Genomic DNA, 115,343 nt, shown 5'->3' on the forward strand with positions numbered 1-115,343 from the left:
CAAAACAACGTGGGTGATTCAAGAAATTGGAATCACATCTTTATAGCAAGTGGCCGAGTTTATTATAATTTATAATCATACAGATGCTGGTGAACCCTAATAAAAAAGGTGTATCACAAATAGGATGCGGAGCAAGTTATATTAAAAAAAAGGTGGTTTAAGGCAAAAAGAAAATATTAATTAACTTTAGAGAACTGGACTAGGGCTTTTCATAGGATGCATTGTTCTCGGCAGTACAATTTTAGTAATTATAAATTATAATTAAATGAAGTTCTTTAAAAATGATAAACAAGAAATAAGGTTTCTACTTATTGGAACCATAATTGCCATAACCATATACCTAACTCTTTTAACGCTAAGACAACTGCAATGAAAAACCCAACCCTTGCAAACCATTTAGTTTTTGGAAGCTCTTTTAAGGTCTCTTTTGCCAGTTTTAGGTCTATTCTGGACTTTTCTTTTTCAAATCTTTCATTTTCATCCTTGTTTGATTTGTATTCTGTCCAATTACTGTTTTCAATTAAGTCTATTCCCTTATTCGTTATTTTATACATTGAATTTTTATGGGATTCTATTATTCCCTCTCCTTCTAGGTATATAACCGCTTTTTTATATAAAAAATATTCTTCTCTATAATCAAAACTAGCAGAGCCTTTTTCTGAAATAAACCCAGTTTTATTAAAGTCAGAAAGTAATTTCTCTATCCATTCATCCATCTTAAAATATTTAGTCAACTCCAGCGGAGTTGCAAGGGCTTTTTTTATTCAATATCCGCGAGCCGTTCTCGTCAACGGTAAAAGCGTTGAAACGATAGTTTCCTTTTACCTACGAAACCGATACTTGGCGATTGAAATGAACCAAGTTGAGGTTGAGGTATTGCCGAGAACAATTGTATACATTAACAATTTACTATATTTCTATTTTAGAGGCAATTTAGTAAACTGAGACTAAACCTTATAGTTTATTATATCTAAGCTTGATTTAAAAGCTAAATATACACTTACAAACGACTTTTTCGCGATAATATTAATTACATATCATATGGAACTGAAAGTCAATTCGATCTCATTGCTATAAATAAAAAGAGCTATAGACTTTATCGTAGGGTTTGCCTTTTTTAATTTTCGGCACGGGATGCAAAAGAAGTTTACCTAGCAAACAACCCTGCATTGAATGGGAGGAAATTCCAATAAAAAGGGAAAACCTTGCCAAATCTAAGATTCGCAAGGTTTCGTTGTTTTGGACTAGCATTTAAAATGGTTTAATGTCAATTGTCAACTAGGCACTCTATTTTCTTTATTGTAGACGATTAACTATATCTTTAATCCAAATACCCCACAATGAACATTAAGAATTAAATCATCACCCCAAGAGGTTTGACCAGGGATTGATTTCCATTTAATGTAAAGATGGAGAATATTTAAATCGTAGTTTGCAATACCATTAGTCCAACTTTAGTTAATATCGACCACTTTATTGCTTAATAAACTGGGCATCGATAACCATTTTGACTTGATCGGACACTACGACATTTCCAGCTTCCGTTACGGCACTCCATGTTAGATTAAAATCTTTTCTATTAATCTTTCCACTAATTTCAAATCCAGCTTTGGTCTGACCATAAGGATCTACTGCGATACCATTAAAATCAACATCCAAAGTTACTTCCTTGGTTACGTCACGTATGGTTAAATCACCAATAATTTTGTCATCGGTGAACGACTTTGAAGTGAAGGCCATCTTAGGGTATTCATCCGCTTTAAAAAAATCTTCGGACATAAGATGGGCGTCCCTATCCTTATTTTTGGTATTAATGGAACCTATACCGATTTCAACCGATAGTGAAGCATTTTCGAATTTGTCATTCTCGGTATCGATGGTGGCTTCAAATTCTTCAAAATGGCCGGTAACCCTAGAAATCATCATGTGCTTCACCTTAAAACTTACTTCCGAGTGCGTTGGGTCAATGACCCACTTATTTGTTTTTTCCATTGTAATTAATATTTGATTATTAAACTTTATTTATTTTAATGTCTATACAACATTTGTATATACAAATGTAATACATAGTACTTGAATATTTCAGTCTCAAAAACACAACTTTTTGTTAAAATTGAAATATAGGTTTTATGGTTTTCCGATACGAACCAACGCGGTACCCAAGAGATTGTTTTGCGTTAGCGTGGAGATACAAACATCTTTAGGATGTACATATACTATTTAGACAAAGCTATTCCATATCATGATTTGCCTATAGATAGCGCAACTACAGCATTATTTTCAAATCGCCCTCATGAAGTTAGTATTCGAAAATTCTATAGGAGGTGAAGGAGCCCTATAATTTTTGGCCTGGAGAACCTTTCGAACTTACGTTTCTCATTTTGTAATTCGCTTTACAAACTTAAGCCCGAATTCTTACTGATACTTGTGGTAGAAGCTTTTAGTATCTCACAAAAACGTTCGTAATATTTGACAGTATCCGGGTCATTGAACCCATTAAAAAATTGGTAGAAATATTGCCTTATATGGGCTTGTCCGTTATATCGACATATACTATGTCGTTCCGAACCTTATCCTAAACAACATAAATTGTGACCATATCACAACCCATTTAGTACGTCAAAGTATTATATCCTTTGGCCTGCAATTGAAGCATCCGTACCGAGGCGGTTGGAGTGATGTCCAAACCGTCAAAAAGGGATTCTGCTTCCACACCCAGTTTTTCCATGGCTACACTACAGACGCTTACCTTAACCTTTCCCTTATATTTTTGAAAAAATTGTTCCAATTCCGATTCTTTAGTCAATTGTTTAACGACCATACCTTTTACCACAATTTCATAGTTATCAATTTGAACGCCGTTTTCGAGAAGTAAGTCATACATACTCAATACCCCTTTAAAATGGCGTTCCGTAGTAAGAACAAAAGCATAGTTGGGTGTTGTTTGTAAGTCTGCAACAGTTTGCTTGTCTAGTTTTTTCTGGCCGTTTACGTCTGGATTGGAAAGGAAAAGTGCTACAGTAAACAAAAGAAGAGATAAAATACGTTTCATAATCTATTAATTTGATTTCAATGTTGTTCCTTAAATGTACTAAGAATAAAAGTTTGATTACATGATTATTCTCATAGCACTTTATAATAGAAAAAGCCAGGTTTTGTAAAACCTGGCTTTTAATTACTTTTTCTGGATTTTAACTAGTCCAAAAGTTATAACTTATTTTCCATTGAAAAATATCATAATACCGACTACTACTGCTAAAACCAATATGGAGATAACAATATCCTTCCAGTTGTAACTATTCTTATTTTTACTTTTTTCTTCTTCGCTTATGGTTCCAAAGGTTAAGTTGGCCACCTGCTCTGCTGATGGTGCCGGAGCAAAAAGACTGGTCACTACTGCAAATACAACACATACCAAAAAGAACCAGGCTCCAAAGGTCAAAAAGTTCATGCTGCCCATTTTGTACAAAAATCCATCCGGATTCAAATCGCCTTTAATCAATTCCAAAACTATTCGGATGGCAGCAACAATGATACCCATAATCAATGTGGCAAAAGCTCCTAAACCATTAATTCGCTTGTGGAAAATACCCAAAAGAAATACAGCGGTTATTGGAGGCGCGATATAGGATTGAACGCTTTGCAAATATTCATAAAGCACCCCGGAAATATTCGCCATGATAGGAATCCAAATAATACCGATAAAAACCACTACTACAGTCGCCAACTGACCCGTACGCACCAATTTCTTTTCTGGAGTATTGGGTCTTAATTTTTTATAAATATCTACAGTAAACAATGTGGATACCGAATTAAATACCGAGGCCAATGAACTCATCAAGGCTGCCAATAGACCAGCAGCTACGAGACCTCGCAAACCGGACGGCAACACATTACTCATCAATACGGGAAATGCTTCATCAGGGGAGTCCCAATGTAGTTCCCCCTTCATTTTTAAGGCCAGAGCAATGACCCCGGGAATTAAAAAGAGGAATACGGGCATAAGTTTCATAACGGCCCCAAAAATGGTTCCCCTTCTACCTTCTTTTATATTTTTTGCGGTCAATGCCCTTTGCACAATATATTGGTCCGTACACCAATACCAAATTCCCACGATGGTACTGGAAATCACCAAGGAAGGCCAAGGAAAATCCGGATCACTAGGTGGTCTCCACATATTCAGATATTCCGGCTTAACAGTTTCTACCAAACTGCCCCATCCCCCAACTTTTTCAAGACCTAAATAGGTAAGAACTCCGGCACCAATTACCAGGAGAACGGCCTGTAAGGTTTCCGTATAAACTACGGCTCGCATTCCACCTAGAACGGTATAAATACCTGTTAATATTACCGTGGCGATAGCTCCTGTCCAGAAGTCGATGCCCAATAAGGCGGAAACTACGACCCCACCCGCATAAATGGTTACGGATATTTTGGTCAATACATAGGCCACAATGGAAAAGATGGACAATACCCAACGAGAGCGGGCGTCAAACCGTTTTTCCAAAAACTCGGGCATTGTAAACACCCCACTACGTGCATAAAAAGGTAAAAACACCCATCCTAAAATCAATACGATCCAAGCATGGATTTCATATATCAACATGGGGAGCTTATCGCTGGCCCCAGCCCCTGCAAGCCCCACGACATGTTCCGAACCAATGTTGGATGCAAATATGGAAGCACCCACTACAAACCAACCTACATTACGGCCGGCCAAAAAATAATCTTCCGTGTTGTCCTCCTTTTTTCTGATGACCCACACGGCGATTCCTAGTAGGATCAGAAAATAGAATACAATAGCTACCCAGTCAAAAGTATCAAGTGTTTGCATAATTAATTGGTTTAGTTTTGCCGTTATTTGGTGGTTAATTTAAATGTTGTTTTCGTAGCATATTTCTCCCCGGGGTTTAAAACCACTGCAGGGAATTCTTCTTGATTTGGAGAATCGGGATAGTGTTGGGTCTCCAAACAAAGCCCGCTTCGCTTTGCATATGTTCCATTATTTGGTGCCGGAAGCGTCCCGTCCAAGAAATTTCCTGTATAGAATTGAATGCCCGGCTCATCCGTGGAGACCTCCAAAAACCTACCAGTTCCAGGATGATAAGCGCTTGCCACTTTTCTAAAACCTGCCTGTTGGTCATTCAATACCCAACAGTGATCATAACCGCCTCCCAATTTTAATTGTTCGTTCTCTTCGGAAATATCCTGACCTACCGTCTTGGGTTCCCTAAAATCAAAAGGAGTTCCTTCAACCGGCCTCAACTCTCCGGTAGGAATCAGACCACTATCAACTGGTAAATATGCATCCGCATCGATTTCAACCACGTGGTCCAAAATAGTGTTGGAAAAATCTCCAGATAAATTAAAATAGGCATGCTGTGTAAGGTTCACCACGGTGGCCTTATCCGTTGTAGCTTCATAGAGCACATCCAAGGAATTATCTTCGTGAAGTGTATAGGTTACCGTGGTACTCAGGTTTCCGGGAAAGCCCTCTTCCATGTCCTTACTTAAATATGTTAAAATCAACGAGGCAGAATTATCGCCTTCCTCGGTTTTTGCGTCCCAAACTTGCTTGTCAAAACCTTTTAAACCTCCATGCAAGCTATTTTCCCCATTGTTTTGTGCCAAGGTGTATGCTTCTTCACCGATACTGAACTTTCCTTTGGCAATACGGTTGCCATATCTTCCGATCAATGCTCCAAAAAAAGGATTGTCCTTTTCGTATTGGACCAAATCATCAAAGCCCAAGACCACATTTTCCATATTACCTTCGCTATCCGGAGTCCTTAACGAAGTTATACGTCCGCCATAGGTAATAATGTCAACTTCGATTCCACCAACATTTTTAAGTGAAAACATGGTCACTTTTTCACCATCCTTTGTTTCTCCGTACTCACTTTGTGTTATCGTTACTGGTTCCATTGTTTCTTCTGGCATTTCCGTTTTATTTTTATTTTCAGTTTTCCCTTTGCAATTTACATTGATTGCAAATGCTGATAATAGTGCGATTGTATAGCATAAGTTGATTAATCGTTTCATAGTTAAAACCTTTTACAAATTATTTTTAAATAAGTGAAAATATGTTTCATTGGCATTCAATTGGTCTTTTAGGTTTCTAATCGACGTATCCTTATCGATGACCACTAATTCAATTCCGGCCATTTCGGCGAAATCTTCCATAAATTCGGTCGTTAGCGCTTGAGTATAGACCGTATGATGGGCACCTCCAGCAAGAATCCATCCCGTAGCGGCCACCTCTAAATTCGGTTTTGCATCCCATAAGACCCTGGCCACTGGCAAATTAGGTAATTCTCCCATAGGTTTTACAGCCTCCACTTCATTTACGATCAATCTAAAACGGTTGCCCAAATCCACCAACGAGACATTTATCGCAGGACCGGCAGGAGCGTTAAAAACCAAACGAACAGGATCTTCCTTACCTCCTATTCCCAATGGATGTACTTCACATGATGGTTTACCCTCTGAAATCGTAGGACAAATTTCCAGCATATGAGACCCCATCACATATGATTTTTCCGGTGTAAAATGATACGTATAGTCTTCCATAAAGGATGTTCCACCCTCCATACCAGAGGCCATCACCTTCAATGCCCTTAGCAATGCCGATGTCTTCCAGTCCCCTTCAGCACCAAATCCGTAGCCATCCGCCATTAATCTTTGGGTGGCAATACCAGGAAGTTGTTTCAGTTCACCTAAGTTTTCAAAAGTATCGGTAAATGCTGTAAAATTTCCTTCTTCCAAAAATGATCGAAGTCCCAATTCAATTTTGGCGGCATCTACTAATGACTGTCTTTGCTCCCCTCCTACTTTGAGTTTATCACTTAGTTCATAGGAGTCTTCATATACTTGTACCAAGGCATCAATATCTTCTTGGCTCGATTTTTCCATATGGGCAACTACATCCGAAGAATCATAGCCGTTCACAGAAAAACCAAAGCGAAACTGCGCCTCTACTTTATCACCATCTGTCACGGCCACCTCTCGCATATTATCTCCCAAACGGGCAACTTTAAGGTTTTGGAATTCATCCCACCCTAATGCTACACGCGTCCAGTTACCTAACTTTTGTTGTACTCTATCCGTCTGCCAATGCCCTACAACTATTTTTCTGTTCTTCCTCATCCTGGTCATCATATGACCAAATTCCCGATCTCCATGGGCGGATTGATTTAAGTTCATAAAATCCATATCTATGGACTCCCAGGGAACCTGGGCATTGAACTGTGTATGAAGATGGCATAAGGGTTTGTTCAGCACACTTAATCCCTTAATCCACATTTTAGCGGGTGAGAACGTATGCATCCAAGTAATAATACCGATGCAATTTTTATTCGAACTTGCTTCCAAGCAAACATCTGTAATTTCTTGAGGGGTCTTTACCGTTGGTTTATAAACTATTTTAATGGGTATATGTTTGGAGGCATTTAAGCCTTTAACTACTTCCTGTGAATTTTCAGCTACCTGATTTAACGTTTCAGGTCCATATAAATGCTGGCTACCCGTTACAAACCAAATTTCCTTTTCTGCCATATTCTTGATTATAAATTATTTTAGGTTGTTATTGTCCGTAGTAGGCATTTTTGCCATGCTTACGTTCGTAATGTTTTTTTATTAAGGCATCCTTAAGCCTTGGAGCCTTAGGATTAATTTGTAAGGTTAAATAGGCCATTTGAGCCACTGTTTCTAATACTTTACTATTGTAAACCGCCTTGGCAGCATCTTTGCCCCATGCAAAAGGCCCGTGGTTTCCAAGCAGGACCATTTCTACCACCTCCGATGAAAGTCCACGTTCGTTAAAACAATCGATTATTTGGATTCCGGTATTGTGCTCATAGTTGCCTTCAATTAGATCATCCCTCATGGGTTCTGCGCAGGGAATATCTGCAGTTAGATGATCCGCATGCGTGGTTCCAAATACAGGAATATCCTTTTGGGCCTGTGCCCAAGCTACGGAGTACATGGCATGCGTATGTGCTATACCGCCAATATGTTCCCAATTTTTGTACAGAAAAGCATGGGTTTTTGTATCCGATGAAGGTCTCATTTTCCCCTCGATTATGGTATTATCGTAATCCAAAATTACAATATCTTCAGGTTTCAATTTTTCATAAGCAACTCCACTAGGCTTAATGGCAAAAACCCCATTATCGCGATCTACTGCACTAACATTACCAAAGGTATAGATAACCAAACCTAAATCGTTCAGGGCCATGTTGGCCTCAAAACATTCTTGCTTGAGTGCTTGGTATTTTGAACTCATTTCTTATTTATTTTGGATTGAATTTTCGATAAAATCTCCCAAGTCGGTGTAAGATTCCATCAACTGTTTATACGTATCTATGGCGTTTTCTTCAGGAAGATACTCAGCTTCAAAATCACTTCCCATAAACTTACTGGCCTCCACTACATCCGGATAAATTCCCGAGGCCACAGCGGCATAAATAGCTGCTCCCAATGCAGGTGCCTGGTCGGATTCGGCTACTTTAATGGGCATATTCATAACATTTGCTAGCGTTTGCATGATAAAAGGTGACTTTCTGGCAACACCCCCAATACCGATTACCGAGTTTATCACAACTCCTTCCTCTTGAAAACGGTCTGCTATTTTTTTAGAACCAAAACAGATGGCATTCACTAAAGCTTTAAATATATGTGGTGCCTTACTACCCAAAGATAAATTGGTAATAGCGCTTTTAAGGTTCTGATCCGCATCCGGTGTACGGCGGCCGTTGATCCAGTCCAATGCCGTTGGGATACTTTCCGATAAGGGTATGGACTCTGCAGCCTCTGAAAGTTTTCTAATAAAATCGCGCTCTATTTCTTTCTTTAGGTCGATTTTCTGCTCTTCCGATAAAACGTCCGAAGTCCAAACCAAATTGTCTATGGGCCATGAAAGGACATCCTTAAACCATGCCAGTAAATCCCCAAAAGCAGACTGTCCGGCTTCTAAGCCGACCAATCCCGGTATTACGGAACCTTCTACTTGTCCACAAATTCCTTTAATGGTATTTCCTCCGATTTCTTTGTCCGTCGCTACCATGATATCACAGGTAGAGGTACCCATAACACGGACCAAAGCGTGTTCATCAATTTTGACGCCTACAGCACCGGAATGTGCATCAAACGTACCCACAGCGACAACGGTATCCGTGGTAAGACCTAATTTTTCAGCCCACTCCAAACTCAGATTTCCAGCAACTTCATCTGAAGTATAGGTCTCATCGTAAAGGTTATCCCTTAAATCTGCCAAGTAAGGGTGGAGCTTTTCCAAAAATTCTTTAGGAGGTAATCCCCCCCAGCTCTCATGCCACATCGCCTTATGACCTGCGGCACATCGACTGCGCTTAAATGATTTCAAGTCCTTATTCTCGATAAGTAAATAAGTCATCAGGTCACAATGCTCCATCCAGGTATGGGCATTCTCCTTAACACTCGCATCATCCTTTACAACATGGGCTATTTTGGCCCAGAACCATTCCGAAGAGTAAATACCACCTACATACTTTGTAAAATTTTCACCTCCCCAAGTAGTAGCAAGTTCGTTGATTTGTTCGGCCTCCTTTATGGCCGTATGGTCTTTCCAGAGTACCATCATTGCATTTGGATTCTCCATAAATCCTTCCACCATTGCCAAGGGTGTACCCTCTTGATCTAGTGGAACAGGTGAAGAACCTGTCGTATCTATGCAAATTCCCTTGACATCAGCCGGATCTATGTTGCTTTTGGCCATAACGGCCTTGACCGTTTTCTCTAAACCCTCTATATGATCTAGTGGATGTTGCCTAAATTGGTTTATAGATGGATTACAATATTGATTATCCCTCCACCGACTATACCAACATACTTCCGATGCAATCTCGTCACCATTTTCAGAATTAATAAGCACAGCCCTAACGGAATCTGAGCCATAATCCAATCCAATTACGTAATTTTTTTCCAATTTTACCTTTTCTATTTTGTTATTTCGGTGAGCTATCCAACCACACTTTCATTTTACCAACTCCCCTGTTAGACCAGACATAATAGGGAATTGCTTTAAGATTATCATCTTGGATAGTATTTACACCCCCTAAAAGATTCGGCTCCATTTGAACTTTAAAATCGTCATTTAATGGAATGGTTATTTCATCATAGTTCCCCTTATTGTCAATCTCCTCGACCGCATACACCAGAGGACCATATTCCAAGGCAATTTTTCCTCTATTCTCAGCAACTTTATCAGAGGTCTCCACCTTTCTTACTTCCATTGGAAATTTAAGTTCGATTGTTTTTCCGTTCACTTTTTCACTGGAAAGAGTCACATAGCCACCCAAAGAATTGATGACCTCCTTTTGGCCATCGATATAAACCTCTACCTTATCCGATACGTTGTTTACGTAATCATAAAGTCCGCCGGGAAGCACTTCGTTATTCGCCCAACCGGGTATACGCATCTTAAGACTGAAATTGTCAGCTTGGGAGGCCTTTACATGTATCTCCACGTTACCGTCCCAAGGATAATTTGTCTTTTGTATAACTTGAACCGCATTATTAGGTAGGTCTACGGTTGCTTCATTCGAGGCATACAAATTCACATAAATATCTTTATCGGTTTTTGAATAGATTAGACCTGGCATGGCTGGTATAAACCGAACGACATTTGTTGGACAGCAAGAACAATCGAACCAAGATTTTCTGGTTGCAGCCCCTTGGTTAAATTCATATTTACCATCGGACTCCAAGGCATTTGGATAAAAGAACTCTGTACCGCTCAAGGATAGCCCGGAGATTAGTCCATTGTATAAAGTTCGTTCAATAACGTCGTAATATTTAGAATCCCCGGACATATTGAACAATCTATGGTTCCAATATACATCGCCAATAGAGGCACATGTCTCATTATATGCGGTTAAGTTGGGAAGTTCATAATTGTCGCCAAAAGCCTCTTGATCATGTCTGGCTCCGATTCCCCCCGTGATATACATTTTTTTACTCACCATATTATCCCATAGGTTATCTACAGCGTTCATGTAGGCCGAATCATTTTTAATTGCGGCAATATCCGTCATGGCGGCGTACATATATACGGCCCTAACTGCATGCCCTACAACCTCATCCTGTTCTATCACAGGAACGTGATCTTGTGAATAGGGTCCGAAGAGTTCATGATTATCTGGGTTGCCCCTATTGTCCAAGAAATACTTGGCCAAATCAAGGTAGTCTTCTTTCCCGGTAACCTCATATAGTTTAATGAGTCCGGTTTCTATAATCTGATGTCCTGGCACAGCGGCTATCTTGTCTTCTCCTTCACCAAAGGTTTCCACCATTAAATCGGCATTTTTAATAGCGATATCCAAGAAATTCCGTTTCCCGGTAGCTTTATAATGTACCACGGCAGCCTCGTACATATGGCCGGCATTGTAAAGCTCATGGCTTGCCGCAAGCGATTCCCATCTTTTACCTTCCTTGACCTCTACCCAAGTAGCGGGCGGTTTAGCGGGGTCTATGGTACGCCAAGTGGTTAAATATCCATCGGGTTCTTGTCCAATTTTTATAATTCCTACCAACGAATCCAATAAAGTCTCCAATTTTGGATTTGGGGAACTGATCAAAGAGTTAGAGGCTCCTTCGATAATTTTATATACGTCAGAATCGTCAAAAGGCATTACTCCGCGTACAGAACCTTCCATTTTGCCACCTGCGATTAAAAAGTTATCGAATCTGCCTTCTTCCTCACATTTTTCAATGGCGTATTCGATGGTTTTCTCCTGTACCCTCCTAATAATGGGTAGCCAGAATTCGTCTGTCAACTTGACATTTTGAATGTTTACCGAAGTGATTTCATAGCCCGATTCTTTTTCAGGAACACTTCCTACTTCTTGATTTTTGGCCTCATTTTTACACGCTGATAAAATAAGCAGCGTAATTATTGTGGCTAGAAATAATTTATTTCTTTTCATTGATTTTTTTTTACTTATAGCCCTCTAAGACGATGACAGAAAAAGGAGGGATATTCACTTCTAATTTTCCTTTTTTAAACTTGAAATCCTTAAAATCCTTGGGTGCTATTTTATCCGGATTTTCAAAGGTGTTGTGATCTTGCAAACTATCTGAACTTAATACGGTTCCCGAAATATTTTTTATGTTTAAAGAATTCAAATCAAGAGATACCGTATGCGCTTTATTTGCATCAATATTGGTAAATGAGATATGCGTTTTTTCGCCTTCATCCTTAGAGGCTGAAATGGTCAAGGCCGGTAAGGACTCTTCTTTTAGGGTATACTTGGGCGAGTCAAATGATAACGGTATCAAGGTTGCATCTTGATGTACCTTATACATATTCATAACGTGATAAGTTGGGGTAAGAATCATCTTTTCCTCCTCTGTTAAAATAACGGCCTGTAATACATTCACGGTTTGTGCCAGATTGGCCATTTTAACACGATCTGCATGATTATTGAAAATATTGAGGTTCATTCCGGCGATCATGGCGTCACGCATTGTGTTTTGCTGATATAGGAAACCCGGATTGGTACCTTCGGCAACTTCATACCAGCCTCCCCATTCATCCACAATAAGATCTACTTCCTTTTTCTCATCATACTTATCCATAATGGCCGTATGCTTGACAATCAGTTCCTCCATTAACCATGATTCCTTCATGGTGTTAAAATAGGTTTGCTCATCGAAATCAACGTCAGGTCCTTTTGCATCCCAATCAATCACTGAATAATGATGAAGGGCTACACCCTCTAACATATTCTTGGGGATGTTTTTCATAAGTACCTCGGTCCAATTATAATCGTCATTGCTCGCTCCAGATGCAATTTTGTACAATCCTCCCTCTATATCGGCATCTGACATGAAAGTGACATATTTTTTATAAATATCTGCATAGTATTCAGGGCGCATATTTCCTCCACAACCCCATGCTTCATTACCAATGCCCCAATATTTAACCGTCCAGGGCTCATCCCTACCGTTCTCGCGTCTTAAATCGGACATGGGACTCTTACCTTTAAAATTGGTATATTGCACCCAATCGGCCAATTCCTGTACCCCACCGCTACCGACATTACCAGATAAATAAGGTTCGGCTCCAAGCTCTTCACAAAGGTTCAAAAAGTTATGGGTTCCAAAACTATTATCCTCTGTTACTCCACCCCACCATGTATTTACGATGGTAGGTCTTTTTTCCAAATCGCCAATACCGTCCATCCAATGGTAGGTATCCGCAAAACAGCCGCCAGGCCATCTTAAATTTGGTATTTGCAATTCCTTTAAGGCCTCTATGATATCCAAACGTACACCCGCGGAATTTGGAATGGTACTATTTTCACCCACGTAAAATCCTTCATATATACATCTACCTAAATGTTCGGCAAAATGCCCATAAATATGCCTACTAATAATAGGTGCATCGTCAGACTCAGAAATATTGACATTGGTTACGGTCTGACCAAGTGTGGTTTGTGAGTAAATCGCTACAATTAGCATCAAAGAATAGAAAAAAATACGTCTGTACATAAGATAATGTGTTTATTGTTGGTGAAAACCCTTTTGGTTTAGTAACATTGAATTCAAATCATCAAAGAATGAATTAACAAGCAATTATAAATAAAAAAAGTGTTTATTAAACACTTAAAGAGAATTAATTCCTTCAAATTATAAAATTTACCATAATATAGGTAGATTGTAATTCATATTTATTTAAATCTAGAATGACCTTAAGCTCTTACACCAACGAGGATAAAGTATTACTTGCCGTAGATTGCATTATTTTCGGTTTTGACAGCGAAGAATTGAAACTACTTTTGGTAAAAAGGGGATTTGAACCAGAGAAAGGTAAATGGTCCTTGATAGGTGGGTTTCTTAAAAAAGAAGAAAACCTGGACATTGCCGCGGCTAGAGTGCTCCACCACTTAACTGGCTTACATGATATTTACATGGAACAACTTTATACGCATAGTAAAGTTGACCGTGATCCTGCTGATCGAACGTTGTCCGTAGCGTATTATGCGTTAATAGATATTGCCAAACATGACAAGGAATTGATTAAACAAAACTCCGCACAATGGTTTCCACTTAAAAAAGCCCCGGAATTAATTTTTGACCATAATGAAATGGTCAAAAGGGCAATGGCCAGGTTAAAAAGAAGGGCGCTAAGTAAACCTATTGGATTCGAGTTACTTCCAGAAAAATTTACCATGCGACAGCTTCAAAAACTTTACGAAGCCATTTTAGGCAAAAAACTGGATAAACGTAATTTTATAAGTAAATTCAATTCTTTTGATATCCTTATTAAACTCGACGAAAAAGATATGAGCTCCTCCAAAAAAGGTGCTTTCCTATTCAAGTTCGATGAGGAAAAATATAGTAGAAAGGTCGAAGATGGTTTTAATTTTAAAATTTAAAACCAAAGTCAATTCAATCCGTTTTTAGTTAAAATCATCATAAATATTATAATCTGATCGTACTATAATTACATCCAATTGGGAAAGAATTGCTTAATTTGTTTTTTATGTTAACTTTGAAAAAAAACATTAATGGATTTACTCGAAAAGGCTCAAGAATTTGAAAGTCGAAAAATGAGCAACATGTCCACCAGTGATAGGGTGGAATCGTCCAGGGAAGCTAAAGCTTTAATATTAAGTATCAACGAAGTATATAAAGAGACCAAGGATCCCAATTTAATGGATGTGATGAAACGTTTAACCGAAAAGAAGAAAAAAATTGAAAAACGTCTAAATGGTGTACCACTCGTTTAAGACTGTTTTTGAATATAAAAATTTAAACCCCTTTCTTTAAGGGGTTTTTTATTTTCATGATAGGGTGCGGATTGATTAGATTAATTTTAACCAATATAAGTATCTACTTATCAATTATTTTGTCAAATAAGTAGTTTTAAGATCATCTTTATCGGCTTTTAATAGATAGATGATAAAAGGTAATCCACTTAAATCTAGAAAGACATCCAACGTTTTCAATAAGATTTCAAATTTCTTCTTGAAATATTTCTTATTGTTTCTAGTATTCTTCTGCTTTACAATGGCTTTTGTAATAATGTACATTCATGTACTATAAACCTTTTTCAAAAACTCAAAAATGTAATTCTATTAGAAAGTGGAAAAGTCTAGTAAATAAAGAGTACGATTTTATTTTATTTCCGCACTTAAACCTGCGTTAAGTAGTCCAGAGCATTGTGGTTCCAAATCATTGTATTCACCAGTTTTAACCGTGCACTTTCCTTTATAATGCACAATTAAGGAACACTGCTCAGCCTGTTCTGGAGTATGATCACAAACTGCTATCAATGTCTCTATAACATGATCAAACGTATTTACATCATCATTAAATAGAACAATTTCATTTTGTTTAACCGTCTCATCCTCCAATAGGAGCTCCTCGGAAATTTTTTCTCTAGTGCTCATTACAATTGTTTTATCTATTCCCTAAAATACATATTTTGCAGCAACCCAATTGTTTTTTTTCAATTTTTTTTCGAATGAAAGCCCCACTTCTTGGCACCTTTTGGTGATTGAATACAAATCTTCATCATAAAAACCGCTCATCAAAAGAACACCTTCTTTTTTCAAACAATCCTTATATTTTGGGATATCTTCCAGTAAGATGTTCCGATTTATATTCGCGATGATAAGGTCATATCTTTGATTTATCAATAACCCTGCATCTCCTTCAAAAACTTCAACATTGTCCACTTGATTTCGTTGAACATTTTCAATTGCATTTAGATAACACCAATTATCAATGTCTATGGCATCTATTTTTTCGGCGCCACGTTTAGCCGCTAGGATAGCTAAAACACCCGTACCACAGCCCATATCCAATATTACTTTACCCCCCAAATCTAACGTAAGAATATGTTGTAACATCATATGCGTGGTTTCATGGTGACCTGTGCCAAAACTCATCTTTGGCTCTATTACAATGTCATATTCCACATTCTTCTTCTCATGAAAGGGTGCCCTGACCATACAGATTTCATCCACTAAAATAGGATTGAAATTTTGCTCCCAGGTTGCATTCCAATTTTCTTGTTCTATTTCTTTAATCAAGAAAGACACCTTAAAACTTTCATTCTCCAGTATGCTTATGCCCTTTAGAATATCCTCATTCCAATCCTTCTTTTGTATGTAGGCCAAAATACCATCACCTTCTTCAACAAAACTCTCAAAACCTACTTCACCCAATTCGGCGATGAGAATATCGCTAGCTGGTTGAACGGGTTCTATATTAAATTGGTATTCTAAATAAATTACCTCACCCATACTTTTCAATTAAAAAAAGGATATCCAAGATACCCTTTCAATCAATTATACTTTTAAAAACTTTACTTGGGATTATATTGCGTTAATTATCGCAACAAAATCATCGGAAACTAAAGATGCACCTCCAATAAGTCCACCATCAACGTCCGGCTTTGAAAAGATTTCCTCCGCATTTCCAGGTTTTACACTACCTCCATATAAAATAGAAACGTTGCTTGCAATGGAACTATCAAAAGCTTCGGAAATCGTTTTGCGAATAAATGCATGCATTTCTTGTGCTTGTTCAGGAGATGCAGTCTCTCCAGTTCCAATGGCCCAAACGGGCTCATAGGCCAAAATAATTTTACTCCAGTCAGAATTCTCCAATGAGAATAATGCATTCTTCAACTGACTCTCTACCACATTGAAATGATTGCCAGATTTACGGTCTTCTAATTCTTCCCCAAAACAAAACATGACCCGTATGCCTTTTCCAAGTGCTGTCTTTACCTTTTTTGCCAAAATCTCATCAGTTTCACCAAAATAGGCTCTTCTTTCAGAATGCCCAATAATACAAGTATCCACACCAATATTCAACAACATGTCCGCTGATATTTCCCCTGTATAAGCCCCGCTTTCGGCAAAATGCATATTTTGGGCAATGACCTCTATACGAGAAGTTTCTAGGTTTCGAACCGCGGCCCCAAGATTTACATAGGTAGGGGCCACCATAACCTCCGCCTTTGTATCCGGGAGTTTAGCCGCCAATTCGGCCAACAAAGCCTCCGTTTCCTCTAAATTCTTATTCATCTTCCAGTTTCCTGCAACTATTTTACTTCTCATTTTATAAAAGTTTATTACTTAAATTATTATCTATTCTTTTTACTTAAAACTCCAATTCGTCCAAGTCGTTATAATGTACCTTTTGTTTGATGGTACCTTTTTGTAAAACCAACACACCAGGATTAGATCGGACTACCGTCTTTAAAGTGGTTTGATCGGTAAAATAAAATTCAAAACCGAGCTTATATTGTTTTACGAGGGCCTTTGTTTGCTCTGGACCCGAAGCTGACATCCCTACAACTTTATACCCCTTATTTAATGCTTGATCCGTCACTTCCTTCACTTCTTCAAAAACCTCTAAATTGGATTTCCTTAAGTCGTAAGCGATAACCATTACCAACTTAGGTTCCTGTAACAAACTACTTGCAAAATCCTCCCCATTTTGTTCAATGGTGAAATCATGAACCGGTGGTTCATAGCCCTCTTGAATTTCTTCCGTTTCTACGCCAATGAACTCACCATCCACCGTTGGATAGTCCCCATTTGTAGCAATAATTTGTTCTTCACCATTTACCTTGAATTTCCAGGAATATTCATAGATAGGTTTCGGGGCACCTTCCGGAATACCCATTCCTTCCTCTATATTCTTTCCTATTTCATACGGTCGAAAATCAATGACCGGTAAATGATTTAAGACGAAATACGCATAAAAAATACAAGCCAGAATAGATATGGCAATAATCATCTTAGTCACAAAAGGCCTAAAGAGTGGAGTTATGTATTTTTTCCCGTAAAACAAAAGGAGAATCAAAACCAAGAGTACAACATCCTTTGTAAAAGATTCCCAAGGTGTTAACTTGATAGCATCCCCAAAACATCCACAATCCGTAACCTTATTGAAATAAGCAGAATAAAATGTTAGGAATGTAAAGAAAACAATCATTAGCAAGAGGCTCCATAATGTAAATTTCCTTTTATGCCCCAAGATCAAGAGAACTCCCAACAATACTTCAAAAATTACTACAACCAAAGAAATGGTTAATGCGTGAGGCTCAAAAACCGGCAAGTCCAAAACACCTTGACTAAAATACTCTTCCAGTTTAAAGGAAAAGCCGACCGGATCGTTCAGTTTAATAAACCCGCTGATTACAAAAAGTATACCTACAAATATTCTAACTATTCCAATTAAATATTTCATGAATATGATTTAATTTTCGGCTAAATCTAAATGAATCAATGCAAAAACAGCGTAATTTATCATATCCTGATAATTGGCATCTATGCCTTCGCTTACCAACGTTTTTCCAGCATTATTCTCTATTTGTTTAACCCGTAATAATTTTTGTAAAATAAGATCCGTAAGGGAACTTACACGCATATCTCTCCATGCTTCGCCATAGTCATGGTTCTTGTTAAGCATAAGATCTTTGGTTGCCTTTATGTGCTTTTGGTATAACGATAGGGCTTTACCTGCATCTAAATCCGGCTGTTCGACTACGCCTAATTCCAATTGAATCAGGGCCATAACCGCATAATTAATGATTCCTATAAATTCGGAAATTTCACCTTCGTCGACTTTTCGTACGGCATTCTCTTGTAACCCTCTAATTCGTTGTGCTTTAATAAAAATTTGATCAGTAAGGGAAGGCAGCCTAAGGATTCTCCAAGCACAACCGTAATCCAGCATTTTCTTTTCATAAAGCTCCTGACAAACCTTTATAACAGCATCATACTGCTCTTCCGTTTTTAGCATGTTGGTTCTTTCAAATTTGTGTAAATTTCGCTTAAAATTTTGTAACCGTCAAGATTGAAGGTTTAAACTTACTTCTGACCCTTTTATACAATTTACATTATGACCATTAACTGCAGAGGAGAACTAATTGATCTGAAAAGACCAAAAGTAATGGGCATTATAAACCTTACCCCTGACTCCTTTTACGATGGAGGTAAATACCAGGATGGAAAGGAAATTTTAAATCAGGTGGAAAAAATGTTGGTTGACGGTGCCACTTTTATAGATCTCGGTGCATACAGCACAAGACCCGGGGCTGAAGAAATTTCTATTGATGAAGAAAATCAAAGATTACAGCCTATAGTTGAGCTTGTATTAAAAAAATTCCCAGAAGCAATTCTTTCCATAGATACATTTAGGGGAGCCGTCGCAAAACAGGCGTTGGACAGGGGTGCGGCACTTGTCAATGACATATCCTCTGGACTTTTGGACAAAGAGATGTTAAATGTAATCGCAGCGTATCATGTACCTTACATCATGATGCATATGCGTGGTAACCCCAAAACAATGCAGCAAAATACGCAGTATGAGCATTTAATCCAGGATATGTTGTTTTATTTTTCCGAAAGGATAAATGCTGCCAAGTCAAAGGGAATAATTGACTTTATTATTGATCCCGGCTTTGGTTTTTCCAAAACACTAGACCAAAATTATCATCTTTTGAAAAATTTGGACCTACTACAAATAGCAGAAAAACCAATATTGGTCGGACTCAGTAGAAAATCCATGATTTATAATTTATTAGGTACGGAGGCTAAAAACGCGCTTAATGGTACAACTGCGTTAAATATGTTAGCGCTAAATAATGGTGCCAATATTCTTAGGGTTCACGATGTCAAGGAGGCAATGGAATGCATTAAGATTCATGAACAACTCACGGCTTAATATTTTGATCACCTTGTTCGTCTATTTTTGTTAATTTTACATAAACGGCATTATTTGGATTTTTTAAATTTTATCGACTTTAAGATTACGGATATCCTCGATATTGTTTTAGTCGCCGTGCTTCTCTACTATGTATATAAATTAGTCCGCGGTTCGGCCGCCATCAATATATTTATTGGTATTGTTATAGTCTGGGCCTTTTGGAAACTTACCGAATTATTGGGAATGCAGATGATTAGTAGCATCGTGGGAGCTTTTATGCAAGTTGGTCTTATTGCCCTTATCATTGTCTTTCAACAAGAAATAAGAAAATTCCTTTTAATGATCGGGTCTACCAATTTTGCCAACAAACGAAACTTCGTTAAACATTTTAAGTTTTTAAAACAGGAAGGGGAAACCACAAGTATTAATGTTGAAGCCATTGTAAAGGCTTGCGAGAAAATGTCTACCAGTAAGACCGGTGCCATATTGGTTATTGAAAGGGGCAACTCTCTCGATTTCATTAAGAATACGGGTGATAGAATGAACATTGAGGTTACCCAGCCTATTATTGAAAGTATCTTTTATAAGAATAGCCCTTTACATGACGGTGCAGCCGTAATAGTAGATAATTTTATTGTGGCTACCCGAGTAATATTGCCCGTGACAAATGAAAGAAGTATACCTTTAAGGTATGGGCTTAGGCATAGAGCGGCAATTGGAATTACCGAAAAAACGGATGCGCTTTGTTTAGTGGTAAGTGAAGAAACCGGTCAAATCTCTTACATTAAAAATGGAGAATTTATTTTATTTGAATCGGGTATACAGCTAATAACCCTATTGAAAAAAGACTTGGTCTAGTGCAATGTAAAAATTGTGATAACAACTTAAGAACGGACTACAGTTATTGTCCGGATTGTGGGGCAAAAGTCATACGCAATAGACTTACCGTCAAAAATCTTTGGGGTGATGTTATTGAGCGTTATTTTAACCTGGACAACACTTTTCTCAAAACCTTTTATCACCTATTTACCCAACCGCATACTGTTATAGCAGGATATATTGGAGGTATTCGAAGGAAATACCTAAACCCTATTAGTTATTTGGGTATTTCCATTACACTTTCTGGACTCTTGGTCTTTTTCATGAGAAGAAATAGTGCTGAAATGGATATGGACATTTTAGGGACTGGAACTTCAATGACTTGGCAAACCAAAATGTGGGATATGGTCTTGGATTATCAGGCTATTTTTTTCGTACTTTATATACCAATGATGGCCATTTCGGGGTGGTTAAACTTTCAAACTCAAAAATATAATTTTTCGGAAAGGGTTGTAATCTTTATGTACACCCTAGCTCAATATTCCTTGGCAATTTTTATTCCATCCTTACTTATTCTTGTAATCATGCCTGGAAATTATATGACATTTAGCTTTGTAGCGCTAATTTTCATGTATGCTTATAGTGCATATGTGATTAAAAAAGTTTCCAAGGATAAAGGTTTGGAACTTTGGTCAAAAGTTATAATCTTTTGTGTGATTTTTACCTTTTTTTATATAAGCCTATCCATAATATTGCCCTTGATACTTTTGCTTACAGGAGCTATGCAAATAGAGGATTTTAGGGTAAGCTAACCTTATCTTCTAAGCCACTTCTTCGGCCAAAAACTGAGCTTCGTAAAGATTTCTGTAGTATCCATCATTTTTCAATAACTGCTTATGGGTTCCCATTTCTACAATTTTTCCAGCATCCATAACAATAATCTTGTCTGCCTTTTTAATGGTTGCCAATCTATGGGCTATTACAATGGAAGTTCTTCCTGCAGTTATTTTATCCGTAGCTTGTTGTATCAATTGCTCAGAATAGGTATCTATTGAAGATGTTGCCTCGTCCAATACCAAAATACTTGGTTTGCTTACATAAGCTCGTAAGAAGGCTATCAATTGACGTTGACCACTTGATAGCATACTACCGCGCTCCTTAACATTGTATTCGTAACCCCCTGGTAAACTGGTTATAAACTCGTCCACACCTATTGCAATTGCTGCTTCTTCAATATCTTTTACCGAAACATCAGGATTCTTTAAGGAAATGTTATTGGCAATGGTATCGGCAAAAAGAAAAACATCCTGCAAAACAACAGCGATATGCGATCGGAGCGAGGCTAACTTATAGTCCTTTATATTCACACCGTCTACAAATATCGTCCCAGAATTAATTTCATAAAAACGATTCAAAAGATTTATTATGGTCGACTTTCCGGCACCTGTAGCTCCAACTATGGCAACAGTCTCACCGGCTTTAACATCAAAAGAAATCCCATGTAAAACCTCTTCATCTTCTAAGTATCCAAACCGAACGTCCTTAAATGTTATTGTACCATTCATTTGTGGTTTTTCAAATTCACCAGTATCATCAATAGTACTATTCGTATCCAATATCTTAAACACCCGATTAGCGGCTACCATTCCCATCTGTAAGGTGTTGAATTTATCCGCAATCTGCCGTAGAGGCCTAAAAAGCATATCTATTAGCATGATAAAGGCAAACACGGTACCTGCAACATCAGTGGTGATGCCCGCTACATTTTGGAGCCCCCCGTACCAAACTACAAGCCCCACGGTTATGGAAGATACTATCTCGGCAATGGGAAAGAATATGGAGTTGTACCAAACAGTTTTCAACCAAGCGTTTTGGTGTTTTTCATTAATTTCCCTGAATTTTTTGCTCTCAATTGCCTCCCTGGTGAACAGTTGAACAATTTTCATTCCTGTGATTCGCTCTTGCACGAAAGAGTTCAGGTTGGAAACTTCCGCTCTTACTTCTGTAAAAGCCACTTTCATCGCTTTCTGAAATAATCTGGTAGCATAAAGTATAATGGGTAGCAAAGAAAAAACAAGCAAGGACAATTTCCAGTTGATATAAACCATGACACCGGCCGCTACTAACATTTTTAGCAAGTCCGCTACAATTACAAAAAAACCTTGACTGAATATTTCACCTATGCGTTGCATATCCGCTACTGCCCTTGTTACCAAAACCCCGAGAGAAGAGTTGTCGAAATACTTCATCTTGAAGCCGAGCATTTTATTGAAAAGGTTAATCCTAACATCCCGTATAACAGATTCCCCCAACCAGTTCGCATAGTAGTTAAAGGATAATTGACTTATTACCTGCCCCAATAAAACCACGAGCATGGCTATCGTTAAATATAGGAGCTTGTAGGCATCACTTCCTTTGATAGCATCATCAATAATTTCCTTTACGATAAGGGGAGTAAGTACGGCAAAAGCAGATAATAATATGGCTGCCAAAGCCACCCCATAAAAGGTTAGCCTATAAGGTTTTGTATACGCCATTAATCGCTTAAAAAGGCGAGTATCAAAAGCTTTACCTGACTTATCGTTCATTTTTAAAAATAGCGTTGGGATAAATAACAGATGTCAAATATAGTCCTTTTGCCGGTACAGAAACACCCGCCTGTGACCTATCTTTACTTTTTAAGATGGTCTTAACATGGTTTACCTCATATTTATTTAGGCCTACATTTACAAGGGTTCCCACTATCGCTCTAACCATATTTCTTAAAAAACGGTCCGCCGTAATTTTAAAGACCAATTTGTCCTTTTCCAATCGCCACTCGGCCGATTTTACATCGCAGATATAGGTTCTAACATCTGTTTTAGATTTGGAGAAACACTCAAAGTCCTGCTTTCCTAACAGTAGCATACTGGCTTTATTCATCAAGTCCAAATTTAAGTTTGCTCTAACATAATGGGCAGCATCTTTTAAAAAGGGGTTCTTTTCTGTACAAATCCAATATTCGTAAGATCTTTCCAGGGCATCAAAGCGAGCATGGGCATTTTGTTGAACCGGAATGATGCCCATTACTGCGATGTCATCGGGAAGAAAAGCATTAACACGATAAAGTAGATTATCAAGTTCCGTAATATGCTCAAAATCAAAATGACCAAACATTTGTTTTGCATGGACACCAGAATCTGTTCTTCCAGCTCCCACTATTTCAACCTTATTTCTCAGCAACTTGGATAAAACGGCTTCCAAAACCTCTTGGACGGTTATTGCATTAGGTTGGTTTTGCCAACCATGATATAACTTTCCAAAGTATGAAAATTGAATAAAATATCTCAAAGGGATACATTAGTTTTGTAGCGAACAAAGATATTAAATCCAAAATAAGGTCCTTGGATTTCTCTTGTATTCCATCTATCCTTACTATGAAAAAAATATTACTGCTATCCGACACGCATTCCCATATAGACGATAGAATACTTGAATATGCCTCACAGGCCGATGAAATATGGCATGCAGGAGACATAGGAACCCTTGCGGTTACAGATAAACTTTCGACAATTAAACCACTACGCGGTGTATATGGAAATATAGACAACCATATTATTCAGAAGGAATTCCCATTGAACGACAGGTTCATGTGCGAAGGGGTCGACGTTTGGATTACCCATATTGGGGGTTACCCTCCAAAATATAATGTAAACACGAGGAGTGAAATTATTAAAAACCCACCGAAACTTTTTATTTGTGGTCACTCCCATATCCTCAAAGTTATGTGGGACAAAAAATTAGGAGTGCTCCATATGAACCCAGGAGCATGTGGCAAGCACGGTTTTCACCAAATAAGGACCATGTTGAGATTTACAATTGACGGAAAAGAAATTAAGGATTTAGAAGTTATAGAACTTGGAAAAAGATAAAAACCCAGGAACTACCCTGGGTTTTTCGCACTAATACTACTAAGATGTTAGGTTCAACGTAAACGATCCACAGATTTTACAAGATCTTCATCCTTCTTTATTGCCCTATTGGTAAGGGCTAAAAAAACGATAGAAAATACAGGAATCAGCATCCCAATACCCTTCTCAGAAACCGAAGCTTCTCCGGATAAGTTTAGCGACCGATAAACGAAAAATCCTAGTAAAAAAAGGTTCAATATCATATTCAACCGGTTCATGACAAACTGGTTCTTTCTTTTTTTGTATAAGAAAATGGTCCATAAAGCTAACGCTCCACTGACGTAAAATAGTATGGAAACCAAAATTTCATTTTGGGCATAAATTTCATTACCCTCGGTATCTGACCAAAGGTTTACAAAGAATGGTAATACTCCCGCTAATAGCGCTACAATTATCAAATAAATAGTTTGTATTCTTTGAATCATACTCGATTTAGTACATGAGAAGACAAAAATACAGGTCTTTTTAAGAAATATCCATCAAATATTGAAAATTATTTGTATTATTGTGACGTTGTTTATTTGAACACTTACCAAAGGGAAATCTTTCCCCTTTTATCTTTTTAATCCAGATTTAGATTACTTCTTATCTTTTTAAAATACATATAACTTATTCTATTTAATTAATGTTTGAGATTTCAGAATTAAAATCGAAAAAGCTTCCTGAACTTCAGGAACTAGCCAAAGAACTAAATGTTCCCAAATTCAAGACCCTAAAAAAATTAGACCTTGTTTATCAAATTTTAGACTTACAAGCCGCAAATCCTAAAGTTGCTGCTGCTGTGGCGCCTGCAGAATCCACTGCGGATGAAAGCAAAAAACCTAAACCAAGGGCTCCAAGAAAAAAGGTTGAAAAGAAGGAAGACACCTCGGATAAAAGCTCGGGAAAGCCCGAACCACAAAAGAACGATGTTTCAAAGTCCGAACCCAAAGAGCAAAGAAAACCTAGACCTAGGCCAAGAAACAACGATAACGACAACAAACGAGATCATCAAAAAAATTCTCCGAAGAATAAAAATCAAAATAACAGAAATCAAAATCAGTCCCGTAACAACCATGACAAAAGCAATTTTGACAAGGATTTAAAAAACAGGTACAAAGAACCGGAGTACGAGTTCGATAGTATAATTACCAGTGAAGGAGTTCTTGACATCATGCAGGATGGGTATGGCTTCTTGAGGTCATCCGATTATAATTACCTATCCTCCCCGGATGATATTTATGTTTCTCAATCGCAGATCAGGTTATTTGGACTAAAATCCGGGGATACCGTATTAGGGAACGTAAGACCACCGAAGGAAGGTGAAAAATATTTCCCCTTAATTAAGGTCAACAAGATTAATGGAATTGACCCTCAGGTGGTTAGGGATAGAGTTTCTTTTGAACACCTAACTCCACTTTTTCCTAAAGAAAAATTCAATCTTGCAGAAAGGCAAAGTACAATTTCCACAAGGATTATTGATTTATTTTCTCCGATAGGAAAAGGACAAAGGGGTATGATCGTTTCCCAACCCAAAACGGGTAAAACAATGTTATTAAAGGATATTGCCAACGGTATAGCTGCAAACCATCCTGAAGTATATCAAATTATCCTGTTGATAGATGAGCGACCTGAAGAGGTTACCGATATGCAGCGTAACGTTAGAGGCGAAGTTGTGGCCTCTACTTTTGATAAAGAAGCTACCGAGCATGTACGAGTAGCCAATATAGTCCTTGAAAAGGCAAAAAGACTTGTGGAATGTGGGCATGATGTGGTTATACTGTTAGATTCCATTACCCGATTGGCAAGAGCATATAACACAGTTCAACCTGCCTCTGGAAAGGTCTTAAGTGGAGGTGTTGATGCCAATGCCTTGCACAAACCAAAAAGATTCTTTGGTGCTGCCCGTAACATAGAAAATGGGGGGTCTCTTTCCATTATCGCCACGGCACTTACCGAAACAGGCTCGAAGATGGATGAGGTAATCTTCGAGGAATTCAAAGGAACGGGTAATATGGAACTTCAATTGGATCGTAAGATTGCCAACAGAAGAATATTCCCTGCAATTGACCTTACCTCTTCGAGTACGAGACGCGATGATTTGTTGCTGGATGAGAATACGCTTCAGCGCATGTGGATCATGCGAAAATATCTTGCTGATATGAATCCTGTTGAAGCTATGGAATTTATTGAACAGCGCTTCAAACAGACAAAGACGAACGAGGAATTTTTGATGACCATGAATCAGTAATTTCTGCATTAAATCTAAAATAAATTGAAAAGGCCCAACGAATATTCGTTGGGCCTTTCTCATTAATAGGATAAAATAAAAACCATATCTTTAGAGGAGTTTCCCCAAAACCAGAACCTTTAAAAAACTTAACTTATGAAAAACTCCTTTAAATTTTTGTTGTTAATAGCTTTTGCTATTGTCCTAACGTCCTGTCAAGAAGGACCTAAGAAAGAACACCAAACAGAAGAAGTTGACGAAATTATCTATGAGGCTCCCAAGCAAATAATTTCCCTTGAAGATGCAGATTCCTTATACATAAATTATAACAAAAGAAGAATTTCCAACATAATAGAATCAGAAAGGGAATATCAAGAAAATGATGAACCATTTGTACCCACCGAGTTCGTTTCCTTTGATATCGAAATACTCAAAAAATATATTGGATATGTAGAACAAGAGGCCAAGAATGGTGGAACAACAGCGGATAGCTTACGTATATATTTTGGGAATTACGGAACTAAAAGCAAAAAATATGCGCGAAAGAATACCGTGTTTATTTTACCTACAGCGGATGTCAATGGCGAATATGGGGGTATTTTCATAGATGCAAACGGGAAAGCGAAATTGGTTCGAAATTGGGTCGACGAACAAAGTGACCAAGGTATTAAAGGGAATCAAAAGTCTGAAGCTTCTATCTTACCAAGTTTTTCAATCGCCCCTGCTTTACAAGGTGGTACAAGTTTAACTTTGAACAGAGGCAATGGTGGTCCACCACCTAAACAAGATTTTTAAACTATGTATCAGGATATCATAGATTTTCTTCAAAGAAGCTATTTTGTTATTGCCTATGGTATTACATTGATTTTATCCATAATTACCTATCAAAAATACTTTGATACTCAATTTAAATACCTGCCCGCAATATTAGCGTATACTTTATTAAATGAAATTCTGGGTTATTTCATCAGATATTATCCGGAATTTTCATTTTTCCCAAATTTAAAGGATGCAAGGGTCAATGAAATCATCTACAACCTATATGATTTGATATTCTTTCCATTTTTTTATTATGCCTATTGGAAATTAATTGAAAATGAAACGTATAAAAAATGGATAAAAACTCTAGGTATTTCCGCCATGCTCAGCTTTGCAATATCCTGCTTGTTCCAAAATCCAATGTATACCACATTATATTACGCAAACGCCATAGCTTCATGGGTATTGTTGATTTGCATTGTATTATATTTCAAGGACAAACAGAAAACCCACAAAACAATAAGTCAACCCTATAATCTTGTATTTTGGGTCAGCATCGGTTTATTCTTATTTCATATATTTTCGCCGTTTCTCTTTTTAATTGGATACTTAAGATATGATTTATGGCTAGCATATAACCTAAAAAATATTCTCCACTTTCTTATTATTATGATGTACCTAAGCTTTTGTATTGGTTTTATCATTAACAGAAAGAAAGCATTTGGATAGGAAGTGGCAATTGGATATAAATCACAAAAAAACCCTCTTTTCCAAGAGGGTTTTTAGTTATATCATTAAAGTAAAAAACTTATAAAGCTGCCACATGCTTTGCCAACTTACTTTTAAGGTTAGCCGCTTTGTTATCATGAATAATATTACGTTTCGCCAAACGATCGATCATACTCACAACACTTGGCAAAAGAGCCTCAGCATCCTTTTTACTTTCTTCAGCACGTAATTTTTTAATCGCATTACGCGTTGTTTTATGCTGATACCTGTTACGTAAACGTACTGCTTCGTTTCTTCTAATTCTCTTTAATGCTGACTTATGGTTTGCCATCTTCTTAACTTATTATGTTTTCCGGATCGTCACATCCATTTATTCAAGTAGCCCGTAGGGGAATCGAACCCCTGTTACCAGGATGAAAACCTGGCGTCCTAACCCCTAGACGAACGGGCCATTAAGCCATTACGGAACCAATGGTTCCAAATTTTGTAGCCCGTAGGGGAATCGAACCCCTGTTACCAGGATGAAAACCTGGCGTCCTAACCCCTAGACGAACGGGCCATTACTTTACGTAATTGCGGATGCAAAAATACAATTATTTTTCACTATCGCAACACCCAGATATTTTTTTTTATAATCTTTTAGTAGGCCTTTGCAAATAGCACCCTTTTTAAAGAAGGTTTTCCCGTTAGTATGCAGGTTCCAGACTCCTCTATTGCTTCCAATGGAATACACCGTATCGTCGCCTTAGTTTCGTCTTTTATCCGATCCTCAGTCTCCGAGGTGCCATCCCAATGAGCGGACACAAAACCTCCTTTGGTTTCCAGTACATTTTTAAACTCCTCATAGGTATCCACAAGAGTTATATGTTCCTTTCTGTAGTCCAAAGCTTTGCTAAATATATTTTTTTGGATCTCCTCTAATAAAAACTCAATTTTAGGTACAACCTCATCCATGGGTACCGTTTCTTTTTCCAAAGTATCCCTCCTTGCTACCTCATAAGTACCATTGGTCATATCTCGTTGCCCAATTGCTAGGCGAATTGGCACCCCTTTTAGTTCATATTCGTTAAATTTAAAGCCAGGTTTTTGTGTATCCCGATCATCAAATTTTACGGCGATTCCTTTAGATTTCAATTCTTTAACTAACGGCTTCACTATGTCCGAAATAGCATCCAATTGTTCCAAGCCTTTGTAAATAGGTACGATAACCACTTGTATCGGTGCTAACTTAGGAGGTAAAACCAGCCCGTTATCATCTGAGTGTGTCATTACCAATGCTCCCATCAACCTCGTAGAAACACCCCATGAAGTAGCCCAAACATACTCTTTGCTTCCCTCTTTGCTCGCAAACTTTACATCAAAAGCTTTTGCAAAATTCTGACCCAAAAAATGTGAGGTACCTGCCTGCAAGGCTTTTCCATCTTGCATCAACGCCTCAATACAGTAAGTTTCAACCGCTCCAGCAAAGCGTTCACTTTCGGTTTTTACACCTTTAATTACGGGTACGGCCATATGCTCCTCTGCAAATTCGGCATAAATATTCATCATCTGCTCAGCTTCCTCTATGGCTTCCTGCTCCGTTTCATGGGCAGTATGTCCTTCTTGCCATAGAAACTCGGAGGTCCTTAAAAATAACCTGGTCCTCATTTCCCAGCGAACAACATTGGCCCATTGATTGATCAATAATGGTAAATCTCTATAGGATTGTATCCATTTCCTAAAAGTATCCCAAATAATGGTTTCAGAGGTTGGCCTCACAATCAACTCTTCTTCCAATTTGGCCTCTGGATCAACAATTATGCCGCTACCATCTTCGGCATTCTTTAACCTGTAGTGTGTTACTACGGCGCATTCCTTGGCAAAACCATCAACATGACTAGCTTCTTTGCTTAAATAAGATTTAGGGATAAAAAGAGGAAAATAAGCATTTTCATGTCCTGTTTCCTTAAACATCTTATCAAGACCTGCTTGCATTTTTTCCCATATAGCGTAACCATAGGGTTTGATAACCATACAACCTCTTACACCGGAATTTTCGGCTAAGTCTGCCTTAACGACCAACTCATTATACCACTTGGAATAATCCTCACTTCTCTTAGTTAAATTTTTACCCATTGTTCGGAGTTTGGCACAAAACTTGTGCTATTTAAAGAAAATAATCAGGTAAAACTAGTTATTTTTAGTATGTTCAACAATATAATTTTAGAACGATGATATATTCCACATCCCACACAAAATATTATTATAGCCTAATGGTTGCAACCCTAGCATTGCTAGGTACTTCCTGCGGTTCCTATCAACAAGCATCTTATTACGATAATGATGGCATCTACACTAATGATTCGCCAAGAACGGTAGAACGTAGACCCGAAGCCAAATACAATACGACCAAGCAAGAAGAATCCGATACTTTTACGGACTATTTTGGCCAGAAAGCCAATCAATATGGTGAAATATTGGATAGCGAAATCTTCACGGATGTAGATTCATATTCTAGTAATGTGGTTAATGATAGTATATCTGAAGAACAACTTACCGACTATTACGACAGCCCAAATGACTATCAAGGTTATGGAGGTTGGGGAGACAACGCCCAAAATGTTGTAGTTAATGTTTACGACAATGGCTGGGGATTTAATAGTCCCTTCGTTGGTTGGGCAAACCCTGTTTGGGGATGGAATAACTGGGGCTGGGGCGGCTACGGTTGGGGCTGGAACAATTGGGGCTGGGGAGGCTACTATGGTTACGGCGGATATTATGGATGGGGATGGAATAACCCATGGAGATGGAACCGATGGAATCGATGGGGATGGGCCGGTAATTATGGTTGGGGAGGCTATTATGGTTATCCTTACAATTATGGATATGGTCATTTTGCCAGAAACAATAGATTTAATAATAATTACGCAATTAATAGGACCAGACGAGGCTATTATAATTCAAATAACAACGGGGTTGCCGCTTTAAGGGGACGATCTAATGTAAATACCAGGGGTAATTCACCAAGGTACAGAAGTACGGATTCCAGAACGGCAACTGCAAGAAGTTCCAATACTACTAGAAGTAATTCACTCAATAGAAGAACGGTAAGTGTAGATCAAAATAGAGCGTATAGAACAAGTAGAAGTACTAGGGCTACACCTAGATATTATGGAAACACAAGAAATAATGGATATTCTAGTGGAACTGCGCGATCGTCATCCTCATATAGAACTGGTACCCCTGGCAGAACAAGTAGAGCAGTTACCCCAAGAACTTCTACCTATCGAGGTACTAGTAGGAGTAGTGGTAACTCTTATGGCACCTCTAGAAGTTCTACAGGAAGAAGCTTTAGCACAGGTAGGAGCAGCAGTTCTGGAAGAAGCTATAGCTCAGGTAGAAGTAGTTCCAGGGGCTCTAGTGGAAGTTATAGAAGTTCAGGTGGAAGCTCATCCAGATCTTCTGGCGGAGGAAGATCCTCCGGTGGTGGTAGATCCTCTGGTGGAGGAAGATCTTCTGGAGGTAGAAGCAACTAATCAGTTTTCAACTTTTTAAAATTATTGCAATGAAAAGATATATTACTTTCATAACGTTATGCCTATGCTTTATTGGTAGCGCGCAAAATATTAATGACGTTCTTAGATATGGACTGGAAGACATGCAAGGCACTGCTAGATTCCAGGCGATGGGCGGTGCTTTTGGCGCTTTGGGTGGAGATATGTCGGCCTTGAACATAAATCCTGCCGGCTCAGCTGTTTTTAATAATAGCCTGCTAACAATCTCGGGATCTCACTACTTTAGAGACAATGATGCTAGCTATTTTGGCACTGCTAACAATACAACACTTAATGATATTGATCTGAACCAAATAGGGGGAGCATTCGTATTTAACAACACGGATGATAATTCTGACTGGAAAAAATTCTCCCTAGCTTTTAACTATGACATGGTTAAAAGTTTTGAAAATGAATACTATGCTTCCGGAAGCAGTAATCAAGGAATAGACAATTACTTTCTAAACTTTGCCCAAGGAGTACCATTCGGTTCTATTTTAGTACAAGAAGGAGAATTTATTGAAGATGCTTATTTGGATATAGGCGCGGTACAAGGCTTCGGGGACCAACAAGCTTTTTTGGGTTACTATGGAGGAATTCTCGACCCCGAAGATTTTGATGATGCCAATACCAATTACATAAGCAATACTAGTTATTCTTCGGTTAATCAAGAATTTTTAAAGAATACTTCAGGATACAACAGTAAGTTTACGGTAAATGCAGCTAGCCAGTTTAGAGACAATCTATATCTGGGAGCTTCATTAAACTTTCATAATATATTGTACGATCAGTATACGGAGTTTACAGAAAGTGGTTATGATACAGCTTCTGAAATTCAGAATACAACATTCGATAATCTTTTACATACAGAGGGTAACGGATTTTCATTTAGCTTAGGAGCTATTGCCAAATTAAACGAATACGTTCGTTTAGGAGGAAGTTACCAATCACCAACATGGTATAGACTTACAGATGATTTCTCCCAGAGAATAAATTCCGATTTAGCCGATGACGATATAGGATTTATAGGATTTAATATTGTTAACTTATTCGAAACCTACAGGGTGAAAACCCCAGCTAAATTGAACGGTAGTATTGCATTGGTTTTTGGACCCAACGGATTGTTAAGTTTTGATTATGGGTATCAAGATTTTTCCCAATCCGAATTAAGACCTGCGAACGATTCAAACTTTCAAACTGTAAATAACCAAATAGCTAATGAATTAGGTGGAGTATCCACATTTAGACTCGGTGGTGAATACAGATTAGGAATGTTTAGTTTGAGAGGCGGATATCGGTTTGAGCAAAGCCCTTATGCCAATGGAAATACAATCGATGACCTAAATGGCTTTTCTACAGGTATCGGATTTAACTTTGGAGGTAGTCGTTTAGACCTTGCCATCAATAGGACTGAGCAGGACGTGAATGAGTCCCTTTTTGATACGGGTCTCACCGCTCCAGCTATGATTAATAGAGTAAATACCAACGCCACCTTAAGTTATACTCTCAATTTTTGATGTAAAAAGGTTTTAAGTCACATTATAAAGAAAAAGGGTCGATTAAAAAACGATCCTTTTTTGTTTTATCGTTTTAAAGAAAAATGGGATTGTCTTGTTTTTGCCACCAAGACCCCGGCTTCGTCTTCTTCATACTCGAACCTAAACCAGTAATCTGTGGCTGGCATGGGCCTTCCATTAAAATTTCCGTCCCAACCTCCAACAGCACCCAACTGTTTTAAAAGCTTTCCGTAACGATCAAAAATAAATACAATAGGATTTGTTAATGTCTCAATTCCTCTCACACTCCATTCATCGTTAATGAAATCCCCATTGGGCGTAAAAAATTTAGGATATGCCACCACTAGAAACTCTATGGGTTCCGTAGTTCCGCAACCATTCTTATCGTTAATTATTACCGTATTAATACCAGGAGGAATATCCATAAATACAGGGTCATCTTGGAACATACCGTTATTTATCGCGTATTCATAATCACCATCGCCATCTACTATTATTTCTACATTATTGGCATCGGGATCAACGGATAAGTTGGTATCCAAGACCTCTACCCTATCCAGAATAGGCACCCCATAAAAGGTTATCAAAATCCCTCCTACATCTGCCACAGTTGGAGGGGTTCCTGAATTGGTAGTAATGGTAGCAAAATATCTTCCAGAATTTGGGCTAGTAACAACAAGTTCTGCCCCGAAAGGTCCAGAACCTGGCAAAGTACCGTCCACTACTCCATCGTCTTCATAATCAACGGTCCACTCAACATTGGCGATATCCGAACCAGCGGGAGAATTCAATGCACTTAAAACAATATCGGGATCACCTTCGCAGGCAGTTATATCCAATCCTAAAAACTCATCCCTTAAAGTACAGTCCAGTGCAGTGTTCTGATCCTCTTGTACTGAGTTACCGGTAAACGTCAACATATAGGGCTCTGGATCTCCATCAAAATTTGTATTGAAATTATTAATAAGAATATAATAGATTTCACCCGGTTGAACATCCAACCATTCATCGTAAGTATTTTGGCTGCCAATTAAAAAAGGTGCTCCTTCCTGCCCATTTTCAGGATTCACCCCGATTCCCGTAAAATTTGTATTGTTCACTTCATAATTACATCGAATAGGTTCCGATGTTCCATCTCCGATGATCGAACAAAAGTTTTGTCCACTCAATTCATCATAAGGACCATAAACGGCAAAATCCCATTCCGCAGTTGGCGTGCTGTTTCCACCAGAAGGTAGGGCCTCAATATCAAAACCTACCTGACCCCCGGTTCCTGCCCTAAAGACAAACCAAGAGGTGTTGTTCTCTATATTGGCGGAACTAACACTCCCCTTTTCCAAACATCCGGTTTGGCGTATAACTTCGGGATCAAAATCATCTATATCTCCTCCCCCATCTGCAAGTCCCATAATGGGCTGATCCGCACAAACAGGTATAGCAGTTCTACAATCTGGAGAATTCTGAGCTGAAGTATCCCATATAAATAGGAACAAACAAAAGATTAAACACAGGAGTGTCCTCATAGTTTAGTGGGGCTATTAATATACTTTAACGTATATAATAACTTGCTATGGGTCAGTTTAGTATTTTACATCGGATTTTTATGCACTTAATCGATGAACGGTAATTTTGAAGTGACTTGGAAATGCCTAGCGCTTTATACTAAAATGACTATTAACATATTTTGCGGTTACATTTTGGCCCTGATCATCCAAATAGCTTAGCTTAAACCAATAGTCTGTCGCAGGCACTGGCATACCATTGTAGGTACCGTCCCAGCTATTATCTGTATTACCCATTTGATGAATTAATTTTCCAAACCTATCATATATGGATATTACCGGGTTTTCTAATATTTCAATACCCCCGACACTCCAAACATCGTTAAAACTATCTCCATTCGGTGTAAAGAACTTAGGAAAACCTACAATTACAAATTCTTCTTGGGCAGTGCCACAACCATTTAAATCAGTTATAGTAACCGTATGCCGGCCAGGAAGGAGGTTTTGAAAAACAGGATCTTCCTGTGGGTATCCTTCATCAATCCGATACTCAAGATGGTCGTTATCATTGGTTTTTATGGTGACGATATTGTCATCATCGATATATTCAATTTCAATATCTGAAATTACCGGAGGATTAGAAAAAACTACGCGAACGGAACGTTCGGTTATACAGCTAACGTTATCAATTTCATGGGTCACAAAGAGCGTATATATTCCTTGCTGATTAACCGTAATTTCGGAAGTGGTTTGCCCCGTATCCCAAGAATATGAATAATTGCTATTGGGAACCGGTTGACCTATGGTCGTAGAAGGAGAATCATTGCAGATAAATACTTCGCTCTCAAAATCCAATTGGGGAATATCAAACCCATTTATTCTAAAGGATTCGGAAGCATCAAAACAATCGGGGTTTTCTAAAGAGGTAGTTCTCAAGTAAATCGTCTCCGTTGTTTCACTTGGTATAAAGTTATACTCTATAGGATTTATCCCTAATAATGCATCGCTATTCGTTCTATGAAAACTTAAGCGAAACTCATCTGGATTTTGGTTGCCTAAAGCTTCCGCCTTTTTGTTAGAAAAATCGAATACTTCACCGTCCAAACAAATGGTAACATCACCTACCGGATTCGAAATCGGAGAAGATGAATACGCTACTTGAACTTCACTAACTATATTATTCCCAGATGGCATTACCACTAATACGCGGTACATTCCAGAAATATTAGCCTGAATAGTAGGTCCGGTTTCAGTAGAAAGTTGTTGATATCCAGAACCAATATCCAAATACCATTCATACCCCGTAGCACCTAAAGTAGTGCCATCCAATACAACGGCAGCACCATCACATGCCGCAATTGGTGGTCCAAGAAGATTGTTAATTATGGAGCAATCCAAAGCAGTATTAGGAAACTCATCGAATATGGAACCGGAAAAATGTATGGAAAAACCTGAATTATTGTTACTGAAATTGTTAATGAACAAGTAATATTCCTCCCCTGGCTGCACTTGAAGATATTCATCATATTGAAAATTTTCTGCTCCTGTTGGATCTTCACCAAAGCCAGTAAAGATATTATTGTCAGAATTATCAAAATAATTACAACGAACAGGATCTCCGAGATTACTACAATCATCCGTTCTATACAGGGCAAAATCCCAATCTTCCAATACATCAAAACCAATATTGATGCCAAGTTGACCACGCTCACCAGTCTTAAATCTATACCAAGCCGAGTTAGACTCTATTGGGCCAGAACCTAGAGAGATACATCCGGAAATGGAGGCTCCATTAAAATCGTCGACACCATAGCCAACTGTACCACCATTGATTGGTGTGTTATTACAAATAGGTACGGCATTGACACAATCAGGTGATACCTGTGCGAAAACGCTGGTAAAACCAATTAAGAATGTCATTATTAAATAAATACCGCTACGACTCATTATCTATATCCATATTCCACTTAATCAAAAATAAACGGCTCTTGACCTTAACACCAATTTATGTTGTGTATCTGGTTCTAAGTACTATAAAGTGCAACATAATGTATATCTTTGCGTCTTGTTAAAGTTAGATTTACATGAAAACAGAGGGTACATTGGAAGACCATTTTGAGCAGTTGGGAGATGACCATATTTCCTCATCGGAAGAAACTCCGTTACGCAAGGATGCATTTATTCTTAGTGATGAAGAAAAAATTGAAAGGATTAAGGATAGTGTGCGTGAAATTCTTTTGACTTTAGGTATGGATTTAGAGGACGACAGTCTTAAGGGTACTCCTAACAGGGTTGCCAAAATGTTTGTCAAGGAGATATTTGGGGGATTACACCCTGATAAAAAACCTAACTCCTCTACGTTTGACAACAAGTATAAGTATGGCGAGATGTTGGTAGAAAAAAACATTACACTTTACTCCACCTGTGAACACCATCTTTTACCTATCGTGGGCAGGGCACATATTGCTTATATTTCCGGCGGATCTGTAGTTGGCCTTTCAAAGATGAACCGAATTGTAGATTATTATGCAAGAAGACCTCAAGTTCAGGAAAGGCTTAATATTCAAATAGTACGTGAGCTACAGAAAGTTTTAGGTACGGAAGATGTTGCATGTGTCATTGACGCCAAGCACCTTTGTGTAAATTCAAGGGGTATCCGGGATATAGAAAGTAGTACCGTGACTGCAGAATATGGCGGCAAATTCAAGGAGGAAGCTGTTCGTAACGAGTTTCTTGAGTATATAAATATGGACACGCAATTTTAATTCTTTGTGTAAAATGCAATTGTACCAAGAGCAAACCGTTAGAATTCACAATTCACTTACTGGTAAAAAAGAAACGTTCATCCCATTAAACGAAGGGCAAATTGGCATGTATGTTTGTGGCCCAACAGTGTATAGCAATGTTCACTTGGGAAATTGCAGAACCTTCATGTCCTTTGACATGATTTTTAGATACTTCCGTCATTTAGGCTATAAAGTCCGTTATGTACGTAATATTACAGATGCCGGGCATTTGGTCGACGATGCGGAAGATGGGGAGGACAAAATTGCTAAGAAAGCCCGATTAGAACAATTGGAACCCATGGAAGTCGTACAACGATATACCTTGGACTTCCACAATATATTGGAAAAATTCAACTTCCTTCCCCCTAGTATAGAGCCAACGGCCACGGGTCATATTATAGAGCAAATTGAAATCATAAAGGAAATACTGAAAAAAGGTTATGCCTACGAAATCAACGGCTCTGTATATTTTGACGTTGTTAAATTCAACAAATCCAACGACTATGGTAAGTTGAGTGGCAGAAAGTTGGAGGACATGATTGCCAATACACGTGAACTCACTGCCCAAGACGATAAGAAAAGTCCTCAAGATTTTGCCTTGTGGAAAAAGGCAGAACCGGAACATATCATGCGTTGGCCTTCTCCATGGGGAGATGGTTTTCCCGGCTGGCATTTAGAATGTACTGCCATGAGCACCAAATATCTTGGGGAGACCTTTGATATTCATGGAGGTGGTATGGATTTAAAATTTCCCCACCACGAATGCGAGATTGCACAAGCAGAGGCAAGTAACGGAAAGTCACCTGTAAACTATTGGTTACATGCCAATATGCTCACCTTGAATGGAAAGAAAATGGCAAAATCAACAGGGAACAGTATACTCCCTGGTGAAATATTTTCCGGTGAAAATAATATACTGAGTAAGCCCTTCTCACCGTCCATGGTCCGTTTTTTCATGATGCAGGCACATTATACGAGTATATTGGACATAAGTAATGATGCGCTCCTTGCTTCTGAAAAAGGCTTTAATAAACTAATGGAGGCCATAAATTCCATTAAGTCTTTGCCTGAAGGCAAGAAAACCAATTTTGATATTAATACTTGGCGTCAAGGGTGTTATGATGCCATGAATGACGATTTCAACACTCCAATACTGATTGCCAAATTATTTGATGCTGTGAAGCACATCAACCTAATTAAAGAGAATACTGAGTCGATTACCATTGAAGATAAGGACCTACTCTTGCAAACAATGCAAAACTTTACCTTTGACATACTTGGCCTGGAAAACAAAAAAAGTTCCAATGTTGATTCCGAAAAATTAAGTGGCGTGGTTGAATTGTTGATTCAATTAAGAAAAGAAGCCCGTGAAAACAAAGACTTTGCGACTTCTGATAAAATCAGAGATCAATTAGCAGGTTTGGGTATACAGTTAAAAGACGGTAAGGAAGGAACTACCTATAGCCTCTAATTTACATTTTATATTTATTAATACTCTTAATTTTTGCCTGGTACTCACCGGGTGAAAGTTGCTGTCTATTTTTGAAGACACGGTTAAAATAGGACCTACTTTCAAACCCACATTGCATATATACGTCCTTAATGTTGAGTTTGGGATTTTGTAATAATCCTGTCGCCAGTTTAATTCGTTCATTATTGATAAACTCTACGGGGGATATACCCAATTCGGTTTTAAAGATCCTATAAAAATGAGAGGGACTCATATAGGCTTTTTTACTTAACTCCTCCACTGTTAAAGGCTCATGTAAATGTTCCCGAATATATCGGATTACAAAAGAAAGTCTATTATTACTATTGATTGATATCTGCGAACTTGTATAAATTTTACGCTCATTGGTTTGTAGAATTCTTATAATAAGTTCCCGTAACATATTATCCACAAAAAAATCCTTGGATGGATGATTTTCTGAGAAAAGAAATAATAAACGTTGTAAAATTTGGAAGATTCCCTGGTCGTTTATAAAGTGGAAGTTATAATCCATAAGACTCCATTCCCTCTGGTCGTCCTTTGCCATACTTTCATTCATTATTTCCAGCACTTTCTTGATTTTATCTTCAGAAATAGCCATGGCCAAACATCTTGTCGGATTTTTGGACTTCGCCTCCGGGAAATCAATGCACATAGTTTCATTGGCTGGTAAAATCAATGATTCACCAGGTAAAAAATCAAAAGACTCATAATCTCTTAAATGCATAACCTTTTTACCCGCTATCATGCTGGCCAAAACGGGTTGATTAAATTGCAATAAAACCTTTTCCGCTTGTTCATGCGTTTCAAAAACATGCATCGCCGCATTTTTTAGCGTATAGGAAGTTTGGTTTTCAACCATAGTCTCCAATCTCCTACCCTCTAAAAACTTATCTGACAACTTTAACATTTCCGTATTCTTAAACCACTTTTAATAAGAAATTTACAAAAAATTACCCTTAAAAAATTCATAATAATAAATAATGATAGGATTGTTCATGTTATTCATAGAATTCTTCAGACCATTTGAGAAATACTCACGTAATTTTAATAGGGAGATAAAACATTACCCGCATTAACATTTTACTAATTATTAATTTCTTAAAACAGTTTTAGATATGGGCAATACAGCAACTGTAGCGCAAGACGTGTTACAAAAACCAACATTCAAAAATCAGTATGAAAACTTTATTGGAGGTAAATGGACATCTCCGGTAAAGGGAGAGTATTTTGAGAATACTTCTCCAGTAGATGGAAAATCATTTACCAAAATACCAAGATCAACAGCCGAAGACATTGAAAAGGCCATTCATGCCGCTTGGGAAGCAGCTCCATCATGGAATACTTCTTCCGCCACGGAAAGAAGTAATATGCTATTGAAAATAGCCGATGTAATGGAACAAAATTTAGAAGCATTGGCAAGAGCCGAAACGTGGGATAACGGTAAAGCCATACGAGAAACAAGGGCAGCCGACCTGCCATTGGCCGTTGATCACTTTCGCTATTTTGCAGGTGTAATCCGTGCGGAGGAAGGTTCCGTAAGTGAATTGGATAACAATACTGTAGCGCTAAATGTGACCGAACCCTTAGGAGTAGTTGGACAGATAATTCCTTGGAATTTTCCAATCTTAATGGCTGTTTGGAAATTGGCCCCTGCATTAGCTGCAGGCAATTGCGTAGTTCTAAAGCCGGCCGAACAAACTCCCGTAGGAATTTTAATTCTAATGGAGATGATCGAGGATATTTTACCCGCTGGGGTGCTTAATATTGTCAATGGTTTTGGTGCTGAGGCAGGAAAACCTCTGGCATCGAGTCCTCGTATAAATAAAGTTGCATTTACGGGCGAAACTACTACCGGACAGTTGATTATGCAATATGCTTCAAAAAACATCACTCCCGTTACTTTAGAATTGGGAGGTAAATCACCAAATATTTTCTTCGAAAATATTATGGATGCAGATGATGAATTCTTTGACAAATGTATTGAGGGTGCCAATATGTTTGCCCTAAATCAAGGGGAGGTATGTACCTGTCCATCCCGTATGTTGGTACAGGAAAGTATTTTTGATGCTTTTATGGAGCGGGTAATCGAAAGAACAAAAGCTATTAAAATGGGTCACCCTCTAGACCCGAATACTATGATGGGAGCACAAGCATCTAGCGACCAATTTGAAAAAATATTGAACTATATCCAGATTGGTAAGGAAGAAGGTTGTGAAGTATTAACCGGAGGTGAACAAGCCTATAATGAAGGCCTAGAAGGTGGATTTTATATTCAGCCCACCGTTTTAAAAGGAAATAACAAAATGAGGGTATTTCAGGAAGAAATTTTTGGGCCTGTGCTTTGTGTCACTTCTTTTAAGGATGAAGCGGAAGCCATCGAAATTGCCAATGACACGCTTTATGGACTGGGCGCAGGTGTATGGACTCGTGACACTCACCAGGCATACACCATTTCCAGAGCGATAAAAGCCGGACGTGTTTGGGTAAATTGTTACCATTTATACCCAGCACACGCACCTTTTGGAGGTTATAAAAAATCCGGTATCGGTAGAGAAAACCATAAAATGATGTTGGCGCATTACCGCCAAACCAAAAATATGCTCATCTCCTACGATAAGAAGGCGATGGGATTCTTTTAATAATAAAAAAATGAAAACTAAAAGAGTATTGGTAAGTGATAAAGCTACCGAAGTCATAAAGGAACTTAAGGAAAAACATGGCGAGCTCATGTTCCACCAAAGTGGTGGGTGTTGTGATGGCTCCTCCCCCATGTGTTTTCCTAAAGGAGAACTTATGATTGACGATAATGATATTTGGTTGGGTACCATTGAAGGGTGTGAATTTCACATCTCCAAAGACCAATTTGAATATTGGAAGCATACCCAGCTCACGGTAGATGTTACCCCAGGAAGAGGAGCTAGCTTTTCATTGGAAATACCTATGGGCATACGATTTATTATCAAATCAAGACTTTATTCACCCAAAGAGGCAGAGAATCTAGAGCCTGTAAGGGTTGGTGCTTAATTTTAGTTGTAATATTCATATAATAGCGAGAGGCCTGTTTTTTCAATACAGGCCTTTTCTTATGTACCAACACTATAAATTATTTAACTTTAGCCACTTAAAACTAATCGGTGAAGTTTTCCCTAAAAAAAATACTAATAACTCCTTTTGTCCTTTTGGTCCGTTTTTACCAACTGGCAATTTCTCCATACACACCCGCTACTTGCAGATATTCTCCTACCTGCTCCCAATATACATTGGAGGCTTTAAAAAAGCATGGTCTTTTTAAGGGAGGTTGGCTATCGATTAAAAGAATTTTTAGTTGTAATCCTTGGGGAAGAAAGGGCTATGATCCTGTTCCCTAAAAATTGTATAAATGGTAATTATACATGCGTGATTCGTGTGATGTAATACCTCCTATTTCCGTATATTAGCCCTTCAAAAATAACTCACATGCACTTCTTAGGTATTATTTGGAATCCCAACGAGACGCTTTTCAACTTAGGACCCATCCAAATAAAGTATTACAACCTGCTCTGGATCATAGCTTTTGCAGTAGGCTGGTATCTCATGAAAAAAATATTTTTAAATGAGAAAAAATCTGTAGAACAGTTAGACTCCCTTTTTATACACACCGTATTGGGTACGATGTTGGGCGCTAGATTGGGACATGTGTTCTTCTATGATTGGGCATACTACAAGAACCATTTATTGGAAATTCTTTTACCAATAAGAGAAAGCGAAACGGGAAATTTACTCTTTGGCTTAATTGATGGGTATGAATTTACAGGTTTTACAGGTCTTGCCAGTCATGGAGCTACCATTGGAATCATTATATCCACTTATTTGTACACTAAAAAAAATCCAGATTTTAGTATGCTATGGATCTTTGATAGAATGACCATTCCCGTGGCCATAGGAGCTTTTGCCGTGCGATTAGGAAATTTTTTTAATTCCGAAATCAATGGAAAAACAGTGGATGAATCCTTTGTATTCGCGACTAAGTTTATCAGGGATTCAGATGACCTACATCCTTCCAAAGCATTAGGTATAACAAAGGAAAGGTCTCTAAATGCCGCCTATGATGCTATTGAGAACAATCCTCAGTTCTCCCAATATCTGGCTGAGATACCCTATCGTCACCCAGCTCAATTGTACGAAGGTGTATGTTATATTTTTGTTTTTATTTTACTGCACTACCTCTATTGGAAAACGGACAAGAAAAATAAACCTGGATATCTTTTCGGATTGTTTTTGGTGCTTTTATGGACGGTAAGATTCTTTGTAGAATTTGTTAAGAAAAGCCAAGGTGGATTTGAGGAATCCTTAGGGATTTTATCGACTGGCCAATGGTTAAGTATTCCATTTATCATTTTCGGTCTCTATTTTATGTTCAGACCTGTTAAATCGAATTAAACTTTTTATAACTATGAAATTGTCTCAGTGCCTTGTTGGTATAGCTATACTTTCATCCATAGTGCTTTCTTCCTGCAAGGATGAATCAAAAAAAGTAATTAAGACCACGCCTGTTACATTCACCAAAGAGGGTGATCTAGAAATTTATAAACAGGATACCGATTCCCTGATTACTTCCTTGGATATTGAAATAGCGGAATCTGATTATGAAACCCAAACGGGGTTAATGTACCGAAAGGGTATGGAAACCAACCAGGGAATGCTATTCATCTTTCCTGATGTTGCTATGCATTCGTTTTATATGAAAAACACGGAATTTTCTATCGATATTATTTTTATAGATGAAAACTTAAAAGTAGCCCATATAGCAAAAAATGCAGAGCCATTAAATGAAAATGGGTTGTCTTCAAAAGTACCTGTTAAATACGTTCTTGAGGTTAATTCAGGGCTTTCTGAAACGTGGAAAATATCAGTAGGCGATAAAGTCAAATTTGACCGAGACTGAAATCATGGATTATTTAATGGAGGGGGAAGAAACAGAAAGACTTCTTTTTAGAAGGCTGACCCCTATGGATTTCAATGCATGGTTACCGTTTCATCAAGACCCTAGATCCTCACAATACTGGTCCGGAATTCCAAAAGACCCTATAATAGCTTGTACCGAGCAATTTAAACGTGTATTTGAGCGATATGAAAAAGGGTTGGGCGGTATGAACGCATTGATTCACAAAACTACCAAGAAACTAATAGGTATCTGTGGTTTGTTATTACAACATGTTGATAGTGAAGAAGTATGGGAAATCGGGTATTCCATTCTACCGGAGTTTTGGGGAGAAGGCTATGCTAGTGAAGCTGCCATCAAGTGCAAGAATACCGCCTTTAAAAATAATTGGGCATCATTTTTAATTTCTATTATCCATGTGGACAATGAGCCTTCTAAAAAAGTTGCGCTTAAGAATGGTATGCGACTAGAAAAAACCACTATATATAAAGAAAATTCTGTGGATATCTTTAGAATAGACCAATAGCAAATGGAACACTGGGGAATTTTTACGGACAATAAATCTAAAAAGGCCGATTTCGTATCCAATCTTCAGAAGAACCGTTTGCCTGAATTCTTAAATTTAAAGGGAAGTAAAGGGTACCTATTCTCCCCACTAGCCTTAAAAAAGTTTATCGAAGAAGAGGAGCAACATGGCACAAAAATTATTTCATCAAAGGAACAGGCTCTCAAAACCATGTCCAGCGGTGAACAGAAGAAAGCATTGTGGTCGAACATTCTAAAAGAATCTCCGGACTATATTATACTGGATAACCCGTTTGACAATTTAGATGCCCATTTTCAAGATGAGCTTAAAAAATTACTTACCAATCAATCAAACAAAATTCTGTTTATCCAATTGGCAAGTAGAAAATCGGATATACTACCGTTCATAAAAAAATTTGCCATTTTAAAGGAGAATAAGCTTAAAATACTGGATAAAAAAGATTTAAAGTTTAAAGAAAATATACCAAGATTAGAGGGTATTATACCTCCTCCCATTGACAAAACAGAAGTTGATGAACCAACCTTAATTGCATTCAAAAACGTTACTGTTTCCTATGGCAGGAAACATGTTCTACAAGGTATTGATTGGCAAGTGAAAAAAGGAGAATTTTGGCAACTGATCGGAAGTAATGGTTCTGGAAAAACCACGATAATTTCTATGATTACAGGAGATAGTGCCAAAGCATTTGGTCAGGAAATCTATCTGTTCGGTAACAAAAAAGGTTCGGGCGAAAGTGTATGGGAAATAAAACAAAAAATTGGATACTTCTCCCCTTCAATGACCGATAAGTTTGCAGGAAGACACTCTATAGAAAATATGTTAATCTCCGGACTTTTAGACTCCATTGGGCTCTATGTAAAACCAACGGAAATACATAAAAGAATTATTAAGAGTTGGTTGGAATTGCTAAATCTCTGGGAAAGCAGAAATTCCCTTTTTAAAGATGTATCCTTAGGTGAACAACGCTTGGTAATGACCGTAAGAGCTATGGTAAAACATCCCCCCTTGCTTATTTTAGATGAGCCCACAAGTGGAATGGACGATAATTCGGCCAAAACATTGGTCAATCTCGTCAACAAATTTGCTCATGAAACAAACACCTCTATCATTTTTGTAAGTCACAGAAAAGAAGCCGGTTTAAATCCGGAGAAAACACTGGAACTAACAAAAACCGAAAAAGGTTCAGTTGGTAAGATAGTGTATTGATTTCCAAAAAATAAAAAAGTCGCTATTTAAAATAGCGACTTTTTATCTTTGATTTAGTTTGTTCTAATTATTGCTTTATAGCTTTTGTAATTTTTTTACTTAAGGCATCGAACATTATAGGAGTTGCAATAAATACGGATGAATAAGTACCTATTACTACACCAATAATCATTGCAAACATGAACCCTCTAAGAGACTCGCCTCCAAAGATGAAGATAGTAAGTAATACCACCAATGTGGTTAATGAGGTATTCAACGTTCTTCCTAAAGTACTATTAATGGCCGCATTTATATTTTCACCCCCTTTCCATCCCTTTTCGGCAATGATTTCACGAATACGGTCAAAAACAACCACAGTATCGTTCAAGGAGTAACCTATTACCGTCAAAATGGCTGCAATGAAAGCCTGGTCAATTTCCATATTAAACGGCATTACTTTACCTAAAAGGGAAAATACACCAAGTACTATCAATACATCATGGAAAACCGCTACAACCGCTCCTAAAGAGAATTGCCATCTACGGAAACGCAAGAGTATATATAGGAATACCACGGCCAAGGAACCTAAAATTGCCAAGAAAGCATTGTTCTTAATATCATCAGCAATGGTTGGTCCTACCTTAACCGATTGCATGATTCCGATAGTCTTTCCTTCACTACCCACATTAAAATCAGTCTTGGAAGTTCCATCAGGAAGATATTTCTGTAAGGAAGTATAGAGCTTATCCTGTATTTCCGTATCCACTTCAATTCCTTCAACATCAACCTTATAAGGTGTTGTTATCTTTATTTGATTTGCTTCACCATAGGTCTTTACATTAGTACCACTTCCAAATACGGTATTTAATTCCGATGCAATCTCAGAAGGATTGACTGCTTGCTCAAAACGAACCGTATAGGAACGGCCACCTATGAAATCCACACCTTGCTGTAATCCTGGACCAAAGAATAGCGATGCTAAACCTACCAACACCAAAATACCTGATAGTACATAGGAAATCTTTCTCTTGACCAAGAAATCGATAGAAAGATTTTTGAATAATCCTTTAGTAATACTCGTTGTGAAATCTAAACTTCTATTCCTACCACTGATATACCAATCGATCAACAATCTTGTGATAAAAATAGCGGTAAACAAAGAAGTTAGAATACCTATCAATAAAGTTGTTGCAAATCCCTTTATTGGACCAGAACCAAATACAAATAAGATTATAGCCGTTAACCCCGTCGTGATGTTTGCATCTAAAATAGAAGACAATGCATTACCAAAACCATCAGAAACAGCCAAACTCTTTCCTTTCCCTTTGGCCAATTCCTCCTTAATCCTTTCAAATATAAGCACATTTGCATCCACTGACATACCAATCGTTAGCACTATACCAGCAATACCGGGCAATGTTAACACGGCTCCCAAACTGGTCAAAACTCCGAATATCAAAAGAATGTTCAATAGCAAGGCTATATCGGCAAAAGCACCCGCTTTACCATAATAAGCAATCATCCAAAGCAATACGATTGCCATGGCTATCAAGAATGAAATAAATCCACTATCTATGGCCTCTTGACCCAAAGAAGGACCAACAATTTCCGATTGGATTATTTCAGCAGAGGCCGGTAGTTTACCAGCTCTTAAAACATTGGAAATATCCTTGGTCTCATTTACCGTAAAGTTACCTGTTATTTCAGAACGGCCCCCAGAAATAGGTCCACTAGAAACCCCTGGAGCTGTATAAACTTTATTGTCCAATACAATAGCAATACCGGTCTGATTATTATAAGCATCACCTGTCAACGCCTCCCACTCTTTTGCACCCTTGGTGTTCATGGTCATGGAAACTGCCGGCTTGCTGAACTGGTCAAAATCGGCTCTTGCATCACTTACAACATCACCGCTAATTCTTGGGATTCCTTCCCTATTGGATTTTAGGGCATAGAGATCGATTACCTCTGTTTCCTCTGTGGACGGTCTTTCCCAAACAAATTTCACGAATTGGATGTCAGCAGGTAACAACCTTCTGATCTCTGGCATTCTCAAATAAGAACCTATGGTCGCAGTATCTTTAATTGCCGCCCTAAACATGGCATGGGATCCAGGATTCGCTGGTATCAATAGCTCATATAATGGATTGACCTGTGTAGCCAAATCCAATGAATCTGATGCAACATCCGATAAAAGGGAATCCAACTCCGATTCCTCCTTCACTGGTTCTGGTGCATCTACTTCTACAATTTCCTTTAGCTTCTCGTTCGCCTGAATAAGAAAAGTACTAAAAGAGGTATTGCTCTGTTTGTACGTTTCCCAAAATTCCAACTGTGCCGTACTTGATAATAAATCCTGCGCCCGATTGATATCCCTGGCACCAGGCAACTCTACCAAAATACGACCGGAATTTCCCTCCCGTTGAATATTGGGCTGGGTAACCCCAAAACCATCGATACGCTCGCGAAGTACTTCAAAAGCCGAAACGACCGATTCATCTATCTTTCTTCTAATGATAGGTTTTACCTCATCATCGGACATCTGAAAGTTTATTTCATCACTTAGTCCCTTATTGGCAAAAATATCAGGTGAAGCCAATTTTGTTTCTCCTTTGATATTATCAAATGCTTCGAAAAACAATTCAATATAGGTATCATCACTATTTTTTGAAGCTGCATCCGCATCAGCCAATGCCTTATTGAAAACCGGATTTTTGGTATTGTTCGCTAAGCCTTTCAAAATATCCTTCACAGAAATCTGGAGGGTAACATTGATTCCGCCTTTAAGGTCTAGCCCCTTGTTTAATTCCTTCTTTTTGGCCTCATTGTAATTGGTATAGCCTAAAATGGTATTGTTTCCTATGGAATCCAAGTAACTGGCTTCCAGTGCTTCCCTTTTTGAAATGTAGTCATCTTCCGCCTCCGAAATTTGACTTGCGGCGAATACCTCCGCCTCTTTTTCGACCTTGTTGGTGACGAAAGTGTAGGAAAGCTGATAGATACTAACTAACCCAAATAATAAAGCAAAAAGCTTTATAAGTCCTTTATTTTGCATTTTAATGGTTTATTTAATTTATGTTGAAAAAGATTTTGTGTAATTCGAAAATCCAGAGCAAATTATGTTGCTAGGTGTTTTTAATTGGAAATAAGTATTTCTTTAAACATAAGGTCCAGCCCTGACTTCAGGTATGGGATGTGAAGTATTTTCTATTGCAATGGCAATAACTCTGTTTATTTTATAGGCTACCTCTACAATTGCACCTTGCTCAACACCTAGTGCATTATTAAACTGTAAGGTTACTGGGTAAAATAATCTATTATAATCCTGCTTTTGGGTTAAAACAAGATTCCCATTTAAATTAAGTCCATTGTCCGTTTGCTGATGAAGATCTAATACTACTATATTATAGGTATCAGGAAGTTGTTCTTTGGGAAAATCAGAAGGTAGTTCATTTTCATACGCTAATGAAAGTTGGTTTTTCTGGGAAAGAAATTCCTCTACGGTAAGCGCATCTACATCACTGTAGTAACGAATCTTTAGTTGACTTCCATCATTTTCTATAATTTCAATTGCATCAATACCTAATACTTGAAGTTTTTTGGTAATTGCAGCCAAAACATCATCATGAGCACTCTCAGAAGCTAATTCTATATCTTTAAATTGCAATACAATTTGCTGATTAGACGCTTTTGTTTGCTCTTGACTTAGCCCCAATAAGGCTAGGATAATAATTATAGTACTTACGCACCATTTTGCATTCATGCGGCAAATATAAAAAGAAAGATTATTCTAGGTAGTATATTCTTAACTATATATATTTCTGAAATCTATATAGTTATAGGGAGAAAACCTTTACAGTTCTACTGTAAAGGTTTTTATATTATACTAAATGATATATAAACTACAACTCTAGTAATCCATTGGTTTTGGAAACACCGGCCGCACTTTCTTGCATTTTGTCCTTTTCCGCTTCACTTAAAGGAATATCAACAATCTGCTCAATACCATTTTTTCCCAATATTACTGGAACACCTATACAAATATCGTTTAAGCCATATTCACCTTCTAAAAAGGTTGAGCATGGGAACATTTTCTTTTGGTCACATGCAATGGCCTGAACCAAAGCAGAAACCGCGGCACCCGGTGCATACCACGCACTAGTGCCCAATAATTTCGTTAAAGTTGCCCCACCAACTTTGGTATCCTCAGCCACTTGCTGTAGTCTATCTTCAGATAAAAATTCCGATACCCTAATACTATTTCTGGTCGCGTGGGAAGTTAAAGGAACCATTCCCGTATCGCTATGGCCACCAATTACCATTCCATCTACATCAGAAATAGGCGCCTGCATAGCTTCCGCTAACCTATATTTAAAACGGGCACTGTCCAAGGCCCCTCCCATACCGATAATCTTATTTTTGGGTAAATCAGTGGTTTTATGGACCAAATATGTCATTGTATCCATAGGGTTACTTACCACAATAATTGTTACATCCGGTGAATGTTGGATTAAACTACTGGAAACCGTTTTTACAATACCTGCATTTATCCCAATCAACTCTTCCCTGGTCATTCCCGGTTTTCTTGGAATACCCGAAGTTATAACCGCGATATGACTATTCGCCGTTTTAGAGTAATCACTTGTGCTTCCGGTAATTTTAGTATCAAAACCATTTAGGGAGGCTGTTTGCATTAAATCCATTGCTTTACCTTCGGCATATCCTTCCTTAATATCCAAAATGACCACTTCCGAGGCAAAATCCTTTATGGCTATGTATTCTGCACAACTGGCTCCTACTGCTCCAGCACCAACTACTGTAACTTTCATGTTTTTATTTTTTAGTGAATTAAATTATTTATAATAAAACCAAGGGCTCTATTTATATGTGTTCAGCGTTCCAAAAATACTCAATTATTAACAAAAAATGGGAATGTCAATAGGGAATAAAAAGTGAAAAAAATGTCTGAAAAAAAATCGATAAACTGCAGTTTCCGTTAAAAAAAAGTACCGTTCAACGAAGAAATTAAAAAAATGTGACCGTACATCGATTTTTAGTAATAACATAAAATAAGGTCCGTTATAAACTACGGATCCCAAATCCGAAAAACCTACTTATTAATGAAAAAGTTCCTTTCCCTCATGGCTGTTTGTGCCATTATTTTTTCAGCGAACTGTTCTCGAGTAGAACAGAACAATGACCCCATTGTTGGTATATGGTTTCAGTCTGAGGCTGAAATTATTAGCGTTTCTTCCAAAAGCACCCTCCGTAAAGAATGGATTTTTAATGATGTTTACTTAGGTCGATATCATGAAATCAACGGAAATAACATTACCCTACAAACAGATTTTAAATGGTCTAAGGAAGATGACGTGTATACTATAGAATATAGGGGTCTCGAAAACGTACCAACTGACAGGTTTAAAATCGTTAAAACCGCAGAAGGCACAATTTTGGAAAAAATCGATGGTGATTATCTAGCCATCAGGGAATAGAAGGCTTTCACAGGGCCATGGGAAAGAGCCTGTTCGGAGAAATCTGGGCAGGCTCTTCGTTTTATAACAAATGCCCGGCTATAGCCGGGCATTTGTTATATTTAGAAATTATCTTCTATTACCTAAAACCAAAGTTAACACCAAAAGTAAAAGTATTAAAATCCCCGAGGGTATAGTCAGCATTAAGCCTAAAGAAGCCCAACTTTAATTTAGCCCCCAAATTACCCGTAACACCATTCACCTTTTTAGTGATCGAGAACGGATCTACATAGGTTTCTGAAGCAAAAGGTCCTCTTGTAACCCTATATTCTCCAAGTATATCCGTTACAGATTTTCCAGTTACATATCCCAGTCCACCGTAAAAGTTAATGATCGGGAGTTTTGTGGAAACTACAGCATTAAAAGCCCATGTATTGATATTGGCCTCGATTCTCTGGTCTTCCCCTTCTACCAAATTAATTTCAGATAAATCATAATCACCATTCACCTTGGTATATCCAATTACCGCAGATATTGCAACTGGTAAAATTTTATCAGCGGGTAAAAGCTTTGTAAAATCGTGCTGCAAACCGAAACCGATTAAGCCGACCGAAGCACCTTCAAAATTCATCTTAGGTAAAAACCTTGCCTTTATTTCCGTACCCTTAATAAGCCCCACACTTCCTTGAAGGTAACCCGAGGGTATAAAATCCAATCCTTCCCCTGAAAGTCCAGAAGGAAGTTCAAATGTTTCTCGAACCGTTGTACCGGCAATTTGGGTCTCTACAAAGACTTCTACCCCGCTAATATTACCTAAGGCCGTTGAAACTTCCCTCGCCACACCCGGGTTATCCACAAAATCCAAATTCTGATAGTCATTAGGGTCTAAAACAAAAACCTTTTTATCAGCCTTATTTTTAAAGCCTGTCAAATTTCCTATAATAGAAATTTCGAACCCCCCAAGAGGCTTAGCATCTGCAGAATTGTACCACCCTGTAGAAAAGTTATAAATAGTACTTTCAGAAAGCGGCTCTAAATAATCGCCTGTAAATTTTTCGGCGTCTTCTACACCAGCCGCAAACAATTCATTAAAATCCTGCGCTACCACTGCAGAAAAACTACACAAAAACAAACATGTAAGTAAATTCTTCATTTTTTAAATTTTTCCTAAAACTAAAAAACCTGCGTTTTGGACGCAGGTTTTTGTTGTGTAAGTAGCTATTTCTATGTGTCAATGTTCGCATAAACAGCATTTTTCTCGATAAACTCCCGTCGAGGGGGAACCTCATCACCCATCAACATGGAGAAAACCCTATCCGTTTCCGTAGCATTTTCTATTGTAATTTGGCGCAATGTTCTGAAATCCGGATTCATAGTAGTATCCCAAAGCTGTTCCGCATTCATTTCCCCAAGACCTTTATAACGTTGAATGCTTACACCACCGCTATAGCTATCGGCAATCTCATCCCTTTCCTTATCGGACCAGGCGTATCGCTTTTTCTGACCTTTTTTAACCAAGTAAAGAGGTGGTGTTGCAATATAGACATGCCCCCCCTCTATCAATTCCCTCATATAACGGAAGAAGAAAGTTAAGATAAGGGTTTCAATGTGACTACCGTCCACATCGGCATCACACATGATAACCACTTTATGGTAGCGTAATTTTTCCAAGTTCAAGGCCTTGCTGTCTTCCTCTGTACCAATAGTTACCCCAAGGGCAGTGTAGATATTTTTGATTTCCTCGTTCTCAAAAACCTTGTGCTGCATGGCTTTTTCAACGTTCAAAATTTTACCTCTCAACGGAAGAATGGCCTGGAAATTTCTGTCACGGCCTTGTTTTGCCGTTCCACCTGCAGAGTCACCCTCCACAAGAAATACTTCACATTGTGTTGGATCTTGTTCGGAACAATCCGATAGCTTCCCTGGTAGGCCTCCAATGCTCATTACAGTTTTTCGCTGAACCATTTCACGTGCCTTAGTCGCAGCATGCCTTGCCTGAGCTGCAAGGATTACCTTTTGTACTATAATCTTGGCATCGTCTGGATGTTCTTCCAAATAATTGGTCAGCATTTCAGATACGGCCTGACTTACAGCTGAGGAAACCTCACGGTTACCAAGCTTGGTTTTTGTCTGACCTTCAAATTGGGGTTCAGCTACCTTAACGGAAACAATTGCTGTTAAACCTTCCCTAAAATCATCACCCTGGATTTCAAACTTCAATTTTTCCAACATTCCAGAGGAATCCGCATACTTCTTCAAAGTAGTAGTCAGCCCTCGTCTAAAGCCCGATAAATGTGTACCTCCTTCGTGGGTGTTGATATTGTTTACATAAGAATGTAAGTTTTCGGTATAGCTAGTATTATATACCATGGCAACTTCCACGGGAATGTCATTCTTTTCCCCTTCCATTGAAATTACGTTTTGTATCAGGGGTTCCCTGTTACCATCTAAAAACTTAACGAACTCCTTAAGCCCTTCATTGGAGAAAAATGTTTCGGAAACAAATTCACCCTTATCATCTTTTTGCCTTTTGTCCGTAATTGTAATGGTAACACCTTTGTTGAGAAAAGAGAGCTCACGCATTCTGTTAGAGAGGGTCTCATAACTAAACTCAATGGTTTGTGTGAATATAGTTTCATCCGGTCTAAAAGTTACAACGGTTCCCCGTTCATTGGTTTCTCCAATGCTTTTTACAGGGTAGAGGGCTTTTCCTCTTTCATACTCCTGCTCCCAAATTTTACCATCTCTATGAACGGTAGCCCTTAAATGGCTGGAAAGTGCATTTACACAGGAAACACCTACACCATGAAGTCCACCGGATACCTTATAGGAATCTTTATCGAACTTACCTCCGGCACCAATTTTAGTCATTACGACCTGAAGGGCAGAAACACCCTCTTTTTTGTGTAAGTCTACCGGAATACCCCTACCGTTGTCCTTTGTGGTAATGGAATTATCTTCATTTATGACTACACTGATAGAATCACAGTGGCCTCCCATGGCCTCATCGATAGAGTTGTCCACCACCTCATAAACCAAGTGATGCAATCCACGGACACCTACATCCCCAATATACATGGATGGACGCATACGTACGTGCTCCATACCCTCTAAGGCCTGTATACTATCCGCTGAATATTGCTTTTTATTTGCTTCTTCGCTCATTAGTTAAAAGTTGTTTTTACTTCAAAATTTGCAATCTTACAAATATACTGAAAACCCCATGAAATAAGCACTTTATACGTATTCGAAGCAATCAAGTTATCAACAAAAATTGTGGAAAATTACACCTCTTTCGAAAGGAGGAAGTTAAAATTATTGATCGTCGTTTTTTATAGCCTAAAACTGAAATATATACAACAAAAGAGGTGCCGATTAATGGCACCTCTCAAGGACTAATTAAAAAATAAAAACTGCCCTGTTCTTTTGGAACAGATAAACAGAATTACCTTCGATACGGTTTATTTCACATAGGCATCGGTATGTACTTTGGAAACTGCACGTCCAGATGGGTCGTTCATATTTTTGAACGCTTCATCCCATTCTAAGGCTATTTTGGTACTACAGGCTACCGATGGTTCCTGTGGTACACATAATGCCGCGGCATCCGACGGAAAATGTTCTTCGAAAATAGAACGATAGTAGAATTCTTCCTTAGAGGTCGGGGTTTGTAATGGGAACCTAAACTTCGCATTTGCCAATTGTTCGTCCGTAACCTCGGAAGCGACCAATTCCTTTAAGGTATCTATCCAGCTATAACCAACACCATCAGAAAATTGTTCCTTTTGCCTCCAAGCTACACTCTCTGGCAACATGTCCTCAAAAGCCTTGCGAACAACCCACTTTTCCATTCGCTCGCCATTGATCATCTTATCCTTTGGGTTTATGCGCATTGCAACATCCATAAACTCTTTATCCAAAAACGGAACACGGCCTTCTATTCCCCAAGAAGCCAAGGATTTATTTGCCCTTAAGCAATCATACATATGCAACTTATCCAATTTACGAACGGTCTCCTCATGAAAATCCTTTGGGCTCGGAGCTTTGTGGAAGTATAGGTAACCTCCAAAAAGCTCATCTGCACCTTCACCGGACAATACCATTTTTATACCCATTGATTTAATAACCCTAGCCATTAAATACATGGGCGTTGAGGCACGTATTGTTGTTATATCGTAAGTTTCAAGGTTATAAATGACGTCTTTGATGGCATCAAGACCTTCCTGGATGGTGAACTTGATTTCGTGGTGTACCGTTCCAATGTGATCTGCAACCTTTTGTGCAGCTGCCAAATCCGGGGAACCCTCAAGCCCCACAGAAAAAGAGTGTAACTGTGGCCACCAAGCATCTTTTGTATCACCAGACTCTATTCTTTTTTGAGCATATTTTTTCGCAATAGCCGAAGTAACCGAGGAATCCAATCCACCCGACAAAAGCACACCATAGGGAACATCTGACATTAACTGTCGGTGTACAGCGGCCTCTAAGGCTTCTTTGATTTCCTGAATGCTGGTTTCGTTTTCCTTCACTGCTTCATATTCCATCCAATCTCGCTTGTACCATCGCTTTAACTCACCGTCAGAACTTTGCAAATAGTGACCTGGAGGGAATAATTCTATTTTGGTACAGGTACCCTCCAAAGCTTTAAGTTCTGAGGCTACGTAAAACGTACCATTTTGATCCCACCCCATGTATAGTGGAATGATACCCATGTGGTCCCTAGCCACAAAGTATTCATCCTTTTCGGAATCATAGATGGCAAAACCAAAAATACCGTTCATTTCATCAATAAACTCTGGGCCTTTTTCTTTATAAAGAGCCAAAATCACTTCGCAATCAGACTCCGTCTTAAAATTATATTTTCCTTCGAATTGCTTACGCAACTCCCTATGGTTATATATTTCGCCATTAGCGGCCAATATTAATTTACCGTCTTCACTCAAAAGAGGTTGTTTCCCTGAAGCTGGATCCACAATAGCCAAACGCTCGTGGGCCAAAATGGCTTTATCATCAGCATATATACCGCTCCAATCTGGTCCTCTATGTCTAACTTTTTTAGACATTTCCAACAATTGAGGTCGTAATACTTCCGTACTTTCCTTGACATCAAATGCACATACAATTCCACACATAACACTTATGTTTATAACAATTTTAATACAAAAATGAGCTTATAGTTTATAATATAAAACACAAAATACATATTCAGTTACATTTTATCATTATAATTATCAAATTAATGTTGAAATAGAATTAATTAAGTTAGAAAATAATAATTATGAAGCATTCTGTAAGTATGGTAAAATTTAACGACTTTTTATAAGTATAAGCTGAGCGAACTACTTAGCTTTGAATTACTAAAAATCAAACTTAATTATGAAAAAATTACTTTCACTCTCTTTGTTCATAGCGGTTATAGCCTTTTCGAACGAAGCGAACGCACAAAAGTTTTCAGGATTGGACAAAAGTCCAATGGACATGGCTTCCTATCCAACGGATTATAAAGTATCTGAAAAGGTGGTACGAATCATTTACGGACGCCCACAGCTTAAAAATCGTTCCCTAGCGGAACTTGCACCTATTGGACAAGTTTGGAGGACCGGTGCCAATGAAGCAGCAGAAATCACGTTCTACAAAGATGTGAATTTTGGCGGCAAGGATGTAAAAGCTGGAACCTACTCACTCTTTACCATTCCAGGTGAAGAAGAGTGGACCGTTATCTTGAATAATAATTTGAACCAATGGGGATCTTACTTTTACGATGAAAGTGGAGATGTAGCTAGGATAACAGTACCCAATGGTTCCGATGCCTCAAGCCTAGAAGAGTTTTCCATTGCCTTTGACAATATGGACAATGGTACAAAAATGGTTATGGGCTGGGACAAAACTAGAGTAGCCGTTCCGATTACCTTCTAATACAAACGAATTTGAAATATAAAACCCCGGAATTTCCGGGGTTTTTGTTTTTATACTACTGGGCTTATGAAAATTCATCGCTTACAGAATACACATTTCCATTTATGACGACCAATTGGGAGTATTCCATTAAAACCTTACAATTCGATAGGAGATTCAAACATAAAATGCATATTTTTCGGAAACAAAAATCTTAGGTATAAAAATAATCACCTAGGTACCCCCTAGGAGAATTATTAAATAATCTAGGGCGTTTGGGGAGGAGTTTTTCGTGTACAGGTTACGGCTAAATTTCCCTCAGACGTAATTACGTTCCCCTTTAAGGTATCATCAATCATCTCCAAAATAACGGTCACCCTATCAACTCCTTCAATATTTAGATTGAACTTTACCATAGTCTCCGTTATTTCAACATCATGTCCTACAATAGTGCCCGAACTTAATTGAACAACCAAAGTGGGGGTACCATTTTCTCCTTTATTGATAAAAAGCGTACTTTTTTGATATTCAGGAGTTGCTCCCGAAACGGAACAATTCCATATGCCGTAAATACTTTTTTCGGTATTGACAGCTAAATTGAAGGTGTTCAAAGTATCATTTTCAAATGCAAGACACTTGACAAATGAAATAAAACTTAGAACCGTAAAAAGTATTATCAAATAATTCCTCATGAACCGAAGTTATCGTTAAAACGTAGAGAACGTTTCAATAGTATCAAGCTTAACAAAAAAAATAAACCTCTATTTGTTAATATCAGCCAACTATTCCTTCTATTGTGGCGTATACTTTTCAAAAATAGTAGCGGACACCTATTTCTTTGATTTATTCCGATTTTTTTCCTTAATCCTTACATAGATTAACTTATTTCTCCCTTTGGAATCTTCTCTACGCTCTATCTCAAAATGTGGGATAGAATTAATAAGTGGGGTCAACTTTTGAAATCCATAGTTACGTGAATCAAAATTAGGTTGCTTTTTCTGTAAAAGACTACCTACGTCACCTAAGAATGCCCAACCATCATCATCTGCCAAATCGTCTATAGTCGTGGCAATAAACCTCAGGTCTTTTGGAGTTATTTTATCAACCTGATTTTTATTGCTAATCTGGCTAGCATTATTACTCGTCTCCTCGGACTGACTTTTTAGTATTTCTATATAAATGAACTTATCACACGCCACAATAAATGGATTTGGTGTTTTACGTTCCCCTATACCAAAAACCTGCATACCAGCTTCCCGCAGTCTGGTCGCCAATCGGGTAAAATCACTATCACTACTTACAATACAGAAACCGTTTACTTTTCCGGAATATAATATATCCATTGCGTCAATTATCATAGCGGAGTCCGTAGCATTTTTCCCTTGGGTGTACCCGTATTGTTGGATTGGGGTTATAGCATTCTCTAGTAATACATTTTTCCACTTTCCCAGTCGCGGGTTGGTCCAGTCACCATATATCCTTTTAATTGTAGGGTTGCCATACTTGGCAATCTCCTCCATCATTTCTTTTACGTATGCGGAAGGTATATTGTCGCCATCTATAAGAACGGCCAAATTCAAATCCATATTTTATTATTTTCAGTAAAGGTAATCTGTTTTACAAGCAATCGTATTGAACTTCTTGGAAAACATCACCTTAATAAACCTTACTGTGGATTATTCGCTTTTGTTGCTGCTATGGTAAGAAACAATAAAAACCCCAATCCTAAATAACCTACCAACCTATAGGACCCAAAAGTGGATAGACAAAGGCTAAAAATACTGGGAGCCAAAGCGCTAGCCAAAATTAAGAAACTCATAATTTTACCGGTAATACTTCCAAGATGCTTTCGCCCAAAAAATCTTGGCCATGCCACCGCATTTAGCACCGCAAAGAAACCACCTAAAATACCAAATCCGGCAACCAGCATAGGTACTCCGGCAGAAGTGGACAAAAACAAAAATCCTAACGAAGCCAAAAACCCACCGAATAACATTAGATACAGATAAAGTTTTAACGATAAATAATCGCTCAGAAAATTAAATATCGTAGAAACCGTTACCGCGACAACCGACCCCGGTAGAAAGATAGAAATCGCCACTTCCTTGGAAAAGCCTTCATTCGCAAAAATCGATACTACATGGAACGTAAGGCCTGTAATGAAAAAACTATTAAATGCAAGGGTCAGCCCGTACATCCAAAACGCTCTTGTTTCCTTGGCTTCTGTAAGCGTAAACTGTTTAGGCATCACTTTTTTGGTTTCCTCCGTTGATGAAATAGATTTAGCGCCATCCGGAAGAAGTCCGTGGGATTCGGGTGATATTTTATAAAGAAAAAAAACGAAGAAACTAAAAACGAGCAATCCATATCCCAAAATCTGCCAAGAGTGTGCCCACCCGTAATCTTCGATCAAGGCATTTATCCACAAGGGAGAAGAGGAAAATCCAAATGAAAGAGCCACACTGCTTACAGAGTTAACCTTACCCCTATTCTTATCGAACCAAATCATGATTACATTTCTGGAAGCCATAGTAAGAACTCCCTGTCCGGCAAAACGCAACATAAAAAACAAAACGGTCATTAATAGAAAAGGTATCATCCAGGTATCCATTGATAATACTTCCTTTATAAAATCGCTCATTTTAGCGGACCAAGAACATAAGAACAAGGTAAAACCAAGACCTAAGGCTGCGAAAAAAGCCACATACCTTGCACCATACTTGTCGAACCAAATTCCCGCCTTACCTATAACCAATGAACTTATGATAGTACCTATCATGTAAGCATTACTGAACTGATTCCGGGAAAGCCCCAAGGCATCTTTCACCGGATCTGTAAAAACAGAAACCCCAATGGTCTGACCGGGAATACTACAATAAATTCCTATTGTCCCGATTATTAAAATAATATAACCGTAAAAGATGGGAGATTTGGCCGGGTCGATTAGATGGAATTTGGAAATTTTAGACATAGACAAATGCTAATCGTAAAAATACATTATCCTTCGCTCTTCTCACCCTTTTATCCTATTGGGTTTGACCAAAAAATTGATGCTGTAATTTTGAAATGATTGAATTTTCCAAATCCCCATTATGAATAACTAATCGATATTGTAATATCGTGGGTTCTGTATTGGATAATGACACCGGCCTTGCCCCTGGATGTGGGTATATGGCATTCTGCATGCTATTTTTTTCTCTAAGAATCCAAGGGTTTGGAAAATATGGGTTTTTTTCGGATTGAATAATAACTAAACCGTACCTCGAATTCGATTCTTTGGTCCGACTTAGGATGTTAATCCAATCCTTTCCTTGAACAGGTGTATTTTCAGGAATGACTATTCCTTTAGAATCTTCGAATTTGATATCTTCAGAAAGACGGATACGTGAGGAAAAGCCACCATACCCTTTTTCGTCTTCGGAGCCCCCTATCCTCATATCCTCGAATAAACCAAGAAGCTTAATTTTAATATCAATAATTCTATAATTATCAATCTTGGGATATACCGTTATCCAGTTGGTTTCCTTTACCAAAGGCATCATCTTACTATTTTTGTCTAGAACCAAAGGAGACTTCCAATACACAATGGATTTTAACTTGGGTAAATCATTTTTTCCAACCTCTTTGGCGATATTCACAACCTCCCATTCAAAATCCCTTATCTCCCAACCATCCCCTATTCTTTTATCCTCAATATACAACTGATGCCAGGCCCAAAAAACACCCCTATGGTGTAAATGATCATCGGGAAAATCCTCTGTAATAGGAAATCCATCTAGGGAGTAAAGTGGGTGGATATAATTTGCACGTTTATATGAACCGTTTAAGGACTTTGGTTCTGTTTGAAAAACCAATACACTATCCCGTCCTTCCATAAATAGTGCTTTGTCATCCAGAATGTTCACCTCCAATTGGGCAAAACCATTCCCGAAAAAGAATAGAAAACAACAAAAAACAATGGCTCCCCGCATATTCAAAAGTTATTGGACTTAAACATACTAAAAAATAGCCATGTTCAAATTAGCAAAATAAATGAATAACTAATTTCTTAAGATGATAGAATTATTAAATTAGTACCTTACCCATTATTTTTAATGAACTATTTTACTTGTATGAAAAACAAAAGATTTACCCCCGTATTCACCTTTTTATTCCTTATCCTTTTTGCAGGCACTAGCTTGGCCCAAGAAATAAAGAGAGAATTTTATGAGCTTAAAACCTATACCATAAAGAACGAAGCGCAAGAAAAAGCAGTTGATGCCTATTTAGAAAAAGCCTATTTGCCGGCACTTAAAAGAATGGGTATCGAGAACATTGGTGTTTTTAAAATACGTCCAGGTAAATTTGTGATGGCCGATAAAATTTTTGTACTGATTCCTTTTAATTCTTTGGACCAGTTTGTTAAAATGGAAGCTTCCTTGGCGGTGGACAAATCACATTTGTCGGCAGGTAGTGATTATATTATGGCTAAGCATGACAATCCTCCCTATCAAAGAATAAGCTCCACCTTAATGCGTGCCTTTTCCGAAATGCCCAAATTGCAACCAAGCAGCGTTTCCTCTGCCAGGACGGATCGCGTATATGAATTGAGAAGTTACGAATCCGCTACGGAAGCACGGTACATAAACAAGGTGTCTATGTTCAATGAAGGTGGCGAAGTTGAATTATTCGATAGTTTGGGAGCCAATGCGGTTTTCTATGCCGAAGTTATCTCTGGTGACCATATGCCCAATTTAATGTATATGACCACTTATGAAAATATGGAGAAAAGGGACGCACTTTGGAAGGCTTTTGGGGAATCAGATAAATGGCAAGAGCTCGTGAACGATGAACGATATAAGAACAATGTGAGCAAAGCCGATATTTGGCTTCTTTATCCCACGGAGTATTCAGATTACTAGAGTTTTTTTGTTAGGGTAAATTCCACCCGTCTATTATTTAGTCGGCCCGTTAAGGTATTATTTGTTTCCAAAGGTTTGGTACTCCCAAAGCCCTCATAGGAAATTCTTTTCTTGTCAATACCGCGCTGGGTTAAATAGGTAGATACTGCTTTGGCTCTTTTTCTCGAAAGGTCCAGATTATAGGATTTATTGCCAATGTTGTCCGTATGTCCAGATATTGAAATTATAAGATCCAGCCTAGATTTAAGATAGGTTACCATCTGATTTAATTCTTTAATGGATTGGGTAGATAATGTGAATTCATCAAAATTGAACAGCACACTTTTAAATGTGAGGGTCTCATTCAATGTGTAATTCGTATCTAATAGTTCATCATTAACATGGGACTGCGCTTCCATTTCTTTCTTGGGAACTACACTAACCATATCCAGATAATAATAGGAACCTTTTGTTGCCCTACGTTTTGTTTTGAATTTGTGGGTGCGTTTATTGTCCTTAAAATTACCAATGATTAAAAAGTTCTCGGTTCCGTTGGCTACAAATTCCTTTTCTACCCTTACCCATTCTTTATTATCCGAATAAAAGTCAGAATAACGAATTTCGAAATAATTGGAAATATCTCCCTGTACTTTGGAAAGATGCATTTTGGAAAGTACTTTTCTCGTTTTTACTTGTAATGGATCTTCTGAAAAAAGAAGACCAAATTCCTTGATGGCAAAATCTGACCGCTCTGCCAGACTTACATAAAAAGACACTTCGTAGCTGATACCCTTTCGTAATGTTTTGGTAAGAGTTGCCTGTAAATACTCCCTATAATTATCGGGGGCATACAAATATAGGCCCACATAACCTTCCCCAAAATCTGCAGGTTGCTCTCCATTAAAATTTTTAGGTGTACCCATGGCTTCACTACAGCTATGGAAATAATCCGTAGAACCCAATGTAGGTATATTCCAATCCACAAGATCATTCTTTAAGTTACCAAGATTTATAGGACAAGCTAGATAACGCTCAAAACTTGGATTTTTAATTAGGTTTTGACCACTTACAAATGATATTCCCCCTAAGAAGAAAACCTTGGCTATTACAATAGATTTATATATCCGTGGGACAAGATTCATAGCACTAAATTAGAGAATAATTATAAAGCCAATATTTGGCTATATGAAAAGCCCTTCTCCATATGGAGAAGGGCTAGAACAACCAATTAAAAACCTAACTTAATTATTGTATAAGTACAGCGAAGCTGCTGCTTCTAAATCATTATTTACTGCTGGAGCAACATCCCCAGTTATATTTAGAGCATCCCTAAAGCCCAATACTTTACCATTACCAATTTCGGCAATGAATATGGTTTTAGTCTTATGATCATAGGCTACATCTATAGGATTACCCATTAAAGTAGATGCACCGGCTACTCTAGTTTGGTCACTCAAGGACAATGTACCCCCGTCCATTAAAACTTCCATTTTTGAACTAAAGTCCTGTGTTACTTGAAATCCACCATCTGTATTGGCATCCGCTGCATCACCTATATCGGTCATTACCAATACATCATCTGCTTCGCTATAGTCGATTCCATGTGTTCTAACTATTCCTTCAACTGTTATTTGCTTATCCGGTGTTATCGCACCATTTGCTGTAAAGCTTGTCAAGAAATTTTCAAATAGGGCCAAATCGCTTGTATTGTCGACTACGGCCAATAGGTGATTTCCCATAAAAGTAATTCCCCATGCATTGAAACCTAGTTCTAACGTATTAATTAAGGCGAAGCTTGTTCCGTCATACTCGTATACATAAAACCTATTCATTCCATTATCGGAAACCACCACATTATTTCCGTAAACGGCAATTTCCCGAGGACTCATTAAGTCTGTACTACCGGAAAAGTCCGCAACAATCGATGTTAAATCCGTAACTGCTGAAAAAGTTCCGTAGTATTCCAACTTGGTATCTGATCGCGATGCTTGAATTAAGGCATCGTTCATGGCACTATAATAGATTCCTTCTGATGATGTAGATTCCGTGGAAATCGTTTTAATCAACATTCCAGAACCATTATAAACCGTAACATCACCATTAGCGGTACTTGTAGCATACAATCTGGTCATAGCATTAACCGAGGAAATTCCTGTGTCACCATCTGTTTCGTCACTACTAAAATAAATGGAAGAAGCAGCAGTCAAATCCTTGTCATATGAAGGTGTTAAATCACCTCCAGTACCTATTGAAGTAAATCCAAGCACTTTTCCATTACCAACTTCAGAAATATACACTGCATTCTCCTCTGAATCATAGGCGACATCGATAGGATTACCCATTAAAGTAGAAGGTCCCGCAACTCTTGTTTGCATTTCAACGGGTAATAATTCTCCATCGGACAGCAAATCAAACTTTGAAGAGAAATCAGAAATTACATGAAATCCTCCATCATCGGCAGTATTTGCCGCATCTCCTATATCGGTTAAAACCATAACATCATCAGAACCGCTATAGGTAAGGCCATGGGTTCTCACTATACCTTCAATCGTTACTCTTTTTGACGGTCTTAAAATACCATCGGTAACATTTGCAAGAAAATCATAAAAAACGGCCAAGTCTCCTGTATTGTCAACTACCGCATAAAGGTCATCACCCTTGAAGGTTATGCCCCAAACCGAAAAAGGAATCTCTACCGTATTTGAAAGTGTAAATCCACTACCGTTGTTCTCGTAAATAAAGAACCGATTGGAACCATTGTCGGACACTATATATGAAGAACCATTAACTGCAAGTTCCCTAGGACTTTCCAAATCGGCAGTTCCCATAGATGCAGGTGAGACCGAAGTACCCGATATTAATGTACTAATGTCAGAATACGCTTCTAGTTTAAGTTCGGAACGGGAAGCCTGTACCGCAACATCCGAAGCTGCATCATAATAAATACCTTCCGCAGCAGTCGAAGGAGTAACCAAGGTAACAAGTGAATCACCTGTTATACTATACTTGGAAATATTACCATCCATATTGTTGGTAACAAAAAGTTCAGTTCTTCTGCCCAAAACTACCATTCCGTCATCACAGGGTTCACAAGAACCTCCACAATCTACTCCAGTTTCATCACCATTCATTATGCCATCACTACATGTAGGCATAGGATCTGGCTCCAAATTGTCATCGTCGCTACATGAAACAAACGTAATGACCCCTATAAAAAACAGGGAATAAAATAACTTATTTAAGAATTGTTTTTTCATTTTCTCTTAGGTTTAATTAATACTAATTCAATCGTACCTACGGAAAATGGGATGTGGGGTTTTGTTTAAAGTGTTAAATATTTATTAAAGAATAAAAATCTGATTCTTGTATTTAAATTACCTAAAAATCAAACTTATAGGTAGCCCCACCTAAAACTTGAAGCCCTTGGACCGGATAATTTGCCCAGCGTTGATAGTTGTTGTTCGCTATGTTCGCTGCTTTTAAAAAGATAGACAATTGATTGTCCACACGATACCCCAAATGGGCATTGGCGTCAAAATAGCTATCCAGATTGATTAAGGTAGCTGGATATTCTGAAACAGGTACATTTTGAACTACGACGGTAGAAAAATCATCTCTTTCGCCCACGTAGAAAAGATTGGCACCCGCAAACCATTTTTCGCCTATTTGGTAATCCATGAATAAAGAACCTTTTAAATTGGGAAGGTTCCAGGCCGGATTATCCGTTTCTGTATTATAATCATAAACTTCGGCGTTAATACCCAAAGTAAAGTTTCTATTAACATCGACATTGAGTTCTCCAAATATCCCAATGGTCTTGATATCATCATAAAAAACCTCAAAAGAGTTTCCATAATAATAGCCTTTCTCATCCGCCCTAAAATTGTTCTGAGGGTTTAATTTGAACAATGGCGTATTATTTTCGGCCGTATAGGACCCCTTGAGATTATAACTCAAATTAGGCAGTAATTGTCCTTTAAGTCCAATATAGGCATTGTATTGACTATCTGTTGGAGCTATTGAAAGGGTGGGAGAAACAAAGGTGTTTTCTTCCACAAAATCATAATAGGAATTCTGTCTTAGCTCACCTTCCACACCCCCGTAGGCAATCACCGTTTCGTCCAGTAAACGATAAGATGCGGTAACATCGGGATAAATATAAAAGTTACCCTCACTGGCCTCTAAATTCATCCCGTAAACGAGATTAACACCTAGATTTAATGAAAAATCATCTCTCCGCATTACCAAACCTGGGCTTAGACCTACCTGAAGATGGCCGTATTTGATTCCTTGGTCATTGGTGGAACTATTAACACTGGCGTTTTCAAAATCACCACCTACATAATCAACTTTAGCCCCAATTTTAAAGGCCTCCTCATTTAAGGGTGCTTCAAAAATAGCATTTAGAAAGGCCCTATTCTCCCCAGATTTTACGGCATCCCAAAATCGTCTATACTTTAAATCCAATCGCTTAAAAAATGATTCTTCCACATTTACATGTCCACCTACTTCGCCCATATAGTAATTTTGGCGTTCATCAATACCATTTACTGTGGTCTCATCGAAAATACCTTCCGGTAACCCATACCAATTATACAATTGATGTTGCAATCCTATTGCCGCTCCCCAATCCAAATCCCTATCGCGTTTTTTATAGGCAGCGTCTAAACGACTGTCCGTAAAAATGTTATCCAGTTGTACCCCATCGATATCTCCTCTTGATGAATTATGGTTAAAGCCTAGATTCAATGTCTCGTCCCTATCCAATTCCCTTGTAGTGTAAAACTCTGCGGTAGCATTCCCATAATTACCGGCTCCAGCAGAGGCATATGAATTAAAAAGTTCTGGAGGGGGAATTCGCTCCACACGCGAAGCAGTACCCTTTGACGGTGTAAAGGTAGAAGCCACAGGAACGGAAAAAATACTATAATTGATTTTCTTTTTCTGTAGTACAATAGAATCATTAAGATTGGGCATTGATTTAATCTTGAATGCGTCGGATACTGTAGGCGTGTATGCCTTGGTCACCGTTACGGTCTCGGTTCCCAGGTCATCCGTATCATCTTGGGCAAAAGTGAATTGTACGCCCGTAAACAACAATAATCCTATTCCTATTTTTATGTTTTTGTACATGTGTGTTCTATTACTATGGTACTTTAATCTCGATTTGGATCCACGGAAGAATTACTTTGGGATTCCTTGGATTTTATAATCGCCAATTCGGCTTTTGCATCAGCAACTATCTCAGGAAATTGGGCAAAATTTGAAATAACACTTTCCAATATATAGGTCGCCTGATAGGAGTCCCCCAAGGCATAAAAGTTTTTAGCCATTAGGACGAGACCCTTACCTCCCCATTCTTTATAGGTTGCATAATCCTTAGCCAGCTTTTGAACCGAAATATTGGAAGACTCATAGTCTCCTTCCTGGTTTTTAAAATAGGCATCATAATAAAGAGCCTCGGCAGCTGTACCTCCAGATGCGATCGTCAATACTTGGGTATAGGCCGATTTGGCCTTTGATTCGTCTCCAGTAGCAATGGCCGATCTCGCAATCATAATTTGAGCATCACTTTTTATACGGTCATCGATACTTGATGTACTTAAAACCTTGTCCGCATATTCCAAGGTTTTGGAATAGTTTTTTTGTTCATAATATCCTTTCATCAAATTGGATTGGGCAAAAGTCCTATTTTGTTGAATATTGGCCTGATCTTCCAACTTAAGAAGATATGGCAAGGCTGTTTCATAGTCTTGTTTTCCTATATAGACCTCGCAAACCCTTGTTAATGCCTGTTCAGCATATTCACTGGTAGTTTTATCGGCCACATATTTATAATATGGTAATGCGGCTTCCTTGTCACCTTTACCAAAATAAAGTTGTGCTAAGCTGAAGTTGGCATCCAAAGCACGTAGTCCGTTTGGAAACTCCTCTATATATTTTTGATAGCCTCGTATGGCAGCATCGGTCTTACCTTCTATATTCTGTTTTTGGGCAGAATCAAAAGTTGCATTATCCAATTCGGCATCGGTTACCTCCACAAAATCCAAACCATTGACCCAACTGGCATATTCATCCACCCTACCTAAATCCACATAGACCAGTTTGGCGGTTGCAACTGCTTGTATGGCCTCCTGGGTGTTCGGGAAATCCCTAACCACCGTTTTAAATTTAGCCAGTGCCTCATTGTTTCTGCTAGAATTATAAAATACCAATCCTTGTCTCATTAAAGCCTGAGGAACCAACGAACTACCTCTATATTCACCAATCAGCCTATCATATGCTTGTAAACCCTTGTTTTCTTGTCCTGCTGACACATAGGTGTTTCCTAATTCAAAGAGTGCATCATCCTTAAAAGTTGACCTGGCGTATTGCACTACAAAGTTTTCCAGATTTTCAATCTTGCTCTCCGTCCTATCTACGAAACCATAACTCATTGCTTTTTGATAAGAAGCATAGTCCTTCTCAGGTCCAGTAAGGGCCAACGCTTCATTATATGTTTCTATGGCCGGCCAATATTTACTGGTGGCGAAATAACTATCGCCCAATCTTAGATAACCATCATGCAATTTTTCAACATTATTCTTTTGGGAATCCGTGAAAGCTTTGAAATAAGTAATGGCATTACCATAGTCCTTTTGTTTAAAGTAAGCATAGGCCAAATCGTAATCTACATCCTTACCTTCAAGGACACCATTAGAAGCTGAATTCTGTTTAAATGAAGTAAAGCCGGCCACTGCATCATCGAACCTATTCAGTAGGTAATCCGCCTCGGCTTTCCAATAATTGGCCCTGGCCCTGAAAAGATCGTTTACTGCACTCCCCAAAGATTTACCTAAAACTTCAGAAGCCGAACCATAATCTCCTTCCATAAAGAGTTCAATACCTCTATAATAAGTCACTTTTTGATAGGTTTCCTTGCTTGCATAATTTTGGTTGTTTTCCAAAAGCTCCATGGCACCCGCAAAATTTTTGGAAGTGATGTAGGAGTCTACCAACAAGGTTTGCATTTCCTCTTTATGTTCATCATTGGGATACGTTTCCAAATAATTCGTGATTACCTGAGGCACAGGTTCATAGGCATTCCCAACTTCATAGCTCAATCTTGCATAATTCAAAAAAGCATCTTTTTGAATTTCTGGTTTAAAATCCATTTGCGAAGCATTTCTAAAGGCATTTAAAGCTTCTTGTTTCTTATCCTGCTTCAAGTAACATTCTGCCAAATGATAATAGGCATTTTGGGAAACACTATTTGTACCCCCTATAATTTTATTAAACTGATCTATGGCATTGGCATATTCACCTTGTTTGTAGTAGCAATAACCCAATAAATAATAGTCGGTATTGCTCCACTTTCCACGTTTACCGCGATATTCCTTTAAATAGGGAATTGCATTTTCGTACTGTTCCAAATTAAAGTAACTCTCACCGATTATCTTGTTTAATTCGGATACCTCGGTCCTATCGGATTTTGGAAGCTGTTTTTTAGCCAAGGCAATAGCTTCCTCGAACTTACCAAGCTTAAAGTTCATATCAGCTTGATAGTAACTTAGCTTCTCCTCGAGTACATTTTGATCCGTAATTTGGTCAAATCGTTCATTTGCTTCTTCGTAGTCGTCCTGTTGATAGGAAATATACCCCAAATAATACTTAGCCTGAGAGCCGTATACGGGAGAGGTAGTAACTTTTTCCAAATAGCGCTCCGCCTCCTGCGGCTTACGGGAAGAAAATAGCGAGTAGCCATAATTGAAGTTGAACTTATCCATTTCTCCACGAGAAAGTGCACTTTGGTCTACCTTATTATACCACTTAAGGGCATATGGATATTTCCCTGTTTCAAAATAATAATCGGCCACGTCCGCAAATGCAGAATTCCTTTTTGTAGACGTAGGATATTTATCAACGAATTCTTCCATTAACCGGTCAGCACCTTGCTGATTTAACCTTACAGCTGAATTTGCCACATAGTAGGCACTATTGGCTGCAATTTCCTCATCTTTTGTAGTGGACTTTACCTTTTCGAAAATGGTTTGGGCCGCTTGGAACTGTTCGTTGTTATATAAAGCAAGCGCATCCTGAAAGTCTTTATTTTCGTGGGTATAAATTTTAGATTCCTGGGCATTAGCAACCCAAATGATTCCCATTAAGAATGGAAAAAAAGCGGTGATTTTTTTGAGCATAGTGTTCTCTTACTATTTTGAATTACCGTAGTATTACAAAGGATAACGACAAATATTGTACCTAAGTATGTGAATAGTGTTTACAAAAGAAAAGAATTTGAAAAAGGGTTCGCCGTTATCGATTGGAACTTATTACTTTTATATTAACAAAGTATTTATGGAAGAGACGGTATTAGAGTTAAGGGATGTATCTATTTTTCAGAAGTAGAGTTTGGTACTCAGCGAAGTAAATATTGAAGTTACCAAGGGAGAATTCGTATATCTCATTGGTAAGACAGGTAGTGGCAAAAGTAGCTTTATGAAAACCTTGTATGGTGATCTCCCATTACAAAAAGGTGAGGGCCAGATTGTTGATTTTAACCTGAAGACCTTGAAAGAGAAAGACATTCCCTTCCTAAGACGGAAATTAGGTATTGTCTTCCAAGATTTTAAACTACTACCCGATAGAAATATTAATCAAAATATGCTTTTTGTATTGAAGGCTACAGGTTGGAAGGACCAGGCTAAAATGGACGCCCAAGTTGTGGAAGTATTGGAAAAAGTGGGTATGAAAACAAAAGGTTTCAAGTTTCCCCACGAGCTTTCCGGTGGTGAGCAACAGCGTATTGCCATTGCAAGGGCTTTATTGAACGATCCTGAACTTATACTGGCCGATGAGCCAACAGGAAACCTTGACCCACAAACAAGTGTAGAGGTCATGAAAGTTTTGCAAGAAATAAACAAATCTGGCCGAACTATTCTTATGGCGACACATGACTATGCCCTTATATTAAAATATCCTTCAAAAACGATTAAGTGCGATGCCAATAAGGTATTTGAAGTAGTACAGAAAGCAGTGTAATCCTTCTTTGTTATTCCGAATATCCCAAGCCATATTTTTCAGTAGGAAATAGAACTCCATTTTCCAGTCTGAAGATTTTGCTGAAAGGATCATCTATCAAATCTAAGTGCCCATCTAAATCCGCATAAAGTATATTGGGTCTTGACAATGCAAAATGTAAACCAGCTGCAATGCCCAGCCCACATTCATCTATGCATCCCACCATCGTTTCTAAACTTGCCGACTTCGCCACTGAGTTGATATGCATTCCCGGCATAATGCCACCTACTTTTTGTAATTTAATGTTGATCATATCCACGCGCTCATTCTGTGCAAGTCTGAACACATCGGTAAGCGTTTTAAGGCTTTCATCCGCCATAACGGGAATGGCCACCTGGCTGGTAACCTCTCCTAGACGCTCTTCAGCTTCCATCTTGGTAGGCTGTTCAAAAATTTGGATACCCATAGCTGCGGTAGCCTTTACAAAAGCAATAGAATCCACAACGGAGTACCCTTGGTTGCCGTCGAAACGCCATATAATATTGGGATAGATTTCATGAAGCTTTTTCATTTTCACTATATCCTCCTCCAAATTACTACCTCCCTTAATTTTTAAAATAGAGAATCCCTGATCGACATATTCCTTGGCATGTTTTAAGGTTTCTTCCAAACCTAAAATACCTATGGTGATACTCGTTGGAATACTTTTTTGATAGCCCCCTAAAAACTTATAAAGAGGCGCCTCTGCCTTTTTGGATACCAAATCAAATAAAGCCAGGTCTACCATGGCCAAGGAAGAGCATTTCTTTTCTAAAAGCAATTTTAATTCCGTCAGCAACAATGCATAGGTGAATGGATCCTTACCGATCAAAAATGGGATAATTTTATTTTTGATTGCCTTTTCTACTTCATCAGGAGATTCACCGGTTACTATCTTATCGGGAGCTGCACAGCCATAACCGACCCATTTACCATCAGTCTCAATCTTGAGGATAAAATTTGTTGTTCTATCGATGGTTTCATAAGCTATTGTATAAGGAACGGAAAGCTTTAGATCTAATCGCTCATAAGTAACTTTCGTTATCCTCATCCAATCTTTTCCTTTAATAAATTTACAAGTTCTTTAGCTCCGTATTCCAAAACGTCGTAAGCAGGTAATTTGGTCTCCAATGTTATTTGTTTACATGTTTCCGGAATTTCCTCCTTGGTCATCCCTTCGTGGTTAACGGTAATGGCAATTACCTCCTTTCCAGAAATAACTTCAATAGCGTTTATCTGTTCTTTTAATGAATGTAACCGATACCCGGGAAAGCCGTCATATTCCAGTCTTTTGGGTGCATGCTGAAGTATCACATAATCGGGTCTACCCGCAGCCAAAATTTCAAAACCTCCGGGATATGCAGGGTTCATTAAACTTCCTTGTCCTTCTATGACAATAACGTCCGGGTTTTCGTTCTTCCAGGCGCTTACCACGGCATGCTCTATCTCTCCAGAAACAAAGTCGTTAATACAACTGTCCATGACCATACTATATTTTGCTCCTTGCATCCAAGCAGTTTGCCCGGTCCCAATCATTTCAGCCCTTTTTCCAACTTTTCTTAGTGCATGGACAATTAGCCATGCCGTGGTTCTTTTGCCCAAAGCGGAGTCGGTTCCCAAAACAGCAAGTTTTAAACAATCGACCTTTTCAATATCCCCTGTAAAAAAATGCAACGTATCACGATCTGGGGTTTTCCTAATATCCCTTATTTGCAAACCTTTTTCATTTGCGATGTTGACTAACATTTCATCATTGGTCAAAAAATCGTGAAGACCACTATCTATGTTCAATCCTAGTTCCAAAGCTTTCTTTATGCTACTTTTCGCCTCAACCGGTAATCGACCTCCATCGGGGGCCAGACCAATCACCAAATATTCTGGACTTTGATTTAAGTTAGATATGGCCGCTTCTAAATCTTCAAAAATTGGAATGCCATTAGGTTTTCCATCTAGAACAAGACCTGCATCTTGGCCTGCATGTTTTGAATCCAAAACACCCAATATCTCGTATCTCTCCGTAAAACGGACAAGACCATGTGCTGTTTTACCGTTAGGGGTATTAAAGGCACCTTCGCAATATACCAATGCCCTACCATCTATAACTTTTTTCATTTTAATTAATGTTTTGCGGTTAGCACGGCCACAAATCGGTCCGGCTCAAAATTTAATTTTTCATCCAGTTGCAATAAGGCGATTAAACCGGCCGTAGCAGCGGGTAGAATTCTAAAACCTTCCTTTTTATGTAATAAAGTGGTCATATCACGCAACTTTTTGTCACTTATATTGAAAGCTTCACCTTCCGATTCCTTTAGTGCGTACAGTGCCTCTTCCCCATCAAAACTATGCCAATTGACCAATGGTTCATTGAATTTGGTCTCCTTAATATTCTCTGGTTTCAAGTCCTTACAATAATCCAACCCCAATAAAAATGATTGTACTATTGGGTTTTTATGAGAAGAGGATGCCGCAATCATTTTGGGTATTCTAGAGGTTTTACCCCTTTTATATAAGTTTACAAATCCTCTATAAATTCCAGCGAAAAGCGTCCCATTAGAAACTGGGACCGCACAATATTTCGGGGCATCTCCCAAGTCTTCGAAAATTTCCAAGGCAATTTGTGAATAGGCAGAAATCTGTAATGATGTGTTAGTACCACCAGGGTTGGCATCGTACCAACCATGTTCTTCCGCCAATTTGGAACTTTGGGTAACTACATGTTCATAACTTCCTGGCAATCTTATTATTTCCGCATTTAATTGTTCCATTTCTAAAATACGCTCCGTATGATAAGATTCCGGTATATAAATCCTACATTTAATTCCTGCCAACTCAGCCGCCAAAGCCATGGCAACACCATAATTGCCACAGGTAGCAAGAGAAACAACATCATATTCCCTTCTTAATGCATCATAGAGTTGCGCAAAGGCAATTCTATCTTTTTGCGTACCTGTAGGATTATCCCCTTCGTATTTAATAAACAATTGTCTAAGGTCAAATTCCCTTTCCAATGCTTTGGCTCTACTCAACCCGGTATCACCGACTTCTAAACTAATGATATCCTCGTAGGACTCCAAGCGATCCAATAATGAATTAGATCTATCACGAACAAAGGAACTCAATTTTCGTGTCTCTGAAGAAACCTTGTTTTCCGAAGTTTTTACACCATCCTTAAGATTCATACCCACCTTGAATTAATTCATTGAATATAAGCTTATTTCAAAGATTTTCTTAACCGAAATAATGAATTTTGAAAAGGCCTGCATAGGTAATTCATTTCGGAAACATTGAACCGTATTTTAACTAAAAAAATGAAAATTCATTTAGCTTAGAGATAAATATCAAGACAAGAAGAAGATAAAACCTAATCCATTTCCATAATTAAATTAGCGATCAGTGCGGTCCAACCGGTTTGGTGCGATGCTCCCAAACCTTTTCCATGATCCCCATCGAAAAATTCATAAAATAGATGTTGGTCCTTAAAATGGGCATCTTGGCTGTAAAACTTGCTTTCATCTTCTGAGTGGTATTGGAATTTACCATCTTCATTGCGCTCGAAGAGTTTTAATAAGCGTTTACTCAACTCATTGGCGATTTGTTTTAAATTGAGCTTTTTACCCGAACCAAATGGAAATTCATATTGATATTCATCACCGTAGAACAAATAATATTTACGAAGGGACTGAATAATCATGTAGTTCAAAGGCAACCAAATGGGCCCTCTCCAATTGGAATTGCCCCCGAACATATTGGAACGACTTTCTCCAGATTCATATTGGATTTGATGATGCCCATGGTGTTTAAAAACAAATGGATGTTCCTCATGATACTTAGATAATGAACGAATACCGTATTCTGAAAGAAACTCGTCCTCATCTAACATGCGTCTTAACAAACGCTCAAGCCTAAAGCCTCGCATAATGGAGAATAGATAGTTACCGTCCTCATTGGTTTCCTCAATATTGGAAATAAGTGATGCCAAATCCGGTCTTGTCCTTACAATATCTGCCGCTCTTCTCCTAAATTCCTTTAATTCCTCGAAAAGGTCCTTATGGATTACCTCTACAGCAAACAATGGAATAATCCCTACTAAAGACCTTACCTTTAATCGATTGGTCATACCACTATCCATCTCTACTACATCGTAGTAGAAATTGTCCTCATCGTCCCATAAGGAAATATCCTTTTTCCCAATATGATGCATAGCCCAGGCAATGTTTAAAAAGTGCCTGAAAAATTTTGCAACCAAATCTTCATAGGATTTATTTTCCTTAGATAGCTCTAAGCTCATACGCAGCATATTCAATGTAAACATAGCCATCCAGCTAGTCGCATCTGCTTGCTGCATTCTGGTAATTCCTGGAGGCATGTGATTACGGTCAAAGACACCAATATTATCCAAACCTAGGAATCCACCTTCAAATAGATTGATTCCGTTTTTATCTTTTTGATTGACCCACCACGTAAAATTTATTAACAACTTTTGGAAAGCCTTCTCCAAAAATTCAGTATCCCCTAGGCCCTTATGCTTTTTGTCCTTTTCATAAACATTCCAAACAGCCCATGAATGAACTGGAGGATTAACATCACTAAAATTCCACTCATACGCAGGAATTTGACCATTGGGGTGCATATAGCTTTCCTTCAACATCAACAATAATTGTTCTTTGGCAAAATAAGGGTCCACTTCCACAAATGAGGCCATATGAAAAGCAAGGTCCCAGGCGGCATACCAAGGATACTCCCACTTATCCGGCATAGAAATCACATGCCGATTGGTTAAATGTTGCCAATTGAAATTCCGTGCATCCTCCCTATATGGTCTAGGCTCACCTGTACCTCCAAAAAGCCATTTATAAACATCGTAATAATAGAATTGCTTGGTCCAAAGTAAACCTGAAAAAGCCTTTTCCGCAATGTCTTTATGGGCTTTTGGGAGGTTTTTTTTAGAAAGAATATCGTTGTAAAATTCTTCACATTCCCTAGTACGATTATTGAAAATTGAATCAAACTCTGACCAAGGGTTTTTTAATTTTTTTTTGCTCAATCGAACTTTAATGGATTTTTCTTCGCCTGGTTTTAGGGTAAGCTTGTGCCAAATGGCAAACTTAGAACCATTTTTTTCAGGATTCACCGTATCCAACCCATTGACTACATGATCGTTTATACCATCCTTAACATAGGATACCTCATTATCCACATTATAGATGCGTTTGTTATTGGTCTCATTTTCACAAAACAGTTGCTTGCCTTTTTGATGATAAAGGTAATAACGCCCATTCCTAATGCTTCTGGATTGTACACAATCGTCCGAAATAGCCTTCATATTTGGTCTCTCAAAACGTGCGTTGTGCTTCCAGAAATTCCGAAACCATAAATGGGGAAGTACATGTATCGTTGCCTTTTTAGAAGCTCTATTTACAACACTGATTTTCATTAATATATCCCCGACATCCGCTTTGGCATATTCAATAAAACAATCAAAATATGTATTGTTCCTAAAAGCCTTGGTGTCTAAAATTTCATACTCGGGCTCTTCCCGACTTCGGGATTTATTTTTCTTTGCTAGGTCGGAATACGGAAACTTTTTCTGTGGATATTTATAAAGATATTTTGCATAGGAATGTGTAGGTGTGGAAACCTGATGAAAATACAATTCTTTTACATCCTCACCATGATTACCTTCGTTATTTGTTAACCCAAATAATCGCTCCTTCAAAATGGTATCCTTGCCGTTCCAAAAAGCTGGAGCCAAGCATAAAATTTCCCGTGAATCACAAAATCCCCCTATACCTTCCTCACCCCACCTGTAAGCATTACTACGTGCTTTATCATGATTCACAAAGTTCCATGCCTGTCCATCAACACTATAATCTTCCCTAACCGTTCCCCACTGACGTTCTGCGAGATAAGGTCCCCATCGCTTCCAATTCTTATAATTATCCTCCACAGCCAAACGCTGTTCTTCTGCATTTTTATGCGACATAAAACCGTATCCTTAATTTACTCAATTTCAAAATTTACTCTTCTTTATATCTCTATAAAACTGGGCTTAGTTCCTCATTTCAAATCAAAATAAATTTAAAAATAAGATATATTTATTCAATTAAGGGAGCACAGGAATACTATTACAGTTTTACAACTGCAGTCCCTTTTCTTTTATTCTCTTCGTTAAATTAAGGAGCATTTTTTAACAAACTAATACTTCAGCACTTATTTAAATCAATCTTGATAAAGCTTAAAAATTAAGAGAAACTTAATTTCATTTCAAAGCAGGTCAAAAAATTTAATAACTAACCTGTTATCATTTATTTCAATAGTTGAATTTACTTTTAAAAGTTGTTTTTTAGCATTGAGGAAAGAGGACATCACTCATTGTTATACATTACTGAAAAACAACTATTTAAAACAGAATAGAAGAAAGAAAAATTACTATAAAAAAAAGCAATTTATACAAGAAAATTAATTTAATTTGTGGTGCTTTTCCAGCTTGATTCAACGAAAAGGAAATCGCGAAAAAATAATGAAAAATAAACTAAAATATTAAAAATGAAAGCAATCTTAATTAGTCTTATTATGATATTCTCCAGTGGAACTAGTGTTTTAACACAGGAAACAATAAAGGTAACTGGAACCTATGATAGGTATGAAGACGGTATTTACTATTTCACCAGTGAAGATGGAGAATCCTATGAATTCCATGATATTACCGAAGAAGCCTCCGAAGCTAATGATTTAATGGATGAAGCACTAATCGGAAAATTATTCAGTATCACCTTTACTTCGGAAATGGGAGAGGAAGATGAAATGGAATATAATACCATTGTAAGCTTAAAAATGCTGTAATAAAAATTATATTTCTCCATGAAAAGGACTTAGGTCCTTTTTTTATTTTCTACCCTTTCTAGGTGTAGCTTACATGCGATAGCCAAACACAAAATTTATGGAAAGAAATCTTTTTTGTTTCTTTGTTATCTCTTTTAAAATTTCAAAATGACTTTACTTGGTATTGATGTTGGTGGCTCTGGTATAAAAGGTGCATTGGTAGACTCGGAAACGGGTGAAATGTTATCGGATAGATTTCGCATTCCCACACCAAAACCCAGAACACCGGATGCCATGTCGGATGTAATTGCTGAAATAATAAAGCATTTCGACTACAAAGGCAAAGTAGGTTGCGGCTTCCCTACCATTATAAAAAAAGGGGTTTGCAAGTCACCAGGTAATTTGGACCCAAGTTGGCTGGGTGTCAATGTAGAGGAACTTTTGGAGAAAAAAACAGGTTTGGACTTTACGGTAATAAACGACGCCGATGCAGCGGGATATGCTACCATGAATTATGGAGTGGGTAAAGGAAAAAAAGGATTTGTTGTTATGATTACGATAGGAACAGGATTGGGCAGCGGAGCTTTTCTTGACGGCAAACTGATTCCTAATTTTGAATTAGGGCAAATACCCTATAAAAAATATAAGAAAATTGAGCTCTGGGCCGCAGGAAGTGCCAAAGACAGAGAAGGACTTTCCTATAAAAAATGGGGAAAGCGATTTAATACTTTCTTGGAATACGTAGAGCTTATCATTTCCCCGGATTTAATTATACTTGGAGGCGGTGCTTCCAAGGACTTCGATGAATTCAAGAAAAAAATAAAAATAGAGACTCCTGTTATACCTGCGGAATTACGAAATCAGGCCGGTATTATTGGAGCTGCAGCTGCAAGTTTGCATAAAGCACCAAAGGTTTAGGTTCTTTTTTTTAATTTTATAAATAAGTGTGCCGTTTCCTACATGGCCTTATGCCCTGCACTTGATTCCTTAAACTGCTCGTAAATTTGAGTAACTTTATTGTCATATTTGCTAGGTTCCATAAAGTTCAGCTTGCTATCTTTTTCCCTTTCTTCACCTCCAAAAACCACATGAAGCTCTTTGTTCATCAAGCCTTCAAGGGAACGTTTGGCAACTAACTCTGGCGAATCCATTTCCATACCTTCAAACTTTTGCATCATATCCGTATCCGTAGCAGTGGGATAAGAACAAGTGACCGAAACGTTAAAAGGTGCCAGCTCCCTTCTCATGGAATCTGAAAACTGACGAATTGCGGCTTTGGTACTTCCATACACCGCATAGAAGGGCATTCCTATTAATCCAAGTCCCGAAGAAATATTTAGAATCGAACCTTCTTCCGAAGACTTTAATAATGGAATACAGTACTTGGTCAATAATAATATTGCCGTATAATTAACGGCTACTTGATCATAAATCTCTTCATCGGGCAATTCCTCCATAGGACCGGCGGAAACTATACCGGCATTATTGATCAACACATCTAAATATCCCCATTTATCCTCTATCCGCGCTGCGGCCTCCCTAAGAACGTCGATATTTCCCACATCGCCCGAGATACGAAGAAACTTAACTTCAGGGTAAGACTCCGACAGTTCTTTTAAACTTTTTTTATCCCTCGCAATAATGGCCAAGTGAGTAACCCCCTCATTAATTAATTCTTTTACCATGCATTTACCAATTCCCCTTGTACCCCCAGTAATGAGCACTCTTTTTCCTTTCAATTGCATTTTAGTCCTTGTTAAGTTGTTTGTTAGTTTACGTACTTAAGAAACTTTAAATTAGAAAAAAAAATAAGGAAGGATTAAACAAAACAAGTAAAGAAAAAATTATTACGAAACTGATATTAATAGTCGTGTTTATATCCGTAAATAAGAAAAAACCTATAAAAAAATTAACATTTCAGAAATTGACTTTTTACTGAGATGATCAGATTAGTCCAAATTTTAATAAAAGTATTATTATTGAAAATGAACTGACATATAATAAAAAAGCCCCGAATAATTCGAGGCTTTTTGTTAAGCTATTTTGTTACGTTTCCGATCATTTTCGGTAAGGTATATTTTACGCAAGCGTAAATGTTTGGGTGTTACCTCAACATATTCGTCCTTTTGGATATATTCCAAGGCCTCTTCCAAGGAAAATTTAATAGCCGGAACTATTTTCGCCTTATCATCCGCACCAGATGAACGAACATTCGAAAGTTTTTTAGTCTTGGTAATGTTTACCGTCATATCGTCTCCCCTAGAGTTTTCACCAATAACCTGGCCTTCATAAATATCCTCTCCTGGATCTACGAAGAACTTACCTCTATCCTGTAATTTATCTATGGAATAGGGAATAGCTTTACCCATTTCCATGGAAACTAAGGAACCGTTCTGACGTTGGGGTATATCGCCTTTCATAGGTTGGTACTCCAAAAATCGGTGTGCCATGATGGCCTCACCAGCTGTTGCAGTCAAAAGTTGATTTCTTAATCCTATAATTCCTCTGGAAGGAATTTGGAATTCGCACACCATTCTATCGCCTCTAGCTTCCATACTGGTCATCTCCCCTTTACGTATAGATACCATTTCCACAGCTTTTCCGGATACCTCCTCTGGCAAATCGATGGTTAAAAACTCTATAGGTTCGCACTTTACACCATCGATCTCTTTGATAATAACCTGTGGCTGGCCAATCTGTAATTCATACCCTTCTCTCCTCATGGTCTCAATTAATACGGAAAGGTGTAATACGCCACGGCCAAAAACCAAGAATTTATCGGCACTATCGGTTTCATTGACACGTAAGGCCAAATTCTTTTCCAATTCACGTTCTAAACGTTCTTTAATATGTCTAGAGGTTACAAACTTACCGTCCTTCCCAAAAAACGGACTATCGTTTATTGTAAATAACATACTCATGGTAGGTTCGTCAATGGCTATCGTCTTTAATCCTTCAGGATTTTCAAAATCCGCTACGGTGTCCCCGATTTCAAATCCTTCAACACCAACCAAGGCACAAATATCGCCAGCTTCTACTGAGTCCACTTTCTTACGGCCTAGGCCTTCGAATACAAAAAGCTCCTTGATTTTGGATTTTACTATACTGCCGTTTCTTTTGACCAATGATATTGGCTGACCTTCCTTTAAAGTACCACGTTGCAGTCTTCCAATTGCAATTCTTCCTGTAAACGAGGAAAAATCCAAAGAAGTAATCAACATTTGTGTATTTCCCTCCTTCGGTTCAAAAGTAGGTACATGTTCAATAACCATATCCAACAAAGGCTCAATATTCTCGGTTTGATTTTGCCAATCCTCACTCATCCAATTGTTCTTTGCAGAACCATAGACCGTTGGAAAATCTAATTGCCATTCTTCGGCACCCAACTCGAACATTAAATCAAAGACCTTCTCATGAACTTCCTCTGGTGTGCAGTTTTCTTTATCCACCTTATTGATGACCACACATGGTTTTAATCCTAAATCAATGGCCTTTTGAAGTACAAACCGTGTTTGCGGCATAGGTCCTTCAAAAGCATCGACCAACAACAAAACCCCATCTGCCATGTTCAACACCCTTTCTACTTCCCCACCAAAATCGGCGTGACCGGGAGTATCTATGATATTGATTTTGGTATCCTTATACACTACAGAAACATTTTTGGAGGTAATGGTAATACCACGTTCCCGTTCCAAATCGTTATTATCCAGAATAAGGTCGCCTGTATTCTCGTTTTCGCGAAAAAGGCTACAGTGATACATTATTTTATCCACCAAGGTAGTTTTACCGTGGTCAACGTGTGCAATTATTGCAATATTCTTTGTGTTGGACATGAGGTCTATTTTAAGCGCGCAAAGATAGTTTTATTTTCTTTAGCTACACTTAAACATATGTTATTTTTATCTTATTGATTTTGAGTGGTTTATTTTACCTTCTCTTTCGAATAATCCAACCTAGCCTTGCCGCAAGAATCAAGGTTACCCCGCTATTAAAATCATCTTCAAAATAAGCGACTCCAGTTTCCAAACGATAAAAGAATCCACGCCTATAAGTACGTTGTAGGCCATATACAGGACCAATGGCAAGTACAGAGTTTGTATCCCAATTACCAATTAGAGCATTACCATCTTGGTACAAAAGCAGCCCTCCCAAATAGTTGCCGGAATTACCGGAAATATTCTTTCCTTTATCAAGCCTCCTATCCATGTTATAGTAATACCTGTATTGACCTCTTATAATGGGATAGACCCCAAATTGCGTTTCGCAACCGGTACATCCCCTTAAATTGAGCCCGGCAATTGCCTCCATGCTCAGCGTGGCATTTTTTGCTATTCCCTTTTCATAAAGTATTCCGGGCATTGGTAGACTTAATTGAAGTTGATGATCTTCAACATTATTGTCAAGTTGGGCAATAGAGGAAGTGATACTCAAAAGCAAGATGAACGATAGTGCGTTTTTCATCTTATGTTTATTTTAATTTAGTTCTTTTTTTTTGCCAATTACCCAACCTATTCGACCATCCAGATAAATAGTAGCAGAGGGATTATAATCTCCGGTGAAAAAACCAGGACCTCCTGCAATGCCAAAGTAAAAGCCCTTTGGGTAAGTGCGTTGAAAACCATATATAACGGCACCTAAATAGGCAATAGGTATATCGTATTCAATATTACCCAGTATAGGAGCTGTTATGAACGCATGATTTAAAAATGAAACATAATTTCCACTGTTGCCTGAAATATTTTTTTCTTTTGCAATTCTTCTTTCCATATTTGTGAAATATCGAAATTCAGCCCCTAGTACAGGAAATAAGGCCCAATCAAAATCACCACCTGCGTAAGTCTGAGTTACGGGGATTACCGATGCCTCAAAGTTAAAAGTGCTATTCTTACCCGCGCCAAGTTCATAGGAAACACCGGGTGATAAGGCGTTTATCCTAAAAAGCCCATCCTCAACATTCTTGTTGGACTGGGCGGAAAGTGAAAGAAAAGAAATAAAAAGACAAGCAAAAAGGTGTTTTTTCATAGATGAATTTTGGATTAAAATTGTGTCAGGATTCTATAGCAAATTCCGTACCAATTTCAATTAAAAATCAATTTCCTATTCTATCATTTTCATCCTCCAATCCAGTCTTTCTATTTCCGGTTTTTTTAATCTCTTCACTGCCAAAATCATAGGTTATACTGAATGCGACCTGTCTACTATCACTACCGCCCCTAGCATCAATAAAAAGGTCACCAAATTGAGTTGTTTCGCTCCAAGGTATCGTTGAAGGCTAGTCTTGCCGTGAGCTTATCATTAAGATATATTTTTTGAAAAGCTCGTCAAGAACCCCACGCATGTTCATTAAAAAAATAATGCTCTAATCAAAAGTCGGCTTCCTTGACTTCCTATTTGTAGCCACCCAACCAAATGTAAAATTGATGAGCGGTCCGTAACCGGAAGGAACGCCGTCACCGCGATAATAGCCCGCACCCAATTCCGCATTAAAGTTAAAGCCATTTTCATACGTTCTTTGAATTCCGTAGGTGACTCCATAAACTCCTAGGTTAAAATCATCGGGGCCGTCTATATTGGTCGCTAAACGTACTTGAGAGAAAAAAATGCTGCGAGCCGCGGCAATGTAATTTCCAGAATTACCGGAGACATTTTTATTCATCCTTTTTCTTCTGTTAAAATTGTGATAGTAGCGCACCCTTGTATGCAAGGTGAGTCCAACGGCATACCCTTCTTCATAGGTCGCATAACCAAATCCCAAACCGCCAGAAGCACTCACATTTTTAAAGAGCCCTAGTTCATAGGAAATTCCAGGAGACAGTAAATCGAATTTAAATTGATGACGTTCCAGGTTTACGATCCCAAAGCCTTTTTCGGTAACCCCGTTAATCTGTGCCTGTGCATCTAAGCCTACAAAAACAATGAGGAGAAAGAATATTTTTTTCATGTTGATTGATGGTTGTTGCGACTAAAACTAAAAACAATACCATTGAATAATACTATCTTTATGAAAAATTTATAAAATGGACTTGACCAAGATTCCCCAAATAAAACATACCGATTCCGATAATTTTTTTCTGCTTTCAGGTCCTTGTGCTATTGAGGGTGAAGAAATGGCGATGCGTATAGCGGAGCATATCGTTTCGCTTTCAGAGCAATTGAAAATACCCTATGTTTTCAAGGGTAGTTTTAAAAAGGCCAATCGAAGTCGCTTGGATTCCTTTACCGGAATTGGGGATGAAAAGGCCCTGAAAATTCTTAGAAAAGTATCCGAAACTTTTGGAATACCCACCATAACCGATATCCATACGGAACAAGATGCCACCATGGCTGCAGAATATGTAGACGTTTTACAAATACCGGCCTTTTTGGCCAGACAAACAGATTTGGTCGTGGCTGCAGCGGAAACCGGAAAAACGGTCAATATAAAAAAAGGGCAATTCATGAGTCCTGAAAGTATGAAACATGCCGTTAACAAAGTAACGGAAACCGGGAATCCACAGGCCATTATTACTGATCGGGGAACCATGTTCGGATATCAAGACATGATTGTCGACTTTAGGGGGGTGCCCACAATGAAACAATATGCCCCCGTAGTTTTAGATGTTACACATTCGCTACAACAACCGAATCAATCCTCAGGAGTTACCGGTGGAAGGCCGGCTTTAATAGGCACTATGGCGCGTGCTGGAATTGCAGCTGGAGTGGACGGACTTTTTATTGAGACTCATTTTGATTGCACCAATGCCAAAAGTGACGGTGCCAATATGCTCGACTTGAAATTAATGGAAAAGTTGCTGACGGATTTGACACAACTGAGACAGACCATAAATTCTTTGGACCAATAAATCAATGCTAATTTCCCCACTAAACTAGCCATTAACCCTGAATTTTTTTGGGGTCTTTCCTATTTCCCTTTTGAATGCAGCTGAAAAGTGTGTTGCGTTTTTGTAACCAACTTCCTCTGCAATTTGATAGATTGGAATGTCCGTATTTAGAAGTAGATACTTGGCCTGTTTCATTTTCCGCTCCAAACTATATTGATGGATGGTCATGCCAAAAACACGCAAGAATTCCCGATTCAAATTCGTTTTATTCATTCCAATTTCCTTGGAAAGTGCGGAAAGGGATAAATTCAAATGTAAATTATCACCAATCATTTTCTTCACGTGGGATAATTTTTTGAGGTTCTGGTGTCCTTTCGAAGAAACACGGGTAAAAACGCCCGACTTGTAGTAAGATATCTGAAGCGCCAGTAGCTCCAACACTTTTGCCATTAAATAAATACGGGCTGCGCCCTCATTAAAATTATAGTTGACCAAAGCATCCAGAACCAACATAACTTTATCCGTAATAGGTAAAACTAGATTGTCATCCACGAGTTCCTTGAACCTGTAATCCTTCGTAAATCCGTGATTGGACAGAAATGAACTTGAAAACCTAATTCTTATTTCCTTATAAGGGGTATTACCCAAAATTTTAAATTCACTGTCTAACGGTCTTACATTAACCAGATAGGAATCACCGCTTTCCAAAAAAAACTCCTTCCCTTTTAAGCTAACCACCTTTTCACCTTCCATTAAAAAGGATAGCTGAATAAAGTCCTCGGCAATCCTTCTTTTAAAGAGGACATCTTCTTTCAGTTCAAAAGAGTTCAGGGTAATCATAACGTCATCCATTGAAGCCTGTAAAACCTGCCCTGCACCAAATTCTTCCCTAAGGCCATAGGATGTAAAGGAATAATCCTTGTCCTCATACTTCTCCATCGGATTGCTCAATAATTCAGTTAGGAGTATATGGTCAAGCCTTGTCTCCACCGCTTGAACCGTTGTATTATCGCGTCTTTTTTTTACCATTTTCCGTCCGTTCACATTACCAATGTCTTATTATTTTCGCATCAAACTTATTTAGACTAATTAAAAATAACTATTAATAAATGAAAATTTTTTACACTTTATTTCTTTTTATAATCTGTGCAGCAACAATTTCTGCCCAAACAGGTAGCTTAAATGGCCGGGTCATGACAACTTCTAATTCCCCTATTTCGGACGCCAATATAATGGTCAAGGGTTCGAACAAAGGAACAATGTCCAACATCCAAGGATACTTTACCATAGAAAACTTACGCCCCGGAAACTATACTCTTAGACTATCTTCCTTGGGCTTTTCAAAAAAAGAAGTGTCCGTACTCATAAAGGCCAACGAAAAGACAGAGCTCGGTACTATTGTACTCATAGAAACCCAGGAACAACTTAATGAAGTTACCGTGGAAGGCCATCAAAACAAGTACGTGCAACGAGAACCATCCCAATCCTTACGATTAAAAACGGAACTGGTAAAGCTCCCACAAAACATTCAGGTCATCAGCAACGAACTGTTACAAGACCAACAGGTAACCACCATTATGGATGGCCTCACCAGAAACGTAAGTGGAGTCACCATGTTGGAGCACTGGGGTCAATTTGCCAGAATCAATATGCGTGGTTTTCGTTTACCCGCTTTTAGAAACGGAGTAAACGTGCAGGACAGTTGGGGACCATTGGCCGAAGACATGAATACGGTGGAACGTATTGAATTTGTAAAAGGTCCCGCAGGTTTTATGATGTCCGCTGGTGAACCTGGTGGTTTTTATAATGTAGTTACTAAAAAACCTACGGAAGATTTTATTGCCAATGCATCCTTCATGATAGGAAGTTTTGATTTTTATCGTGGTACGGTGGATGTAGGTGGTAAGGCATCCGATAACGGAAAATTACTATATCGTTTCAATGCCATGTACCAAACAACGGATAGCCACAGAGGCAATGAACAAACAGATAGATTTGGTATTGCTCCTGCCCTAACCTACAAATTCAGCGAAAAAACCTCCGTCACCGCAGAAATGAATTTGCAGGATGCAGAATCGTTCCTCGGTTCGGCCTATATTTTTGCACCTGTGGAAGATGGTTACGCCAGCCTTCCCCGTGATTTCAATTTTGTTGACACCAACTATCCTAAAACCGACATTCAAGAAGTTACTTTCTTCCTGAATGCCAAACACGAGTTCATCGATAATTGGAGCGTCGAAGGTCAAATGGCATATCTAAGATATGATCAAGTTGGTAACTCTGCATGGATCGGTGGACTCGACAGTGCTACCGGGGATGCTATTAGAACAATCTCGCAATGGGATGCCCTATCCGTCGGTAAATATGCGCAATTATATATCAACGGTGCCTTTAATACTGGCGCAGTTTCCCATAAAATATTGGGAGGCTTCGATTTTAGTGAAAAATCCTATTGGGCCGATTTCTCGGTTACACTTCCCGTGGATACCGCTGTCCCATTCAACATATACAATCCTGAATATGGTGTTGAATTCCCAGAGTTTGATCGTTCCGTGAACGTTCAACATCGAAATGGTGGAACTCCGTATAGCGCAAACACACTAAGGGGATACTACCTACAGGATGAAATTGGCTTTTTGGAAGACAAAATTCGTTTGACCTTGGCCGGACGTTATACCAACTTGCACACGCAAGGCAAAACTGAAAACGATGATGTTCTTACGCCCCGTATTGGTTTGAGCGTGGACATCCTACCTGATTTGACCGTTTATGGGCTATATGATCAATCCTTCTTGCCACAAGCAGGAATGAGTGTGGACATGCAGCCTCTGAACGACCCTGTGGATGCCAACGATATTGAGGGGGGGATAAAAAAGACATTCTTCGGAGGTCGTTTAAGAACTTCGTTAGGGGTATATCAAATCACCAAAGAAAATATTTTGACCACGGATCCCTCCAACCCAAACTTTTCCATGTACTTGGGTGAAGTTCAGTCCAAGGGTATAGAATTTGACCTCCAAGGTCAGGTTACACCAGAGTTCAACGTAGTTCTCAATTATGCCATTACCAATGTGGAAGTAACGGAAGACCCTAATCCAGACCTTGTTGGAACCAGAGTAGCTGGCCACGCCAAACATGTGACCAATGGTTGGCTCAACTATAACTTTGGCCAAACTTCGGTATTGAAAGGTTTTGGTGTTTCCTTGGGCTATCAATACCAAGTAGATAGGTCTACTTGGGCTTGGGCCGCCGACAACCAATCCGACCTACCGGACTACTTTAGAATGGACGGAGCCCTTTCTTGGAGAAACAGCAATTTTAGGGTTCAGCTGAACATCAACAATATTTTGGACGAATATCTCTATTCCGGTGCCAACTATGGTTCTTACCTATACTGGCAATCAGAACCTGGAATCAACGGAAGATTGACCGTAGCATACACCTTTTAAAAAATGGTTTGGAGTACAAGTCTTTAGTGTTTTGTTAGTTAAACCGATTTGCCCTCGGCCAAAAGTTGGGGGCGAATCAAAATTTTAAAAAATGAAAAAAATATCGATTACCCTATTTTTAATACTATTCACAATTGCCCCCACCTTTGCCCATTATTTATGGCTAGAAACCGACAGAACGGGAACTTTGGGAAAACGACAGGAAGTACGCGTACATTATGGGGAATACACGTATGGTGTTATAGAAAAGGTCCAAGGGGAGAATTTCCCTTCCGTTGCAAAATTCGATATTTGGGTCGTAGGCCCGGACGGAACCAAAACTTATATAGACACCAAAGCTTCCAACACCTACTATGTTGGACATTTCACTCCTACAATAAACGGCACCTACACGGTGGTTCTCAACAATAATGAAATTGAAGTTCTGGATTACACCCAATGGGATTTTGGAATCTTTAAAACCCATTATCATTCCACTACAAAAGTCCAGGTTGGCAACTCCGACGGAAATACCGCCATTATTAACGAAGAGGGTATTGCCATAAGGGAATTACAGCATGAAGGAGACGATATAAAACTTCAGGTTGTATTCAAGGGCAAACCCTTGCCCAAAAACGAGTTTAAAATCTTTGTCAGTGATCTTTGGACCAAAACCTTGGAAACGGACGGTAATGGTGTGGTGACGTTCGATCTTCCATGGAAAACAAAATATACCATGGAAACAACTTTTGAGGAACGGGTACCCGGACGCTTTAAAGGGAAAGACTATGAATTTATCTGGCATTGTGCCACCTATTGCATTACTAAATAGCCTATGTACACTTTTATTTTCACTCTAGCGTTTATCGGGTTTTACCTGTGCTATGCAACTTCTAAACGTATGGTCATCGCCAATAACTTCGGTTTTGAGGAATGGTGCTACGAAAACAACCTAATCTCCAATTCTATCGGTGTTACTTCACTATTAAGTGCAGCCTCAACCTCTATTTTTCTTTGGGGATGGGGTACGGGGCTATTTACCTTTATCATCGTTTTAATGACCGTAGGTTCCATCATCATCATCCTTCAACCACTGCGCTTGCTTAACTATTTGAGCTTAGTTACGGGGTTGTTGCTCTTTTTGCTCTTTCAATATTTAATTTCTTGATATGCCGGCACATCCTAAATACCTCAACACCAATTTTTGGTCCCGATTTTCCAAAATAACCGCGGCCATACTCGGTAGTTTTATGGTCACCATCCTATTGCACTTGGCCATTGCGAGCTGGTCTGACCATGTTACCTTAATCATTACCAGCACCTATTCCGCGTTTATACTATGGGCTGTTTTAATGATTTTCACTTTTCTGGCAAAAAACGGATGGAAGGTCTGGACCATATATCTATTGATCTCTGTATTACTCTTGATTATCATATACTATGGTAAATCCTTAAATCCCATACCTTAATCATGGAAAAAAGAACCTATAATATCCTTTTCCATTTGCATACGGTAAGTGGTATTGTTATCAGCGTGGCGTTATACGTTATTTTTTTTGCGGGGTCATTTTCATTTTTTAGGGATGAAATAGCCAATTGGGAACGTGGTCATAAAATTACAGTACAAGATCAAATTCCCAATGATGTTGATGGTGTATTGAAAAATCTTGGTGAAGATTATAATTTGGACGGGAGGGACATCGAGATTTCACATTATTTCAACGAACGAAATATTAATGTGAACATAAGTAGTTCCAAACATCCCGATGCTCGGAATGCGGACAAGCAGGGCACTTTTTTTTATTATGATACCCAAGATGGCTCAAAGGGTAGCTATCAGGAAAATTATAGCCTTGGCGAATTTCTATACCGATTACATTTCTTGGACCAGATTCCTTATCCATACGGGCGTTACCTTTCCGGTTTTGTAGCCTTCTTTTTTTTATTTGCCATCTTTACGGGCATTGTTGTACACTGGAACAAAATGGTATCTAATTTTTATGTTTTTAGACCTTGGCAAAAACTAAAGACGCTATGGACCGATGCCCATACGGCATTGGGGGTAATAGGTTTTCCTTTTCAATTTGTGTATGCCCTTACCGGCGCATTTTTTCTACTAAAAGCTCTATTGGTGGCTCCTACCGTTCTGGCTTTGTATGATGGTAATCAAACCCAATTATTTGAGGACCTGGAATACAGCCATCCCATTTTTGAATACTCCGGAAAACCTCTGGAAGTACCTATCAACATTAATAGTTATATACTACGGGCAAAACAAAAATGGCCAGGGTTTAACGTAACAGAAGCCCACATCTTCAATTATAATGATGCCAATATGCATGTCTCAATAAGCGGGCATTTGGAGTATTACTCAAAATTCAATGGTATGGGCAATGCTGTTTATAAGGTATCTGACAATAGCTTGGTAGCGCAAAAAAATCCCTTGGAAACCAGTTCCTATTTGGATGGGGTAAAAAATACCTTGTTCCGTTTACACCTAGGGGATTATGGGGGGCTAGGTTTAAGGCTTATTTCGTTCGTCCTAGGAATTATATCCTGTTTTGTGATTATTTCGGGTATCATGATTTGGTTGGTGGCCCGCGATAAAAAACATGTTCCAGAAAAAAGAAGACGTTTCAATACCAACGTTGTCAGAGTTTATTTATCCATTTGTCTGACCATGTATCCCATAACGGCCTTGCAATTTATACTGGTAAAGATTTTTCAACCTACCGATGGAAAACTGTTCATAAGTAACACCTATTTTATTGGGTGGCTCCTCTTGTCCATCATTTTTATAATCAAGAACGACAATATCTTTACCAATAGATGGACTTTAATTTCCGGAGGGATTTTAGGACTCCTGATTCCTATAGTAGATGGCATGATGACGGGTAACTGGTTTTGGGTCGCCTATAAAAATGGATGCCAACATATTCTTTTGGTAGATTTATTGTGGTTGGTTCTTGGAGGGGTATCACTTTGGATTGCTTTTTTCAAATTGAAAAGAAAAGCAAACAAGACCCTTGCAGGGACAAAAACTTGAAGTGCTATCGTTTGTAAAACCCATTTTTTCTGACCAAATAGGCATCTTCCAAAACTTCGGTCAAAACCTTGTCATCAATTTCCTCGAGGGAGGCAAAACGCAACGAACGTACTACTTTTCGCTTTTCAGAGACCATTTTATCCAAATGTTTGGTCAAATGTGCAGAGTTCCAAAAAGCGATATCCACGAATTGTTTTTTATGGGATGCGTTCAAATAGCAAATGGGAGACTTGTCAACATAGAAACAAGGAATATTCCATTTGTATTTTAGAGAAACCTCAGGAAGCGTTTTTTCAATAACCAGTTGCAAATGCATCAAAATACTCCTGTAGGGCTCAGGTTGACTGAATATGTAATTCTCAGCTGGGTTCATAAAAATCAATTTTTAATTGAAGCAGTATATTTTCAGTGTAAGTTATGGGGACGGGATTCAAATATATAGTTTTACACCTTTCAAGAAATGAACATGCCAAAAAAATATGCTACACTAATTTTTATTCTTACAATTTTTCAATTTTCCATTTCTTGTTTTGCGCAGAACAATGAGGAAAAGGATTGGATTTTTAAAAATAGTAAAACCCTGTCTGAAATGTGGGAATTGAAGGAAGAATACCACAGAGGCACCTTTATTATTACCTCTTACGAGCCTGTATATTTTACGGTGGGCAAATTTTCCACGAACACCAATAAGTTTCCCAGTAGCGAGGAAAGGAACAATTTTTTATCAGAACCCGTAGAACTTGATGTAGTGGAGGCCAAATTTCAGCTAAGTTTGAAAACCAAAGTTTTTTACAAGGCACTTTGGGGTAAGGCCGATGTTTGGGCAGCGTTTTCACAACGGGCCTATTGGCAACTATACAACAAAGAACTTTCCAGACCTTTCAGGGAAACGAACTACCAGCCAGAAATAATCCTAAATTTCCCATTGAACTTTAAGGTGTTGGGTTTTACGGGAAGAATGGCGGGAGCTGCATTTGTACACGAATCCAACGGTAGGTCCGACCCGCTTTCCAGAAGTTGGAACCGATTTAGCGTTCATGCTGGATTTGATCGTGGCCCCTTGCAAATCATGCTCAAAAATTGGATCAGGTTGGGCGGTAGTAATGATGATAATCCCCAAATTATGGACTATATAGGAAGAGCCGAGGCCAAAGTCACCTATGATTGGGGCAGGCAGCGCTTCTACGCCATAGCTAGGCACTCACTGCGGTTTGGCGATAAAAGTAGGGGCAGCATACAATTGAACTATTCCTTTCCAATTGTTAAAAATTTTAGTGCCCACATTCAAATTTTTGACGGGTATGGTGAAAGCCTTATTGACTACAACCACAGGCAAACCACTTTTGGAGTTGGGGTTTCTTTGATAAATTAAAGATTTTTTAATGTAAAATAAATGGCTAGCCGTTCACGAAATAAGCTCATATTCATACATTTGAAAAAATACCGATCATGAAAAACCTAATAGTCCTCGTTTTAATATTAACAACCATTACCGCAGTTGGTCAAGAACATTCACACCGGAGCTCAAGACCCTTGACCTTCCCGGATATACCTGGATATAAGAGTATTAAGACCGATTTACATATGCATACCGTTTTTTCTGATGGAAATGTTTGGCCTAATATTAGGGTACAAGAAGCCCTTCGAGATAACCTGGATGTTATTTCGCTTACGGAGCATTTGGAATATCAACCTCATTCCAAAGATATTCCCCACCCAGATAGAAACCGCTCTTATAAAATCGCTTTACAGGAAGCCAAAGACCATGACCTTCTGATTGTCCATGGTTCAGAAATTACCCGAGATGCCCCGATGGGACATAACAATGCGGTTTTTATAGAAGATGCCAACCCCATACTACAGGATAAAGCAGAAAATGCTTTCGCCGAAGCAAAAAAACAGAATGCTTTTGTATTCTGGAACCATCCGGCCTGGTATGCCCAAAACCCTGATGGAAATCCTATACTGAGCGAATTTCAAAAGGAAAGAATTAATAAAGGAGAGCTACACGGTATCGAAGTAATCAATATGACGGACTACGCCGAGGAATCCTTGGCCTTGGCTTTGGAGAATAACCTGACCATCATGGGTACGAGCGACGTTCATGGTCTCATTGATTGGGATTATACCGAGAAAGGAAACCACCGACCCATTACCTTGGTATTTACCAAGGAGAAAAGCATCCCTTCCGTAAAAGAAGCGCTATTCGCCGGAAGAACCGTGGCCGTTTACAATGATTTAATGGTAGGTAGGGAAGAATTTTTGGCACCTTTATTGCAAGCAAGCCTTAAAGTAGAAAGCGCCACTTATGCAGGAAATAGTAATGTATTGGAAATTGAACTGACCAACATAACCAGCAGCGACCTATTGTTTCAAAATGAATCCGCCTATACTTTTTATGATAGCTCCCCAGTTTTCGAAATTTCAGCGGGTGAAACAAAAATGCTTCATTTAAAAACACTCGAGCGAAAATCTGCGGTAGACCTAAAACTAAGAGCCTTAGGTTGTTTTGTTGCCCCAAAAATACAACCTGTAGTCACATGGACTTTTAATCCCAGCAATTAATCTAGGACACAAAATCCTTTAAATAACTATACCTTTCGGTTAGCTTACCGCTTTGGGTCATGCGTGCCCGTTGTAGTACCCCATCCTTATCGTTGTTGAAAAAGGCAGGAATGACATTTTTCACAAATGCCTCGCCAAAACCTTCACTGGCATCTCTTGGAAGTTCACAAGGCAAGTTATCAACGGCCATAACGGCAATCGCATCGAGATTTTTAAAGTCGGTTTCTTTTTCCGTTTGTGGGTCATAGCCATAGATTGGTTCAGCTATAGTCGATGCTTTAATAGTTGAGGCCACGGGACCATCGATATCGCAACTGACATCCGCAACTACCTTAATTTTAAACTCTGGTTGTTTTGCATCTTCCCGGGTATAAAGATAGGGGGCACCCTGTCCGTAAAAATGTCCTGCAATATAGAAATCGGTAACCCTTGCAAATCTAAAAAAGTTAGATTTATACTCTTCCGGATGGGCAAAAAAATCCGCCTTGTTTCCACGAACCCCATCTTTACGTTTGTTGTATTCGCCAGCATCGATTTGGCAATAGACAGGTTCATTAAATTCTTCCTCCAGATACTCACTGACGTTTACCCTTCGCATTCCCATGCCATCCAACATTTCTCGGGAACCGTTACCTACCCTTCCCCTGCCGGTAAGCAGTACTTTGATATTGGGTAGTTTCAATTTTTTAAGTTCGCTTATCAATGCCTGTTGATCAGGCAAATCATTGGCTTTGGGCAGTTGAAATATTCCATATTTGAGTCCGTAAGCTCTAAAACCATTGTAGGCCCCTACAATACCCGCATACCTGCCAAAGGCTACTAGACGTTGCTCTTGTTTATTGGTGATGACCTCGTGGTCATATAGCTCTATATTTTTCTCCAAAATAGCTTGGAGCAGTGCCCTATTATAGGGTTGCTTTTTAATGGTATGGGAGAAGAAAAAGTATTTCTTATGGGGTATTAAGGCTTTTATAGGTACCTCTTTCACCCCTAAGAGAACATCGCAATCTTCCATTTCATCGGCAACGGGTATACCCATTTTAATATAGGCATCGTCCGCATAGGCTCGAATTGGCGATGGTTCTACGATGATTTCCGCATTGGGAAATGACTTTACGACTTTTTGACAGGCCGTTGGGGACAATACTACGCGCCTATCGGGCGGATTTTTGCGTTCTCTAATAATGCCAAACTTCATATATTCTTTTGGTATGGATTTTGAGCTAAAATAAGTAAATAAGGACACTTGGAATTAGCTCTAGGTAAAATTATAGCGAATGCTAAACTTTTGTTAGCTTTGCGACCCGACCATATTTTTATGGTCAATGTATTAAGTTCATAAACATATTGGGGCCGACTGGTTTTGACAGCGAGACCAATGGCATTGTAAGCATGCCGAGCGCTGGGGTACAGCTCGTTAATATCATACTTCACACTTTTAATTGGCGAAAATAATTACGCTCTTGCCGCATAATCTGAATTATAGTAAGATTTGCCTCGTCCCTACAAGGTAGGGAAGCGAGATGTTCCTGAATAGCCCTTGTTGATGGCGATTCATTTAGGAGCACCAGAAAAATCAACACAAGGGTATCCGCTAGCTTTGGCGGTACCACTAAAACTTAAAGAAGATAAGTGTACATTAGGCGGTTTCTGGTCAGGTGTACATCGAAAACTAAGCAGATACTAAGCATGTAGAAAGCACTGACGTTGCTTGTTTGGACGAGGGTTCGAATCCCTCCGGCTCCACGACGCTCAAGAAACCACGCCATCAGGCGTGGTTTTGTGTTTTATGGAAATTCAAAACTTTGTTTTGGAAATGAAGTAAAATACAGAACCAGAAGCTTGAGCTTCGTGGTTTCCTATTTGCAACTTTGGTAAGGAGGGAACATCGAAGATAATCCTCCTTCTTTAATAAAATCAAAAATTAATTAATAAGTAATCGACCTTTTTGTTTGCTCGCTTTCTTGACCTGTAATATCAGGCATTAAAAACCTTTAATCCAATTAAATTTTTGTTGAATTATTTCCTCCTTGTTCTTAGCTAAATAGTCCAAAAAAGCTACTGCTGCAGGTGAAAGGTTTTTTGACTTTAGCCAAATAAGGTTCCAATTGGTGATAATAGGTAATCCTTTCACAGGTATAATTTTAACATCTTTGTTTTTCAAGGCATTTTTTATGCCTATTAAAGGCATTATAGAGCAGCCCAAACCTGAAATAACCGCCTGTTTTACTGCTTCATTGGAAGTAAGCTCCATCGTTTTATTTACAGAAAAATTATTACTTTCTATGAAGGATTCCATCGCGTTCCTGGTTGCTGAACCGGGCTCTCTATAAATCAAGGGAACTTTCTCGAAAAGACTCCTTTTGGTTGGCGATTTGGGAAATTTTCTATTATAGCTACTTACGTAGAACAGTTTGTTTGGCATGAGCTCCACCCCCTTTACATTTAACTTATCCGGTAATACGGAAACCAAAGCAAAATCCACCTCATTCTTTTCCAAACTTCGTACTACTTTTGTTTTATTGGTGACATCCATGATGAGGTCCACACCGGGATTTTCTTTCATAAAATCGGACATAAAAAAAGGCATCACATATTTTCCTGTGGAAACAACCGATATTTTTAGTCGACCTGAAAGTTTTCCTTGAAAGGCCATGGTTCGATAATTTATTTCTTGAACCTGATTTAAAATTCTTTCGGCAGCTTGTGCGATTTCCTTTCCGAAATCCGTGATAAAAAGTCGTCTTCCCACTACCTCCGTTAGGGGAATTGGAAACTGATCTTGAAAGTTTTTAAGCTGAATGGAGACGGCTGGTTGAGTCAAATGCAACTCCTCAGATGCTTTTGTAATACTCTGTAATTCAGATATCTTAAGGAATATTTGAAGTTGATGCAAAGTATAATTCATAAAATATTTTAATGTTTATCATTATAAATATAAATAAAATTTTATAATAATTATACTACATCTTTGTATTAGAAATCTAAAAAAACATTCATGGAAACTCAAGAACTTAAAAAAACAAAAAAGAATCAAAAAACAATTAACCTTGTCGATGGAACCTTCACACCTAGTGAAGCATCTGACGTGATTACGGCTCTTATCGACGAAAAAATAAACTTCCACAAAATACAACGTTTACAAATCTGGGAGGGTAACCATAAGAGTAAGACCCATGGTCTGGATAACAGAATTCAAGAACTACAAAAGGAAAAAGAATTGGCACGTGATATTATCAACGAAGCAAGAACAAAGGGATGTAATCTAGTTATTAATGGCACCTTGGATTTAAAGTACGTGCAATAAGAATTGAGTCGATTTTTTTGGTCTCGAACCACAATTAAAATTTCAAAATAAAATTATGCAGAAAAATAAAAATTCATACATCATATTCCTCGGAGGGCTTATTATGCTAATCCTTATCATGCTGTCTTACCTTAACAACTCTATATTTTTAGAGGAACTACTCCTTTGCGGTTTCATTATAGGGTTAACAACACTCGTAAATATGCTGGGGAAAGTAGAGAAGGTTCAATCTGAAAATAAGCAGACTCAAAAAGAGCTTTAAAATTAAAGAAATGACCACACTTTTAAACAATACCCTGAAAATCAATTCAAGCGAAGCCAAAAAAGAGATTTTAACCGGGGTCACCCCGGTTTTATTTTGGCTTTTATTCACGGTAAATCTGGTTTATATAATTTATTATTTTCCAAATATACCAGAATGGCAATGGGGAGACCTTCTTAGAATAAATGGTTTTACCATTTTGTTAGCCACTACGGTTTCCTTTTTAAGTGCCATTATTAGCACTTATGCATACACATACTTCAAAGAACGTAGTCACAGGTCAAGATTTATGCTCTTATGCCTTGGGTTTACCGTTTCTGTCTTATTTTTTATTCTATCCAATCATTTATTACTTCTTGTATTAGGTTGGTTATTGATGGGGCTTACCATGTCCAGTCTAATAGGCATGAATAGCAATTGGGGAGAAGCGAGGGAAGCCCAAAAATTTTCTGGAGAATACTTTTTCGCGGGTAGTTTCCTTTTAGGTATTGGGTTGCTCGTACCGGCCGCTTATAACAATAGTATAACCTTGGAAGGTTGGTTGGCGAATATTGGTGAATCACCAAACTATATTTTGATATTTTCAGCCATTTGTATTATTGGTGCCGCCATGATTCAGTCAGCCATATTTCCTTTTCACCGATGGTTGCTTTCCTCTTTAACGGCACCTACCCCAGCATCCGCATTAATGCACGCCGGATTTGTAAACGGTTCGGGTATCCTATTGGCCTTATTGGCACCTCTAATTCTAGCCTCCCATACCTTGGACATCCTATTGATCATTGGAGGTTTAACTGCAATAGCGGCACAGTTCATCAAGCTTATACAAGTGAACGTTAAACAAAGGTTGGCCTGCTCCACGATTGCTCAAATGGGCTTTATGATCATGCAATGTGGATTGGGTTTCTTTAACGCAGCCATAACGCATTTAATACTTCATGGTTTTTACAAGGCTTCACTTTTTCTGTCCAGCGGAGAAGAAATTGAACAACTCGATCCAAAGAATCCGCCAAGTATTCGAATTAAATGGTACCAAGCAATAATTGTACTACTATTTAGTGTAATGGGTGCGTATACTTTCGCACAACTCACCGGAAAAGGTATGCAATGGGACAGCGGAATTTTTCTGACCTTAATAGCCTCCATTACAGTGGGACAAGCCACCTATAACATTATAAAGCAAAACCCATTGAGCGGTTGGCAAAAAATAGTATTGCCCCCGGTGCTTTTTATTGCCGGTATAGGCGCTTATGTGCTGTTTTATAATTGGGTAACCATACTGATGTCAGGCATGTCGGTTTTTGAGGCACCTACTGCTATTTCCCCCTTCCAAATTGGTTTCGGAATTGTCTTCTTAGTAGGATTCTTTCTAATGAAGCTTGGCATTTATAGAAAACTACCTTGGCTTTATGTGAAGCTCTTGAATGTATCCCAACCTAACAAAAAAACCATTTTAATGTTTAAAAATAAAGCACAATGAATCGAATAGATATCGATATACTTATAGATAAGGCTTCCGAATGCATTGGCACCACTTGGCCCTTATATTCCTTTGTTACTTCCAACCCTTTGAGCGGGTATGAAAATAAGCCATTTTACCAAGCAACGAAAGAGGCCAAGGATAATTTGGGTGCTACGATTTTCCCTAAAGTATCAGTTTATCGAAAAGCTTTGGAAAATGGCAATATTAGTATTTCTGAATTGAAGCAGTTACTGAAAGAAAAAGGGTATACAGCTTCGCCGGAGTCCTATCTGCAAATGATGGAATCACAAATTTCCCAAGAAATAGAGAATACCAGCAATACCCTAGATCGTTACATGGTAAAGTGGTTAGGTGCCTTTATGGACGAAGGTTTGGCAGAATGGCAAATGCCTTACAAATCCGAGGGATTTTACCAAGCATGGAGAAAACTAGCTCCTTTTGATGAAAGCTTAGGAGATGTAAGACTTAAAAATATTCCCAATACAAGTGAAGAAGCTCTTAAAATCGTTCTAAATAAATCAACCGAACAAGAAATTTTAGATGCCATTATGGTTCATATGGCTGCTTTACCCGGTTGGATAGGCTATATAAAACACAGAACAAAAAGTCTACCAACGTGGCACAAAAATGCTCCTATTGCATTGAAGGATTATTTGGCCGTAAGATTTTGGATTTGTAAAAAAATCGGGTTGAATATATTTGAGCGTTCAACTGTTCGAAATACCGAATCCCAAATAACTGAATTGCAATATTTGTTTTTATCGGCCTGGGAGAAAAGTTGGCAAAACGAACTCGTTAAAACGCTGAAGGAATCATCGATTAAACCTAATCAAAGTCAGTCGGGAACTACCCCTGATGCTCAAATGGTTTTCTGCATAGATACACGTTCGGAGTTGATTCGAAGACACGTGGAAAACAAAGGTCATTACGAAACCTTTGGCTATGCCGGCTTCTTTGGTATCGCCATGGATTATCAAAATTCAAAGAATGGTATTGCGCAAAAATCTTGCCCACCAATAGTGGACTCATGTTATACAGTCAATGAAATCCCTAAAAAGAATAAGGATGCGCAAAAGGAATCGTTAGACCGCAAAAACGAAGTGCGTACATTCTGGACCTATTTTTTGAAACGAATGAAAAATATGTTGCCTTCAACCTTTGGTTTCGTGGAGGGTGCAGGTTTCTATTACGGAGTAAATTTATTTACACGGACACTCTTTTCAAAAACGATATATCGCTGGAATCACAAACAACGTAACACCTATGAAGAAACTTGCGAGCCTTCCATAAATACAAGCATTGCATCGGAAAAACAAGAACTTGCTATTCCATTGGCAGAAAAGACCGCTATAGTAAAATCCGCTTTTCAACTTATGGGTTGGAAGAACTTTGCTCCACTAGTCCTTTTTGTGGGGCATGGGAGTCATTCTGCCAACAATCCTTTCGGCTCCAGTTTGGACTGTGGCGCATGTGCCGCTAGTCCAGGAAGGCACAACGCCAGAATGTTGGCAAAATTGGCAAACGAAAATGAGGTAAGGCAATTGCTTTTGGAACAACATAATATTAGAATTCCTAAAGGCACCTTGTTTATTGGCGCTGAGCATAATACTACAACTGACGAAATTGTACTTTTCGACTCCAATATACCTCAACAACATCATAAGGCTTTGAAAACTTTAAGGTCAAATTTGGAAAAAGCGCAACTGACCGCCACCCAAGAAAGACTTTGCTTATATAAGAACAGTATTCTTCAAGCACATATCAATGCCAGCAACTGGGGTGAAACCAGACCTGAATGGGGACTCGCCAAAAATGCAAGTTTTGTTATTGCCCCAAGAAAAATAACCAAAGAAAAAAACTTGGACGGTCGCTGTTTCCTTCATTCCTATGACTGGAAAATGGATCCAGAAGGAACTGCCTTAGAAGCTATTATGCAGGGTCCTATGGTAGTAACACAGTGGATCAATAACCACTATTATTTTGCTACCGTAGATAATGAAAAGTTCGGAGGGGGAAGCAAAACCACACATAACGTTACCGGTAAATTTGGCGTTGTCCAAGGAAACGGCGGAGATTTAAAAACGGGACTACCCTGGGAATCATTGTTCGATAAGACAGAGGAACCATACCACCTCCCCTTAAGACTATCAGTAGTCGTCCATGCACCAAAATCACGGGTCGATAAAATTTTGGATAACAATACATCTCTAAAATCCCTTATTACTAACAAATGGCTTCATCTGATCATCATGGATCCAGAGGACCAAACGGAAACGTTGTGGGAACCGGCTGACAATAAGATAAAAACGGATCATTCTGAAAAAAATCGGAAGCATGAAAAATCAGAAGCAATAATGGCATGAGTTTAATATTTATAATCAGAATCTTAAGCATTTGTATTAGCAAGTAAATCCAGCACCAAGTTTCTGTTCTAAAGCCACCTTTGAGGTGGCTTTTTTGTCGACCAATAAAAAAGTAGAATATTATTTATATGATAAAAAGAATAGGAATAGTATTTTAGAAATAAAAAATTTCAAATGGCCGAAAAATCCATACTACGCACAATAATCGAACTGATTGAAGTTTTTTTTAACAGCTCGCAACACGTTAGACGTGAAAGAACTTGGCACCAACATGTAGTACCTTATGAAAAAGATTGGGCGGTACGGCGAGAAGGAAACAAAAGAATTACGAGCAAACACAGGAAACAGAGTACGGCAATAAATAAGGCTAAACTAATTGCAAAGAAGTATAAGGCAGATGTTATCATACACCGTGAAAATGGTGAGATTAGAGACCGTATAAGCTATGATGATTAAAAGATCAGAAAAGAAGAAACCAATATCCAAACATTAGCGATAAGAAGTTTAGTGCGCTTTATACATGTAATGATTAACTCATTTCGCCAATCCCTATACACAACCTTCATTTTTATGTTTTTGTTAATACTCATTTTCCTGTAAATGCACTATTTTACTGGATATGGTACCATTACCAAAACCAACTTTCTACAACCCTATGATAAATCTACCTTTTAAATCAAAAGGTCTTATTCACATATATTTATATATTTTCATTTTACTATTCCTATTAACTATAGGTTGTTCGCCAAAATATACGAACACCTCCCTACCCATTGAAAATATTCAGGACTTTTCAGTGACAGGAAATCAACCGTTAGAGGAGAAATGGTGGACTGTTTTTAAAGATGAAAACTTAAATACATTAATGGATAGCGCCATGCAATCCAATATGAACCTCGCTGCTGTTTGGCAACAATTTATAGCTTCCAAAGCGGTGGTAAGAGGTCAAGCTGCCAATAAGTGGCCACAGATAGATGCTTCCGCGCAAACTGCCCGTAATTTTCCTGAACCCGATTTTGTGGGTGGAGAGAATACGCAATTGGGATTGTCCACATCTTATGAAGTAGATTTATGGGGTAGAATACGAACTTCTGTTCAGGCAGAAAAGCTACGTGCAGAGGCCAGTCTTTTCGACTACCGGACAGCGGCAATAACCCTTTCCTCAGAAATAGCATCTACATGGTATCAACTTCTAGTGGCCAAAAAACAATTGCAAATTACCGAGGAGCAGATTGGAGTTAATGAGGATATTATTAAACTCATTCGTTCTAGATTTGTTGGTGGACAAATTAGGGCTGTAGATATACTAAGGCAGGCTCAGCTATTAGAGAGCACCAAGGAACAACGGATTATATTTCAAACAAATGTACAGATTTTAGAAAATCAATTGGCAGTTCTTTTGGGTAGACAGCCACAGGACACTTTAAATCTTGAATCTCAAGATTTACCTACTTTACCTGAGCTACCGGAAACTGGACTACCACTAGAATTAGTGCGTCGCAGACCGGACATACAACAATCCTATGCGCAATTATTAGCGGCCGATCGCGATATGGCATCTGCCGTTAAAAGTAAATATCCTAGACTTTCGCTGTCTGCTCGGGGCCAGTTGCGTTCCAATAATTTTGACAACCTATTTAAAAACTGGGCGTACTCCATCGCGGGAAGTTTATTGGCCCCTTTATTTTACGGCGGACAACTAAGTGCCGAGGTCGATAGAACGGAAGCCATAAAGCAACAACGGCTGTATCAATATGGTCAAACGACCCTGATTGCCTTTCAAGAAGTAGAAAATGCTATGGTACGGGACCAAATGCAGAAGCAGCGACTCGAGAATATTAAGCGACAATTAGAATTGGCAGAAAAAAGTAATAAACAATTACGGGTTGAATTTTTGAATGGTTTTAGTCCCTATTTGGATGTCCTAATAGGACTGGACGCTGAACAACAGTTGAGAAGGGATTACCTAGACGCACAATTACAAAAAATACAGATTCGAATAAACCTGCATCGGGCTTTGGCCGGAAGCTTTGAAACGAACAGAGAATTAGAAATGGAAAAAACACAATAAAAATGACCAATAAAAAAATACTATGGATTTGTTTGGGGATTATATTGGCAGGTATTGCCATAACTACCCTAATATTTTCTACGGAACCCGAGGCAAAGACTGAGGGAGCGACCGTGGAAACAGCAATGTTGGTCGATGTTACAGAGGTGAAAGAAGGTACTTTTGAACCGGTAATTGTCGCAACGGGTACTGTTCAACCCGTTGAGGACGTACTTTTGAGTCCATTGGTTTCTGGTCAAATTATTAGACGTGACCCTGCGTTTACACCTGGTGGTTTTGTAAAAAAGAATGAAGTTTTGTTACAAATAGATCCTTCGGACTATAGGAACACCTTAGACCTACGCAAGAGTGAGTTGATGCAATCGCAAACCACTTTAGATACAGAAATGGGACGGCAACAAATTGCATCTCAAGACCTTCAACTAATCGTGGATGATTCGCTTTTTGGTAGTAACCCACTCTCCGAAGAAGAGCGACAACTAGTTCTTAGAAAACCTCAGCTTAGTGCCGTGAAGGCTACCATAGAAGCCTCTAAAGCTTCCATGAAGCAGGCGCAGTTAAACTTAGAAAGAACAACGATAAGAGCTCCCTTTGACGCTCACATCTTAACTCAAAACGTTACTACAGGTTCACAAGTATCTCAAGGGGATAATTTGGGACGTATCGTAGGAACCGATTATTATTGGGTGAATGCCACCGTTCCGGTGTCCAAATTACAATGGTTAAAATTTCCTCAGGATAATTCAGAAAAAGGTTCTCCCGTGCGAATAGAAAATTCGACAACCTGGCCCAAAGGTACTTTTAGACAAGGATATTTAGACAGGCAAATTGGCGCCCTGGATGGACAAACAAGATTAGCTCGTGTCTTGGTAAGAGTAGAAGATCCATTAGCACAAAATGATACAATTCAAAATAAACCCAAACTAATTATTGGGTCTTTTGTAGAGGTATTTATCAATGCATCTCCCATCAAAAACGTTGTACGCCTGAATAAAGACCATATAAGGAGTAGTGAAACGGTCTGGGTAATGAAAGATGATAAATTAGAAATTAGACAAGTAGATATTTCTTTGACCGATGATGAATATGCCTATATCTCCTCTGGATTGGAAAATGGCGATAAGGTGGTTACTACTGATTTAAGCACCGTGAGCAATGGCATAGGATTACGTACCGAAGGAAGCAGCACTCCAGAAACAACAGAATAAAAACGCATGGAAGAAAAAGAAAAGTTGAATGAAAGTAGTACCAGAAAAGAAGGAGCCATTGCCTACATGGCCCGCAATTCGATTGCTACAAACCTTTTAATGTTATTGTTATTGGGTGGTGGTATTTTTACCATGTATACCATCCAGAAAGAAGTTTTTCCAGAATTTCAGCTAGACTTCGTCGAAGTTTCCGTGGCCTATCCAGGAGCATCTCCCGCCGAGGTTGAACAGGGTATTTTACAACCTGTTGAGGAGGCCGTAAGAGGAGTCAATGGAATTAAGGAAATAGTTTCCGAAGCTGGCGAGGGTTCGGGACAAGTTACTATAGAATTAGTGGCCGGGACCGAAAGAATGAAGGCGTTTCAAGATATTGACCAAGCTATCAACCGAATTAGAACCTTCCCTGATGACATAGAAGAACCCGAAGTCGCTCTTCAGAACCGGCAAAGGGACGTAATCCAAATCGGACTTTATGGAAGTGCGGACATTTGGACGCTAAGACAACTTGCAGAACGCCTAAGGACCATATTACTAAACAACCCACAAATTACCCAAGTAGAACTGGGAAACGTTCCCGAATACGAGACACGTATTGAAGTCCCAAAAAGCAATCTTCAGAAATACAACCTGACCTTAGGGCAAATTGCAAACATCATACAACAAAGTAGTAACGATGTGCCAGCAGGGGCCGTACAGACGCAAAGTGGGGAAATTTTGCTGCGTATGCAAGAAAGAAAACAATGGGCAGAAGAATATGGTAATATTACCGTTGTTTCTTCCACGGATGGGGCTAATCTCTTATTAAAGGATATTGCTACAATTACGGACGGATTTGAGGAAGTTGGTTTTCACGGCCAATTTAATCAAGAAAATTATGTAGAGCTCAGAATATTTAGAATTGGAGACCAATCCCCATTAAAAATTGCCGAAGCTGTTCAGGGAATATTAGACGATTTCCAAATGCCTCCAGGGATAAAATACAGAACAGACAGTAACAGGGCCGCTGATTACAAGGAGCGTCTGTCCTTATTAACGGAGAACGGCGTTTTGGCCATCCTAATCGTATTGGTCATTTTAACCTTGTTCTTGGAATACAGACTGGCATTTTGGGTTATGATGGGAATGACTGTATCCTTTATCGGAGGGATGATTTTACTACCGCTTATTGGTATAAGTGTCAATATGATTTCTATGTTCGGATTTCTTGTGGTGCTGGGTATTGTAGTGGATGATGCCATCGTCGTAGGGGAAAACGTATATGAATATAGACAGAAAGGCTTAAGTCCAATGCAAGCGGCCATAGCGGGAACAAAGGATGTTTCCCTTCCGGTTACCTTCAGTATTGTAACCACCATTATTGCATTTGTTCCCTTGCTATTTATGCCAGGCGAAACCGGTAAATTCTGGCAACCTTTACCAGCGGTGGTTATCGTAATTCTTTCTGTGTCCCTAGTGGAAGCACTTTTTATACTTCCCTCGCACCTTGCCCATCTTAAAAAAGAAAAGAACAAGAAGAAAAACAAATGGGTCCGTAAATTGGAAGGTTGGCAAGGTTCCTTTGCTAAGAGTTTCGACGGTTTTATTGAAAATAGGTACAGACCTGTTTTAGATAAATGCCTACAATACAGATATATAACGCTCAGTGCCGCGGTAACGCTTTTATTGATCGTTGGAGGTTATGGATATAGTGGTCATATGGGAATGATTATGATGCCAGAGGTTGCTGCCGACGAAATAGAATGTGGTGTTCGCTTACCTGTAGGAACAACTCCAGATCAGGCAGCAAAGGTTGCCTATGAAATTTCGAATGCCACACAGCGTATGTTTGAAGAACATGACTTGTATGAGGTTGCCGAAGGGATTAAGACCAATGTAAGGGGGCAAAACTTCATCGATGTGGAAATAGTAATGTTGCCACCCGATCAGCGTGATATAACCGCCGGTGAAATGATTGCCTTATGGCGTGATAACATTGGTGACATACAGGGAGTGGATCAAATAACATTTGAGGCAGAACGTGGACCCGGAGGCGCAAGGCAGGCCATAAGTGTGGATTTGAGTCACTCCGATATCGATGTTCTCGAACGTGCAAGTTCTGCTTTTGTAGATAGGATGAAATCTTTTTCCAATACACGGGACGTTACGGATAATTATAACAAAGGAAAGCTGCAATACGACTTTAAGTTATTACCACAAGGTAGAAATCTTGGACTTACCTCCGATGAAATTGGAAGACAGGTACGCGATGGATTCTTCGGGGCATTAGCCATGCGTCAATTACGAGGAATGAACGAAATAGAAGTACGCGTAAAATTACCATTGGAAGAACGTAAGGATATTAAAAATCTAGAGGATTTTCTTATTCGTACCTCGGATGGTATAGAAGTACCCTTAATGGATGTGGTAGAGGTGGAACAGCGTGAAGCCTTTACCAGTATTAACCGCAGGGACGGAAGAAGAGTAGTAAATGTAGGTATGGATGTAGAACCGGCAAATTCCGTAAGTCGGGTACTGGCCTCCATGCAAGAAGAAGTACTACCTCAACTGAGAAGTGATTTTCCAGGTATAACTTGGACTTTTGAAGGAAGTCAGGCAGATATGCGAGAAAGTACAAATACCTTAAAAGCAGGTTTCAGTATTGCCATGATATTAATTTATGCCCTATTGGCCATTGCTTTTACTAGCTATACCCAGCCCTTAATCGTGATGACAGCAATACCTTTTGGAATTGTCGGGGCTGTTATTGGTCATATCCTATTGGGTTACGACCTTTCCTTAGTGAGTTTAATGGGGGTTATTGCCCTCTCTGGTGTAGTGGTGAATGATTCCCTAATCATGATTGATTATGCTAATAAACGGCGAATTGCCGGCGACTCCATTTACGAATCTATCCATGAGGCAGGATTGCGCAGATTTAGACCTATTATACTAACCACGATGACGACATTTGGTGGGTTAGCTCCAATTATACTGGAAACTTCCAGCCAAGCTTTTTATCTTATCCCGATGGCCATTTCATTAGGGTTTGGAATTGTATTTGCAACAACGATAATTCTGGTAATTGTCCCCTGTTTGTATTTAATTTTAGAGGATATAAAACTTCTTAAAAAGAAAGGACGAACTGTACAACGGGTCGATGTCCTTGAAGCATAGGCAATGCTGTTTTGCTACAAATTATAAGCGTTACAATTATTGGCTTTTGAATTACTAAAATTCAAGAACTTCCAATACATTGTAAATGAACGCAAAAACGCATAGCATGGATAAAGAAGAATTATTGGGAAAGGAATTGAGTAATTTATATGCCATTTCTAAGCAGGTAAATAACTTTTTTAATGATAGTGACATCAGTTTTCTTTCAGAAAGAAGAAAGGGAATTTTGGCCAATTATTTAAAGTTAAGCTGTAAAAACGAAATAGAAATAGCAGAAACACTTAGAGGCATCAGCGTGAATCCAGGAAATACTACAGATTCCATAGTTGATGAAATTACTGATAATCTACAAGAAATCATTTCACAGAACGACTTCAAAAAGGATTCCAAGGAAATGTCCTATATGATGTCTTTAAATAGATTGATGAGCTATCACGTTGCCAATATCGAAAACGTTAGGTTCTTACTACAAAACGTAGAACTCAAGAACCTGTAAATTCCATTTTACAAATTGATAATCAGGTTATAAATATCCCTCGATGTTCTCCTTAGTAAGGATGTCGATAGGTAATAATTTAGTCTTGGGTATTTCACGTCCGTACAATAAGTATTCTGCCAGGAAAGACACTCCGTAATACCCCTGAAGTTTTGGATTCTGATTTAAAAGAATATCAATGGTACCTTCTTGTATCAATTTGATGTTCTCAGGAATCAAATCATAACCGATTACCTTTAACCGTGGATGTAATTTCAAAAACTTAGCTATTAAATGTGTTTTTGAATTTGTAATATATACGCCGTGTACGGATTTTAGTTTTTCGGAAATGGTCTTCGAATTTAAGGCTTTAAAATATAAAATATCAATAGTCGTCTTTGGGTCATTCTCTTTAAGGTAATCGATGAACCCTTTCTCCTTCTCCTTAACATGTGTTAGGTTTTCTATCTTACCGTCAAAATTTAAAATCAGTAATCTTCTATCTTCTGTAGAAGAATCCGTCATCATATTCATTAAAAAGCCAGCGGTACGTCCACTTTGGTAGTAATCCTGACCAATAAAAGAATTATAATTAACACTTTCTATTGGGGAATTCAACAAAACATAAGGAATACTTTTCGTTTCAAGTTCCAGATACAAATCGAAGCAATTATTCGTATAGTAGGGTACAATAATTAAAGCATCTGGCCTATTTTCAATTACAGATTGAAAGCTATCATAATATTCTTCCTTAGAGACACCCAACTTGTAATTATCAACCCTCACACCAAAAGATTCCATTTCTTTAGAAGCTTCGGCGATACCCTGATTCATTTGCATCCAGTATAAATCACTTTCGTCATCTGGTATTAGAATCGCTATCGTATACCTCCTATGGTTCTTTAAAGACCTAGCTATCAAATTGGGTGTATAGTCAATCTTATTCAGTACCTCCTCTATCTTTTTTCTAGCCTTTTCAGAAACTTTCCCCCTATTATTCAAAACACGATCTACAGTACCTCGGGATACACTTGCTAAATTGGCTATATCCTTAATAGTATAGTTTTTTTTATCCATTTTTTCTATTTGAGGACAGGGGGTATTGGTTTATGTAAATGGAACAAATAAGTCAACTTTAAAGAATATTGCTTTTCTAGAGTTGAAATAAAAGCTAAAAAGAATCCTTTATCCAATTGTAGGGCTTTCTTTTTACCCAATTACCTCTAGTAAAATCGGGAAAATCCTGGGGTTCACCATTATTGGCAATAGATCGTTCCGATAATGGAGTAATAGCACTCCAGGCCGCTGCATCATAAGCATCCATAGGAGGAGCAATATTCTCCTTGGCAGATTCTACAAAAGCATTGATTACAAAGAAGTCCATACCACCATGTCCTGCGCCACTGGCATATTCTCCATACTTCTTCCAAAGTGGATGATCATATTTTTTAAGCCATTCATCGGCCTCGTCCCAACGATGTGGTTCAGATTTTCCTTCAATATATATTCGGTTACCATCAACTTCCCATAGGCCATTGGCTCCCTGTACCCTAAACCCTAAGGAATAGGGCCTTGGAAGGTTACAATCATGAGTGACGATAATTGTCTCTCCATTTGAGGTATCTATAGTTGAAGTAATTACATCACCTTGCTTAAAATTCAACTTGGCATTGGGATGGTCTTCCCCGCCCTTGTCCACGATATAATTATGTAATCCAATACCTTTAGTGGCATGCGAGGTTAATGAAACAAATCGATTTCCACGATTGATATCGCACATAGCCGCTATAGGTCCGACCCCATGAGTGGGGTAAACATCCGCATTTCTTAATAGGGAATGTTGGGTTCTCCATTTGGCCTCCGAGATTGCCTTCTCCCCAAATTCTACTCCTTCACCATAAGGTTCTTTTCCGTCATTAAACTTGACTCCTCTTAAATCATGCTGATAACCACATCTAAAATGTACCAGCTCCCCAAAAACATTTTGCCTTACCATGTTTAAAACGGCTAAAATGTCCCTTCGGTAATTCACGTTTTCGAGAATCATCATGTGTGTACCCGTTCTTTCATGGGTATTTACCAAATCCCAACATTCTTCCATCGTGTTGGCTGCCGAAACTTCTAAACCTGCATATTTTCCGGCCTCCATGGCATCCTTGGCCATCCGGGTATGCCATAACCATGGAGTGGCAATAACAACAGCATCCACATCGGATAACTCCAAGAGGTTTTTGTAATCCAATTCATTCTTGCCAAAAACTTTAGGTTTGGCAACATCATTTTCAGTAATCATATCCAAGGCCAACTCAATACGTTCTTGATCAATATCGCAGATAGCCGTAATCAATACATCATCGCGCATCATTAAATTTCTAAGATGATTGGTACCTCTTAACCCTATACCAATCATTCCTACTCTTAATTTTTGAGCCGAATGAAACATACCGAAGGAGAACTGTGGCAAAATTGTGGCGCCAGTAGCTGCTATGGAAGTCGATTTGATAAACTGTCTTCTTGAATTAGATTTCATTTCAATACTTTTAAATTAGTTTAATTTGGTTTCGGTTCTTAATCCAGAATCGACCTTGATAGGATAGGCATCCTTTGCACCCACGGAAAATAAAGCCGATACTATTTTATTTTCGGTACCCGGTTCCGTGATAACGACAATACTACCTCCTCCTCCAGAACCTACAATTTTTGCTCCGTATGCTCCATTATCAAGAGCAGCGTTAATCATGGCGTCAATTTTTGGCACCGTAATCCTTAATTTGTCCCTTAATATTTTATGATGTTCATACATCAACAAACCTATGGTGTCTAAATTTAAGATAGGTTTTTTAAACTCCTGAATAGCCATTTGAGTTATATGGTGATTCTCAATAGCCGCTTCAAAATATGGTTTTAATTTATTGGGTAGTATATTCGAATATTTTTGAATATCACCAACCTTAACACTAGAAAGCTGAAAATCCTTAAATTTAAGTTCCACGATTCCAATGGCGGTAAGTGTATTGCCCTTTACCCTTGAAAGTAGCCCTACAGTTTCTTTGGGAACACCGGAAACACCAGAAACCATACCACTTAATTTTGATGAAATCCCAGAACATTTAAATGGGGGGGAAGTTTTTATGTTCACTATACCACCAACAGCTATACTATAGTGATCCATCATACCACCAGGCTCGTTGTGTTCAACAATTTCTGCCAAGTAACCTAATTCACCCAAATAATCCTTGGTAACGGTATCATGGACACCAAATGCCTCTACTAAAAATTTTATCCAAGCCAACAGTACTGCTGTGGAACTGGAATTACCAGAATTAATAGGGATATTACCGGATAATTCAATATCATATCCCAAATCTGGAATACACCCTTTTCTCCGTAAAACCCTTAATGCTGAACCAAAATAATCCCGTGGTTCCAAATGATTAAAAGTATCAGAAATTGGGATTTGTCTTACGGAATCTATATCCCGCATTCTTATTACAAAATTCTCTGAACCGTTGGGCCGAGCTATCAAATTAATTCTTCTATCTATGGCACAAGCAATGACCGGCAGTCCTAAATAGTCTTGATGATCCCCAAAAAGACAGGTTCTTCCAGGGGCAGTTATCCTAATTTTCCTATTCTTCAACTTTACCAATTTAAATTCCAAATGGTGCTTGTACGCTTAAAATCCATGAAAAATATTTTACACAAAAGTCTGCAGAGACAATAATACAACTAATTGTGTTCGAGCACAAAAATTGAAACCAAAAACATCTTCTATTAAAAAGAATCTCGAAAATGGTCAATAAAATTGTTCTATTTCGCCAACAGTCTATTCAATTTCAAGTTGTTAGAATCTTTGTTAAAAAACTGTTGATTAAAAACATCTATTTCATTTCAATATTTATTTATATTTGATAACCGACCCTTCTTGTACCGATGATTAAAAACATTAAAACCATGTTCAGTAACATGAACGACTTCACTCGTGAAGCAGCGCTTACCTGTCTTTGCAATGAATTCAAATTGAACGACAAAAGGTTCATAAAAAAAAATTGGATGATCGGGGGGAGAATTCCAGAAGAATATCAAGAAAGAACCGTGGTTATTTTCCAAAATCTACTGCGGGAACAAGCAATGAAAGTTAGGGAAATCCAAGTGAATTTATAACTCATATAGATTTTCTTCAATCTCAATAAAGCTATTTTTCAAGGAAACAAAACCGGCAATTTCAGAGGAAACTACCGGTTATCAACTCACTTGAACAAACTCAGAACTTCAATCCAAAGGTGTAGTTCATTTTCTAAAATGGGATTATCCTAAAGTAATAATTAGTTTAAATTCATCTCTTCTCCTTTTTTTGTCGATGTATCTGAGGACACTTTTAGTACTTTCAAAATAGTAGGGGCGATTTGATTACTAAACATTTGCCCCTTATTTATAACTTCACCCTTCGTAATTACACCTTTGCCGAATACGATTAGCCAAACACTACCTGAACCCTGAATATTATTGCCATGACTTTTCCAAGTATCTATGGGAATTGTTCCGCGACCATGGTCCGTAGTGATTATAAATAGGGTGTTATTCCTATAAAATGGGTCTGACTGGGTATACCTCCATAACTCTTTAATAAAACTATCTGTATTATGTGCCGATTTCAAGTAAGCTTCGTAATCACCATCATGAGCAAAATCATCTGTTTCTCCATAGGCTATATATATTAATTTTGGATGATTTTTTTTCATTTCCTCCAAGGCAAAATGATGTGTAAATGCATCCAATCTAACGGAACCCCAGGGACTGGGAATCTCTGTCTGTAATTCGTTTAAAAACAACTCCTTTTCACTTAGGTTTTCGCCAATAGCCCGATCGAACCCAGCATTGACCTTAACCTCGGAGCGACTTTCATTTATGATGTAGGGAAAGACGTCCCAACTTCCAAAAGCCACTACCCTATTTTTAAAGCGAGCATCTTTATTGGCCAACTCCAATACTGTTATATTCGGATTCGGTATTTTATCATTACTGGTTATATGGTCATCATCTGCCCTACCGGTTAAGATTTCATTATATCCTGGATAGGAAAACCACATTGAATTGGTTAAGTCCATTTTATTACCATAAATCCTATTTCCATGAATTTGACCCATGGAAACCACATCGGACCAAATAAAAGGAAGCAAAGCTTCTCTTCTTTCTTCGGCCGATTCTTTCCAAAATGATTCTTTAAGTGCTGCAGTATCCTGAACGTATTGGGTATTAGCAACCAAAAGTGAATCTGCCCCCGTAAATAATTCTTGCCATCGAAAACCGTCCAACGTAATTAGTACAATATTTGTATCGTCCTGTTGCGCGAAAACAGTAGTACTAGAAATCAATAAAAAAAATGATATACTGGACAGAAAAAATTTCATTTTAAAGTGTTGCATAGGACTAAAACTATTAAAAACTGAATTATAATTGAGGTATAAACTGTCAAATAAATTTTATTAACAAGCTATCTTAATAACTTTTTGCGTGCATTTCATCGAAAAAATTGCTCATTTAATCGTTAAACTAAAATCAAAATCTATTTTTGGCCGACCCAACAAAACAATTAGTCATTCTTAGCTAGCATCGTTAATGAAATTATCTCTTTCCAAGTTCCCTGCCCTGGCTTTATTCTCTTTTTTTCTTTTTTTAGTTTCAACATCGTGCAATAAAGAAACTGATTTGGTTTCAGAATTTGTGGTGACAGAGAAACCCGTTTTAAATAATGGTAATCAATTGGCAAAAGAGAATTTAGATTCTTCTACAAAAGACAATGTTTCCTTTTGAAATTTACTATTTCTCCGTACTATCATCAATCCCAAATTACCAAAACATTCATCGTAGTCGATAACACTACCCAATACATCTTTTTCTAAATTATTTTTTCCGCCTTATTTTTTAAAAGTACCCTTAAAATACAATAGGACTAACTTATTCCTTTTGTTTGTAATATCTTAGTGAGAAACCTTTTCTTGTTATGTCTTCCCCTTTTAAAAGAAATATATCCCTTACCGGCGATACTAATTTTACCGGAATAAAACTTACAGACTCCAAAAATTTCGCCGCAGGTCTCCCAGCCATTAAAGTTGCACTACGGCATACATTTAAAGAAATGGGGGCTCTGGAAGCCATTTCTACACTATCGCACATGAATCAAAAAGAGGGATTCGATTGTGCTGGTTGTGCATGGCCGGATCCTGAAAAACCATCCCAACTTGGAGAGTATTGCGAAAATGGAGCTAAAGCCCTTGCTGAAGAGGCTACCTATAAAAAAGTAGATGCCGATTTCTTTAAAACACACAGTGTTGAGGAAATATCAAACTGGTCCGATTTTAAAATAGGCAAAAGCGGAAGAATAACACAACCATTTCTTTTGAAAGAAGATTCTTTACACTACCAACCTATTTCCTGGGAAGATACTTTTAGTTTGATCGCCAAAAACCTCATGGAACTCAATTCTCCTGATGAGGCCATCTTTTATACTTCCGGACGATCTAGCAATGAGGCTGCTTTTCTTTATGGGTTATTTGTTCGTGCCTTTGGAACCAATAACATGCCCGACTGTTCCAATATGTGCCACGAAAGCAGTGGCGTAGCACTATCCGAAACTTTAGGCATAGGAAAGGGTTCAGTAAAACTTGAGGATTTTGAAAACGCAGAGGTGATCACGGTCATAGGACAGAATCCAGGAACCAACCACCCCAGGATGTTATCCGCCTTGGAAAAATGTAAAAATAATGGAGGTCATATAATAAGTGTTAATCCACTGGAAGAAGCTGGATTGATACGATTTAAAGATCCCCAATCCATATCGGGGATTACGCTTGGTTCTGCTTTGACTGATATTCATCTTCAAGTAAAAATAAATGAAGATGTTTCCCTTCTAAAACTTATCATGAAAAGACTAGCTCTTTTGGATGCTGAAAAAAAGGATGTTTTCGATCATAAATTCATCGACCAATATACAGAGGGCTACGAAGGACTATTGGAAGACCTTAACCAGTATTCGGAAAAAGAGCTTTTAGAAAGATGTGGCATAAGTGAAGACAAATTAGAGGAAGCAGTAGCCTTATTGGCTGAAAAAAATAAAATAATTATCTGTTGGGCCATGGGGCTTACCCAACATAAAAATGGTGTAGACAACATTAAGGAATGTGTGAATCTGCTATTGCTCAAAGGAAGTCTGGGAAAACCCGGGTCCGGAACTTGCCCGGTTCGTGGACATAGCAATGTCCAAGGTGATAGAACCGTAGGAATTATGCATCAGGTGTCCGAAGAACTAAATACAACCATAAAAAAAGTATTTGGTTTTACTCCACCGGAAAAGGAAGGATTGGATACGGTCAAAGCCGTGGAGGCTAT

General features: G+C 38.4%; 101 protein-coding genes, 2 tRNA genes and 1 other RNA gene (1 of these 104 running past the window's edge). 47 read left to right on the top strand and 57 right to left on the bottom strand.

From position 1 onward, the window contains the following. Positions 1–308: 308 nt before the first annotated feature. The 10 genes from PP182_RS00005 to PP182_RS00050 form a co-directional block, all read right to left on the bottom strand. The gene (locus tag PP182_RS00005) at positions 309–716 is read right to left on the bottom strand and encodes a hypothetical protein (RefSeq protein ID WP_272649277.1); all 408 of its coding nucleotides are present in this window, start codon (positions 714–716) and stop codon (positions 309–311) included. Between the two features lie 757 nt (positions 717–1,473). Then, positions 1,474–1,992, bottom strand: a complete 519-nt coding sequence (locus tag PP182_RS00010; protein ID WP_272649278.1) for a YceI family protein — start codon at positions 1,990–1,992, stop codon at positions 1,474–1,476. A gap of 619 nt (positions 1,993–2,611) precedes the next feature. Continuing rightward, positions 2,612–3,052, bottom strand: coding sequence for a DsrE family protein (locus tag PP182_RS00015; RefSeq protein WP_272649279.1), 441 nt, complete (start codon positions 3,050–3,052; stop codon positions 2,612–2,614). Positions 3,053–3,214: 162 nt separating this feature from the next. Continuing rightward, a complete protein-coding gene (locus PP182_RS00020; RefSeq protein WP_272649280.1) occupies positions 3,215–4,834 on the bottom strand; it encodes a sodium:solute symporter in 1,620 nt (539 codons plus the stop codon). Between the two features lie 23 nt (positions 4,835–4,857). Then, positions 4,858–6,042 (bottom strand): aldose epimerase family protein, encoded by a 1,185-nt coding sequence (locus tag PP182_RS00025; RefSeq protein ID WP_442915269.1) that lies wholly within the window; start codon positions 6,040–6,042, stop codon positions 4,858–4,860. A gap of 12 nt (positions 6,043–6,054) precedes the next feature. Further along, entirely contained in the window at positions 6,055–7,554 is a 1,500-nt protein-coding gene (gene araA, locus PP182_RS00030; protein WP_419197716.1) for an L-arabinose isomerase, read from the bottom strand. A gap of 28 nt (positions 7,555–7,582) precedes the next feature. Continuing rightward, positions 7,583–8,284 carry an L-ribulose-5-phosphate 4-epimerase gene (locus PP182_RS00035; RefSeq protein ID WP_272649282.1) on the bottom strand — a complete coding sequence of 234 codons (702 nt, stop codon included), beginning with the start codon at positions 8,282–8,284 and terminating at the stop codon, positions 7,583–7,585. Between the two features lie 3 nt (positions 8,285–8,287). Next, positions 8,288–9,964, bottom strand: coding sequence for a ribulokinase (locus tag PP182_RS00040; RefSeq protein WP_272649283.1), 1,677 nt, complete (start codon positions 9,962–9,964; stop codon positions 8,288–8,290). A 19-nt stretch (positions 9,965–9,983) separates the two neighbouring features. Continuing rightward, positions 9,984–11,963, bottom strand: a complete 1,980-nt coding sequence (locus PP182_RS00045; RefSeq protein ID WP_272649284.1) for a glycoside hydrolase family 127 protein — start codon at positions 11,961–11,963, stop codon at positions 9,984–9,986. A 10-nt stretch (positions 11,964–11,973) separates the two neighbouring features. Further along, positions 11,974–13,530 carry an alpha-N-arabinofuranosidase gene (locus PP182_RS00050; RefSeq protein WP_272649285.1) on the bottom strand — a complete coding sequence of 519 codons (1,557 nt, stop codon included), beginning with the start codon at positions 13,528–13,530 and terminating at the stop codon, positions 11,974–11,976. 194 nt (positions 13,531–13,724) lie between these two features. Here PP182_RS00050 and PP182_RS00055 point away from each other — a divergent pair, with 194 nt between their 5' ends. Next, entirely contained in the window at positions 13,725–14,417 is a 693-nt protein-coding gene (locus PP182_RS00055; protein ID WP_272649286.1) for an NUDIX hydrolase, read from the top strand. Between the two features lie 132 nt (positions 14,418–14,549). Beyond that, complete coding sequence (locus PP182_RS00060) at positions 14,550–14,771, top strand: hypothetical protein (RefSeq protein ID WP_272649287.1); 222 nt, start codon at positions 14,550–14,552, stop codon at positions 14,769–14,771. Between the two features lie 114 nt (positions 14,772–14,885). On the opposite strand, the gene PP182_RS00065 is transcribed toward PP182_RS00060, so the two are convergent. From PP182_RS00065 to PP182_RS00090, 6 genes are all read right to left on the bottom strand, one after another. Continuing rightward, positions 14,886–15,074, bottom strand: a complete 189-nt coding sequence (locus PP182_RS00065) for a hypothetical protein (protein WP_272649288.1) — start codon at positions 15,072–15,074, stop codon at positions 14,886–14,888. An 84-nt stretch (positions 15,075–15,158) separates the two neighbouring features. Then, positions 15,159–15,434 (bottom strand): ATP-dependent Clp protease adaptor ClpS, encoded by a 276-nt coding sequence (locus PP182_RS00070; RefSeq protein ID WP_272649289.1) that lies wholly within the window; start codon positions 15,432–15,434, stop codon positions 15,159–15,161. A 21-nt stretch (positions 15,435–15,455) separates the two neighbouring features. Then, positions 15,456–16,292: a 50S ribosomal protein L11 methyltransferase gene (gene prmA / locus PP182_RS00075; RefSeq protein WP_272649290.1), complete on the bottom strand. Its 837-nt coding sequence runs from the start codon at positions 16,290–16,292 to the stop codon at positions 15,456–15,458. A gap of 72 nt (positions 16,293–16,364) precedes the next feature. Continuing rightward, a complete protein-coding gene (gene tpiA / locus PP182_RS00080) occupies positions 16,365–17,114 on the bottom strand; it encodes a triose-phosphate isomerase (protein WP_272649291.1) in 750 nt (249 codons plus the stop codon). Between the two features lie 43 nt (positions 17,115–17,157). After that, positions 17,158–18,252, bottom strand: a complete 1,095-nt coding sequence (locus PP182_RS00085; protein WP_272649292.1) for a BT_3928 family protein — start codon at positions 18,250–18,252, stop codon at positions 17,158–17,160. A gap of 9 nt (positions 18,253–18,261) precedes the next feature. Then, positions 18,262–18,807 (bottom strand): DUF1599 domain-containing protein, encoded by a 546-nt coding sequence (locus PP182_RS00090; protein WP_272649293.1) that lies wholly within the window; start codon positions 18,805–18,807, stop codon positions 18,262–18,264. Between the two features lie 99 nt (positions 18,808–18,906). Between PP182_RS00090 and folP the strand changes: the two genes are divergently transcribed. The 3 genes from folP to PP182_RS00105 are packed head-to-tail and all read left to right on the top strand — an operon-like array spanning position 18,907 to position 21,344. Then, on the top strand, positions 18,907–19,731 hold the full coding sequence (gene folP, locus PP182_RS00095) for a dihydropteroate synthase (protein WP_272649294.1): 825 nt from the start codon (positions 18,907–18,909) through the stop codon (positions 19,729–19,731). Positions 19,732–19,785: 54 nt separating this feature from the next. After that, positions 19,786–20,571: a diadenylate cyclase CdaA gene (gene cdaA, locus PP182_RS00100; RefSeq protein ID WP_272649295.1), complete on the top strand. Its 786-nt coding sequence runs from the start codon at positions 19,786–19,788 to the stop codon at positions 20,569–20,571. After that, on the top strand, positions 20,571–21,344 hold the full coding sequence (locus PP182_RS00105) for a DUF3667 domain-containing protein (RefSeq protein ID WP_272649296.1): 774 nt from the start codon (positions 20,571–20,573) through the stop codon (positions 21,342–21,344). Before cdaA ends, PP182_RS00105 begins: the two co-directional genes overlap by 1 nt. Positions 21,345–21,353: 9 nt before the next feature. Here PP182_RS00105 and PP182_RS00110 read toward each other — a convergent pair whose 3' ends face one another. Both PP182_RS00110 and truA read right to left on the bottom strand, forming a co-directional pair. Further along, positions 21,354–23,120 (bottom strand): ABC transporter ATP-binding protein, encoded by a 1,767-nt coding sequence (locus tag PP182_RS00110; RefSeq protein WP_272649297.1) that lies wholly within the window; start codon positions 23,118–23,120, stop codon positions 21,354–21,356. Then, positions 23,110–23,862, bottom strand: a complete 753-nt coding sequence (truA, locus tag PP182_RS00115; RefSeq protein ID WP_272649298.1) for a tRNA pseudouridine(38-40) synthase TruA — start codon at positions 23,860–23,862, stop codon at positions 23,110–23,112. The genes PP182_RS00110 and truA overlap by 11 nt, the downstream gene beginning before the upstream one ends. A gap of 86 nt (positions 23,863–23,948) precedes the next feature. Between truA and PP182_RS00120 the strand changes: the two genes are divergently transcribed. Then, a complete protein-coding gene (locus PP182_RS00120; RefSeq protein WP_272649299.1) occupies positions 23,949–24,443 on the top strand; it encodes a metallophosphoesterase family protein in 495 nt (164 codons plus the stop codon). A gap of 53 nt (positions 24,444–24,496) precedes the next feature. Here the strand turns inward: PP182_RS00120 and PP182_RS00125 are convergent, their stop codons facing one another. Then, positions 24,497–24,907, bottom strand: a complete 411-nt coding sequence (locus PP182_RS00125; RefSeq protein WP_272649300.1) for a DUF4293 domain-containing protein — start codon at positions 24,905–24,907, stop codon at positions 24,497–24,499. Positions 24,908–25,107: 200 nt separating this feature from the next. Here PP182_RS00125 and rho point away from each other — a divergent pair, with 200 nt between their 5' ends. The 3 genes from rho to PP182_RS00140 all read left to right on the top strand — a co-directional run bounded on the left by rho (position 25,108) and on the right by PP182_RS00140 (position 28,179). After that, positions 25,108–26,712 carry a transcription termination factor Rho gene (gene rho / locus PP182_RS00130; protein WP_272649301.1) on the top strand — a complete coding sequence of 535 codons (1,605 nt, stop codon included), beginning with the start codon at positions 25,108–25,110 and terminating at the stop codon, positions 26,710–26,712. 135 nt (positions 26,713–26,847) lie between these two features. Next, positions 26,848–27,486, top strand: a complete 639-nt coding sequence (locus PP182_RS00135) for a hypothetical protein (protein WP_272649302.1) — start codon at positions 26,848–26,850, stop codon at positions 27,484–27,486. 3 nt (positions 27,487–27,489) lie between these two features. Then, positions 27,490–28,179: a hypothetical protein gene (locus PP182_RS00140; protein ID WP_272649303.1), complete on the top strand. Its 690-nt coding sequence runs from the start codon at positions 27,490–27,492 to the stop codon at positions 28,177–28,179. Between the two features lie 79 nt (positions 28,180–28,258). On the opposite strand, the gene rpsT is transcribed toward PP182_RS00140, so the two are convergent. The 4 genes from rpsT to proS form a co-directional block, all read right to left on the bottom strand. Further along, a complete protein-coding gene (rpsT, locus tag PP182_RS00145) occupies positions 28,259–28,510 on the bottom strand; it encodes a 30S ribosomal protein S20 (protein WP_272649304.1) in 252 nt (83 codons plus the stop codon). A gap of 48 nt (positions 28,511–28,558) precedes the next feature. Then, positions 28,559–28,630, bottom strand: a tRNA-Glu gene (locus PP182_RS00150). 36 nt (positions 28,631–28,666) lie between these two features. Beyond that, positions 28,667–28,738, bottom strand: a tRNA-Glu gene (locus tag PP182_RS00155). Between the two features lie 80 nt (positions 28,739–28,818). Beyond that, positions 28,819–30,294 (bottom strand): proline--tRNA ligase, encoded by a 1,476-nt coding sequence (gene proS / locus PP182_RS00160; protein WP_272649305.1) that lies wholly within the window; start codon positions 30,292–30,294, stop codon positions 28,819–28,821. A gap of 137 nt (positions 30,295–30,431) precedes the next feature. On the opposite strand from proS, the gene PP182_RS00165 reads away from it, so the two are divergent. Both PP182_RS00165 and PP182_RS00170 read left to right on the top strand, forming a co-directional pair. Continuing rightward, positions 30,432–31,694, top strand: coding sequence for a hypothetical protein (locus PP182_RS00165; protein WP_272649306.1), 1,263 nt, complete (start codon positions 30,432–30,434; stop codon positions 31,692–31,694). Positions 31,695–31,723: 29 nt separating this feature from the next. After that, positions 31,724–33,229, top strand: coding sequence for an OmpP1/FadL family transporter (locus PP182_RS00170; protein WP_272649307.1), 1,506 nt, complete (start codon positions 31,724–31,726; stop codon positions 33,227–33,229). Positions 33,230–33,294: 65 nt separating this feature from the next. On the opposite strand, the gene PP182_RS00175 is transcribed toward PP182_RS00170, so the two are convergent. After that, positions 33,295–34,722 carry a T9SS type B sorting domain-containing protein gene (locus PP182_RS00175; RefSeq protein WP_272649308.1) on the bottom strand — a complete coding sequence of 476 codons (1,428 nt, stop codon included), beginning with the start codon at positions 34,720–34,722 and terminating at the stop codon, positions 33,295–33,297. A gap of 156 nt (positions 34,723–34,878) precedes the next feature. After that, positions 34,879–36,651: a T9SS type B sorting domain-containing protein gene (locus PP182_RS00180; protein WP_272649309.1), complete on the bottom strand. Its 1,773-nt coding sequence runs from the start codon at positions 36,649–36,651 to the stop codon at positions 34,879–34,881. Positions 36,652–36,815: 164 nt separating this feature from the next. Between PP182_RS00180 and folE the strand changes: the two genes are divergently transcribed. Continuing rightward, positions 36,816–37,496: a GTP cyclohydrolase I FolE gene (gene folE / locus PP182_RS00185; protein ID WP_272649310.1), complete on the top strand. Its 681-nt coding sequence runs from the start codon at positions 36,816–36,818 to the stop codon at positions 37,494–37,496. Positions 37,497–37,509: 13 nt separating this feature from the next. Beyond that, complete coding sequence (gene cysS / locus PP182_RS00190; RefSeq protein WP_272649311.1) at positions 37,510–38,988, top strand: cysteine--tRNA ligase; 1,479 nt, start codon at positions 37,510–37,512, stop codon at positions 38,986–38,988. Position 38,989: 1 nt separating this feature from the next. Here cysS and PP182_RS00195 read toward each other — a convergent pair whose 3' ends face one another. Then, a complete protein-coding gene (locus PP182_RS00195) occupies positions 38,990–39,916 on the bottom strand; it encodes an AraC family transcriptional regulator (protein WP_272649312.1) in 927 nt (308 codons plus the stop codon). A 208-nt stretch (positions 39,917–40,124) separates the two neighbouring features. Here PP182_RS00195 and exaC point away from each other — a divergent pair, with 208 nt between their 5' ends. The 7 genes from exaC (at position 40,125) to PP182_RS00230 (ending at position 45,683) form a co-directional block, all read left to right on the top strand. After that, the gene (exaC, locus tag PP182_RS00200) at positions 40,125–41,648 is read left to right on the top strand and encodes an acetaldehyde dehydrogenase ExaC (protein ID WP_272649313.1); all 1,524 of its coding nucleotides are present in this window, start codon (positions 40,125–40,127) and stop codon (positions 41,646–41,648) included. A 10-nt stretch (positions 41,649–41,658) separates the two neighbouring features. Next, on the top strand, positions 41,659–42,033 hold the full coding sequence (locus PP182_RS00205; protein WP_272649314.1) for a DUF779 domain-containing protein: 375 nt from the start codon (positions 41,659–41,661) through the stop codon (positions 42,031–42,033). A gap of 110 nt (positions 42,034–42,143) precedes the next feature. After that, on the top strand, positions 42,144–42,377 hold the full coding sequence (gene yidD, locus PP182_RS00210; RefSeq protein WP_272649315.1) for a membrane protein insertion efficiency factor YidD: 234 nt from the start codon (positions 42,144–42,146) through the stop codon (positions 42,375–42,377). Between the two features lie 88 nt (positions 42,378–42,465). Then, a complete protein-coding gene (gene lgt, locus PP182_RS00215) occupies positions 42,466–43,428 on the top strand; it encodes a prolipoprotein diacylglyceryl transferase (protein ID WP_272649316.1) in 963 nt (320 codons plus the stop codon). Between the two features lie 13 nt (positions 43,429–43,441). Then, complete coding sequence (locus PP182_RS00220; RefSeq protein ID WP_272649317.1) at positions 43,442–43,933, top strand: DUF192 domain-containing protein; 492 nt, start codon at positions 43,442–43,444, stop codon at positions 43,931–43,933. Further along, on the top strand, positions 43,920–44,456 hold the full coding sequence (locus tag PP182_RS00225; RefSeq protein WP_330097969.1) for a GNAT family N-acetyltransferase: 537 nt from the start codon (positions 43,920–43,922) through the stop codon (positions 44,454–44,456). The genes PP182_RS00220 and PP182_RS00225 overlap by 14 nt, the downstream gene beginning before the upstream one ends. A gap of 3 nt (positions 44,457–44,459) precedes the next feature. Further along, positions 44,460–45,683 carry an ATP-binding cassette domain-containing protein gene (locus PP182_RS00230; protein ID WP_272649318.1) on the top strand — a complete coding sequence of 408 codons (1,224 nt, stop codon included), beginning with the start codon at positions 44,460–44,462 and terminating at the stop codon, positions 45,681–45,683. A 67-nt stretch (positions 45,684–45,750) separates the two neighbouring features. On the opposite strand, the gene secDF is transcribed toward PP182_RS00230, so the two are convergent. The 3 genes from secDF to PP182_RS00245 form a co-directional block, all read right to left on the bottom strand. Further along, complete coding sequence (secDF, locus tag PP182_RS00235) at positions 45,751–48,717, bottom strand: protein translocase subunit SecDF (RefSeq protein WP_272649319.1); 2,967 nt, start codon at positions 48,715–48,717, stop codon at positions 45,751–45,753. Positions 48,718–48,819: 102 nt separating this feature from the next. Beyond that, positions 48,820–49,425 carry a hypothetical protein gene (locus tag PP182_RS00240; RefSeq protein ID WP_272649320.1) on the bottom strand — a complete coding sequence of 202 codons (606 nt, stop codon included), beginning with the start codon at positions 49,423–49,425 and terminating at the stop codon, positions 48,820–48,822. A gap of 139 nt (positions 49,426–49,564) precedes the next feature. Further along, complete coding sequence (locus tag PP182_RS00245; protein ID WP_272649321.1) at positions 49,565–50,491, bottom strand: malate dehydrogenase; 927 nt, start codon at positions 50,489–50,491, stop codon at positions 49,565–49,567. A gap of 291 nt (positions 50,492–50,782) precedes the next feature. Here PP182_RS00245 and PP182_RS00250 point away from each other — a divergent pair, with 291 nt between their 5' ends. Further along, positions 50,783–51,157: a hypothetical protein gene (locus tag PP182_RS00250; RefSeq protein ID WP_272649322.1), complete on the top strand. Its 375-nt coding sequence runs from the start codon at positions 50,783–50,785 to the stop codon at positions 51,155–51,157. 118 nt (positions 51,158–51,275) lie between these two features. Here the strand turns inward: PP182_RS00250 and PP182_RS00255 are convergent, their stop codons facing one another. The 3 genes from PP182_RS00255 to asnB form a co-directional block, all read right to left on the bottom strand. After that, a complete protein-coding gene (locus PP182_RS00255; RefSeq protein ID WP_272649323.1) occupies positions 51,276–52,289 on the bottom strand; it encodes a DUF6588 family protein in 1,014 nt (337 codons plus the stop codon). A gap of 71 nt (positions 52,290–52,360) precedes the next feature. Then, positions 52,361–54,301 carry a DNA topoisomerase (ATP-hydrolyzing) subunit B gene (gene gyrB, locus PP182_RS00260; RefSeq protein ID WP_272649324.1) on the bottom strand — a complete coding sequence of 647 codons (1,941 nt, stop codon included), beginning with the start codon at positions 54,299–54,301 and terminating at the stop codon, positions 52,361–52,363. A gap of 296 nt (positions 54,302–54,597) precedes the next feature. Continuing rightward, the gene (asnB, locus tag PP182_RS00265) at positions 54,598–56,268 is read right to left on the bottom strand and encodes an asparagine synthase B (protein WP_272649325.1); all 1,671 of its coding nucleotides are present in this window, start codon (positions 56,266–56,268) and stop codon (positions 54,598–54,600) included. A 244-nt stretch (positions 56,269–56,512) separates the two neighbouring features. On the opposite strand from asnB, the gene PP182_RS00270 reads away from it, so the two are divergent. Further along, positions 56,513–57,052, top strand: coding sequence for a DUF2911 domain-containing protein (locus tag PP182_RS00270; RefSeq protein WP_272649326.1), 540 nt, complete (start codon positions 56,513–56,515; stop codon positions 57,050–57,052). Positions 57,053–57,297: 245 nt separating this feature from the next. On the opposite strand, the gene PP182_RS00275 is transcribed toward PP182_RS00270, so the two are convergent. The 4 genes from PP182_RS00275 to PP182_RS00290 form a co-directional block, all read right to left on the bottom strand. Next, on the bottom strand, positions 57,298–57,723 hold the full coding sequence (locus PP182_RS00275; protein WP_272649327.1) for a hypothetical protein: 426 nt from the start codon (positions 57,721–57,723) through the stop codon (positions 57,298–57,300). 138 nt (positions 57,724–57,861) lie between these two features. Further along, positions 57,862–58,617 carry an NYN domain-containing protein gene (locus tag PP182_RS00280; RefSeq protein WP_272649328.1) on the bottom strand — a complete coding sequence of 252 codons (756 nt, stop codon included), beginning with the start codon at positions 58,615–58,617 and terminating at the stop codon, positions 57,862–57,864. A gap of 80 nt (positions 58,618–58,697) precedes the next feature. After that, positions 58,698–60,002: an MFS transporter gene (locus tag PP182_RS00285; RefSeq protein WP_272649329.1), complete on the bottom strand. Its 1,305-nt coding sequence runs from the start codon at positions 60,000–60,002 to the stop codon at positions 58,698–58,700. Between the two features lie 55 nt (positions 60,003–60,057). Continuing rightward, the gene (locus tag PP182_RS00290) at positions 60,058–61,002 is read right to left on the bottom strand and encodes a DUF6807 family protein (RefSeq protein ID WP_272649330.1); all 945 of its coding nucleotides are present in this window, start codon (positions 61,000–61,002) and stop codon (positions 60,058–60,060) included. A 141-nt stretch (positions 61,003–61,143) separates the two neighbouring features. Between PP182_RS00290 and PP182_RS00295 the strand changes: the two genes are divergently transcribed. Beyond that, positions 61,144–61,932: an NIPSNAP family protein gene (locus PP182_RS00295; RefSeq protein WP_272649331.1), complete on the top strand. Its 789-nt coding sequence runs from the start codon at positions 61,144–61,146 to the stop codon at positions 61,930–61,932. On the opposite strand, the gene PP182_RS00300 is transcribed toward PP182_RS00295, so the two are convergent. The 4 genes from PP182_RS00300 to PP182_RS00315 all read right to left on the bottom strand — a co-directional run bounded on the left by PP182_RS00300 (position 61,929) and on the right by PP182_RS00315 (position 70,091). Next, the gene (locus tag PP182_RS00300; RefSeq protein ID WP_272649332.1) at positions 61,929–63,053 is read right to left on the bottom strand and encodes an OmpA family protein; all 1,125 of its coding nucleotides are present in this window, start codon (positions 63,051–63,053) and stop codon (positions 61,929–61,931) included. The two genes, PP182_RS00295 and PP182_RS00300, sit on opposite strands and share 4 nt — an antisense overlap. A 99-nt stretch (positions 63,054–63,152) precedes the next feature. After that, positions 63,153–65,168: a hypothetical protein gene (locus tag PP182_RS00305; RefSeq protein WP_272649333.1), complete on the bottom strand. Its 2,016-nt coding sequence runs from the start codon at positions 65,166–65,168 to the stop codon at positions 63,153–63,155. 121 nt (positions 65,169–65,289) lie between these two features. Then, on the bottom strand, positions 65,290–67,044 hold the full coding sequence (locus PP182_RS00310) for a TonB-dependent receptor (RefSeq protein ID WP_272649334.1): 1,755 nt from the start codon (positions 67,042–67,044) through the stop codon (positions 65,290–65,292). 23 nt (positions 67,045–67,067) lie between these two features. Beyond that, positions 67,068–70,091 (bottom strand): tetratricopeptide repeat protein, encoded by a 3,024-nt coding sequence (locus PP182_RS00315; RefSeq protein ID WP_272649335.1) that lies wholly within the window; start codon positions 70,089–70,091, stop codon positions 67,068–67,070. 211 nt (positions 70,092–70,302) lie between these two features. Between PP182_RS00315 and PP182_RS00320 the strand changes: the two genes are divergently transcribed. After that, a complete protein-coding gene (locus PP182_RS00320; RefSeq protein ID WP_272649336.1) occupies positions 70,303–70,932 on the top strand; it encodes a cell division ATP-binding protein FtsE in 630 nt (209 codons plus the stop codon). A gap of 10 nt (positions 70,933–70,942) precedes the next feature. Here the strand turns inward: PP182_RS00320 and PP182_RS00325 are convergent, their stop codons facing one another. The 4 genes from PP182_RS00325 to PP182_RS00340 form a co-directional block, all read right to left on the bottom strand. Next, positions 70,943–72,001, bottom strand: coding sequence for a mandelate racemase/muconate lactonizing enzyme family protein (locus PP182_RS00325; RefSeq protein WP_272649337.1), 1,059 nt, complete (start codon positions 71,999–72,001; stop codon positions 70,943–70,945). Then, positions 71,998–73,062, bottom strand: a complete 1,065-nt coding sequence (locus PP182_RS00330; RefSeq protein WP_272649338.1) for a DUF1611 domain-containing protein — start codon at positions 73,060–73,062, stop codon at positions 71,998–72,000. The genes PP182_RS00325 and PP182_RS00330 overlap by 4 nt, the downstream gene beginning before the upstream one ends. Positions 73,063–73,067: 5 nt before the next feature. Beyond that, positions 73,068–74,129, bottom strand: coding sequence for a pyridoxal-phosphate dependent enzyme (locus PP182_RS00335; RefSeq protein ID WP_272649339.1), 1,062 nt, complete (start codon positions 74,127–74,129; stop codon positions 73,068–73,070). A 182-nt stretch (positions 74,130–74,311) separates the two neighbouring features. Continuing rightward, entirely contained in the window at positions 74,312–76,933 is a 2,622-nt protein-coding gene (locus tag PP182_RS00340; RefSeq protein WP_272649340.1) for an MGH1-like glycoside hydrolase domain-containing protein, read from the bottom strand. 563 nt (positions 76,934–77,496) lie between these two features. Between PP182_RS00340 and PP182_RS00345 the strand changes: the two genes are divergently transcribed. Together PP182_RS00345 and ppgK are read left to right on the top strand one after the other, a co-directional pair. Beyond that, positions 77,497–77,793 (top strand): hypothetical protein, encoded by a 297-nt coding sequence (locus tag PP182_RS00345; RefSeq protein WP_272649341.1) that lies wholly within the window; start codon positions 77,497–77,499, stop codon positions 77,791–77,793. A 147-nt stretch (positions 77,794–77,940) separates the two neighbouring features. Further along, positions 77,941–78,690 carry a polyphosphate--glucose phosphotransferase gene (gene ppgK, locus PP182_RS00350; RefSeq protein WP_272649342.1) on the top strand — a complete coding sequence of 250 codons (750 nt, stop codon included), beginning with the start codon at positions 77,941–77,943 and terminating at the stop codon, positions 78,688–78,690. A gap of 38 nt (positions 78,691–78,728) precedes the next feature. Here the strand turns inward: ppgK and PP182_RS00355 are convergent, their stop codons facing one another. From PP182_RS00355 to PP182_RS00375, 5 genes are all read right to left on the bottom strand, one after another. After that, on the bottom strand, positions 78,729–79,517 hold the full coding sequence (locus PP182_RS00355) for an SDR family NAD(P)-dependent oxidoreductase (RefSeq protein ID WP_272649343.1): 789 nt from the start codon (positions 79,515–79,517) through the stop codon (positions 78,729–78,731). A 288-nt stretch (positions 79,518–79,805) separates the two neighbouring features. Further along, a complete protein-coding gene (gene typA / locus PP182_RS00360) occupies positions 79,806–81,605 on the bottom strand; it encodes a translational GTPase TypA (protein WP_272649344.1) in 1,800 nt (599 codons plus the stop codon). A 94-nt stretch (positions 81,606–81,699) separates the two neighbouring features. Then, positions 81,700–82,233, bottom strand: a complete 534-nt coding sequence (locus PP182_RS00365; protein WP_272649345.1) for a hypothetical protein — start codon at positions 82,231–82,233, stop codon at positions 81,700–81,702. 12 nt (positions 82,234–82,245) lie between these two features. Beyond that, positions 82,246–82,794 carry a hypothetical protein gene (locus tag PP182_RS00370; protein WP_272649346.1) on the bottom strand — a complete coding sequence of 183 codons (549 nt, stop codon included), beginning with the start codon at positions 82,792–82,794 and terminating at the stop codon, positions 82,246–82,248. A 337-nt stretch (positions 82,795–83,131) separates the two neighbouring features. Continuing rightward, positions 83,132–83,713 carry a hypothetical protein gene (locus PP182_RS00375; protein WP_272649347.1) on the bottom strand — a complete coding sequence of 194 codons (582 nt, stop codon included), beginning with the start codon at positions 83,711–83,713 and terminating at the stop codon, positions 83,132–83,134. Positions 83,714–83,789: 76 nt separating this feature from the next. On the opposite strand from PP182_RS00375, the gene kdsA reads away from it, so the two are divergent. After that, the gene (gene kdsA, locus PP182_RS00380; protein WP_272649348.1) at positions 83,790–84,614 is read left to right on the top strand and encodes a 3-deoxy-8-phosphooctulonate synthase; all 825 of its coding nucleotides are present in this window, start codon (positions 83,790–83,792) and stop codon (positions 84,612–84,614) included. 24 nt (positions 84,615–84,638) lie between these two features. On the opposite strand, the gene PP182_RS00385 is transcribed toward kdsA, so the two are convergent. Next, on the bottom strand, positions 84,639–85,622 hold the full coding sequence (locus PP182_RS00385; RefSeq protein WP_272649349.1) for a helix-turn-helix domain-containing protein: 984 nt from the start codon (positions 85,620–85,622) through the stop codon (positions 84,639–84,641). Positions 85,623–85,702: 80 nt separating this feature from the next. Between PP182_RS00385 and PP182_RS00390 the strand changes: the two genes are divergently transcribed. From PP182_RS00390 to PP182_RS00410, 5 genes are all read left to right on the top strand, one after another. Further along, a complete protein-coding gene (locus PP182_RS00390; RefSeq protein ID WP_272649350.1) occupies positions 85,703–88,042 on the top strand; it encodes a TonB-dependent receptor in 2,340 nt (779 codons plus the stop codon). A 91-nt stretch (positions 88,043–88,133) separates the two neighbouring features. After that, complete coding sequence (locus PP182_RS00395; protein WP_272649351.1) at positions 88,134–88,853, top strand: DUF4198 domain-containing protein; 720 nt, start codon at positions 88,134–88,136, stop codon at positions 88,851–88,853. A gap of 3 nt (positions 88,854–88,856) precedes the next feature. Then, a complete protein-coding gene (locus PP182_RS00400; RefSeq protein WP_272649352.1) occupies positions 88,857–89,189 on the top strand; it encodes a hypothetical protein in 333 nt (110 codons plus the stop codon). Between the two features lies 1 nt (position 89,190). Beyond that, positions 89,191–89,490, top strand: a complete 300-nt coding sequence (locus tag PP182_RS00405; RefSeq protein WP_272649353.1) for a hypothetical protein — start codon at positions 89,191–89,193, stop codon at positions 89,488–89,490. 2 nt (positions 89,491–89,492) lie between these two features. Then, positions 89,493–91,067, top strand: a complete 1,575-nt coding sequence (locus PP182_RS00410) for a PepSY-associated TM helix domain-containing protein (protein ID WP_272649354.1) — start codon at positions 89,493–89,495, stop codon at positions 91,065–91,067. Between the two features lie 4 nt (positions 91,068–91,071). Here PP182_RS00410 and PP182_RS00415 read toward each other — a convergent pair whose 3' ends face one another. Then, positions 91,072–91,440, bottom strand: coding sequence for a DUF1801 domain-containing protein (locus PP182_RS00415; RefSeq protein ID WP_272649355.1), 369 nt, complete (start codon positions 91,438–91,440; stop codon positions 91,072–91,074). Positions 91,441–91,533: 93 nt separating this feature from the next. On the opposite strand from PP182_RS00415, the gene PP182_RS00420 reads away from it, so the two are divergent. After that, positions 91,534–92,439: a phospholipase A gene (locus PP182_RS00420; protein ID WP_272649356.1), complete on the top strand. Its 906-nt coding sequence runs from the start codon at positions 91,534–91,536 to the stop codon at positions 92,437–92,439. A 77-nt stretch (positions 92,440–92,516) separates the two neighbouring features. Further along, the gene (locus tag PP182_RS00425) at positions 92,517–93,632 is read left to right on the top strand and encodes an Sb-PDE family phosphodiesterase (protein WP_272649357.1); all 1,116 of its coding nucleotides are present in this window, start codon (positions 92,517–92,519) and stop codon (positions 93,630–93,632) included. A gap of 1 nt (position 93,633) precedes the next feature. On the opposite strand, the gene PP182_RS00430 is transcribed toward PP182_RS00425, so the two are convergent. Next, complete coding sequence (locus tag PP182_RS00430; RefSeq protein WP_272649358.1) at positions 93,634–94,830, bottom strand: NAD(P)-dependent oxidoreductase; 1,197 nt, start codon at positions 94,828–94,830, stop codon at positions 93,634–93,636. Between the two features lie 151 nt (positions 94,831–94,981). Here PP182_RS00430 and ssrA point away from each other — a divergent pair. Further along, positions 94,982–95,381, top strand: a transfer-messenger RNA (tmRNA) gene (gene ssrA / locus PP182_RS00435). Positions 95,382–95,616: 235 nt separating this feature from the next. Here ssrA and PP182_RS00440 read toward each other — a convergent pair. Beyond that, a complete protein-coding gene (locus tag PP182_RS00440) occupies positions 95,617–96,540 on the bottom strand; it encodes a LysR family transcriptional regulator (protein WP_272649359.1) in 924 nt (307 codons plus the stop codon). A 90-nt stretch (positions 96,541–96,630) separates the two neighbouring features. Here PP182_RS00440 and PP182_RS00445 point away from each other — a divergent pair, with 90 nt between their 5' ends. The 9 genes from PP182_RS00445 (at position 96,631) to PP182_RS00485 (ending at position 107,975) form a co-directional block, all read left to right on the top strand. After that, the gene (locus tag PP182_RS00445; protein WP_272649360.1) at positions 96,631–96,939 is read left to right on the top strand and encodes a hypothetical protein; all 309 of its coding nucleotides are present in this window, start codon (positions 96,631–96,633) and stop codon (positions 96,937–96,939) included. Positions 96,940–96,994: 55 nt separating this feature from the next. Beyond that, positions 96,995–97,201, top strand: a complete 207-nt coding sequence (locus PP182_RS00450; protein ID WP_272649361.1) for a hypothetical protein — start codon at positions 96,995–96,997, stop codon at positions 97,199–97,201. 10 nt (positions 97,202–97,211) lie between these two features. Beyond that, positions 97,212–98,681, top strand: a complete 1,470-nt coding sequence (locus PP182_RS00455; RefSeq protein WP_272649362.1) for a proton-conducting transporter transmembrane domain-containing protein — start codon at positions 97,212–97,214, stop codon at positions 98,679–98,681. After that, a complete protein-coding gene (locus tag PP182_RS00460; RefSeq protein ID WP_272649363.1) occupies positions 98,678–101,047 on the top strand; it encodes a DUF2309 domain-containing protein in 2,370 nt (789 codons plus the stop codon). The genes PP182_RS00455 and PP182_RS00460 overlap by 4 nt, the downstream gene beginning before the upstream one ends. 174 nt (positions 101,048–101,221) lie before the next feature. Next, positions 101,222–101,503: a DUF2188 domain-containing protein gene (locus PP182_RS00465; RefSeq protein WP_272649364.1), complete on the top strand. Its 282-nt coding sequence runs from the start codon at positions 101,222–101,224 to the stop codon at positions 101,501–101,503. A gap of 199 nt (positions 101,504–101,702) precedes the next feature. Beyond that, the gene (locus PP182_RS00470) at positions 101,703–103,118 is read left to right on the top strand and encodes an efflux transporter outer membrane subunit (RefSeq protein WP_272649365.1); all 1,416 of its coding nucleotides are present in this window, start codon (positions 101,703–101,705) and stop codon (positions 103,116–103,118) included. A 2-nt stretch (positions 103,119–103,120) separates the two neighbouring features. Then, entirely contained in the window at positions 103,121–104,326 is a 1,206-nt protein-coding gene (locus PP182_RS00475; protein WP_272649366.1) for an efflux RND transporter periplasmic adaptor subunit, read from the top strand. A 6-nt stretch (positions 104,327–104,332) separates the two neighbouring features. Beyond that, on the top strand, positions 104,333–107,479 hold the full coding sequence (locus PP182_RS00480) for an efflux RND transporter permease subunit (RefSeq protein WP_272649367.1): 3,147 nt from the start codon (positions 104,333–104,335) through the stop codon (positions 107,477–107,479). Positions 107,480–107,564: 85 nt separating this feature from the next. Then, positions 107,565–107,975 carry a hypothetical protein gene (locus PP182_RS00485; RefSeq protein ID WP_272649368.1) on the top strand — a complete coding sequence of 137 codons (411 nt, stop codon included), beginning with the start codon at positions 107,565–107,567 and terminating at the stop codon, positions 107,973–107,975. Positions 107,976–108,002: 27 nt separating this feature from the next. Here the strand turns inward: PP182_RS00485 and PP182_RS00490 are convergent, their stop codons facing one another. From PP182_RS00490 to PP182_RS00500, 3 genes are all read right to left on the bottom strand, one after another. After that, positions 108,003–109,031 (bottom strand): LacI family DNA-binding transcriptional regulator, encoded by a 1,029-nt coding sequence (locus tag PP182_RS00490; RefSeq protein WP_272649369.1) that lies wholly within the window; start codon positions 109,029–109,031, stop codon positions 108,003–108,005. Between the two features lie 94 nt (positions 109,032–109,125). Beyond that, a complete protein-coding gene (locus PP182_RS00495; protein WP_272649370.1) occupies positions 109,126–110,484 on the bottom strand; it encodes a Gfo/Idh/MocA family protein in 1,359 nt (452 codons plus the stop codon). A gap of 15 nt (positions 110,485–110,499) precedes the next feature. After that, entirely contained in the window at positions 110,500–111,594 is a 1,095-nt protein-coding gene (locus PP182_RS00500; RefSeq protein ID WP_272649371.1) for a mevalonate kinase family protein, read from the bottom strand. A 326-nt stretch (positions 111,595–111,920) separates the two neighbouring features. Here PP182_RS00500 and PP182_RS00505 point away from each other — a divergent pair, with 326 nt between their 5' ends. Continuing rightward, positions 111,921–112,118, top strand: coding sequence for a hypothetical protein (locus PP182_RS00505; RefSeq protein WP_272649372.1), 198 nt, complete (start codon positions 111,921–111,923; stop codon positions 112,116–112,118). A gap of 161 nt (positions 112,119–112,279) precedes the next feature. On the opposite strand, the gene PP182_RS00510 is transcribed toward PP182_RS00505, so the two are convergent. After that, positions 112,280–113,365: a sulfatase-like hydrolase/transferase gene (locus tag PP182_RS00510; protein ID WP_272649373.1), complete on the bottom strand. Its 1,086-nt coding sequence runs from the start codon at positions 113,363–113,365 to the stop codon at positions 112,280–112,282. A gap of 208 nt (positions 113,366–113,573) precedes the next feature. On the opposite strand from PP182_RS00510, the gene PP182_RS00515 reads away from it, so the two are divergent. Beyond that, a complete protein-coding gene (locus PP182_RS00515) occupies positions 113,574–113,768 on the top strand; it encodes a hypothetical protein (protein ID WP_272649374.1) in 195 nt (64 codons plus the stop codon). A 190-nt stretch (positions 113,769–113,958) separates the two neighbouring features. Then, positions 113,959–115,343, top strand: partial view of an FdhF/YdeP family oxidoreductase gene (locus PP182_RS00520; protein ID WP_272649375.1) — the 5' portion only. It continues 913 nt past the right edge of the window; 1,385 of the gene's 2,298 nt are visible here — the first part of the coding sequence; its start codon is at positions 113,959–113,961; its stop codon lies beyond the right edge, outside the window.

It is taken from the genome of Maribacter sp. PR1 (assembly GCF_028464145.1).
Lineage (GTDB): Bacteria > Bacteroidota > Bacteroidia > Flavobacteriales > Flavobacteriaceae > Maribacter.

Coding starts and splice junctions, on each gene's coding strand:
- PP182_RS00480 (WP_272649367.1), top strand. CDS start 104,333: ATGGAAGAAAAAGAAAAGTTGAATGAAAGTAGTACCAGAAAAGAAGGA.
- PP182_RS00470 (WP_272649365.1), top strand. CDS start 101,703: ATGATAAATCTACCTTTTAAATCAAAAGGTCTTATTCACATATATTTA.
- secDF (WP_272649319.1), bottom strand. CDS start 48,717: ATGCAAAATAAAGGACTTATAAAGCTTTTTGCTTTATTATTTGGGTTA.
- PP182_RS00420 (WP_272649356.1), top strand. CDS start 91,534: ATGCCAAAAAAATATGCTACACTAATTTTTATTCTTACAATTTTTCAA.
- PP182_RS00415 (WP_272649355.1), bottom strand. CDS start 91,440: ATGAACCCAGCTGAGAATTACATATTCAGTCAACCTGAGCCCTACAGG.
- PP182_RS00110 (WP_272649297.1), bottom strand. CDS start 23,120: ATGAACGATAAGTCAGGTAAAGCTTTTGATACTCGCCTTTTTAAGCGA.
- folP (WP_272649294.1), top strand. CDS start 18,907: ATGACCATTAACTGCAGAGGAGAACTAATTGATCTGAAAAGACCAAAA.
- PP182_RS00180 (WP_272649309.1), bottom strand. CDS start 36,651: ATGACATTCTTAATTGGTTTTACCAGCGTTTTCGCACAGGTATCACCT.
- PP182_RS00325 (WP_272649337.1), bottom strand. CDS start 72,001: ATGAGGATAACGAAAGTTACTTATGAGCGATTAGATCTAAAGCTTTCC.
- PP182_RS00305 (WP_272649333.1), bottom strand. CDS start 65,168: ATGAAAAAACAATTCTTAAATAAGTTATTTTATTCCCTGTTTTTTATA.
- PP182_RS00310 (WP_272649334.1), bottom strand. CDS start 67,044: ATGTACAAAAACATAAAAATAGGAATAGGATTATTGTTGTTTACGGGC.
- PP182_RS00255 (WP_272649323.1), bottom strand. CDS start 52,289: ATGAAGAATTTACTTACATGTTTGTTTTTGTGTAGTTTTTCTGCAGTG.
- asnB (WP_272649325.1), bottom strand. CDS start 56,268: ATGTGTGGAATTGTATGTGCATTTGATGTCAAGGAAAGTACGGAAGTA.
- PP182_RS00505 (WP_272649372.1), top strand. CDS start 111,921: ATGAACGACTTCACTCGTGAAGCAGCGCTTACCTGTCTTTGCAATGAA.
- PP182_RS00385 (WP_272649349.1), bottom strand. CDS start 85,622: ATGGTAAAAAAAAGACGCGATAATACAACGGTTCAAGCGGTGGAGACA.
- PP182_RS00070 (WP_272649289.1), bottom strand. CDS start 15,434: ATGAGCACTAGAGAAAAAATTTCCGAGGAGCTCCTATTGGAGGATGAG.
- PP182_RS00300 (WP_272649332.1), bottom strand. CDS start 63,053: ATGAATCTTGTCCCACGGATATATAAATCTATTGTAATAGCCAAGGTT.
- PP182_RS00055 (WP_272649286.1), top strand. CDS start 13,725: ATGACCTTAAGCTCTTACACCAACGAGGATAAAGTATTACTTGCCGTA.
- PP182_RS00140 (WP_272649303.1), top strand. CDS start 27,490: ATGTATCAGGATATCATAGATTTTCTTCAAAGAAGCTATTTTGTTATT.
- PP182_RS00270 (WP_272649326.1), top strand. CDS start 56,513: ATGAAAAAATTACTTTCACTCTCTTTGTTCATAGCGGTTATAGCCTTT.
- PP182_RS00395 (WP_272649351.1), top strand. CDS start 88,134: ATGAAAAAAATATCGATTACCCTATTTTTAATACTATTCACAATTGCC.
- PP182_RS00445 (WP_272649360.1), top strand. CDS start 96,631: ATGGAAACTCAAGAACTTAAAAAAACAAAAAAGAATCAAAAAACAATT.
- PP182_RS00125 (WP_272649300.1), bottom strand. CDS start 24,907: ATGATTCAAAGAATACAAACTATTTATTTGATAATTGTAGCGCTATTA.
- PP182_RS00400 (WP_272649352.1), top strand. CDS start 88,857: ATGTACACTTTTATTTTCACTCTAGCGTTTATCGGGTTTTACCTGTGC.
- exaC (WP_272649313.1), top strand. CDS start 40,125: ATGGGCAATACAGCAACTGTAGCGCAAGACGTGTTACAAAAACCAACA.
- PP182_RS00060 (WP_272649287.1), top strand. CDS start 14,550: ATGGATTTACTCGAAAAGGCTCAAGAATTTGAAAGTCGAAAAATGAGC.
- ppgK (WP_272649342.1), top strand. CDS start 77,941: ATGACTTTACTTGGTATTGATGTTGGTGGCTCTGGTATAAAAGGTGCA.
- rpsT (WP_272649304.1), bottom strand. CDS start 28,510: ATGGCAAACCATAAGTCAGCATTAAAGAGAATTAGAAGAAACGAAGCA.
- PP182_RS00370 (WP_272649346.1), bottom strand. CDS start 82,794: ATGAAAAAACACCTTTTTGCTTGTCTTTTTATTTCTTTTCTTTCACTT.
- PP182_RS00390 (WP_272649350.1), top strand. CDS start 85,703: ATGAAAATTTTTTACACTTTATTTCTTTTTATAATCTGTGCAGCAACA.
- PP182_RS00045 (WP_272649284.1), bottom strand. CDS start 11,963: ATGAAAAGAAATAAATTATTTCTAGCCACAATAATTACGCTGCTTATT.
- PP182_RS00230 (WP_272649318.1), top strand. CDS start 44,460: ATGGAACACTGGGGAATTTTTACGGACAATAAATCTAAAAAGGCCGAT.
- PP182_RS00245 (WP_272649321.1), bottom strand. CDS start 50,491: ATGAAAGTTACAGTAGTTGGTGCTGGAGCAGTAGGAGCCAGTTGTGCA.
- PP182_RS00295 (WP_272649331.1), top strand. CDS start 61,144: ATGAAAAACAAAAGATTTACCCCCGTATTCACCTTTTTATTCCTTATC.
- gyrB (WP_272649324.1), bottom strand. CDS start 54,301: ATGAGCGAAGAAGCAAATAAAAAGCAATATTCAGCGGATAGTATACAG.
- PP182_RS00285 (WP_272649329.1), bottom strand. CDS start 60,002: ATGTCTAAAATTTCCAAATTCCATCTAATCGACCCGGCCAAATCTCCC.
- araA (WP_419197716.1), bottom strand. CDS start 7,554: ATGGCAGAAAAGGAAATTTGGTTTGTAACGGGTAGCCAGCATTTATAT.
- PP182_RS00495 (WP_272649370.1), bottom strand. CDS start 110,484: ATGAAATCTAATTCAAGAAGACAGTTTATCAAATCGACTTCCATAGCA.
- PP182_RS00490 (WP_272649369.1), bottom strand. CDS start 109,031: ATGGATAAAAAAAACTATACTATTAAGGATATAGCCAATTTAGCAAGT.
- PP182_RS00425 (WP_272649357.1), top strand. CDS start 92,517: ATGAAAAACCTAATAGTCCTCGTTTTAATATTAACAACCATTACCGCA.
- PP182_RS00510 (WP_272649373.1), bottom strand. CDS start 113,365: ATGAAATTTTTTCTGTCCAGTATATCATTTTTTTTATTGATTTCTAGT.
- PP182_RS00450 (WP_272649361.1), top strand. CDS start 96,995: ATGCAGAAAAATAAAAATTCATACATCATATTCCTCGGAGGGCTTATT.
- tpiA (WP_272649291.1), bottom strand. CDS start 17,114: ATGAGAAGTAAAATAGTTGCAGGAAACTGGAAGATGAATAAGAATTTA.
- PP182_RS00085 (WP_272649292.1), bottom strand. CDS start 18,252: ATGAAATATTTAATTGGAATAGTTAGAATATTTGTAGGTATACTTTTT.
- PP182_RS00135 (WP_272649302.1), top strand. CDS start 26,848: ATGAAAAACTCCTTTAAATTTTTGTTGTTAATAGCTTTTGCTATTGTC.
- PP182_RS00410 (WP_272649354.1), top strand. CDS start 89,493: ATGGAAAAAAGAACCTATAATATCCTTTTCCATTTGCATACGGTAAGT.
- PP182_RS00035 (WP_272649282.1), bottom strand. CDS start 8,284: ATGAGTTCAAAATACCAAGCACTCAAGCAAGAATGTTTTGAGGCCAAC.
- PP182_RS00170 (WP_272649307.1), top strand. CDS start 31,724: ATGAAAAGATATATTACTTTCATAACGTTATGCCTATGCTTTATTGGT.
- PP182_RS00220 (WP_272649317.1), top strand. CDS start 43,442: ATGAAATTGTCTCAGTGCCTTGTTGGTATAGCTATACTTTCATCCATA.
- PP182_RS00025 (WP_442915269.1), bottom strand. CDS start 6,042: ATGAAACGATTAATCAACTTATGCTATACAATCGCACTATTATCAGCA.
- PP182_RS00015 (WP_272649279.1), bottom strand. CDS start 3,052: ATGAAACGTATTTTATCTCTTCTTTTGTTTACTGTAGCACTTTTCCTT.
- PP182_RS00005 (WP_272649277.1), bottom strand. CDS start 716: ATGGATGAATGGATAGAGAAATTACTTTCTGACTTTAATAAAACTGGG.
- folE (WP_272649310.1), top strand. CDS start 36,816: ATGAAAACAGAGGGTACATTGGAAGACCATTTTGAGCAGTTGGGAGAT.
- PP182_RS00355 (WP_272649343.1), bottom strand. CDS start 79,517: ATGCAATTGAAAGGAAAAAGAGTGCTCATTACTGGGGGTACAAGGGGA.
- PP182_RS00250 (WP_272649322.1), top strand. CDS start 50,783: ATGAAAAAGTTCCTTTCCCTCATGGCTGTTTGTGCCATTATTTTTTCA.
- PP182_RS00460 (WP_272649363.1), top strand. CDS start 98,678: ATGAATCGAATAGATATCGATATACTTATAGATAAGGCTTCCGAATGC.
- PP182_RS00280 (WP_272649328.1), bottom strand. CDS start 58,617: ATGGATTTGAATTTGGCCGTTCTTATAGATGGCGACAATATACCTTCC.
- PP182_RS00375 (WP_272649347.1), bottom strand. CDS start 83,713: ATGAAAAAAATATTCTTTCTCCTCATTGTTTTTGTAGGCTTAGATGCA.
- PP182_RS00195 (WP_272649312.1), bottom strand. CDS start 39,916: ATGTTAAAGTTGTCAGATAAGTTTTTAGAGGGTAGGAGATTGGAGACT.
- PP182_RS00240 (WP_272649320.1), bottom strand. CDS start 49,425: ATGAATGCAAAATGGTGCGTAAGTACTATAATTATTATCCTAGCCTTA.
- PP182_RS00430 (WP_272649358.1), bottom strand. CDS start 94,830: ATGAAGTTTGGCATTATTAGAGAACGCAAAAATCCGCCCGATAGGCGC.
- PP182_RS00275 (WP_272649327.1), bottom strand. CDS start 57,723: ATGAGGAATTATTTGATAATACTTTTTACGGTTCTAAGTTTTATTTCA.
- prmA (WP_272649290.1), bottom strand. CDS start 16,292: ATGGGTGAGGTAATTTATTTAGAATACCAATTTAATATAGAACCCGTT.
- PP182_RS00165 (WP_272649306.1), top strand. CDS start 30,432: ATGGTTGCAACCCTAGCATTGCTAGGTACTTCCTGCGGTTCCTATCAA.
- PP182_RS00020 (WP_272649280.1), bottom strand. CDS start 4,834: ATGCAAACACTTGATACTTTTGACTGGGTAGCTATTGTATTCTATTTT.
- PP182_RS00455 (WP_272649362.1), top strand. CDS start 97,212: ATGACCACACTTTTAAACAATACCCTGAAAATCAATTCAAGCGAAGCC.
- typA (WP_272649344.1), bottom strand. CDS start 81,605: ATGTCCAACACAAAGAATATTGCAATAATTGCACACGTTGACCACGGT.
- PP182_RS00090 (WP_272649293.1), bottom strand. CDS start 18,807: ATGCTAAAAACGGAAGAGCAGTATGATGCTGTTATAAAGGTTTGTCAG.
- PP182_RS00335 (WP_272649339.1), bottom strand. CDS start 74,129: ATGAATCTTAAGGATGGTGTAAAAACTTCGGAAAACAAGGTTTCTTCA.
- PP182_RS00405 (WP_272649353.1), top strand. CDS start 89,191: ATGCCGGCACATCCTAAATACCTCAACACCAATTTTTGGTCCCGATTT.
- lgt (WP_272649316.1), top strand. CDS start 42,466: ATGCACTTCTTAGGTATTATTTGGAATCCCAACGAGACGCTTTTCAAC.
- PP182_RS00515 (WP_272649374.1), top strand. CDS start 113,574: ATGAAATTATCTCTTTCCAAGTTCCCTGCCCTGGCTTTATTCTCTTTT.
- PP182_RS00475 (WP_272649366.1), top strand. CDS start 103,121: ATGACCAATAAAAAAATACTATGGATTTGTTTGGGGATTATATTGGCA.
- PP182_RS00290 (WP_272649330.1), bottom strand. CDS start 61,002: ATGCGGGGAGCCATTGTTTTTTGTTGTTTTCTATTCTTTTTCGGGAAT.
- PP182_RS00345 (WP_272649341.1), top strand. CDS start 77,497: ATGAAAGCAATCTTAATTAGTCTTATTATGATATTCTCCAGTGGAACT.
- PP182_RS00315 (WP_272649335.1), bottom strand. CDS start 70,091: ATGCTCAAAAAAATCACCGCTTTTTTTCCATTCTTAATGGGAATCATT.
- PP182_RS00010 (WP_272649278.1), bottom strand. CDS start 1,992: ATGGAAAAAACAAATAAGTGGGTCATTGACCCAACGCACTCGGAAGTA.
- cysS (WP_272649311.1), top strand. CDS start 37,510: ATGCAATTGTACCAAGAGCAAACCGTTAGAATTCACAATTCACTTACT.
- rho (WP_272649301.1), top strand. CDS start 25,108: ATGTTTGAGATTTCAGAATTAAAATCGAAAAAGCTTCCTGAACTTCAG.
- PP182_RS00465 (WP_272649364.1), top strand. CDS start 101,222: ATGGCCGAAAAATCCATACTACGCACAATAATCGAACTGATTGAAGTT.
- PP182_RS00440 (WP_272649359.1), bottom strand. CDS start 96,540: ATGAATTATACTTTGCATCAACTTCAAATATTCCTTAAGATATCTGAA.
- proS (WP_272649305.1), bottom strand. CDS start 30,294: ATGGGTAAAAATTTAACTAAGAGAAGTGAGGATTATTCCAAGTGGTAT.
- PP182_RS00120 (WP_272649299.1), top strand. CDS start 23,949: ATGAAAAAAATATTACTGCTATCCGACACGCATTCCCATATAGACGAT.
- PP182_RS00065 (WP_272649288.1), bottom strand. CDS start 15,074: ATGTACATTATTACAAAAGCCATTGTAAAGCAGAAGAATACTAGAAAC.
- PP182_RS00205 (WP_272649314.1), top strand. CDS start 41,659: ATGAAAACTAAAAGAGTATTGGTAAGTGATAAAGCTACCGAAGTCATA.
- kdsA (WP_272649348.1), top strand. CDS start 83,790: ATGGACTTGACCAAGATTCCCCAAATAAAACATACCGATTCCGATAAT.
- PP182_RS00340 (WP_272649340.1), bottom strand. CDS start 76,933: ATGTCGCATAAAAATGCAGAAGAACAGCGTTTGGCTGTGGAGGATAAT.
- PP182_RS00485 (WP_272649368.1), top strand. CDS start 107,565: ATGAACGCAAAAACGCATAGCATGGATAAAGAAGAATTATTGGGAAAG.
- PP182_RS00330 (WP_272649338.1), bottom strand. CDS start 73,062: ATGAAAAAAGTTATAGATGGTAGGGCATTGGTATATTGCGAAGGTGCC.
- PP182_RS00365 (WP_272649345.1), bottom strand. CDS start 82,233: ATGAAAAACGCACTATCGTTCATCTTGCTTTTGAGTATCACTTCCTCT.
- PP182_RS00050 (WP_272649285.1), bottom strand. CDS start 13,530: ATGTACAGACGTATTTTTTTCTATTCTTTGATGCTAATTGTAGCGATT.